This is a genomic window from Serratia sp. TSA_105.2 (assembly GCF_052692115.1).
The window spans coordinates 743,566-855,625 of sequence record NZ_JBQZFT010000001.1 but is presented as its reverse complement, the minus strand read 5'-3'; the positions used below and the strand labels follow the sequence as shown (position 1 = coordinate 855,625).

Genomic DNA, 112,060 nt, shown 5'->3' with positions numbered 1-112,060 from the left:
TGCCGAACTTGCCGTAGATGAAGATGTAGTTGATCGGGATATTCACCAGCAGACCGAGGAAGCCGATCACCATGCCGGGCTTGGTTTTGGACAGGCCTTCGCACTGGTTGCGCATCACCTGGAAGAACAGGTAACCCGGCGCTCCCCACATGATGGCGTGCAGATAACCGACGGCTTTATCCGCCAGCTGCGGATCGATGTTGTGCATCATGTCGATGACGAACTTGCAGTTATACAGCACCACGATCAGCAGCACCGACACGCCGGAAGCCAGCCAAAAACCCTGACGCACCTGGTGAGCGATGCGATCGCGCCGCCCGGCGCCGTTAAGCTGGGCGATAACCGGGGTCAGCGCCAGCAGCAGGCCGTGGCCGAACAGGATGGCCGGCAGCCAGATGGAGGTGCCGACCGCAACCGCCGCCATGTCGGTGGCGCTATAGGCGCCGGCCATGATGGTATCCACCACGCCCATGGCGGTTTGCGATATTTGCGCGATGATGACCGGGATAGCGAGAGCCAATAAACTACGCGCTTCAATTAAGTACTTCTGCACGCATACACCTTTTCTATTTATATATGTGGGAGGGAGGGCTGTCGCGAGAGGACAACAATTAAAATAGCGGAATTTTGTCAAAAAGATTGTACCTGCTCGGCGTCGTTAAGCAAACGCCGCAGATAAATAGTTATTAAATGCGCAGGCCCGCGTTTTTTGCCTACGCGGATTTGGTTTTCAGCGCCAACTGGGGCAAACTGCCGGGAGCGTTTTAACCTATTTAGCAAGAAGAGGCACATATGTTCACCGGTATCGTACAAGGCACCGCGCCGCTGGTCGCCATTGATGAGAAACCCAATTTCCGCACCCACGTGATCGAGATGCCTGCCGAGCTGTTGCCGGGGCTGGAGCTGGGCGCGTCGGTGGCCCATAACGGCTGCTGCCTGACCGTGACCGCGGTGGAAGGCAACCGCGTCAGCTTCGATTTGATCAAGGAAACGTTGCGCCTGACCAACCTCGGCGACCTGGCGCTGGGCGACATCGTCAATATCGAGCGCGCGGCAAAGTTCAATGACGAAATTGGCGGCCATTTGATGTCCGGCCATATTATCTGCACGGCGGAAGTGGCCAAGATTTATACCTCGGAAAATAATCGCCAGGTATGGCTGCGCATGCCGAATGCGGAATTGATGAAATATGTGCTGCACAAAGGTTTCATCGGCATCGACGGCATTAGCCTGACCATCGGCGAAGTGGTGAATAACCGTTTCTGTGTGCACCTGATCCCGGAAACGCTGGATCGCACCACGCTGGGTAAGAAACGCCTGGGTGACAAGGTGAACATCGAAATCGATCCGCAAACGCAGGCGGTGGTGGACACCGTCGAGCGCGTGCTGGCCAACCGGGAAGCGACGCTGGCGGCGGCGATGGCGCCGGCGCACAAAGACTGACAGCGATTCCGGCGTTGCCGCCGGTATCGAATCATAAGCAGAGAGGAGAAACGCGTGAAGTTTTATGGGAAAACGTTGTTGTTAACCGCGTTGCTGGCGCTGAGCGCCTGCAGCAGCTCACCTGAGCAGGGCGCCGGCGCGCAAATGGCCGATGCGGACGATACCTGCGGTGCTTCGCAGTATCAAAACTTCGTCGGTAAGCCGATGACCTCGCTGGAAGGCGTGCGGATCGACGCCAAGGTGCGCGCCATTCCGTACAACTCTGCCGTCACCATGGATTTCAACCTGCGCCGCCTGAACTTCCTCGGCGATAGCAACGATAAAATCATTCGCGTTTACTGCGGTTAACCCGCAGGGTCCGAAAGAGCAAAAAAAAGCCCCGGCGATGATGTTGCCGGGGCTTTTTCATTGGGGGAAACGTTCAGCGCGCGACGCGAATGCCGCCTTCAACGCCTTTCGGGCTGAACACCACCTGCCACAGCTGCAGATCGCGCGCCCGGAAGGCGCCGGCGCAGGCGTTCAGGTAGTAGCTGAACATCCGCTCGAAGCGTTCGGAATAGCGCGGGGCAAGCTGTGGCCACGCCTGTTTGAAGCGTTCGAACCAGGCCATCAGCGTGCGATCGTAGTCGGCACCGATGTTGTGCCAGTCTTCCATCACGAAATGGCCCTCGCTGGCTTCGGCGATATGGCTCACTGAAGGCAGGCAGCCGTTCGGGAAAATGTACTTGTTGATCCACGGATCGACGTTCATGTCGGTTTTGTTGGAGCCGATGGTGTGCAGCAGGAACAGGCCGTGCGGCGCCAGATTGCGCTCTACCACGTTGAAATAGGTGCGGTAGTTTTTCGGCCCGACGTGCTCGAACATACCGACGGACACGATGCGGTCGAACTGCTGATGCAGATCGCGGTAATCCTGCAGCAGGATCTGCACATCCAGCCCGGCGCAGCGCGCCTGAGCCAGCTTCTGCTGTTCGGCAGAAATGGTTACGCCGACCACTGACACGCCGTAATGCTTCGCCGCATAGGCGGAAAGACCGCCCCAGCCGCAGCCGATGTCCAGCAGGCGCATACCTGGCTGCAGCTGCAGTTTTTCGCAGATCATCCGCAGCTTCGCTTCCTGCGCTTCCTCCAGCGTGGTGGCGTCTTTCCAGTAGCCGCAGGAATATTGCATGTAAGGATCGAGCATCAGGGTAAACAGATCGTTGCCGAGATCGTAATGTTCTTTGCCGACGATCCAGGCGCGCTTTTTCGATTGCAGGTTGGTCAGGCGCGCGGCGGCGATACGCAGGGTATCTTTCAGGTGGTGGGGGAGTTTCTTCTCCAGCCCGGCGCTGACCACGCGCTGGAAGAACATATCCAGCCGTTCGCACTCCCACCAACCGTCCATGTAGCTTTCGCCCAGGCCCAGCGACCCTTGCTGCAGGACGCGTTTAAAGAAATCGGGATTTTTAACCTGAATATCGAAAGGGCGCGATCCGTTGATTTCAATGCCGGCCAGACCGAGCATTTCGTGCGCGATACGGTACCACTGATTGTCCTGGATGCTCAGATCTTCTATACACGATGAACTCATAGCTTCTCCATCACCTTCTTCTGACTGATGACCCGTTAGGAAACAGCTTAGACAATTTCTGCGGGTGCATACGTTTACCGGCGGAAAATAGGCCCGCGGCGTCTGATATCCGACTATGAACAGAGGAAATTTAAAGAAACGACCCGGCGCGAACGGCGCGGGATAAACGCATCCTTAAAAAAAGAGTGTGACGCAAAGCGCGTACACAAGTGCTAATTGAGATATAGAGATTATAAGGTGTTACTTTACAAGGTTGTTTTTGAGTATAGGCGTGCCGAGACGTTGACTCAACTGTAAATCGCACTCGGCACGCATATTCTTTAAGTGATTATTAAACTTGGTAATTATGACGCTGAGTTAGCATGTTCCCGCTGCGCCTTTTGCTGCGCGTCAACTGCTTTTCCCCGCTGCAGGAAATACCCCAGCGCGGCCAGGATCACCGTCGATACCATTACCGTCACCGTCGCCAACAGCGGCTGGGCAATGAACGCCGACACCAGCATGCTCGCCACAAAGCACAGCCCCAGCTGCAGCGTATTTTGCAGCGCGGCGGCCTTGCCGCTGCTTTCCGGGAACGGCATCAGCGCATTAGCCACCATGATCGGATAGCCGGCGCCGTTGACCAGCGCCATCACGCAGAACGGGATCAGCAGCGTGGTGAGCGTCGGTGCGGTCAGGGTCGCCACCAGATACAGCGCCACCATGCTGACACCATAAGCTACCAGCAGCCACGGCAGCAGGGTTTTGCCATTGATGCGCTTCAGCGCGGCACGGCAGCCATAGCCCCCCAGCAGGAAAGCCAGCGTCTGCGGCACATAGCTCAGACCGATGTCGCTCGGGCCATAGCCCATATCACCGAGGATGAACGGCGAGCCGGTCAGCCAGGCGAAGAAGCCTGCCGAGCAGGCGGCGTACATGGCGACGTTGCCGCTGAACACCGGGGATTTCAACAGTCGCCAGAAGCTGACGCCGTTTTTTGGCGCCTCGGCGGTGGGCTGCGTTTTGGCACGCTCTTTGAGCATCAGCGTCGGCAGCAGCAACAGTACGGTGATGGCCAGCAGCACGGCGAAGATTGCACGCCAGCTGGCGTGGTTCAACAGCCAGGCGCCCAGCAGCGGCGCCAGCGCCGGAGACAGCGCGACCAGCGGCATGATGGTGGCGAATACGCGATTGGCCTGGCCTTCGCGATAGCGGTCGACCACCAGCGCTTGCCAGATGGCGGCGGCGGAACAGACGCCGACGGCCTGAATAAAGCGCAGGATCCAGAGCTGCACGGCGTTCTCTACCCACAGCATGCCCAGGCAGCCGAGGCCGAACAGCGTCAGGCCGATCAATAATACCGGTTTGCGGCCCAGACGGTCGGAGAGCGGCCCCCACAGCAGCTGCGCGAAGGCGAAGCCGGCCAGGAAGATGCTCAGGCTGGCGCTCACCGCGCCGGCGGAAATTTGCAGTTCCTCCCGCATGGCGCCGAAGGCGGGGAGGTACATATCGGTCGCCAGATAACCCAGCATGCTCAGGCCGGCGAGGTAGAACATAAAGCCAAAGGAATTTCGCATGGTATTTCTCGTTAATATTTTAGTGTCGCAGGTTTTTAGCGCCGGCCAGTGTATCCGGCTGGATCTCTGCTTGTGAAACGGTAATATTTGCAAAGTGCTGTTAAAAAAATTGAAGGCAAAGCGATGTGGTCTGAATATTCTCTTGAAGTGGTCGACGCAGTGGCGCGTACCGGCAGTTTCAGCGCGGCGGCGCAGGAGCTGCACCGGGTGCCGTCGGCGGTGAGCTATACCGTACGGCAGCTGGAGCAATGGCTGGCGGTGCCGCTGTTTGAGCGGCGCCACCGCGACGTGGAGTTGACGCCGGCCGGCGCGCTGTTTATCAAGGATGCGCGAGTTGTTATCAAAAAAATGCTCGACACCCGCCGCCACTGTCAGCAGGTGGCCAACGGATGGCGCGGCCAGCTGAATATCGCGGTCGACATCATCGTCAAACCGCAGCGCAGCCGTCAGCTGGTGTTGGATTTCTACCGTCATTTCCCCGACGTCGAATTGATGCTGCAACCCGAGGTGTTCAACGGCGTGTGGGATGCCTTGGTGGACGGCAGGGCGGATATGGCGATCGGCGCCACCCGTGCGGTGCCGGTCGGCGGCGGTTTCGCCTTCCGCGACATGGGTTATATGAACTGGCTGTGCGTGGTCAGCCCGCAACATCCGCTGGCGCAGTTGACGGGGCCGCTGAATGACGATCAGCTGCGGCCGTACCCTTCGCTTTGCCTGGAGGACACCTCGCGCAATCTGCCCAAGCGCGTCACCTGGACGCTGGATAACCAGCGGCGGCTGGTGGTGCCGGACTGGACTTCGGCGCTCGACTGTTTGTGCGCCGGGCTGTGCGTCGGCATGATGCCGGCGCATCGGGCGCTGCCGCGGGTGCAGCGCGGTGAGTTGAAGGCGTTGCAGCTGCAGCAGCCGTTTCCTGCCAGCCCTTGCTGCCTGACCTGGCAGCAGGATAAACCGTCACCGGCGATGAGCTGGCTGCTGGCGTATCTGGGCGATGGGGAAACGCTGAATCAGGAGTGGCTGAGCGAGGTGGAACCGGAAGCCGCGCAGGCTTCCGGCGCGGGGGATTAGCGGCGGTAGTCGATGAACGGGCCGTCGGCGACCGAGCGGCGTTCGATCAGCTTCGGATGCACTTCGATCACCTGCGACTCTTCGCGTTTGCTGATAATGCGATCCAGCAGCATGGTGAAGGCCATTTCGCCCAGACGCTCTTTCGGCTGGTGAATGGTAGTCAGCGCCGGGGTGAAGTAGCGGGCGTTGCGCACGTTGTCATAGCCGATCACAGAAATATCCTGTGGCACCCGCAGCCCCAGCTCGTCGGCCGCGCAGATGGCGCCCATCGCCATGATGTCGCCGCCGCAGAATACCGCGGTCGGCCGCTGTTTTTGCGACAGGATTTGGTGCATCGCCTTGTAGCCGGACTCCGGCTCAAAGTCACCCTGGACGATCCACTCTTCGCGGATGTCGATATGCGCTTCCTGCAGCGCCTTCATAAAGCCCTGATGACGGCCGCCGCCGGTGTTGCGCGACAGCTGGCCCGGAATGGCGCCGATATCGCGGTGGCCGCGCTCGATCAGGTAACGGCCGGCCAGATAGCCGCCTTCGAACGCGTTATCGATGATGGTATCGGTGAAGTCGCCGCGCGCAGCGCCCCAGTCCATCACCACCATCGGGATATTACGGTAGTCTTCCAGCATGCCCAGCAGCTGATCGGGGTACTCGGAGCACATGACCAGCAGGCCGTCGACGCGTTTTTGCGCCAGCATCGCCAGATAGGCGCGCTGCTTATCCAGATTATTGTGTGAGTTGCACAGGATCAGGGTGTAGCCCTTGCTGTAGCAGCTGTTTTCCACCGCCTCGATCACTTCGGCAAAGTAGGGCGCTTCGCTCGAGGTGGCCAGCAGGCCGATCGACTTGGTGTGATTGACTTTCAGGCTGCGCGCCACGGCGCTCGGCGAGTAGTGCAGTTCTTTGATGGCGGCCCACACGGCCGCTTTGGTCTCTTCGGCGACGAAACGAGTCTTATTGATGACGTGGGAAACGGTGGTGGTGGAAACGCCCGCGCGTTTGGCCACATCTTTAATCGTTGCCATGTAAGGAATGACTCCTGAACTCACATGTTTACAGCATGTAAGTGTGATGTTAATCGTTTGCCTACGTAGATCCTTCTCCAGAGAAGCGAAAACTGAGTTTTTAGTGTGTTGAAGTCTTCAGCGCTTAATCAGGAGGGGCATGGATGCCGGTACGCAGTTGTGAACTGCGAATTTTGTCGCATATTGAACAAAAGTGGAAGAGGTAATCGAGATTATAAACCGGGAAATGATAACAAGATTTTGTCGGCGAACTGTGGGAAAATGATTTGACGTACTAATTGTGCGCCTTTTATCCTTAGGAAAGCCCATTTTAAAGGAGTTGTCATGGATACCGAATTGAAGATGTCGCTGTTCACCACCGTCTGCGCGTTAGCGGTCATTATCGCTTTCAGCTTCGTTGCCGCGTTGAACTGATTTACCCCCGGTTATAAAAAAGGCGCAGCCTGGCTGCGCCTCATCACCTCAGAACCTGCGCTTACGCCAGGTTTTCCGCGGCGAAGGTCCAGTTGACCAACGCCCAGAAGTTTTCCAGGTATTTTGGACGCGCATTGCGGTAATCGATGTAATACGCGTGTTCCCACACGTCAACGGTCAGCAGCGGTTTGTCTTCACCGGTCAGCGGGGTGGCCGCGTTGGAGGTGTTGACGATCGCCAGCGCGCCGTCTGGTTTTTTCACCAGCCAGGTCCAGCCGGCGCCGAAGTTTTTCACTGCGGCATCGGTGAACTGCTCTTTGAACGCAGCGAAGGAGCCGAAGGATTTGACGATCGCCGCCGCCAGTTCGCCCTGCGGTTCACCGCCGCCCTGTGGCGACAGGCAGTGCCAGTAGAAGGTGTGGTTCCACACCTGCGCGGCATTGTTGAAGACGCCGCCGTTAGAGGTCTTGATGATCTCTTCGAGCGATTTGCCCTCGAACTCGCTGCCTTTCACCAGGTTGTTCAGGTTAACCACGTAGGTATTGTGGTGTTTGCCGTAGTGGTATTCCAGGGTCTCAGCGGAGATGTGCGGCTCGAGCGCGTTTTTCTCATACGGTAATGCAGGTAATTCAAACGACATTGCTTCCTCCTTTACAGCGCCATTCGCTTTCCGCCGGGGCGAGAGTCATATGGGCCGTTTTTTATTGTGGTCTTTCAATCTTAACAATTTTCATCATAAAAAACAGGAAGAAAAGCGAGAAATGCGCGTGGGGTGGTGCGATGGGCGAGAGCTTGAGCAGGCGGTTGCGACCGGGACCGCAACCGCGCAGAGCAGGGAATTAACGGATAGTTTTCGGCGTTACTACGCGGCGTGCGCCGATGTAGTGGTTCTGCCAATAGTCGTTGTCGAGCTGGCTGATGCGGATCTCTTCGCCGGTGCGCGGCGACTGGATGAATTTGCCGTTGCCGAGGTAGACGCCAACATGGTCCGCCACGCCGCGGTTGTTGATGCGGAAGAACACCAGATCGCCGCTTTCCAGCTCGCTTTTCTTGATCGGCGCCGCGTCGCGCAGGTGATACATTTCGTTGGCGGTGCGCGGCATTTTGATTTTCACCACGTCTTTATAGGCGTAATAGATAAGGCCGCTGCAGTCGAAGCCGGTGCGCGGCGAACTGCCGCCCCAGCGGTAAGGTTTGCCCATCTGCCCCATCAGCTTGGCCATCGCGGTCTGCTTGGCATGCTGGTAGCGTTTTTTGTGCGCCGGGCTGAGTTTTAACGGTTTTTCGTCACGCGCCAGTTTGGCGGTGGCCATACCGGCTTCGCGGTGGCGACCATAGCCTTTTTTATAGCCCTTTTTCGGCGGGGTGACTTTAATCTTGGCGGTTTTCTGCGCTTTGGCCTTGGGTTTGGCGCTGGCGATCTTTTTCGCGCTTTTCTCGCTTTTCGTCTTGGCGGCCCTGGTTTTTTTCGCAGGGGCCGTCACTTTGGCTTTTTTAGCGGCTTTGTCCGCTTTCTTTTTTCTGCGGTCATCGGGCCGCGCTTCATTAGCATGGCTTTTACGCTGCTCGGCGGCAACACGCGCCTGTGGCGCAGCGTGCGCCAAATTGAAGAAGAGCTGCGTAAACAGCAGCGCAAAGAGCGTAAGAATTAAACGCATGTCGACGTCACCAACCTTGGCCCCGAAGCGGATATCGAAAGAGTTACAGTATTCCCGAATTTCGCCATATAAAACAGCGAAGAACTCATAAATAATAATCCATATTGTGAGAAAACGTTAATGACATTTTTTTTGGTTCAAAATCAGTCCGTTGGTGTATAAAAAAGCACCGCCGGGTGGCTGTGGATATAATTAATCCCCGCCGTCATCGCCAAGCAATATATTAGTGAAATGGTCGGATTAAAAATGTTATTCTCAACGTATGTTTTGACCGGAATGACGTGGCCGGTGAAACGCGATCGGTAGCGGGCGAATATCCTTGCAAAAGATGGCGTTTTCTTGCGACTGTTCCAGCCGCTACAATAGCCCGCGTGATGCATGTTGTAGCCATGAAATGTGGCTTGAGGAAGCAATAAATGACGACGACACTTGAAAAAATTCAGCATCAGATCGCTGAAAACCCGATTCTGCTGTACATGAAAGGTTCGCCAAAGCTGCCGAGCTGCGGCTTCTCCGCACAGGCTGTGCAAGCGCTGTCCGCCTGCGGCGAACGTTTCGCCTACGTGGACATTCTGCAAAACCCGGACATTCGCGCCGAGCTGCCAAAATACGCCAACTGGCCGACGTTCCCGCAGCTGTGGGTAGACGGTGAGCTGGTCGGCGGTTGCGATATCATCATCGAGATGTATCAGCGCGGCGAACTGCAGCAGCTGATCAAAGAAACGGCAGAAAAGTATAAAGCGCAGGAAGACCAGCAGTCTTAATCGGCAGGCTTGCGGTTATCGCGTAACGGGCGGCGCCAGTGCAAACTGGGCCGCCTTTTTTGTTGGGCTTACTCGGCGAGATCGCCGACCGGCAGCGGCCAGCCGCCGAGACGTTTCCAGCGGTTAACCAGCTCGCAAAACAGCAGGGCAGTTTGCTCGGTGTCGTACAGCGCAGAGTGCGCCTGGCTGCTGTCGAACGGCATACCGGCGGCGATACAGGCTTTCGCCAACACCGTTTGGCCCAGTACCAGGCCGCTGAGCGCAGCGGTGTCGAAGGTGGCGAACGGATGGAACGGGTTGCGCTTCAGGCCGGCGCGTTCTGCTGCGGCCATCAGGAAGCTGTGATCGAAGTTGGCGTTGTGCGCCACGATAATGGCCCGGTTGCAACCGCGATCCTTGAGCCCTTTGCGCACCGCTTTGAAAATGGCGTGCAGCGCGTCATATTCGCTGACCGCGCCGCGCAGCGGATTGTGCGGATCGATGCCGTTAAACGCCAGCGCTTCCGGCTGCAGGTTGGCGCCCTCGAAAGGCTCCACGTGGAAGTGCAGGGTCTCGTCCCGCTGCAGCCAGCCATCTTCATCCATTTTCAGCGTGACGGCGGCGATCTCCAGCAACGCATCGGTATTGGCGTTGAAGCCGGCGGTTTCAACATCTATTACTACGGGATAAAACCCACGAAAACGACCACTCAGGGCGTTAAGATCACTTTTTTCGGCCATCAGTTTCTTATCTTCATCGAATGCAGCGCGCATTATGGCAAATTTTGCGCCCGGTTGCAGGCGCTATCGCGCGGAGAATCAGCAGGGCGCAGCGCGCCCTGAAGGGGAGGCTTAGTGGCCGAGGCCCTGACCGGCGTGTTTGTTTTCGATCAGCTCGATTTTGTAGCCGTCCGGATCTTCGACGAAGGCGATGACCGTGGTGCCGCCTTTCACCGGGCCGGCTTCGCGGGTGACCTTGCCGCCTGCGCGGCGGATGCTGTCGCAGGTGGCGGCAACGTCGTCCACGCCCAGCGCCAGGTGGCCGAAGGCGGTGCCCATGTCGTAGCTGTCGGTGCCCCAGTTATAGGTCAGTTCGATAACCGCGCCTTCGCTCTCTTCCGTATAGCCGACGAAAGCCAGCGAATATTTGTACTCTGGGTTTTCGCTGGTGCGCAGCAGGCGCATGCCTAATACCTTGGTGTAGAAGTCGATGGCGCGTTGCAGGTCACCGACGCGGATCATGGTATGGAGTAAGCGCATAATTCCTCTGAATTGACAGTGCCGTGGCAGACGGCGGGTGGATTGAAGCACAAGCGAGTATAGCCTTGTCCCGCAAGGGAATTCAACGTAACGAATGAGTGACAATGTCACTTATGGGGCTCGCGACGGTGATGTCTAAATATTGATCGAGCGTACCGATCGATACAGAGTAATTGATCTGCACAATCAATTATCTATTTCGACGGCAAGCGTGTAAAAATTGAACGGCAGTAGAGCACAACACCAGGGAACACCGGCCCGCCCCGTGCGGGCTTTTTTGCGTGCGGCGCATAAAAAAACGGCCATGCGGTTGTGTGGCCGTTGGGGTCAGGACAGGTTACTTCGCCAGAAACGGATAGTCGGTATAGCCTTCGGCGCCGCCGCCGTAGAAGCTTTCCGGCTTAGGCTCGTTCAGCGGCGCATGCTGGCGGAAGCGCTCGACCAGATCCGGGTTGGCGATGTAGCTGCGGCCGAAGGCCACCGCGTCGATGAAGCCTTTTTCGATCAACGCTTCGGCTTTTTCGGCGGTGTAGGCGCCGGCGCCGACGATCACCCCTTTAAAGTGGGCGCGCACCGAGTCGCGGAAGGCGTCGGAATACGGTTTGCCGCCGGCCCAGTCCGGTTCGGAGATGTGCAGGTAGGCGATGTTGCGCTTATTCAGCTCTTCCACCAGATACAGCGCCGCGTCTTCCTGATCTTCACCGTTGTCCAGCCCATTGAACGGCCCCAGCGGTGAGATACGAATACCGATGTGCTCGGAACCCCATTCGGCGACCGCCGCGTCGACCACTTCCAGCGTCAGGCGAGTGCGATTCTCGATGCTGCCGCCGTATTGATCGGTACGTTGGTTGGAAGCGGGTGACATGAACTGGTGCAGCAGATAGCCGTGGGCCGCATGCAGTTCGATGAAGTCGAAGCCGGCTTCCCGCGCGTTGGCGGTCGCCTGGCGGAAATCGTTGACGATGCCCGGGATCTCGCTGGTTTCCAGCGCACGCGGCGTGGAGGTCGGTACGCGCACCCAGGCGCCGGTTTCATCACGCACGGTGGTGCGGGTTTCGGCGTTGATTGCCGAAGGCGCGACCGGCGCTTGCCCGCCCGGCTGCAGGCTGGCGTGGGAGATGCGGCCTACGTGCCACAGCTGTACGGCGATATGGCCGTTTTTATCATGCACTGCCTGCGTGATGTTTTTCCATGCGGCGATCTGCTCCGGGGTATGCAACCCCGGTGCGCCGGCGTAGCCTTTCGCCTGGAAGGAAACCTGGGTCGCTTCGGTCACGATCAGGCCGGCGCCGGCGCGCTGTGCGTAATATTCCGCCATCAGCGGCGTAGGAATGTCGCCCGGCTCGATGCTGCGCAGACGCGTCAGTGGAGCCATAAACACGCGGTTGGGCAGGGTGATGGCGCCAACCTTCAGCGGAGAGAGCAATTTTTCAGTCTTCATAGTGCATCCTGTATTTAATAGACCGGTCGTCTAGTAATGGGCGATAAAAAACCACGAACTGCATTTTTCAATAAAAAGAAATTGTTACCGTTACGGTTGCGGCGGGCGCAGCAGCAACTCGATGCTTTCCAGCGCGCTGGTCAACGGCGCCAGCGAGTGGCGGATCTTGGCGCGCAGCGAAGCGCCGAGCCACAGTGAGTACAGCGTCTCTGCGGTCGCTGCCGGGCTCATGGCCACCGACAGCGAGCCCTCGGCGATACCGCGCTCGATGGCCTCCTGCAGGTGGCCGATCACGCGAGCGGTGCCCGTTTCCAGCGCATGGCGCATCGGTTCAGACAGATCGCTCACCTCGGCGGAAAGCTTCACCGCCAGGCAGGCGTTGTGGCATTCGCTGCGGCAGTGGTAGCTGATGGCCTGAGCGTAATAGCCGAGCAGCTGGTGGCGGGCATCGCCGCGTCTGTCGGCAAACAGCGCCTGCATTTCTGCATCATAATGGGCGAAATAGCGTTGCAGCATCGCTTCGCCGAAGGCTTCCTTCGAGCGAAAATAGTGGTAGAACGAGCCTTTCGGCACGCCCGCAGTGGCCAGCAGTTCGCTCAGCCCCATGCCGGTAAAGCCCAGGCGCAGGCTGAGGGTTTCGCCGGTGGCGAGCAGATGTTCACGTGTGTCCACGTTGCAATGCGTTGATTTGGTCATCATGGTGCCGAGCATAATAGACCGATTGGTCTAGGTCAATGGGAATAAAAAAACCGGCGCACAAAACGCCGGTGGTCTGCAAACTATTGTGCCCCAGCGGCACGCGGAAGTTAAGCGCTTACGCCGCGTTGCGGCAACGCTGCAGGATATCCAGCTGGGATTGATATTCGCGGCTCTGCACGTTCAGCATACCCAGCAGGGTATGGAACAGGTTGTCCTGCGACACGTCGTCCTTTTCTGCCAGCGCGTTCAGGCACTGGCGATCGACGCCGAAGTTGCGCTGATAGTCGGCCGACATCCACATCAGGAAAGGCACGTGCGTTTGTTGGCTCGGCGCGAAGACATAAGGCGTGCCGTGCAGATACATGCCGTTTTCCCCCAGCGATTCGCCGTGATCGGACAAATAGACCAGCGCGGTATTGAACCGGTCGTCATACTGCCGCAGCAGCTTGATGGTGGCATCGAGCATCGCGTCGGTATACAGGATGGAGTTGTCATAGGTGTTCACCAGCTGTTCATGGCTGCAATCCTGGATCTGATTGCTGTTGCAGGTCGGCGTAAACGCCTGGAACGCCGGGGTGCTGCGGCGGTAGTAAGCCGGACCGTGGCTACCCATCTGGTGCAGCACGATCACGCCGTCGTCTTTCAGACTATTGATATAGTCGTTCAGCTTGTACAGCAGCACGTTGTCCATGCAAACCTCGCCGTCACAGTCCTGCGGCAGTTTCAGCTTGGTCATATCGATGTGCGGTACCCGGTCGCAGGCGCCTTTGCAGCCGCCGTCGTTATCGCGCCACAGCACGCTGACGCCGGCATGCGCCAGCACGTCGAGCATGCCTTCCTGATGCGTTGCCTGAGTCGCGTCGTATTCCTTGCGCGGCATGTTGGAGAACATGCAGGGCACGGAGATCGCCGTTTCGGTGCCGCAGGAGCTGGCGTTCTTGAAGTAGACCACGTCATCCTGCTTCAGGCGCGGGTTGGTTTCGCGTTCATAGCCCCCGAGGGAGAAGTTTTCGGCGCGGGCGGTTTCTCCCACCACCAGGATCACCAGCGTTTTCTTGACCTGCCCGGCGATCAGCGGCCCTTTGCGCGCGTCTTCACCGATTTTTACCAACGGCAGATTGCGGGTGAAATAACGCTGTTCGGTAAACTTGATGGTGCCGGCCACGAAGTTGGAAGGCGTCAACATCTTCACCACGCTTTTATTGTTGCGGATCAGCGAAGCGTAGTCTTTGTAAAACAACGCGGCGACGATCAGGATCACCACCAACGACAGCATGACGTTGGCGGCGCGCAGCCCGACCATGTACCACCAGGGGCGAGTCTGGCGAATTTGGGTGAAGCAGACCGCCACCGCTGGCAGAATGCCAAGCAGTGCCAGCCATAATCCCATACGCGGCGTCAGCAGCGCCGTCGCCTCCTGAGGATTGGTCTCGAAGGCGTTTTGCATCATGTTGCCGTCGATCACTACACCATAGCTGAACATGAAATAGTTGGCTGCGGCGCTGCCGAGCAAGAAAAAGATGATCAGCGGCTTGCGCAGGTAGGGCACAGTCAACACGCTGAAGATGATATTCAGCGCACAGAAGATCACCACCGGCATGCTGGCGGCGAAAATCACGCTGTGGACGCTATCGAAGGTGATATACGACCAGGCGCGATGCAGGAATAACGCGTTCTGAAACAGAGTGAAGAACAGGGCGGTGGCGAGGGTAAAACCGAGGCTGTTGCACTGTAAGCGTTGACGTAACCACATTGCCAAATCGGGATCCTGAAAGTAGATAATGCCTTGAAATCTACCGGATGAAACTTAAGAAAACCTTAGAAATTCAGAATACTGGCGGCGGAGAATACGCGAAAACCGCCAGGCCGGGCGGCCTGGCGGTGGGACGGTTTAGTAGGCAGCGGTGAATTGCGCGCGAATAAATTGAGGTTTTTCAATCTCATCAACGATGGCGACCGCCAGGTCTTCCACCGAAATGCTGGCCGGCGCTTCGCCGTTCATCAGCAGTTGTGTGGTGCCGAGGCGGAACTGGCCGGTGCGTTTGCCCGGCTCCAGCAGGGCAGCCGGCGAGAGATAGGTCCAGTCGAGCGCCGATTCGTTGCGCAGTGTGTTGCGCAGATCGCGCACCGCCTGCGCGCCGGGGCGGATATTGTCCGGGAACTGCGGCGTATCCACCAGTTCAACGCCCGGCGCTACTTCCAGGCTGCCGGCGCCGCCGACCACCAGCAGGCGCTTGACGCCGGCCTGTTCGACCGCGGTGAGGATCTGTTGGGCGCCGCGGGTGGTTTTCTCATACAGGTTGTCTTCGCCCCAGCCGGGGTTGTAGGCGCTGATCACCGCATCCTGACCGCGCAATTGCCCCGCCAGCCAGGCGGTATCGGCAACGTCGCCCAGTGCGACGGTCAGATTGGCGTGCTCCGGCAACTCTTTTTTCTGGCGGGCGATCGCCGTCACCTGAATGCCGCGAGCCAGCGCTTCATCCACCACGCGGCGGCCAACAAAACCGGTTGCTCCAATAATGGCTACTTTCATCTGTATGCTCCTTCGGGGGATAGGTTCAGTATCGTGAGGCAGGCCGATGTGCCTGCTGCGTGGTATCTACTTTAGTCCTTAACAATAGCCGTGATTAGTGCCATATTCATGCTTTCTTGATTAAGTAAAACTTCATAATCATGGATAAACTCAATCGAATGGCGGTGTTCGCCACCGTGGTGGCGGAGGGATCGCTGGCCGGCGCGGCGCGGCGGCTGGGCATGACGCCGTCGGCGGTCAGCCAGCACATGCGTTCGCTGGAGAAGGCGCTCGGGGTGCCGCTGCTGCACCGTTCCACCCGCCGTCTGGCGCTGACCGAGGCCGGAGCGGCGTTCTATCCCGGCTGTGAGGCGATGCTGCAGCAGGCGCAGCAGGCGGAGCAGCGGCTGGCGGAGCTGCGGGATACGCTGGTGGGCGAGCTGCGCATCGCCACCCCGGTCGGCATCGGCGGCCGATCGCTGGCGGAGGCGTTGGCGCCGCTGTTGCAGGCGCACCCCAAGCTGACGCTGCGGGTGCTGGCGGACGATCGCATCGTCGATATGATAGAGCAGCGGGTCGACATCGCGCTGCGGGCCAACCGTCAACTGGCGGACGCCAATATGATCGCGCATCCGCTGACGGCGTGGCCGATGGTGCTGTGCGCCGCGCCGCGTTATCTCAGCCAGCATGGGGTGCCGGAAAAACCGCAGGATTTGGTGCAGCACCGCTGGATCTCCAGCGGCTACAGCGGGGCGCATCTGGATCTGCTGCACCAGTCCGGCCAGCAGGTTAAGCTGCGGCTGGCGGAAGGGCAGATCGTCAGCGAGAGCATGAATGTGATGCGCGCCTTTACCCGCGCCGGGCTGGGCATTTCCATTCAGCCACTGTATGAAATTGGCGACGAGCTTCAGCGCGGTGAGCTGTTGCTGCTGTTGCCGGAGTGGCGGCCGGCACCGCTGCGGCTGCACGCGCTGACGCTCGAGCGCAACGTGCCGGAGAAAAGCCGCCAGGCGCTGCGTTATTTGCGCGACTATTTTCGCCGCAATGGCGAAAAGGGACTTGCCAGCGGCGGCGATGGCGTCTTCAATTAGCAAGAGAAAGCAGGAGGCCCCGTGGCGCAGCAGCTTGAATTTTTCGACATCCCCAGCCCGTGTCGCGGCATTTGTCAGGCCGACGACCGCGGATTCTGCCGTGGCTGCCTGCGCAGCCGCGAGGAGCGCTTCGGCTGGATGAGCATGAGCGACGCGCAGAAGCGCGAGGTGCTGCGCCTGTGCCGTCAACGCTTCCTGCGCCTGCAACGCGCCAATAAAGCGCCCGACGAGCCGCTGCCGGAACAGCCGTCGCTGTTTTAACCTTTCCTGATCTGCCGCACGTTCGTGTGGCTTACCGCTTCCCTGTGCCTCACCGGCTTGTGTATGCTGGCTGACAACTAATGTCATGAGGTTTTCGCAATGGTAGAACGTATACGTCTCGCGCCGCAGGGGCCTGAATTTTCCCGCATGATTTGCGGTTACTGGCGGTTGATGGAATGGGGCATGTCGCCGCAGCAGCTGCTGACGTTCATCGAACAGCATGTTGAACTGGGCGTCACCACCGCCGACCACGCGGATATCTACGGTGGCTATGCCTGCGAACAGGCGTTCGGCGACGCGCTGCGCCTGAAGCCGGCGCTGCGCCAGTCGCTGGAGCTGGTGACCAAGTGCGGCATCGCCACCACCGCCAAGCCCGGCAACCCGATCGGCCATTACATCACCGACCGCGACCATATCGTACAGAGCGCGGAACAATCGCTGCGCCATCTGCATACCGACTACCTCGATCTGCTGCTGATCCACCGGCCGGATCCGTTGATGGATGCCGACGACGTGGCCGAAGCCTTCGTCGCGCTGCATAAAAGCGGCAAGGTGCGACATTTCGGCGTTTCCAACTTTACGCCCGCGCAGTTCCAGCTATTGCAGTCGCGCCTGCCGTTCACGCTGGCGACCAACCAGGTGGAGATCTCGCCGATTCACCAGCCGGCCATTCTCGACGGCACGCTCGACCAGTGCCAGCAACTGCGCATCAAGCCGATGGCCTGGTCCTGCCTGGGGGGCGGGCGCCTATTCAACGACGCCGAGTTCCAGCCGCTGCGCGACGAGCTGCAGCGGGTGGCGCAAGAGATCGGCGCCGACACCATCGAGCAGGTGGTGTACGCCTGGGTGATGCGCCTGCCGTCGTCGCCGCTGCCGATTATCGGCTCCGGCAAGATTGAGCGGGTGCGCTCGGCGCTGAAGGCGCAGAAGCTGGTACTGAACCGCCAGCAGTGGTTCCGCATTCGCAAGGCGGCGCTGGGGTATGACGTGCCTTAAGGCGGAGCAAAAAAGAGGAAAGCCGGGCGGCGAAAGCGCCCGGCTTTTTTTACGCCGATCCTTAGGCTAACACCACCTGATCGGTGTTGAAGTGATCGAGCGAGACGCCGATCAGCGTGACCTGGCTGTGGCCGAAGGCCAGCACCAGATCGTCGTTTTGCTGCGTGGCGTACTCGCGGATATTTCCGCTGGCGCCTTCGGTGCCGATAAACACCAGTTTATCGGTGGCGTTGAAGCCATACAGCTGATCGCGGCCAAAATTGCCGCTGAACAGGAAGGTATTGCCGTTGCCGACGCCCTTCAGGATGTCATCGCCGCTGCCGCCGACAAAGGTCAGGTTGCCGCCGGCATGGCCGATCAGCGTGTCGTTGCCGGCGTTGCCGAACAGCCAGGCGTCGTGGCTGCGAGCCTGCAGGACGTCATCGCCGTCGCCGCCGGTGGTGGCAGCGGCATAGGCTTTGAGGCCCGAATCCGATTTTAATCCGGCCGCGGTCACCTGATGATCCACCTCTTTGTTGAAAATCAACCAGGAGGTTTCTTTGCTGCGCAGGGTGCTGATGTCGTCCGCCAGCGTAATGCCGCCTTTGGCGTCGCGCAGGTAAAGCGTATTGCCATCGTAGGCGACCTCGGTGTTCTTCAGCGCCTGTTGGGTATCGAAGGTATTGTGGCCTTTGCCGCCGGCGATCAGGTTGTAGCCGCCGGCATCGCGGAAGATATCGTCGCCGTCGCGGCCCTCGAGATAATCGTTGCCTTTGCCGCCCTTGATCAAATCATTGCCGTCACTGCCGATGATAAACGTCGGCCCGCTGTGCGTCTCCGCGTTGCGGTTCAGGTCTTCCACCCAGGTATTGCCGCGCGTCACGTTCGACAGGTTGGAGACAATGATGGTCGAGTCCTTGTCGGTCAGCGAATAAAACTCGGAGTTCAGCACCCGCATCAGCCCGTCCTGATAGAAGAACGGCAGGTGCGACAGCCAGGTCGGAATGTTGAGAATGGAAAACGGCAGCAGGTTCCAGGCGTCCGACGCGTAATGGTCGTTGAAGTTGACGATATTGTTGGTGGCGGAGGCGTGCGGCGCATCGTGGACGCCCAGTGACGGCAGGGTTAGCGAGGTGCCATCGAGCGCACGAAACACCGGATCGTTTTCGTAGCCGATGTTGATCACCTTGCCGCCGGCTTCGTACTGGGTCGGCGAGGCGAAGGCAACATAGTTGGACTGAGCGTAGAAGCCGCCCCAGTTGGCGTCGCTCTGCGCCGCCATGCTGTTGACCGCCAGCCCGCCGAGGCTGTGGCCGCTGACCACCACGTCCTCGCCGCTCAGCCCGTGCGCCTGCGCGAACTTCGCCACGTCGCCCAGCAGATTGCCGAAGGCGTTCAGCGCGTAGCCGTCAGCGTAGCCTTTCGGCCCGAAACCGGCCAGCAGATCGTTAATCACATCGCCGATGGTATCGCCGATCAGCGACTCGCGTGGGCCGCTGGTACCGCGAAATGAGATGCCAATGGCGGTGAGATTGCCTTCGCTGTCATATTTGCCCAGCACCTCGGCCTGAGCGGTGGTGTAACCGGCGGTCTCGCCGTAGTAGGTGCCGCGTGCATCGGTTCTGCCGGCGTAACCCAGCTGCGCGGCGCTGATGACCGACCAGCCGGCATTGTTCACCGCCTCCTGCGCGGCCTGTTCGGAATCGGGGTTCCAGGGAAGGCCGGGCAGGCCGCCCTGCGATTGGGTGCTGCCGATGAGCGCGGTGATCAGCGTCAGCGGCAGGCCCAGCCCGAAACCGGTCTGGTGGTAGCCTTCGTCGAAGCCGTTATCGATATTGTGGTAAGCGTAGGTAGAGATGGCCAAGGCGTCGGAAAACAGCGCTTTCGACGCGTTTTCGTCCAAATCCTTATAGCTAAAGATGCCCATATCAGTTCCTTATGAATTATGCCGCCTGGCCGGGGAGTGAACTCTCATGCGTCGGCGGTGGAAACAGGGAAACAACGTTAGCCGAACGACAGCTGGTCAGAGGACCAACATCGGTAGAAATAGTATTAGCCCTAAATATTAGGTGTGCGAATCAAATTGGCGAGATTGTGCGTTGGTTAACAGTGCCTGCGCCGGCTCTCCTATACTGAAAGCTCAGCAGAGACATTAAGGAGACTGATTGATGAAACGTTATTGGTATGCAGCACTTGGCCTGATGGCGTGTGGCGCGGCTCAGGCGGCGACAACCGACGTCGAGATGCACCTGGTGACCGGGCAGGGGATCGGTCAGGATATCGGCAAGGTGGTCATCAGCGAAACGCCGTACGGCTTGCTGTTCACGCCGAGCCTGAAAGCGTTGCCGGCCGGGGTACATGGCTTCCACGTGCATGAAAAAGGCAGCTGCGAGCCGGGGATGAAGGACGGCAAAGCGGTGGCGGCGCTGGCGGCCGGCGGGCATTTTGATCCGCAAAAGACCGGGAAGCACCTCGGGCCGTATGCCGACGGGCATCTGGGCGATTTACCGGCCCTCTCTGTGACCGCCGACGGCATGGCGAACTATCCGGTATTGGCGCCGCGGCTGAAAAAAATCAGTGAAATTGAGGGCAAGGCACTGATGGTGCACGCCGGCGGCGATAACCACTCGGATCACCCACTGCCGCTCGGCGGAGGCGGTGAGCGTTTCGCCTGCGGGGTGATCAAGTGATCACCCGCCGCTAACGGCCGGCGCGGTAGCGGGCTGGCCCATCGCCTGCTGCAACTGCTGCAGCGAGCAGTAGAGTCGCCAAATCAGACCGGCCAAATCGCGTGCCGCCTGTTCCGGGTGGTGCGCCAGCGCGTTGCTCATGCGCAGCAGCTCCTGCAGCGTGGCGTCCAGCGAACTGTGCTGCACGCCTTTCTCCGTCATGATGCCGCGCAGGCAGTGGATGCAGACGTCGCGCACCGCCGACAGCGGATCGGAACGGGTCTGCCAGTCGCGCAACTGCCAGACGATATGGCTGCAGTTGAGCAGCACCACGCCCCAGCGCAGCAGCCAGGTGCGAGCCTCCTGATCCTGACTCTGATTGAGCTGGCTGATGCGATGATAGATCAGCGATTCGAACTGGCTTTCGCTCTGCTGCGGTCGTTTGCTCAGTTGATCGATAAAATCGCGCCGCAGCGCGCGGATAATGCGGCGGCTTTTGCGCTTGTCCGAACTGGGGCGCAGGATCTGAAACGCCAACCCGGCCAGCAGTACGCCGACGATTTTACCGATGTTGTCATTGATGAAGGACTGGTAGTCATAGCTCGGCGGATTGCTGACGGTCAGGAACGATCCCATAAAGACGATCAGCTGCCCCCAGAGCGCGGCATAAGGTGGATTCTGCAGCTTGAGCATCTGCATGGTCACCAGGATCGGGAACAGGAAGGCGCAGAACACCCAGAAGTCGTCAATCTGGATCATCAAACCGAATTTCACCACAAAGCAGGCGACCGAGAGCAGCAGCACCGCCTTGAGCAAGGTGCTGACGCTGTTGATCGGCGAAGGCGTCGAGGAGTAGAGCACGCAGCTGATGGCGGTGAGCGTCAGCGCCGCGCTGCCGGCGTCCCACTGCGTGTTGATCCAGTAGGCGCAGCCGATCACGATGCATAAAAAGGTGCGCAGGCCGTTATAAGCGGCTTCGTAGCTGTCGGTATGGCGCGCCAGCGAGGTGACGCGCGGCGGCTGGAGATCGCTGACCGCCGTGGCGCTCTCCAACCGCTGCAGCCAGCGGTTGCAGCGCAGGTAAAGCCAACAGAAATCGCGCAGCCGCAGCCAGAAAGCGCGATGGCGGTAGTCCGCAGCATCTTGCGGCGCGATCTGCTGGAGCAGGCGCGCCAAACGGTATTTATCGGTGGCGGGATCGCGCAGCTCGTCCAGCAATTGTGTCAGCACCGGCATCAGATTGGCGGGGCGATCCGGCCAGTTCAGCAGCATGCGGCGCAGGCTGGAAATGACGCTGGTGATGCGCAGCTGCTGGTGCAGCAGGTAGTTGAGCAGGTTGTTTTGCCGCCGCAGCCGGTAGTGGCTCCAGAATGCCTGAATGCGCAGCAGGTTCATGGTCAGGATCTGGCCGATGACCCCCTCGTGCGAGGTGCGCATCTGTGCGGTGATCTCCGGCTGCCACAGCATGGCGGCGTGCTCCAGCAGGCGTAGCTGCATGCGCCGCAGCGAGGTCAGCAGCGCTTCGCCGTCCGAGGTGCTGGGCAGGATCATCATCATCAACCCGCCGCACAGAATACCGGTGATCACTTCGCAAACCCGCGCCTGCGCGATGTCGAAGATCTGCTGGGTATCGGTGACGTTGACCGTGCCGAAGGCGATGATGGCGGCGGTATAGCCCGCCAGCGCGAACGCGTAAGAAACGTTGTTTTGGTAATGGTTGGAGATATAGGTGCACAGCCCGATCCAGGCGGCGATGAACAGCGTAAACAGCCAGGGATCGTTCAGGCAGTGGCCGGCGATCGCCACCGACGCGGCGGCCCCCATCAGGCTGCCGAAGATGCGGCCGATGCTTTTGCTGATCACGCCGCCGACGGTGGGGAAACTCACCACCGCCGCGGAGGTGAGCGCCCAATAGGGTTCGTCGAGCTCGAGCACGAACGCCACCCACAGCGCGAGACACATCGCCAGCGAGTTGCGCAGCGCATAGCGCCATTGGCCGCCGGTCGCCTTACCCCAGGGGGTACGGCTCCATTCCAGAAAAGGCAGGTTCACACTTTAGTTCCGCTGATGAATCGAAATGGTGCAGGTGGTGCCGGCGACCAGCGTCAAATCGGCGGGCACGTTGAGCAATTTTATCCGTACCGGCACGCGCTGAGCCAAACGCACCCAAGGAACATTAGGCTTAACGTCCATTAATAGATCGTTGCTGCTGTCGACGCTCTGATCGTAAATGGCGCGGCCGATGCTCTCTACTTCCCCCTGCAGCGGCGTGTTGCCGTTATATAAAACGATGTCCGCTTTATTGCCTTCTTTTATATGCTTCAGCTTGGTTTCTTCGAAATAACCGAGCACATAAAACGAATGCACATCCACCAACGCCACCAGCGGCGTACCGGCGTTGGCGTAGTTTCCGACTCGCGCTTGCAGGTTGGTGATATAACCGTCGGTTGGCGCATAAATTTTGGTTTTGCTCAAATTCCATTTGGCCTGTTCCAGGTTGGCCTGGGCGGCTTTATAGGCGGCTTTCATTGCCTGAGCGGCTAAATTCGACTCGTCCAAATCTTCAGCGGAAATAACGTTACGTGGCAAACCGCGACGGCGGGCTGCCTCGTGGTCCGCTTTGGCCAGATCGGATTGCGCTTTTGCCACCGCGGCCTCGGCATTGTCCAGCGCAATCTGGTAGGGCACCGGGTCGAGGGTAAAAATCAGACTTCCCGCAGGTACGAACTGATTGTCATTCGCGCTTATTTTCTCTAATCTTCCAGAGACTTCAGGGGTGATATTGACGAGTTCGGCGCGCACTTTTCCATCACGGGTCCATGGGGATTGCATATAATAATTCCAGAGCCACCAACCGGCGCAGACGGCAATGGCGCAGACGATCACCGTTGAGAAGTATTTTAATGTTTTATGCTGCATGGGTTACCAACTCGCTAAAATCCATAAGGAACCGCTGACGGTCAGAACGAAAATGGACAGGTCCATCAACATGGGATGCCAGATTTCACCGGAATACATCCAGTCCCTCAGCACCTGATGAATCAGCAGCCATAAGACCAGTCCTAGTAAAAAAGCTTTAAATATAGGTGGAAAATAAAGCGATGCCCCCAGGACCAAATCGGGTAAGGGGGATGAGGTGTGTAACCATGATGTATTCACATTAACAATCCCTAAGGGTGAATATGTTGAATATTTGCATAACGATTAAACAATAGCGGCTAAAAATAGTGGCTATTTCCACAATATACATTATATACATTTGTGTTTTTAATGTGAGTTACCCAAAATAGTCTAAACTCTGGGAGGTAATGTTAGCATGCTAATTATAAGGAGGGGGAAGTGGAGTCAACATTAGGTTCAGATTTAGCACGATTAGTTCGTGTTTGGCGCGCGCTCATCGATCATCGGCTCAAGCCGTTGGAGCTGACCCAAACGCACTGGGTCACTTTGCACAATATCAATCGTTTGCCGCCGGAGCAGTCGCAAATCCAGCTGGCCAAAGCGATCGGTATCGAGCAGCCGTCACTGGTTCGTACGCTGGACCAACTGGAGGAGAAAGGGCTGATCACGCGTCACACCTGTGCCAACGATCGCCGCGCGAAGCGCATCAAGCTGACCGACGCGGCCGATCCGATCATCAGGGAAGTGGACAGTGTGATCACGTCGACACGCAGTGAGATTTTAAGCGGCATTACCGCCGACGAAGTGCATCTGTTGGTAGGGCTGATTGGCAAGTTAGAACAAAATATCACCGAACTGCAGAACAAATAATAATATTCTTATTTTTCTACGATTACAGTTTCACAGCATCAGAAATAAAACCGGAGGCGATTGCCTCCGGTTTGCCGTGTGCCGCCGACTGACTTACAGCGGAGAGACGGTGATGGTGTCGCCCATGCGCGCCATGCGCACGCGCTGGCCTGGGCTGAACTTGGTGTCGCCCGCTTTCTGTACCACCACGATGTTCTCTTTCTGGTCGGTTTTGATTTCCAGCTCGTAGCCTGAGGTACGGCCGGCCACTTCACCGATGCTGTTGCCCGCCGCGCCGCCGGCGATGGCGCCCGCTGCGGTAGCCAGCGTACGGCCGGTGCCGCCGCCTACGGTGTTGCCCAACAGGCCGCCAATCACCGCGCCGCCGATCATCCCCAAGGCGTTGGAGCCTTCGCCGCCCTGGATTTTAACCGGACGCACGGAAACCAGCGTCCCGTAGGTGACGTTCTGCACCTGCTTGGCCTGCGAGGACGAGTAGACATCGCCGGACATGGATTCATTGGCACAGCCGGCCAGCGTAACGGCGGCAACGGCAACGACGAGAAGACGCTTGATCATACAAAACTCCTGATGGTAGTAGTCCATAACCTGGCAATGCTCTCCAGGCAAGATTCAGTGAAAATGATAGACAAAGTATGGCTGAAAGTTGACACACCGCCATGCTCCATCGCTGCACGCAGCTTAACTTTTCTCTGTTCAACCAATAATAAACCGCGGTTTACCTTTATGACAGCCTTGGCGACATTCCGTTGCCTGTTATGGCACGGTTTAACACATAACATGTGCCACAGCGGCGCCGGGAGGTGGTGTTTGGCTCACGGCCTGTAAAAAAAGCATCATAATTCATGGCGTTAATCCGGCAATTCTGGTTTATTTGTCAGGATAAAATTTGCTTACCGCGCGGGTTAGAGGATGTTGCTATGAAGTCAGGCCGCTATATAGGCGTCATGTCCGGCACCAGTCTGGACGGAATCGATGTGGTATTGGCCGCGATCGACGATCGCATGGTGGCGCAGCAGGCCAGCTATAGCCATCCGATGCCGATGGCGCTGAAAAAAGAGATTCTGGGCATGTGCCAGGGGCAGCAGACCACGTTGGCGGCCGTCGGCCGGTTGGACGCTCAACTGGGCACGCTGTTCGGCGAGGCGGTGCTCGGCTTGCTGAAGCAAACCGGCATCGACGCCGAGCAGATCACCGCCATCGGTTGCCACGGCCAGACGGTGTGGCACGAACCGGAAGGCGACGCGCGTTTCTCGATGCAGCTCGGCGATAACAACCGCATCGCCGCGCTGACCAATATCACCACCGTCGGCGATTTCCGCCGGCGCGACATGGCCTACGGCGGGCAGGGCGCGCCGCTGGTGCCGGCGTTTCATCAGGCGCTGCTGGGGCATCCCGTCGAGCGGCGCATGGTGCTGAACGTCGGCGGCATCGCCAACCTTTCTCTGCTGTTGCCCGGTACGCCGGTGCGCGGTTTCGATACCGGGCCGGGCAACATGCTGATGGACGCCTGGGTGTGGCGCCACCGCGCGCAGCCTTACGATCAGGACGGTGACTGGGCCATGCAGGGGCGGGTTTGTTTACCGCTGTTGCAGCAGATGCTGGCGGATCCGTACTTCGCGCTGCCGGCGCCGAAAAGCACCGGCCGCGAGTATTTCAATATCGCCTGGCTGGAGCGGCAGTTGGCCGGATTGCCGGCGATGGCACCGGTCGACGTGCAGGCCACGCTCACGGAGCTGACCGCCGTCAGCATCAGCGAACAGGTGCTGCTGGCCGGTGGGTGCGAGCGTCTGTTGGTGTGCGGCGGCGGGGCGCGCAACACGCTGCTGATGGCGCGCCTGTCGGCGCTGCTGCCGGGTACGGAGGTTGGGCTGACCGACGATTTCGGCGTCAGCGGCGACGATATGGAAGCGCTGGCCTTCGCCTGGCTGGCGTTTCGCACGCTGTCCGGCCAGCCCGGCAACCTGCCTTCAGTGACCGGCGCCAGCCGTGAAACGGTGTTGGGTGGGATTTATCCGGTTTTGCCATTGGGGGCCCGTTAGCTCTGTTAGGATAGCCTGTGAAGGATTTTTCTAAGGAGCAACAGCATGAAAAAAGTCATTTTCGTCGCCGGCGCGCTGGCGCTGTCCGGCTGCAGCTACATCCTGCCGCAAAGCAGCCAGACGATGCACTACCAGTGCGGCACTACGCCGCTGACGGTGGCGCTCGATGGCAAGGCGAGCGAAGTCAGCCTGCTGATGGATGGCGAGCAGCTGCATCTCAAGCAGGTGCTGGCGCTGACCGGTGCCAAATACAGCGACGGCAAATACACTTTTTGGTCGAAAGACCGTAACGCCTATCTTGAGCGCAACGGCAAGGTAGTCATGAGCGACTGCGTGTTGACGGAGTGAAGGTCGGCGGCGGCGTCGGAGCGATTGAGTTCCTGACGCCGCAGGCGCAGAATGTAACGACGGATTTTTCAGTTGGTCGATAACCCAGATGATTGAAAAGAATGAGTTTGATGTTGCGGACCTGCGCCGTGAATACACCCGAGGCGGCCTGCGCCGCAACGATCTGACCGCCAATCCGCTCGAACTGTTCGAGCGTTGGTTGAAACAGGCCTGCGACGCGCGCCTGGCCGATCCCACCGCCATGTGCGTCGCGACCGTCGACGAACACGGCCAGCCTTATCAACGCATCGTGCTGCTGAAGCATTTCGATGAGCAGGGGCTGGTGTTCTACACCAACCTCGGCAGCCGCAAGGCGCAGCAGCTGGCGCACAACCCGCACATCAGCCTGCTGTTCCCCTGGCACATGCTCGATCGCCAGGTGATTTTCCTCGGCCAGGTGGAGCGTCTGTCGACCCTCGACGTGCTGAAGTATTTCAACAGTCGCCCGAAAGACAGCCAGATCGGCGCCTGGGTATCGCAGCAGTCGTCGCGCATTTCCGCGCGTGGCGTGCTGGAAAGCAAATTCCTCGAGCTGAAGCAGAAGTTCCAGCAGGGCGAGGTGCCGTTGCCGAGTTTCTGGGGCGGATTCCGCGTGAAATTCGACTCCGTCGAGTTCTGGCAGGGCGGCGCCCATCGCCTGCATGACCGTTTCCTGTATCAGCGGGACGGGAATGACTGGAAAATTGACCGACTGGCACCCTGAAGACGGAAAATCCCCTCTAAGCGCTGGTGCTGACGCCGCCGGCGCTTTATTCTATGCGCTACCCTGAATTTTTTATTTCGCCACTGGGCGAAAGGCCGTGTACCGGCAAAGGTGCATTCGTTTATACATGGAGTCATTGATGGCAAGCAGCAACTTGATTAAACAACTGCAAGAGCGGGGCCTCGTTGCCCAGGTTACGGATGAGGAAGCGTTAGCGGAGCGACTGGCGCAAGGGCCAATTGCACTGTATTGCGGTTTCGATCCGACCGCTGACAGCTTGCATTTGGGCCATCTGGTTCCTCTGTTGTGCCTGAAGCGCTTCCAACTGGCCGGCCACAAGCCGGTCGCGTTGGTGGGCGGCGCCACCGGCCTCATCGGCGATCCGAGCTTCAAAGCGGCGGAGCGCAAGCTGAACACCACCGATACGGTGAACGAGTGGGTCGAGAAGATCCGCAAGCAGGTTTCTCCGTTCCTCGATTTCGACTGCGGCAGCAACAGCGCCATCGCGGCCAACAACTACGACTGGTTCGGCGGCATGAACGTGCTGACCTTCCTGCGTGACATCGGCAAGCACTTCTCCGTCAACCAGATGATCAACAAGGAAGCGGTCAAGCAGCGCCTGAACCGCGACGACTCCGGTATCTCCTTCACCGAGTTCTCCTATAATCTGCTGCAGGGCTACGATTTCTCCGAGCTGTACAACCGCCACCAGGTGGAGCTGCAGATCGGCGGTTCCGATCAGTGGGGCAACATCACCTCGGGTATCGATCTGACGCGTCGTCAGCACCAGAAGCAGGTGTTCGGCCTGACCGTGCCGTTGATCACCAAAGCAGACGGCACCAAGTTCGGTAAAACCGAGGGCGGCGCGGTCTGGCTGGCGCCGGAAAAAACCAGCCCGTACAAGTTCTATCAGTTCTGGATCAACACCGCCGATGCCGACGTCTACCGCTTCCTGAAGTTCTTCACCTTCATGAGCCTGGAAGACATCAACGCGCTGGAGGAAGAAGACAAGAACAGCGGTAAGGCGCCACGCGCCCAGTACGTGCTGGCGGAAGAAGTGACCGGCATGGTGCACGGTGCGGAAGGCCTGGCGGCCGCCAAGCGCATCACCCAGAGCCTGTTCTCCGGTGCACTGCACGACATGACCGAAGCGGACTTCGCCCAGCTGGCGCAGGACGGCATGCCGACCATCAAACTGGACCACGACGCCGATCTGCAGCAGGCGCTGGTGAATGCCGAGCTGGTGCCGTCACGCGGCCAGGCGCGCACCATGATCGGTTCCAACGCGGTGACCATCAACGGCGAGAAGCAGTCCGATGCCGAATACCGCTTCAGCGATTCAGACCGTTTGTTCGGCCGCTACACGCTGCTGCGCCGCGGCAAGAAACATTATTGCCTGGTGGATTGGCAGTAAGCGTCAGTCAGCCTATATGACATGAAAAGCCCGGGGGGATCCCCGGGCTTTTTTTATCGCATGGCGCGCATGACGATTAGGCAAACACCTCCGGCAGCGAGTTTTCGGCCGCAACACCGTTCACGGTGACGACGGGCGAGTGGTAGTGCAGAGAGACGGCAGCCAGATAGGGATCCTGATTGCCGATCGAGAACACGACATCATCGGCGTCAAAGCTGTGATTATGATTGTTATCCACGATGACGTAGAGCGATTTGTCCAACTTTAGCAATCCGACTTCCGCCAGATTATTGGTGCTGGCGCCGTTCGTTATTTTCGCCAGTACCTGTGAGAACAGCGCTTGGGCATTGTCCGTCGCATTCAGGCCACTGAACGCATTTTGTAACTCAGCTTGGGTGGTGGCGCTGCCGTACAAGGTTGCGGTCTTGTCTCCTGTTTTGGAGAAAACCCATGGGTTGTCGGTTTCTCCCACGGAGATGACGCTGTTGGCATAGCCGGTATTGAGCGTGACCATATTGTCTATTTTGCTATCGGTAAAATGTAACGTACCGGCGCTATCCAACGTCGTGTTGCCCTTAACGTCGGCTTTATAGACGGTCAATCCGGTGCGGTCGACCGTTAACTGGTCGCCGGCAAGTTCGGCAATGACATGGGCGAAATCGTCTTTATTGGCCAGCGTGTTTAGCGTGTTGTAGAAAGCGCCGCCGCCAGTGCCGCCTTTTTCTGCGACGAGGAACAGCTTCATGTCGGAGTAATAACGGCGTTCATCGGTAAATTCGCTGCCTATGATGGTTTTCAGGTTATCGCTAAAATCTGCGGCAACGGTCAGATTGAGCACCAGCGGCTTATCGCCTGTGTACATATAGCCGCTCAGCATCAACGTGCTAATCGAGTTGTCCCCGCCGCTCAGGGTCAACGTGCGATTTTGCACAATGTCGAGATTGCTGCCCATACGGATTTCGAGCGTTTCTTTATGGTTCGATGTAAAGCTGAAAGTACCCATATTGAGGTTGGTTACCGTATGGCTAGCCGCATCGGTAAAGAACAATTTAAAACTGTTGTCGCTACGCGCCGTATCGCTGATGTGGATACGGCTTTTCGCGCTCAAGTCGCCGCCGAGGGTAAACTGTCCGCTGCTGACGTTGAGCAGAGTTAAATCTCCGGAGTAGGCCGTAATTACCCCTCCAGCCGATCCCGTAGCGTTTTGCGAAGCATTGGGTTGCGCCATTTCGCCTTGTTTTAGCGAGTTGATGTTACCGTAAATCGGATGGGAGACGGTGGCTTCTTGCGTGAACAACCCAAAGTCAAAGACCTTGTTGCCTTCGGTGGCGACCCGCTGCCCGTTAAGATAAATCTCTCCGGTACCGCGATAGTGGGTCAAATCTACATAGTTGAAGTATAGGAACTGATTAACGTTATTTGTAATTTCAGCGTCATAGCCGCCGCCGGCGCTGGCCGTCAGGTGGACGACCTTGGTGAAAAAATTGGCTGAGACACTGTAGTAAGATGTCTCGGGATCGCTATTAAGCGCCGTCGCTTTGAAATCACTGCTGACCCTATTGCCGCTGTCGGCGGTGGCATTGCCTTGCCAGGCAAGCTGATGCTTCCCGGCGGCCAGATTGATTTGCGCGGCTGCCGTCGTCATATCGAGCCGGTCGGCGACGACGGTGCTGTTCTTAACGTTGGTAAAGTTAATCCCGTCGGGGGCGTTCAGCAGGTTGCCCTCGCTAAGAAAAAGGGTGACATTCAGGTTTCTCAGCGATTGAAGCATTGCTTCACTGGTGGCGAAGTCGCCCTGCAGCGTGACTTTTTGCAACGATTTGGCAAAGCTGAGATCGACCGCGGAGCCGATCTCGGCGTTAAGGGTGATCTCGCGCAGCTGGGTGATTTCCGCATGGCTTAACGCGTGTTGCTTACCGGTATTCAGGCTGCCGTTGAGGGCGCCGTCGGCATTCGACATCGTGACGTTGCCGCGGATCTGGTATCCCAGCTCGCTGCCAATTTTGTCTTCGAGATTGACGAGTTGCTCGTGACTTGGGCTGACTCCGCCCTCCAGCGGCGCTTCCCCATTGCGGAACGCATGCAAAATATTCAGCGTCGCCTGCAGCGGATTATTGCCGGCTTTGAGCAAAATTGCCTGTTTTTGCAGTTCGCTCAGCGCCGGGCCGTAATACAGTTCGTGATAAATCCTGGCGAAGTCTGCAGCATCTTTGAAGGGGGAGGATTTAGCCAGAATGGTCAGCAGATCGAGCTCGGAGTTCCCCGCGGCGAGGAATTTGCTGTAACTGTCCAGTCCGGTTGATTCCAGCGTGGCCTTTTTCCCCAGTTGCAGAAAGAGAAGCGCCACGCTTTCCTGATAGTTGGCCGCCGCCATCTCACCCGCAGCGTAGACATGGGTAGCATTAAGAAAAGCCTGTTTGGCTGCGGCATGTGCTGTGTCGTTGCGAATATCGGCGATCAGACGCATGATGACATCGCCTCGCGTTTCGGTGTGATTATTCAACCCGGTAACGTAATTGGCGAGCTCGCTTGCGCCTGCATCAACGCCGAAGGTGTTTTTATAGACGGTTTTGACGAAGTCTTCATTACTTAACGTGGTCAACGCGCTGCGCGTATCGACGAAACGGCCGGCGATATAGCTGGCGTCGGCTTTTCCTGTGGCCAGCACCTGGCTCCAATAATTGACGCCTCCCGCCACCGCGAGGCTGCCTACGATGTAAAACAGGGCTTGAATATCGGCTGCCGCTTCGGCATTCGCGGGATAGGGGGACAAAGCGGGGTGTAAGGTTGTATCAATAATATCAAACAAATGCTGTTGCTGTGCGACCGGTGCCGTAGCATCACCCATATAGCTCTTCACGCCGGCGATAAGATCCTTGGTAATCAGCCCCAGCGTTTTTCCTGCATTGGCTTGCGCGACCAGCGTGGCCAGCACTGCGGGCGCCGGATCCGCGCCTGTCGTATTTTTATAGATGTATTGAATTTTTTGCGACGTTGTCAGGCCGTCGTAGCGATGATGTCCATCTTGGGACTGGATGAATTTTTCGGCCAGCTGATCTCTGCTGTACTGCCCCGATTCCAGCTGACGGGCAAAGAAGTTCAAGGCAGCGCTATCGGCTTTTTTACCGAGTGTGGCATAAAAAAGGATGGCTACATCCTGTTGTGACGATAATAAACTCATGTTAACCCCTGGGTTGACAAAAAAAATAAGCATCAACAAGTACAGTCCAAATCCACATGATTGCAATGCGGTTGAGCCTAAGGAAATTCTGTATCTTGCGAGAATGCGGCCGCCGTTTGAGGCGACCGCACCCGCAGGGGGTTAGACCAAACTTAGCTCTGTGACGGATGGGGTGGGAGTACCGGCAAGATCAATAGTCGGCGCTCGATAATGAAGGTTTGCTGTAATCTCATAAATATCTATATCTCCCAAGGAGAATACAATGTCCTCAGCGTCAAATTGCTTATTGTGATTATTATCAATGATAATGTATGCATTGGTTGCCAGCTTAAGCACGCCTACGCTTTGCAGATTATTTTCACTGGCACCATGGGTTATTTTTGATAGCGCCTGAGCGAAGATATCTTGCGCCGTGCTGTCGTCTGCGACGGTTAATGAATCAAACAGGGTATTGATGTCGGCCATTTGCGTCAGGCTGCCATAAAGCACGATATTGCCGGATTTTTCGCTGTCGAATAGCCACTGTTGGCCCTGAACACCAACGGTAAGCGTGTCGGTCGGCGTGAGAGTGTTAATCGTGACCATGCTATCGATCGTGCTTTGTTCAACGTTGATTTTGTTGTGGTGCGCGTATTGATTGGCCATCACCAGGTTATTCAGCGTGGTATTGCCTTTGATGGTCAGGGTCTGAGTATTGGTGTACTGGATGTTGATCTGTTCGCCGGCCAGTGCGCCGATAATACTGCCATAGGCGCTCGGGTCGTTCAGTGCGGATAGCAGTTTATAAAACTCGCCGCCGCCGCTGCCGGCCTTATCCAGCTTCAGATCCGTTTCAACGCGCGGGATCCCTTCATTCATGGGATCGAAAATGGGTTCAATAACAATATGTTTCAAGCTGTCGCTAAAGCCAGCTTTTACCGTCACTTCCAGCTTTCCTATTCCGCTGATGTTGAGCTTGGAAATATTGTTGCCGGCGCCTTCCAGCGCCACCGAGGCGAGTTTCGAACCATTGGCATACAGCCGCAGCTCTTCTTGCGGCCGTGTGCCAATGAAATGGCTGGTGAAACTGAGCGTTCCTGCGTCCAGCCGTTCGATGGCGCTATTTCCGATGCTTACCCCCCAAGGGCCAAATACCGTCGAGGGAGGCGTAACCGGCGCCAGTTCCAGGTGAAGCTTGCTCTGCGCACCGGCATCGCCGTTGATGGTGAGAAAAGGCAGCGTGTCGAAGACGGGAAGATTGATGATATGTACATTATCGGCGAAACCGGAAAGCATAAGCCCTTGACTTCCCGTCCAGTAATAACCGTCACCACTTTTTACAGCATGGGGCGCCTGCTGTAAGTGGGTGACGTCTGCATAACGGTCGTTATAAATACTGGCTGTTTGGTTGATTACGCCATAATCGAATACGTTGGCGCCTTCTGTCGCGATCAATTTGCCATCCAGATAAATGTTTCCGGTACCGCGATAACCTGCCAGATCGATCTGAGGAAAGAATGGGAACTGGTTAACATTGGTTTTGATTATTCCTTCAATACCACCGCTTGCCGTTGTGGTCAGATAGATATCCTTTAAGATCAGATTGGCGGAAATAACGCCCTCCGCATCAAAATAGTTCTGTGCGGTGAACGTCGTGCTGACAATATTGGCGCTATGATTCACGCCATTGCCACTCCAAAACAGACTGGCACCACCGGTGCCAAAAAGAATTTCCATTTTGGCATTGGCGAGATCGAACTTATCGGAGATCATCACCACATTTCGTTCGGTACCAAATGTAATCTTGTCTATCGTTTTGAAGTAAGGGTTATCGTCCAGATTAAGCCGCAAAGCGAACCCCTTATTTTTTAGTGAGTTCAGCGCGGTGGTATCGGTTGGCGCATTCCCCTGCAAGGTCACCTCTTTCAACTGGGGCGAATGGCTGAAATCAACGGCAGCCGAGGCATTCACATTAAGAAAGACGTGCGTCAGAGCGGCCAATTCCTCCGGACTCAACGGATGTTGACTGCCGGTGTTCACCGAGCCACTCAATATGCCGTCGGCGGAGAGCGACAATTCGGCGATAGGCGTGTAATTCAGCGGTTGAGCGATCTTGAGTTGATAGGCGGCGACATCCGTCGAATGAGGCTCACGAGCGCCGTTGAGTGGGAGCATCCTCTTGCAGAATGACTCGATGCTGGTTTGATATCGATCGTTGCCGGCGTTCTGTAGCAAGGCCAGGGAGAGGGCCTGACTCAGATTTTCGTGATACAGCGAAGCGTAGATTTTTTCGTCGTTGTCAGCCCGCTGGAAATGGCGGGCGCTGGCCAGCATCTTCAACTGCTCGAAGGAAGGTGCCCCGCTGGCGAGCGAACGGCTAAAGGTATCGAGAGCGGCCGCGTCGGCGAAGGCACCTGTCTCACTTTGACTATAAGCACTTTTCTCAAGCTGTTTGGCTAAATAAGTCAAGGTATTGGCATCGGCCTTCTTTCCCAATTGAAGTGTCAGTAAGCTCATGAAATATATCCTCTGGCTACGTTGAAGTGATAGTGGATGAATAGACAATTACAGTTCATGAGGGTCGAAATGCAATGTTAGGCCAGTCTGACGATGGCCTGATTTTTCTAGCTGCTACTGCCTTGTCGGCCGGTTCTCGGCTTTTTTTAAATCGGACTTTTCGCTACAATATGCCGCCGTCGAAAGCATAAAAATTCCTCTCATTTCTTGTTTTTAACAGCGCCGGCATGACGTTTTCGCGTTGTGCACCCATTATCATTTCGCCGCGGGCTGATGCACACGGCATGGCGAGGTCAGTTGTTCCGATGAAAAACATTCTTTCTATCCAGTCGCACGTGGTGTTTGGTCACGCCGGCAACAGTGCGGCGGAGTTTCCCATGCGCCGCATGGGCGTCAACGTCTGGCCGCTGAACACGGTGCAGTTCTCCAACCATACGCAATACGGCCAGTGGACCGGCTGCGTCATGCCGGCCAGCCACCTGACCGAGATCGCGCAGGGCATCGCCAATATCGATCAGCTGAAACGTTGTGATGCGGTGTTGAGTGGCTATATCGGTTCGCCGGAGCAGGGCGACCATATTCTGGAGATCGTGCGTCAGGTTAAGCAGGCGAACCCGAATGCCTGGTATTTCTGCGATCCGGTGATGGGGCATCCGGAAAAAGGCTGCATCGTGGCGCCGGGCGTGGCCGAGTTTCACTGCCGCCAGGCGCTGCCGTGCAGCGACATGATGGCGCCGAACCTGCTGGAGTTGGAGATGCTGAGCCAGATGGCCGTCGCCAACGTGGCCGATGCGGTGCAGGCCGCCCGCGTCCTGATCGCCAAAGGGCCGCGGCTGGTGCTGGTCAAGCACCTGGCCCGCGCCGGCTATCACGCCGACTGCTTCGAAATGCTGCTGGTGACGGCGGACGAGGCCTGGCACATCAGCCGGCCGCTGGTGGACTTCGGCGCGCGTCAGCCGGTCGGCGTCGGCGATTTGACCAGCGGTCTGCTGCTGGTGGATCTGCTGAAGGGCGAGGCGCTGGATAAAGCGCTGGAGCACGTCACCGCCGCCGTGTATGAGGTGATGCTGACTACGCAGGAGATGGGCGAGTACGAACTGCAGGTGGTGGCGGCGCAGGATCGGATCGTGCAGCCGCGCAGCGAGTTCAAAGCGGTCAAACTGTAAGTGGCATTCGGCCCCGGCGACAGTCGCCGGGGCCCGATGTTTACTTCAATCCTTCGGCGTTCAGCGTCGCATCTACCGCCGGGCGCGCCGCAACGCGATCGAGCCAGGCCGCCAGATGGGCGTGCTTGCGCACGTCGAACTGCAGGGCAAACGCCCAACGCAACACGGTGAACAGGTAGGCGTCAGCCACGCTGAAACGGCTTCCCAACAGGAAATGCTGCTTCGCCAGCACCGAATCCAGATAGCTGAACTGCTGCTCCAGCTTGGCGCGCGCGATGGTTTTATATTCCTCGGGCGTTTTCGGGTTGAACAGCGGGCTGAATCCTTTGTGCAGCTCGGTGGCGATGTAGTTCAGCCATTCGATCGCGTGGTAGCGCGACAGGGTGCCCGCCGCCGGGATCAGGTTGCGGTCCGGCACGCGATCCGCCAGGTATTGCACGATCGCCACGCCCTCGGTCAGCAGGCTGCCGTCATCCAGCTGCAGCGCCGGTACCTGTCCCTTGGGGTTGATGGTGAGGTAATCGGCGCCGCTCTCGGTTTTCTTCTGCGCCAGGTCGACCTTCTCCGCCGTAAAATCCAGCCCTGCCTCACGCAGCACGATATGCGGGGACAGCGAACAGGCGCCGGCTTTATAGAACAGTTTCATCGGAAGCTCCTTGTTGATGACGAATGACGGGCATGCTTAACCTCTCATCGTAGTCCCATAGCGCCAAAATTACAGCGGCTTAGCTAACAAATTTAACCGATGATCGCCTCGGCGGGCTGCAGCTGCGCCAGCGTTGCGGCGATCTGCTGCTGCAGCGCCTGCGGTGCCACCTGCATCGGCGAGCGCAGCTCGTTGGCGATAAGCCCCTGCTGGGCCAGCACCGTCTTGACCGGCGCCGGATTGGGGAAGCTGAACATCTGGTGGATCATCGGCAGCAGCTCATAGAAGTTGCTGCGCGCCGCGGCCAGATCGCCGGCGGCGACCTGCTGCGTCAGCTGAACGAAGCGTTCCGGGTGAACATGGGCCGCGGCGGAAATGGCGCCGGTGCCGCCGAGGCACAGCGTGGTGAGGATCAGATTGTCTTCCCCGGTCATCACATCGATCTCGCCGTCGGCGATCAGCGCCATGGTGGCGTCAGGGTTGCCGCCGCAGTCCTTGATGGCGGCGATGCGCGGGTGGCGTGCGAGCCGGCGCAGCGTGGCCAGCTCCATGGCGATGCCGGTGCGTTGCGGAATGTTGTACAGGATCACCGGCACGGTTGAGGCGTCGGCCAGCTGGGTGAAATAGTCGATCAGGCCGCATTGCGAAGGGCGGATGTAGTAAGGCGCCGGGATCAGCACGCCGGCGATGTCGCGCAGCTGAATAGCCTGCTGCATTTGCAGCGTGGCGCCCATGTTATTGCCGGACAGGCCCATCACCACCTGATGGGCGGGCGCCACGTCCAGCACGGCGTCGAGCACCGCCAGCTGTTCTTCTTTGCTCAGCGCGGCGGCTTCACCGGTAGAGCCGCAGACCACCAGGCCCTCGATGCCGGCGTCGAGCAGGTGCCGCGCCAGGCGTTTCACCGCCGGCAGATCGACGGCATCGTGATTGAAAGGGGTAACCATCGCCACCCAAATACCCGAAAATGAGGCCATAAAATATTCCTTCTGTGTGACCGACAGAGAAGCCAGATGAGAAAATTGAAGGCGGGGCGTTGCGTGCCATCCAGTCAGCTCATCCGACGGGACAGCTCGCCCCGGTCAAATGAGCGTCTGTTTCTTTGATTTTACCGCCGCCAAACCGCCAATAGGCAACGCGGGCGTCATCAGCATGTCAGCGTTGCGTGGGTAGGCCATGGCGGTCTCGCGAAAAGGGGAAGTGGGGTGATAATGAATAGTCTTCATCAGGCTGTCAATTTACAACAGATTGATAACATTGTTATTCATGATTCGTCGGCGGGAATGAGTTTGGCTAATAAATAAAAATCCCCGCAGCGGCGGGGAGGGTTTGGCCGGCTCAGCGCGGCGGGCGGGAGCCGATGGTGGCGGACCAACTGAAGGTGTCGCCGCTCGGCCGGTAGCGGTTGGCCTTGCGTTCTGCACGCTCCGCCTTGGCGAGCTTCGCTCTGGCGGCCATGATGCGCGCCACCACTTCATCCTTGACCTTGTGCTGTTCGGCGTTGGTCAGCGGCCTGCCATGGCTTTTGCGCGCCTTGTCCAGTTCGGTTTTCACTTCCCGCTGTTCGCTTTCCGTCATCTCTTTCAACGTCAACTTTTTCATCTGTGTCGCCCGTTCGGTGAAGTTGACTTACAGTTTAGCGGCGTTATGTGACCGAAAATGTTATAGGCATAACGAAAATGCCCGGTAAGCCGGCATTACACCTCTTCCAGCAGATCGTCGACAAAGCGCCGCATGCGTTCGGTGCGCAGTTCGGCCATGTGCCGCCCGGCGGCGGTCTGGAAGCCGTCTTGCAGTTTAAACAGCTTGGTTTCGAAGTGATCCAGGCTGAAACGTTTGTCGTCGTATTGACGATGTTCGGCCCGCGGGTCGGCGGCATCGTACAGCGCACTGCGCATGCGGCCGCCGATATAGAAGCAGCGCGCCACGCCGATGAGGCCGATGGCGTCGAGGCGATCGGCATCCTGCAGGATCTTCGCCTCCAGCGTTTGCGGGGGGATGCCGGCGGAAAAACTGTGCGCTTCGATGGCGTGAGCCACCGCCGCGATATCCGCCGGCGCCCATTCCAGCCGGGTCAGCGTCAACGTGGCTTGCTCCGCCGCCATGCGCGAGGCCAGATGGCGCTGCGGCGAGTTTTTTTCCACCGCGACGGCGTCGTGCAGCAGCACCGCCGCACAGAGAATGCGCCGGTCGCCGCCTTCCAGCTTGCTGATCCGGCGGCAGTTCTTCCAGACCCGGTGCAGATGTGCGACGTCATGCGAACCGTCGTCCGACTCGAGGGTGAGCGGCAGCAGCGTTTGCGCCAGCGCCTGGTAGGGTGAGAAAGGTTGTAACAGCTCTTGCGTCAGCGAAGGTAAAGACACGTTCAGCTCCTGTTGGGGGAAATCGGTCAATCAGCATAGCCGCGCCGGATGCCGGGAGAATGACAGCAAAACGGCTATTGTTTACTAAAGTGCAACCCACTATTGTCATAACTGCGGTTTTTGCAGCGAAACAAGCAACCTAGAATAGCCGCATTCCGCCGTCTCCGCTTGGTGAGAGCCTGTGTCCGCGGGGATGGCCGGAATATCCTCATCAGCCATTGGAGAAGAGACATGCCAACCCCTCTTGAGATAGTGCGCGCAACCTATGAAGGCAGTTCCGAAGAAAACGGCCGTAATCTGCTGGCGGCGCTGGCCCCCGATGCCGAGTGGACCGAAGCCGCCGGTTTCCCCTACGCCGGTACCTATATCGGCCCGGAAAATATCATCAAGAACGTGCATCAGCGCCTGGGCAGCGAATGGCAAGGTTACCGCGCCGATGTCGACCACTTTTACGACGCCGGCGACAATGTGATCGCGCAAGGTTTTTATCACGGCACCTACCGGGCCACCGGCAAATCCTTCAGCGCCTCTTTTGCGCATATTTATACGCTGCGCGCCGGCAAAATCGTGAAGTTCGTGCAGATTGTCGACAGCGCTAAAGTGCTGGAGGCGATGCAGCCTTAATCGCCGCTGCGCTTGCCGAATTTGCGGTCGAACTCGCGCCGGTAACCCCGGGCCTTGTTGCGATCGCGGATCCACAGATAGCCGCACACCAGCGCAACCGCTCCCGAGAAGGTGACGTTGCGCATATCCCGGTCATACCAAAACACCAGCAGCGCATCCAGCGCCGCAATCAGCGCGATCCATTTATACATATGGGATTGACGCCGCGTGGCGGCGTTGAGTCGCTTTAACTGTCTGGCTTCGTCCAACACCGGTTTTTGCTGCATAGCGTTTCGTTATCATCAGGCTGTTCACGCTAAATTAGCAGAATTTCCCTCGCCGCCGCAAAGATTAACGCGCGGTGCCATGCGGTTTTCACCGCCCCTGGCGCGGCGCAGAAAATTTGTGCGCGGGTGCTTGAATTGTCCATTGGGCGTGATAGGTTATTTATTCGCTATTTTTGGGTTTTTATTCAATTCTCGCCGTGTCATCAAGCTGCAGCACTGGGCGGTTAACGTGATGGGTTCGATACATGCGGCGGTTAACTTCGGCAGGAGGATGTGATGAACGATAAAACGGCACGCCCGCAGGATGTGGTTCAACAACAGCTTGACGCCTATAACGCCCGCGACATCGACGCCTTCATGGCCTGCTGGGCGGACGACGCGCAGTATTACGAGCATCCCGACACGCTGCTGGCCAGCGGCAAGGCGGCGATCCGCGAACGGCATCTGGTGCGTTTCCAGGAGCCGAGTCTGTACGGTGAACGGATAAAACGCATGGCGGTGGGGAACATGGTGGTCGATCAGGAAGTGGTGACGCGCAACTTCCCGCAGGGGCGCGGCAAAATGGATGTCATCGCCATCTACGAAGTGGAACAGGGGCAGATCGCCAAAGCCTGGTTCAAGATCGGCCCCTGCGTGCCGGATGAGGGCGCGCTCTAGCCGCGCATTATTGCAACGCCATCACCGCCTCTATCTCTACGCACACCTGCGGTGAGAACAACGCGCTGACCGCTACCAATGAACAGGCCGGCAGCGCGCCATCGAAATAGTCAAACAGCACCGGGCGCACGCCCGCCAGATCGGCAATGTCGGTCAGGAACACGCTGATTTTAATCAATGCCTTGAGATTCACGCCTTCGCTGGCGGCGATGGTCGCCAGCTGTTCGAGGATCTCCTGCGTCTGTTCCGGCGCGCTCAAGCCTTGCGCGTCGGTGGCGAAGGCCGTCAATCCCGACACGTACAGGCGATCGCCGTGGCGCACCGCATGCACATAGGGGCCGCCCGGCGTGGGCAACTGCGGATAATTCGTGCGTTTTAATGATGTCATGATCAAACCCCGCGCAAGACCGGTTAATAAAATCGACAAACTTGGTTAGGATACTGAGGAAACGGCGGCCAGACGCCGCACACCGATGATATTTGAGAGTATCATCCCTCTTTATTTTATACGTCGTCTCTCACGCGAATGTGACAGTGCGGCGCAGATCGGCCACAAGGACGCATGAGACGATGAACCCGCTTTTTACTCCCTACCTGCAACGCTGGCAACTGGAACAGGACGGCAAAGCCTTCGAAACCCACAGCAGTCTGCTGATGCCGGTGCGTTACCGGGGCGAGGCGGCTATGTTGAAGATCGCCCGGGAGCAGGAAGAGCGCTTCGGCGGCCAGCTGATGTGCTGGTGGCGCGGAGAAGGCGCCGCGCAGGTGCTGGCGTGGCACGACGACGGCATTCTGCTGGAGCGCGCGCAGGGTGAAGGCTCGTTGTCGCAGATGGTGCGTGACGGCGACGATGAGCAGGCCACGCAGATCCTGTGCCGGGCGATCGCCGCCTTGCATGCGCCGCGTGCCGCGCCGTTGCCCGAGCTGATCCCGCTGCAGGAGTGGTTCAGCTCGCTGTGGCCGGCGGCGCAGGCGCACGGCGGCATGCTGCGTCTCAGCGCCACGACGGCGGCTGAGCTGCTGAGCAGCCCGCGAGAAGAGAGCGTGCTGCACGGCGATATCCACCATGACAACGTGCTGGACTTCGGCGAACGCGGCTGGCTGGCGATCGATCCCAAGCGCTTGTTCGGCGAACGGGGCTTCGATTACGCCAATATCTTCTGTAATCCCAACTACGGCATCGCCACCGATCCGGCCATTTTCCAGCGGCGCGTGGAACAGGTCTGTCGCTTGGCCGGGCTGGAGCGCCGGCGCTTGCTGCAATGGATCCTGGCCTGGTCGGGGCTCTCCGCCGCCTGGTTTATGGAAGACGGCCAGGCGGCGGATATCGACTTCCGCGTGGCCGAGCTGGCGGCGCGCGCATTGGATCTCCCGCTGCCGGACGGCGATTCAGGGTTCATCCTGCCAGTAATCGAGCGAGGTTGAAGGGCGCTGCAGGTAGCGCACCTGCTCGCCGTCTGCGCTGCGCGCCATCGCCTGGTATTTGCCGGAATCCGGGTACATCACCAGCTCAGGCTGCTCGCGCGTGCTGACGGACAGGTACTTCAGCGGCGCATCCGAGGTGTTGATGATCTGGTGCGGGTATTCCGGGCCCGGCGGAATGAAGATGACATCCCCGCTGACGATCGGCAGCATTTCTCCGGCCACTCGCAGCGTACCGCTGCCTTCCAGAATGATGAACATTTCCTCCTGAGCGTAGTGAAAATGGTAGGGGCAGGAACGCATGCCCGGCGCCACGCAATCGAAGGAGGCGCCCAGCTTGTCGGCGGCGGTGCCGGTGCCGAGGCGAGCGCCGACGCTGTCATACAGCGGCGGTCGCCGATCGTGTTGCTTATCTACCCGTTCGACATTGCGTATCAAGCGCTGAGCTAACAGCGCGGCTTTCTCAGTCATAGGCTTCCTTGGTGACGTTGTCACTTAAAAATTGACGATAGCCAGAGAAAATCCGTCCCAGCCCTTGCTGCCTACGGTTTGCAAGGCGGTGGCGGTTAAGCGGGGTTCCTGAGCCATTATCGTGAAGAACTCGCGTATGCCTTGTACACGGGCATCCGCACTGGCGGCGTCGGTAACTGCGCCATCGCGCACCACGTTGTCACCGATAATCACCGTGCCTGGGCGCGCGAGTTTAAGCGCCCAACGCAGGTAATCGGGGTTGCTGGGTTTGTCGGCGTCGATGAAGATGAGATCAAAGGGGGTCTGGGTGTGCAGCGTCGGCAGGTGGGTCATGGCGGGGCCGACGCGCAGCTCAACCAGGCCGTCGAGACCTGCGCGAGTGATATTCTGGCGGGCAACGGCGGCGTGGCTTTCATCCGCTTCCAGCGTGATCAATTTGCCATCCGCCGGTAGCGCGCGTGCCAGCCAGATGGTGCTGTAGCCGCCCAACGTGCCGATTTCCAAAATGCGTTTGGCGTTCACCATGCGGGCGAACAGCTGCAGCAGTTTGCCCTGATTCGGCGCCACATCATGTGCCGGCAGCCCGGCGGCGGCGTTGGTCGCCAGCGCCTGCAACAGGGCATCATCCTGTTCTACCAGGCTGTCTGCGATATAGCGATCGACCTGGGACCATTGTTCCTTTTCTTTCATGTGGGCCTCGTGCGGGAATCGCAGTGTGCCCACCAAGTGAAAGCGTCGCCGCCGAGCTTGTCAATGCGCGGCGTGCGTTTGGTATTTTATGCTGCCGTTCCTCGCCGCGGCAGCGACAACAGCAGATGGGCGATGGCGCCGCCGACAATGCCCCAGAAGGCCGAACCGATGCCCAGTAATGTGACGCCGGAGGCGGTGATGAGGAAGGCGATCAGCGCTGCGTCGCGCTGATTCTCATCATGCAGCGCGCGCTGCAGGCTGCCGCCGATGGTGCCGAGCAGCGCCAGCCCGGCGATGGTGTGGATCAGGGCGACCGGTAACGCGCTGAACAGCAGGCCGATGGCGCCGCCGAACAGCCCGGCCAGCAGGTAGAAAACGCCGGCGGCCACCGCGCCCATATAGCGCCGCTGCGGATCGGGATGCACGTCCGGCCCCATGCAGATGGCGGCGGTGATCGCGGCGATGCACACCGAGAAGCCGCCGAACGGCGCCAGCAGCAACGCGGTCAGCGCCGACCAGGCGATCAGCGGTGACGTAGGCACGCGGTAGCCCGCCGCCTGCAGCGTGGCGATGCCGGGAGCGTTCTGCGAAGCCATGGTCACCACGAAGAAGGGTACACCGATGCCCAGCAGCGTCGGCCAGCTGAAGTGCGGCGCGATAAATTCCGGCATGGCGAACGCCGGCGCATGCTGTGTCAGCTGGATATTGCCCTGCAGCGCGGCGATCGCCAGCCCGGCCGCCAGCGTCAGCACGATGGCGTAGCGCGGTTGATAACGGCGGCTGAGCAGATAGGCCAGCCCCATGCCGGCGCTCAGAGGGAAATTGAGCTGCAGCGAAGCGAAGGCGTCCAGACCGAAACGCAGCAGGATCCCCGCCAGCATCGCGGCGGAAATCGCCTGCGGAATGTAGTCCATCAGGCGGGCGAACAGTCCGGTGACGCCGCACAGCAGGATCAGACCGGAAGCGAAGATAAACACGCCGATCGCCTCGTTGATCGGCGTGCCGGGCAGGCTGGTGACCAGCAGCGCCGCGCCGGGCGTCGACCAGGCGGTAAGGATCGGGGTACGGTAGTAAAGCGACAGTCCCAGCGAGGTGACGCCCATCGCGATCCCCAGCGCGCTCAGCCAGCCGCCGATCTGCGCCGGTGTGGCGCCCGCGGCGGCGGCGGCCTGGAAAATGATCGCGGCAGAGCTGGTGTAACCCACCAGAACGGCGACAAAGCCGGCCATGACGGCGGGCAGGGTCAGATGGCGCAGGGAGAGGGTTGGGCGCATGAGAAGCTCCAATCGGTGGTTGTGCGTTATAGCGCACGATGAGAAATCAGCATAGCACCGTGCGCTATAGCGCACAAGCGGGTATAATCGGGCTCGACACGCAGAGGAGAACTGGATGCAGGAACTTGCCGGCCATTTGGCACACACCCTTCGCACGCTGCGCGCACAGCGCGGTTGGAGCCTGACGCAGGCGGCGGAATACACCGGCGTCAGCAAGGCGATGCTCGGGCAGATCGAACGCGGCGAATCCAGCCCGACGGTGGCGACGCTGTGGAAGATCGCCACCGGTTTCAACGTGGCGTTCTCCGCTTTTCTCGAAGCCTCCCCCGCGCAGCAGCAGGCGACGCTGCACCGCTACGGCGATCTGCCGGTGTACGATCAGGACAACGCCGACATGCGCGTGGTGCCGCTGTTTCCCTACGATCGCCAACTGGGTTTCGATATGTTCGTCATCGATCTTGCGCCGGGCGCGCTCAGCGAGTCGTCGCCCCATGAGCCGGGCGTGATCGAGCATGTCATCGTGATCAGCGGCCGGTTGGAGTTGGCGATAGACGGCGAATGGCACAGCCTGGCCGCCGGCGAGGCGATGCGCTTTCAGGCCGATCGGCCGCACGCTTACCGCAACGCCAGTTCACAAACGGTGCGTATTCACGATCTGATCCACTATCCTCAATCCTGACTCAACGCGGCGGCCGTGGACTTTGACTCCGCGCCGCCAAACGCCTACCTTGTTGAAAATGACTCTTATTTCACAGGCTGTCGCCCACGACGGGGCGGCGTTGCAGCCGACTCAAAAGGAGCTTGATTTTGCCGGTCACCAATCGACGTCAGTTCATTAAACTCAGTGCGCAAACCGCAGGAGCCGTATTCGCGATGACTTCATTACCCAACAGTATCCGCCTGGCGATGGCGGCGGAAGGCGGCGCGGCCGCCGGCGATGAATTCCTGTGGCTGGAAGAGCTGCAGGGTAAAAAAGCGCTGCAATGGGTGCAGCAGGAAAATCAGCGTACCGTGGCGCGTTTCGGCCAGGGCGAAGACTTTCAGCGCATTGAGCGCGAGGTGTTGGATATCCTCAATAAAGACACCCAAATCCCGTGGGTGAGCAAGCGCGGCGAGTACTATTACAACTTCTGGCAGGATCAGGCCAACCCGCGCGGCTTGCTGCGGCGCACCACGCTGGACGAGTACCGCAAGGCCAAACCGGCCTGGGAGACGGTGCTGGATATCGATGCGTTGGGTAAGGCGGAAGGCAAGGATTGGGTCTATCAGGGCTCGCAACCGCTGGCGCCGGAATACCGCTATTGCCTGATGCAGCTGTCGCCGGACGGCGGTGACGCCACCGAAATCCGCGAATTCGATCTGGTGGCCAAACGCTTCGTCAAGGACGGCTTCAACGTGCCGGTGGCGAAAAGCCGGGTCTCCTGGGTCGATCGGGACACGCTGTTCATCGCCACCGATTTCGGCCCCGGATCGATGACCCAGTCCGGCTACGCGCGCATCGCCAAACGCTGGCGGCGCGGCACGCCGCTGAGCGCCGCCGAAACGCTGTACGAAGCGCAGCCCGAGGACATGGCGGTCTTCGCCTATCACGATCGCACGCCGGGCTTTGAGCGCGATTTCGTCGGTCGTAGCCTGGACTTCTATCGCCGCGACTATTTCTTGCTGACTCAGGACGGCCGGCAGAAAAAAATCGATATCCCGGCCGACGCAGAGCTGGACACGCATCGGGAATGGCTGCTGATCAAACCGAGCAGCGACTGGGAGGTGGGCGGCAAGCGTTATCCGTCCGGCGCGCTGCTGGCGGCCAACTTCGATGACTATCTGGCGGGCAAGCGCGAGCTGCAGCTGCTGTTTACCCCGACGGCGGAGCAGGCGCTGAGTGGCTACAGCGGCACCCGCGATCATCTGATCCTCAGCATCATGGATAACGTGGTCAACCGGCTGGAAGTGCTGACGCCGCAGGGCGGCAGCTGGCAACGTCGCCCGTTGGGCAATCCCGGCGCCATCAGCACCCTTTCCGCCGGCGGCATCGACGAAGAGAGCAATGCCTATTTCCTGACCGTCAGCGGGTTCCTGCAGCCGACCTCGCTGTATATGGGCAACCTCGTCGGCGGTGAGGCGACGCTGCTGAAACAGGCGCCGCAGGATTTTGACGCGTCAGGCTACCAGGTGAGCCAGCATTTTGCGCGTTCCAAGGACGGCACCCGCGTACCGTATTTCCAGATAGCCGCCAAAGATCTCAAACCGGACGGCAGCACGCCGACGCTGCTGTATGGCTACGGCGGGTTTGAAGTGCCGCTGCTGCCGGGCTATCTCGGCGGCAAGGCGCCGGCCTGGTTGGAGCGCGGCGGGGTGTACGTGGTGGCCAACATCCGCGGCGGCGGCGAATACGGCCCGGCCTGGCACCAGGCGGCGCTCAAGCAGAACCGCCATCGCGCCTACGAGGATTTCGCCGCCGTGGCCGAAGATCTCATCGCTCGCAAGGTGACCTCGGCGCCGCATCTGGGTGCGCGCGGCGGCAGCAACGGCGGCCTGTTGGTGGGGAATATGTTGACGCTGTATCCGCAGCTGTTCGGCTGCATCGTCTGCGAAGTGCCGCTGCTGGACATGCAGCGCTATACGCAGCTTTCCGCCGGCGCGTCGTGGATCGCCGAATACGGTGACCCGAGCAAGCCGGAGGAGTGGGCCTACATCAAGACCTTCTCGCCGTACCACAACATTCAGGCGCAGACGGCCTATCCGCCGGTGCTGTTCTATACCGCCACCAGCGACGATCGGGTCAACCCGGCCCATGCCCGCAAAATGGCGGCGCGCATGCAGGCGATGGGGTATCAGCAGGTCTATTTCTATGAAAATACCGAAGGCGGGCACAGCGCCGCCGCCGACAAGCAGCAGGCGGCGTTCCACAGCGCGCTGGTAAGCGAATTCATGTGGGCCAACCTGAACGGCAAGCCCAAGTCAGCGTAAGCCTTTTTCTTGCGGGCATAAAAAAACACCGGGGCGTTAACTCCGGTGTTTTTATTTACGTCTCAATCTGCCGGCGATCAGCGAGCAGCGGTGGCTTCCTGCGCTTTCTGATTGGCGTCTTCGGTGGTGTCCAGCGTCATGCGGTACAGTTTCGGCGCGGTCAGCATCATCAGGATAGCGATGACGGCGGTGACGATGCCGATCTGCATAAACACATGGCTGTAGATGGCCAGCGAAGCGTGCGCGTCGTTGATGTCGCTTGGGACTGCGGTCAGACCGGCAACCTTACCGGCGATCAGCGCGGCGGCGGCGGTGGTCAGGAACCAGGACCCCATGATGAAGCCCATCAGACGCTGCGGCACCAGCTGCGCCACCATCGCCAGACCCAGGCCGGAAATCATCAGCTCGCCGATGCTCTGCAGCGCGTAGCTCAGGATCAGCCAGTTGACCGACACGATGCCCTGTTCGTTGGCGAAGCTGGCGCCCCATGGCAGCACCAGGAAGGCGCAGGAACACAGGATCATGCCGAAAGCGAACTTGTGCGGCATCGGCAGGCGATCGCCCATTTTGTTATACAGCGCGGCCAGAATCGGGCTGGCGAGCATGATCCAGAACGGGTTCAGCGCCTGATACTGCTCCGGCTCGAAGGCGACGCCGAAGATGCTGTGTTCCACGTTATGGATGGCGAAGAAGTTCAGCGAGGTTGGCATCTGGCTGTACAGCACGAAGAACACCACCGCTTCCAGCATCAACAGGAAGGCGACGATCATCTTGCGGCGTGCGGCGCCGTGCAGCGCAAAGGTTTCCTTAGCGAACACCAGAACGATGCCGGCGGAAACCAGGGCCAGCGCCCAGCGCGCGATCACCTGGTTGTGCAGCAGCCAGCTGGAAATGGCGACCAGCGCCACGATGCCGACCAGCACCATCAGCAGCTTCGGCAGATGCAGCGGCTTGAAGTCAGGCTTGGAGCCGTTTTTCTTCACCCACTTGTGGCACATCATAAAGTTGACCAGGGTGATCAGCATGCCGACCACGCTCAGGGAGAACGCCACGCTCCAGCCGTATTTGGCCGCCAGCCACGGGGTAGCCAACATGGAGAAGAAGGAACCGATATTCACCGACATGTAGTACATGGTGAAGGCGCCATCGAGACGCGGATCGTCTTTCTCATAGCAGGTGGACAGCAGGGAGGACGGGTTGGCCTTGAACAGGCCGCTGCCCACGGCGATGGTCGCCATGCCCATGTAGACCCAGAAGATGTCGTGGCCGGAGTAGGCTACCATGGCGTAACCGACGGCCAGCACCAGTGCGCCGAGCACGATCACGCGTTTGGCGCCCAGCACCTTGTCGCCCAGCCAGCCGCCGATGGCGACGAAGCCGTATACCAGGGCGCTGAAGGAAGAGAACAGGGTGATGGAGTCGGCTTCGCTCATGCCGAGCATCTTGACCAGATAAACCGCCATGATGCCCTGCAGGCCGTAATAGCCGAAACGTTCCCACAGTTCGATCGAGAAGATCAGATAGAACGCTTTCGGTTGTTTGAACGCGTTAAGGCTCACGCTCTCCGGGTGTTGGTTGTTTGCTGTTGACACTGGTACCTCTGTTTTTTCGCAGCCCGTCTGTGGAGGACGGGAAAGTACAAAAGTTGATGCGGAACGGCATCCTTTTGCGTTGTTATAGGATGGGGACGGCGGTTAATGTTCACTATCTTTGTCAACGTGGCAAGCAGTTTGTCATATTCGGTTACATTTAACGCCCACAGGATTATGCCGCGATGTTGCAAATGTTATGCAGTATTAACTTTCGGGTTTTAATGGTTTGCCGATTTTTTGTTTTGATTAAAAGCTATACGGATTTTAAACAGGGATATATTCTGCTGAATTGCTATTTTTTAGCGCATCAGTGTATGTACGGTTATTAATCCGTTGGAATGTTGTGTATGTGGCGCGTTTTGTAAAATTATAGAAATTTAGGAAAACGGGGCTGGCATTTGTGAACGCCTTGTGATCCCGAAAGCGTGACGTTCACCGCAATTTTCGACTAATTTTCCGCTTGAAAATAACACGGCACTGAGTTTTTCACTGAAAACCTCGATAACGCCGGGGTTACTGCTGCGCGATATCACATTTCCGATAAAAAAGAGGCGTTGGCGGGGGAAAGGGCGCGGTGGGGTACGGTTTGCCGAACCCCACAAACTCAGGACTCCGGATAAACCTTTTCTTTATACTCGCACAGGTCTTCGATAATGCAGGAGCCACAGCGCGGTTTACGCGCGATGCAGGTATAGCGCCCGTGCAGGATCAGCCAGTGGTGGCAATCGACCTTGAATTCGGCAGGGACCACCTTCAACAGCTTCTCTTCCACCTGATCGACGTTCTTGCCCGGCGCGAAGTGGGTGCGGTTGCACACCCGGAAGATGTGGGTGTCGACGGCGATGGTCGCCCAGCCGAAGGCGGTGTTGAGCACCACGTTGGCGGTCTTGCGGCCGACGCCCGGCAGCGCTTCCAGCGCGGCACGGTCTTCCGGCACGTCGCCGCCGTGCAGCTCCAGCAGCATGCGGCAGGTTTTGATCACGTTTTCGGCCTTGCTGTTGAACAGGCCGATGGTCTTGATGTACTCCTTGACGCCATCAACCCCCAGCGCCAGCATGGCGACGGGGGTGTTGGCGACCGGATAAAGCTTGGCGGTCGCCTTGTTGACGCTCACGTCGGTGGCCTGTGCAGACAGCAGCACCGCAATCAGCAGTTCAAACGGCGTGGTATACACCAGCTCGGTGGTCGGGTGCGGATTGTTGTCGCGCAGCCGGGTCAGAATTTCCAGTCGCTTCTGCTTGTTCATCAGGCCTTCTCAGCACGTCCTTGTTCCAGCAGCGGTTCCACCGCCACGGCGCGGGCTTTGCGCGCCTTCATTTTTTCGTCGATCAGATATTTGACCGCCAGCAGCAGCCCCAGGCCGATAAAGGCGCCCGGCGGCAGCATCGCCAGCAGGAACGGGCTGTCGAAATGCACCACTTCGATGCGCAGCGACTTGGCCCAGCCGCCCAGCAGCTGATCGGCGCCGTCGAACAGCGTGCCGTTGCCCAACAGTTCGCGCATCGAGCCCAGCGTCACCATCACGCCGGTGGCGCCGAGGCCGATGGCCATGCCGTCCAGCGCCGAGAGGCCGACCGGCTTCTTGGCGGCCACCGCTTCGGCGCGGCCCACCACGATGCAGTTGGTCACGATCAAAGGAATAAAGATGCCGAGCGACTGATACAGACCGAAGGCATAGGCGTTGATCAGCATCTGCACGATGCTCACCACCGCGGCGATGATCATCACGTAGATAGGAATGCGCACCTCGCTCGGCACCCAGCGGCGCACCGCGGAGATGGAGGCGTTGGTCAGCGTCAGCACCAGGGTGGTGGCCAGCCCCAGGCCGAGTGCGTTGGTGACGGTGGAGGTCACCGCCAGCAGCGGACACATGCCCAACAGCTGCACCAGGGCGGAGTTGTTTTTCCACAGCCCCTGGACGATCAATTCTTTGGCTTCACTCATTCGCTGGCTCCACACGCAGGTAAGCTTTCAAGTTTAGGCGGCAGCGTTTCCATATACAACGCCGTGCGGCGCACCGCATTGACCACCGCCCGCGGGGTGATGGTGGCACCGGTGAACTGGTCGAACATGCCGCCGTCTTTCTTCACCGCCCAGCGCTTATCGTCCGGGCCTTCGATTTTCTTGCCGCTGAAGAAGGAAATCCAGTCGGAAATGCGCAGTTCGATTTTGTCCCCCAGCCCCGGGGTTTCGTGGTGTTCAATCACCCGGGTGCCGAGCACCGTGCCGTTGAAATCGGCGCCGACCAGCAGCTTGATGGCGCCGGAGTAGCCGTCCGGCGCGGTGGTTTCCAGCGCGGCGGCGGTCGGTTGCCCGTTTTTGCGCGCCAGGTACAAGCGGTGCGGCGCATCGTCTCCCAGCGCCGGATCGCTGACCAGGAAGCATTCGTTCTGCATGATGTTGTCGTAGTTTTCCGGCGGCACCACCTGATCGAGCAGCGCTTTTTGCTGCAGCGCCGCCTGATGGGCGATGGTGCTTTTCGTCAGGGTATAGACGACGGCAGTCAGACCGGTGGTGACCGCCGCGAACACCGCCAGCGTGGTGCCGTGCTTTCTCATGGAATTCAGCATGGCGGCTCCTTAGCGATGGCCGTACACGCGCGGCTGCGTGTAGTGGTCGATTAACGGGACGGTAATGTTGGCGAGCAGCACGGCGAAGGCCACGCCGTCAGGGTAACCGCCATAGACGCGGATCAGCCACACCAGCACGCCGATCAGCGCGCCGTAGATCAAACGGCCTTTCGGCGTAGTGGACGCGCTGACCGGATCGGTAGCGATAAAAAACGCGCCCAGCATGCTGGCTCCGGAGAACAGGTGGATCAGCGGCGACGCCTGATGCGCCGGATCGAGCCACCAGGCCAGGCCGGAACAGAAGGCGATGGCGGCCAACATGCTGAAAGGGATCTGCCAATGGATCAGGCGGCGCGCCAGCATAAACAGGCCGCCGGCCAGGAAGCCGAGGTTGACCCACTGCCAGCCGATGCCGGCCAGGGCGCCGCCGAACAGTGGCTGCTGCAGCACCTGTTCCACGCTGTGGCCGCTGCGCAGGCCGGTTTTGAAACCGTCGAGCGGCGTGGCCTGGCTGATGCCGTCCACGCCCATCTGCAGTTCGTGCAGCGTCGCGCCTTGCGAGGTATGGCCGCTGAAAATGGCCAGCAGCGTGTCGTGGAGAGGCAGCGCGGTGGCGCGCAGCTCATCCGGCGGCAGCCAGCTGGTCATCTGTACCGGGAAGGAGATCAGCAGCACCACGTAACCGACCATCGCCGGGTTGAACGGGTTCTGCCCGAGGCCGCCGTACAGCTGCTTGGCGATGACGATGGCAAACAAGGTGCCGATGACGATCATCCACCAGGGTGCCAGCGGCGGCAGGCTGATGCCGAGCAGCAGCGCGGTCAGCAGGGCGGAGTTATCCGCCAGCCGGCTGCGCACCGGCAGCTTGCGCAGCTTGAGAACCGCGCCTTCCGCCGCCAGCGCGACGATCGCCGCCAGCGCCACCTGAATCAATACGCCGTAGCCGAAGAACCAAATCTGCGCCGCGATGCCGGGAATGCACGCCAACATGACCCACAGCATGATGCGGCTGGTGCTTTGCTGGTTGTGGGTGAAAGGCGAGCTGGCGATGTGTAAGCCTTTGGCGGCTGTGGGTGATACCGGCCTGAACTTCATAAAGTAACGATACCTTCTGCGCCGCGCCTGCGGCAGTTTCGATGCGCCGTTCTAAAGGCGCGGCAAAAATGATAGCCGAGCATTCTACCTGATTCGATGCGAGGGTAATACGCCTTAATGATAGGGGTATTCGGCTTTCCGCACATCCGGCGATCGGGGCAGCGCGATTTGATTTTTTTTTGGCCAAGAAATGGGCTAACGTGAGGAATTGTCAGTGGAACTTGTGCCGCCATCGACCGCGGGAAATGGGTTAAGCATCTGAATGAGATATCATTTTTCTCCAGATTTCCGCACAAAATAACAACTTTCACATAATCTGTGTAGGTTACTATCGCGAACATTATTGAGTCAGTGAATCCATAATAATGACAAATGAAGACATTTTTTTTATTGAAGAGTTAATTGAGTGGGTGGAGATACATCTGGAGAAACGGCCAAACCTGGATGAAGTCGCGCGTATTTCGGGCTATTCCAAGTGGCATCTGCAGCGTAAATTCAAGCGTATTACCGGCATTCAACTCGCCACCTATATCCGTTCGCGCATCCTGACGCGCGCCGCGGTGGCGCTGCGCATTACTCGTCGCTCGATCATCGACATTTCCGATGAGCTGGGCTTCGACTCTCAGCAGACCTTTACCCGCATGTTCAAGCAGCGTTTCGGCACCACGCCCAATCGCTACCGCTCGATGGAGCACTGGGACGTGAAAAACCTGATGCCGCGCTTTAACTTTGAAGCCAGCTACGGCGCCGGTTATTACCCGGAAGTGAAGCGGCTGATGCTGCCCGAGATGCAGTTGGTCGGCTTCACGCGCCGGCTGGATTTCGCCTCCGAGCAGGAGCTGGAGTACTCTTCCTGCATGGCGATGAAGGACGAGATTTTCAACGACTTCTTCAAGGGGCTGCACGTCGACTGTCGGCGGATTTACAGCATCTACTCTCCCCATGTCGGGGAGGGCGACGAGCTCTCATCCACGCTGGTGATGGCGGTCGATCCTGAACACAAAAAAGATATTCTTTCCAACCATCAGATAGACACCTTCCATCTGCCGAGCCGCGAGTTTATCTCTATCAACCATAAGGGTTCGGCGAAAGAGTGTTTGCAGTTTTTCGGCTACCTGATGTCGCATGTGATGCCAGGGCTGAAGGATGAGGTGCGCGGCAGTATGGAAATGGAGATCATTCAAACCAAAGAGTGGAATCCGGAATCCAAACTGCGCCAGATTGAAGTGGATTACACCTACCTGATTTCTATCGATTAAACGGCGCCCGGCGACAGCCAGGCGCCGCTGTCATCATTTGTCTTCCGTTTCCGCCGCCAGCGATTCCCTGGCGGCTTTTTTGGCTTTGGCGCGGGCGATGGCCGCCGCCACCGCTGCTTTACGCGGGTCTTCCTCGGCGGTTGCCGGCGCCGTTTCCGCCGGTGCAGGGGCATCGGCCTGCTGCGCCGCTTTCTTGGCTTTGACACGCGCCAGAGCGGCAGCGACCGCGGCCTTGCGCGGATCTTCCTCGGCGGTTGCTGGCACCGTTTCCGCCGGTGCAGGGGCGTCCGCCTGCTGCTCTGCCTTTTTGGCTTTGGCGCGGGCGATAGCCGCCGCCACCGCGGCCTTGCGCGGGTCTTCCTCGGCGGTTGTCGGCGTCGTTTCCGCCGGTGCAGGGGCATCCGCCTGCTGCTCTGCCTTTTTGGCTTTGACGCGCGCCAGGGCGGCAGCGACCGCCGCCTTACGTGGATCGTTCTCTGCTGCTGCCGGAGCAGTGCTGTCTGCGGCCGGCGCTTCCTTGCGCGCTTTCACGCGGGCCAGCGCCGCGGCCACGGCGGCTTTGCGCGCGTCGTCGCCAGACGTTGCCGATGATGCCTCTGTTTCCGCCTCGGCCGCCAACTGGGCTCGGCGTTCGCGCGCCTGCGCTTTACGCGCTTCGCGGGCGGCGATCATCTCGCTGTTATCCGGCTGCTGGCCGTTGACCGGCGTGACCGCCGCTTCGGAATTTTTGCTGCGCACGCGCGCCAGCGCGGCCTGCACCGCGCCCTGATCGTCGTCGGTCAGTTTAACGGCGGCCTTTTTATGCCGCTCTTCGCGCGCCAGCTTCTCGCGCTCCAGGCGCGCGAGCTTGGCTTCGTAACGCGCCTTGGCCTCGGTGGTACGCGCCGCCTCCAGATCGATAGCCTTGATCTCGGCCTTTTCCTGACGGTAGTACTGCACCAGCGGGATGTTGCTGGGGCAAACGAACGCGCAGGCGCCGCATTCGATGCAGTCAAACAGGTTATGGTTGCGCGCCTTGTCGTGCTCTTGTCCGCGGCTGAACCAATACAGCTGCTGCGGCAGCAGCCCGGCAGGGCAAGCGTCTACGCACAGGCCGCAGCGGATGCAGGACTGCTCCGGTTCCTGCGGCGTCATTTCATCGACCGTCGGTGCCAGAATGCAGTTGCTGATCTTGACGATCGGCACATTCAACGCGGGCAGGGTGAAGCCCATCAGTGGGCCGCCCATGACCACCATCTGCTGCGCCTGCGGGCGGAAACCGGCGAAGTCTAGCAGGTGCTGCACCGGCGTGCCGATGCGCGCCCACAGGTTGCCCGGGCGCTCGATAGCGTCGCCGGTCAGGGTCACCACACGCTCAATCAGCGGTTCACCGTCGACGATCGCTCGTTTGATGGCGAAGGCGGTGCCGACGTTTTGCATCAATACGCCGATAGCAGAGGAGTGCTTGCCGTGCGGCACTTCCTTGCCGGTGAGGATCTTGGTCAGCTGCTTGGCGCCGCCGGACGGGTATTTGGTGGGGATAACGCGCAGCCCAATGCCGGGCTGGCCGCGCAGCGCCTGTTTCAGCGCCGCGATCGCTTCTGGTTTGTTGTCTTCGATGCCGATCAGCGTGACCTTGGGCTGCAGAATGTGTTGCAGGATCTGCGTGCCTTCAATGATCTGGTCGGCATGTTCCTGCATCAGGCGATCGTCGGCGGTGATGTAAGGCTCGCACTCGGCGGCGTTGAGGATCAGCGTTTCCACGCCGCTCATGCCGCCCTGCAGCTTGCTGGCGGTCGGGAAACCGGCGCCGCCCAGACCGGCGATGCCGGCCTGATGAATACGTTGAACCAGCTCCGCGGCGGGCGCTTGACGGTAGTCCGCCACCGGGTCGCGCTCGCACCAGCGGTCTTCCCCGTCAGCCTCGATAATCACGCACAGTTCCGTCAGCCCGGAAGGGTGAGCGGTGATGTGCGGCGTGATGGCGCTGACGGTGCCCGAGGTCGGGGCGTGTACCGGCACGGTGCGGCCACGGCCGACGGTCAGCGGCTGGCCTTTCAACACCCGATCGCCGGCGTTGACGCACAGCTCGCCTTCCGGCCCCAGATGCTGCTGCAGCGGAATGATAAAGGTCTTGGGCAGGGGAGCGACACGCAGCGGCGCACCGCTGGACTGCGTTTTCATTTCCGGTGGATGGATCCCGCCGTCGAAATCCCAGATCCGGTCTTTTTTAAAGGCGGCGAACAGATTAAGCATGTTGCTCCACGTGGATCACTTGCACCGGGATCGTCTTCATGTCCCACTTCCAGTTGGCAGTGGTGGTGGCGACCGGTCTCATTTCAATACAGTCGGTAGGGCAAGGGGCGACGCACAGATCGCAGCCGGTACAGAGATCGGTAATGACGGTGTGCATGGCGCGGGTGGCGCCGACGATGGCGTCCACCGGGCAGGCCTGAATGCACTTGGTGCAACCGATGCAGTTGGCCTCGTCGATATAGGCCACTTTACGCTCCGGCTCGGCGGCGGCTTCGCTGCCCAGCGGCTGCGGCTCGACGTTGAGCAGCTCCGCCAGCTTCAGCATCACCTGTTCGCCGCCCGGCGCGCATTTGTTGATCATCTCGCCGTTGGCCACCGCCTCGGCGTAGGGGCGGCAACCGGGGTAGCCGCACTGGCCGCACTGGCTCTGCGGCAGGATCGCGTCGACCTGCTCGGCGACTGGATCCTCTTCCACTTCAAAACGGCGCGCGGCGTAGCCCAGCACCAGTCCGAACAGCAGTCCGAGCGCGCTTAAAGCCGCGATAGCTATCCACAACGCAGTCATTAGAATTTCACCAGCCCGGTAAAGCCCATAAAGGCCAGCGACATCAGCCCGGCGGTGATCAGCGCGATCGAGGAGCCGCGGAACGGCGCCGGCACGTCGGCGACCGCCAGACGTTCGCGAATGGCGGCGAACAGCACCATGACCAACGAGAAACCGGCGGCGGCGCTGAAGCCGTAAACGGCGGACTGCAGGAAGTTGTAGCCGAGGTTGACGTTAAGCAACGCCACGCCAAGCACCGCGCAGTTGGTGGTGATCAGCGGCAGGAAGATCCCCAGCAGGCGGTAGAGCGCCGGGCTGGTTTTGCGCACCACCATCTCGGTGAACTGCACCACCACGGCGATCACCAGAATGAAGGAGAGCGTGCGCAGGTACACCAGATCCAGCGGAACCAGAATAAAGGTGTTGATCACCCAGGCGCTGACGGAGGCCAGCGTCATGACGAAGGTGGTGGCCATTCCCATGCCGATGGCGCTTTCCAGCTTTTTGGAAACGCCGAGGAACGGGCACAGGCCAAGAAACTTCACCAGAACGAAGTTGTTCACCAGTACGGTGCCGACAAACAGGAGCAGGTATTCGGTCATTGCGATGCCTAAAAAAATAAAAGCCGCCTATTATCGGGAATCGGCGGCCGGACGACAACATATGAATCGCAGGGGTATTGCCTTTTTTGGTGAAAATTTACACAAATTACCCAATAAAACGTGCTGCAACCGCCTTTAACGTTCGGTAAAGGTCCCTTTGACCCGCTGCGAGCGCTTGATGTAAGGCACCAGCAGCGCCGCCATCAGCAGCGGCCAGCCAAGGCTGCGTACCGCCACTTCATCCGGCACCGGCGCGAAGGCAAAGGCTTTCACCGCCAGGATCACCGTGATCAGCAGCCACAGCAAGAACAGCTTGGGGAAGCGCTGCGACCGCCGGCAAAACAAAAGCACCAGCCACAGGGTAAAGCACCACATCAAGAGCGTGGTCAGCACCGAAAAGTACCATTGCAGGGTAAACGCCTGGGCGTTGGTCAGCAGGTAGTCGCGCGACTCGGGCATAAAGATCGCCATGGCGTACAGGAGCAGCATCAAACTGGCGCTGAGCAGGGTGACGATCAGATAGGCCAGCGGGGCCAGCAACCAACCGCCGATACGAGAGTATTCAGCTTGAGACATAAAGGCTTCCTGATTGAAACGGGGATCACAGGCGGCATAGCTTAGCGGGTAATACCGGCTTCGTCATCTCTATCAACCGGATAGCTTGGCATCGCGGCGCGTGGCCGCACGTTTGGCTACTCGACGCCGTATCGAGCCCGCTTCAAATTAACATCTCATTTACTTCTTGTTCCATCCGGCCGCATGGTGTCAAATCGAAAGGGTCTGTCGTGAGCCTGCAAGAGGAAATCCCATGGCTGAGAAAATTCGTGTCGGGCTGGTCGGTTACGGCTACGCCGGCAAAACCTTTCATGCGCCGCTGATCGCCGGTACGCCGGGGCTGGAGTTGGCCGCCGTCGCCAGCAGCGATGCCGGCAAAGTGCACGCCGACTGGCCGTCGATGGCGGTGGTGGGTGATGCGCAGGCGCTGTTCGCCGATCCGGCCCTCGATCTGATCGTGATTCCTACCCCCAACGATACCCATTTCCCGCTGGCACAGCAGGCGCTGGCCGCCGGCAAGCACGTGGTGGTGGATAAACCGTTTACCGTGACATTGTCACAAGCGCAGGTGCTGCAACAGCAGGCGCAGCAGAGCGGTTTGCTGCTGTCGGTATTCCACAACCGCCGCTGGGACAGCGACTTCCTTACTCTGAAAGCGCTGCTGAATGAGGGCGCGCTGGGCGAGGTGGTCTATTTCGAGTCGCATTTCGATCGCTACCGGCCGCAGGTGCGCCAGCGCTGGCGCGAACAAGGCGGCGTCGGCAGCGGTATCTGGTTCGATTTGGGGCCGCATTTGCTCGATCAGGCGCTGCAACTCTTCGGCAAGCCCGACCGCCTGTTCGTCGATCTGGGGGAGCTGCGGCCGGGGGCGCAGGCGGTGGACTATTTCCACGCGCTGCTGAGCTATGGCGATCGCCGCGTGGTACTGCACGCCAGCATGCTGGTAGCGGCAGAGAGCCCGCGCTACGTGGTGCACGGCACCCGCGGCAGCTATATCAAATACGGCCTGGACCCGCAGGAAGACCGGCTGAAGGCCGGTGAGCGTCTGCCTCAGGCCGACTGGGGTTATGACATGCGCGACGGCGTGGTGACGTTGTCACGTGGTGATCTGCTGGCGGAGCAACCGCTGCTCAATATTCCCGGCAATTACCCGGCTTATTACGCCGCGGTGCGCGACGCCATCGCCGGCTTAGGCGAAAACCCAGTGCCGGCCGCCGACGCCATCGCGGTAATGGCATTGATCGAACTGGGGCTGGAATCGGCCCGGCTGCAGCAGGCGCTGCCGGTGGTCTGATCCCGTTCATTTTTCTGTGCCCGGCGCCACGTCGGGCCTTTTTACGACTTTACGTGCAAGGAAATCCGTTTCATGTCCTGGTTGCAGCGTTTGCGCATTGATAAATTTTTGCTGGTCCTGATTTTGGTGGTGATCATCGCCTCGCTGTTCCCCTGCGAAGGCATCTGGAAAACCTTCTTTGAGCACCTGACCACCGCCGCCATCGCGCTGCTGTTCTTTATGCACGGCGCCAAGCTGTCGCGCGAGGCGATCGTCGCCGGCATGAGCCACTGGAAGCTGCATCTGCTGGTGTTCCTCAGCACCTTTGCACTGTTCCCGCTGCTCGGCCTGGCGATGAACCTGCTGGTGCCGGGCATCATGACGCCGACGGTCTATCTCGGCTTCCTCTATCTGTGCGCGCTGCCGGCCACGGTGCAATCGGCCATCGCCTTTACCTCGGCGGCGGGCGGCAACGTGGCGGCGGCGATCTGCAGCGCCTCGGCGTCGAGCATTCTCGGCGTGTTTCTGTCGCCGCTGCTGGTGGGCGCGTTGATGCACACCCAGGGCGGCAATACCGACGTGCTGCATGCCATCGGTTCGATCATTCTGCAATTGATGGTGCCATTTGTGGTCGGTCACCTGGCGCGGCCGCTGATCGGCAAGTGGATCGACCGCCATCGCAAACTGATCAACCTGACCGACCGTTCGTCGATCCTGCTGGTGGTGTATACCGCGTTTAGCGCGGCGGTGGTGGAAGGCATTTGGCACCGTATCGACGGCTGGTCGCTGCTGACCATCCTGGTGATGTCGCTGGTGCTGCTGACGGTGGTGCTGGTGATCAACACCTACGCAGCGCGCTGGCTGGGCTTCAACACCGCCGATGAGATCACCATCGTTTTCTGCGGCTCGAAAAAGAGCTTGGCGAATGGCATCCCGATGGCCAACGTGCTGTTTCCGGCCGCGGCGGTGGGTGCCATGGTGCTGCCGCTGATGATTTTCCACCAGGTGCAGCTGATGGTGTGCGCGGTGCTGGCGCAACGCTATGCGCGTAAAACCGCCAAACAGCGGGCCGAGGCGGAGGCGCTGGTGGCTAAATAGGCCGCTAACCGCAGCTCAGCGCGTCGAGCAGAAAGTCGGCGCGCTCGTCGGGTGAGGCGCGCGGCAGCTCCTGCAGCCGATAGCCCGATCGGCGGTAGACGGCCACCATCGCTTGGTAGGTCTGCTCGGCTTCGGCGAAAGACTGTTTTCTCTCGCTGTCCTGCGCGTAGATCGCTCGCCACGGCGGGGCGATGAACACGGTATCGGCATAGCGAAAAGCGTCGATCGCCGCCGTTAAGGGGGCGGGGATCGGCAACCCGCACAGCGTCAGGTAACCGGCGATATCCGGCAAACCGCGATCGAAGAACCAGCCTGTTGCGCCCGTCGCTTCCCGCCATGAGCGCAGCTCCCAATCCAGCATCCGCTCGGCGAAAGCCTGGCGATCGCCCCATGGCAGCGCATTGCCCCCGATACTCACCTGATCCTGAATAATCGCCCGGCCCGCCTCCTGCGAATGCGGGTAACCGCGGCGATGCAGAACGTCGATGAGCGTGCTTTTGCCCGAACCCGGGCCGCCGGTCAGCACGATGCGGCGTAGTGTGTCATACATACGGAATTCCTCTCTTGCAGCAGAGTTATGGGGTGAAAACAGCGAGAAAGACGAGCAGGCGGATGAAAACGGGAGGTGAGAAGAAGGCGCCGTTTGGCGCCTTGGGGAAATTTAACCCTGAACTTTGGCGCGCAGCGCCTGCTTTTCCTGCTCGCTGAGGAAGGCCAGCTTCAGGCCGTTTTCCTGCGCGGTGCGGATTTCCTCCGGCGTCAGCCCGGCCTGCGGCGCGGCGACGCGATATTCGTGCTCGATCTCGATACCCTGAACCGCCGGATCGTCGGTGTTGATCGATGCCAGCACGCCGTGGCGCAGGAAGGTGGCCAGCGGATGCTGCGCCAGTGACGGCACGGTGCTGGTCTGGATGTTGGAGGTCAGGCAGGACTCGATGCCGATGCCGTGTTCCGCCAGGAAGTCCATCAGCGCCGGATCTTCGACCGCTTTGACTCCGTGGCCGATACGCTCGGCGCCCAGTTCGCGGATCGCCTGCCAGATGCTTTCCGGGCCGGCGGCTTCGCCCGCGTGCACGGTGATGCGCAGACCGGCGTCGCGCGCGCGGTTGAAGTGGCTGAGGAACAGGCTGCCGGGGAAGCCCAGCTCATCGCCCGCCAAATCCAGCGCGGTAATGCCGTCGCGGTGCGCCAGCAACCCTTCCAATTCCTGCAGACAGGCGGCCTCGCCAAAGGTGCGGCTCATGATGCCGATCAGGCGAATGTCGATGTCGCGATCGCGGCAGCCCGAACGGATCCCGTCGATCACCGCTTCCACCACGCCGGCGACCGGCAGCTGGTGCTTCATCGCCATGTAGTAAGGGGAAAAACGCAGCTCGGCGTAGTGCAGGCCGGCGTTGGCGGCGTCTTCGACGTTTTCATAGGCCACGCGGCGGCAGGCGTCCAGATCGCCCAGCACCGCTACGCCCCAGTCCAGTTTCTGCAGGAAGCTGACCAGATCCGGTTCGGCGTGGGTGATCTGCACGTGCGGGCGCAGGCTCTCCAAATCGTTGGCCGGCAGGGCGAGGTTGAACTGGCGACCGAGGTCGAGAATGGTCTGCGCGCGGATATTGCCGTCGAGATGGCGGTGAATGTCGGTAAGCGGTAGGCGGGGATCGATCATGCTGGGCACTCGCTAATTTATCGTAGGTAAAGTGCAGAACAGTATAAAAACAAATGAATGAAAATTGCCATCTCGTTGCATAAAAAAGTGACTTGAATCACAAATAATGCGAGGTGTATCGCATTATCGTCGTGAATCAGGCTTTCAACACGCTGACGCCCGCCTGCTGCAACGGCGCGGTCAATGCGTCGTCGGTGGCGCGTTCAACGATGATGGTATGCGCCAGCGTAATATCGCCGATCGCATACTGCGAGGCGGCGTTAAGCTTGGCGGCGGAAGCCAGCACCACGGTTTCCGCCGCGCGGGCCGCCAGCGCCCGCTTGATGTAGGCCTCTTCCAGATCGCCGGTGCTCAGCCCCGCGGTGGGGTGCACGCCGGTCACGCCCATAAAATAGATATCGGCGCGAATATGCGACATCGCTTCCACCGCGGCGGCGCCAACGCTGACGATCGAATGCTTGTAAAGCCGGCCGCCGATCAGGATCACCTCCACCGTGGGGTGAGCGGCCAGGCCTACGGCGACGCTGGGGCTGTGGGTGACGATGGTGGCGTTCAGGTTGAGCGGCAGTTGCCTGACCAGTTCTGCAGAGGTGGTGCCGCCGTCGATGATCGCTACCTGGCCGGGGGCGATCATCGCCGCCGCCGCTTTGGCGATCGCGCGTTTGGCGCCGGATTCCAACTGATTGCGCTCGGCGAAGCTGGCAATGGCAGAGGAAACCGGCAGGGCACCGCCATGCACCCGCTGCAGCAATCCCTCAGCGTCCAGTTCGCGCAGATCGCGCCGGACAGTGTCTTCCGACAACCCAAACATTTCGCTGAGCTGCTTGGCCAACACCTGGCCGTCCTGGGCCAGTTTTTCCAGGATGATCTTCTTGCGCTGGCTGGTCAACATGGCCATTTTCCTCTCAAAATTGCTTTGCACGAAATGCCTTGATCATACACGAAACTGCACGATAGTATCAATTTCCTTCCTATGGCGGAGTAAACCGATGATAGCCACCAAAGACAGGGTTCGCATTGTCGAAACCCGGGTGTTGTCCGATGACTGGTACCTGCTGAAAAAAACCACCTTTGATTTTCTGCGGCGCGACGGCGTTTGGCAGCGACAAAGCCGTGAGACCTACGATCGCGGCGACGGCGCGGTGATTTTGCTGTTCAACCGGCAGGCGCAAACGGTGGTCCTGACGCGCCAGTTCCGCTTTCCGGTGTTCGTCAACGGCCATGACGGCATGTTGATTGAGGCCGCCGCCGGGTTGCTGGACAACGCATCGCCGGAGGCGCGCATCCGCGCCGAAGCGGAAGAGGAAACCGGCTATTTCGTGCAGAACGTGGAGAAGGTGTTCGAAGCCTACATGAGCCCCGGCTCGGTCACCGAGAAGCTGCACTTTTTCATCGGCGAATATCAGGCGAGCGACCGTATCAACGAGGGCGGTGGGGTGGCGGCGGAGGGGGAAGATCTGGAGGTGCTCGAGCTACCGCTGGCGCAAGCCCTGCAGGCGGTTCGCCAGGGCACGATCGTTGACGCCAAGACCATCATGCTGCTGCAGTTTGTCGCCTTGAACCGGACGTTGGAGGAAGAACGATGAAAGCCCAACAAATCTTGATCGCCGGCCCCTACCGCAGCGGCACCGATGGCGATCCGCAGCGTATCGGCGCCAATCTGGCGCGCCTGGAACAGGCGGCGCTTGCGGTTTACCAGCGGGGGCACGTGCCGGTGATCGGCGAGTGGCTGGCGCTGCCTTTGGCGGCAGCGGCGGGTTCTACTCAGGTTGGCGATGCGGTGAGCGAGGCGTTTCTCTACCCGGTGGCCGATCGGTTGATTGCGCAGTGTCAGGCGGTGTATCGCATCGAAGGAGCGTCTGCGGGGGCCGATAACGATGTGCGGCTGGCCAACGAGTGGGGCCTGACGGTCTATCGCCGCCTGGAGGAGATCCCGCCTGTTCAGGGATAATTGAGGGGCGGGCAGAGGCTCGCCCCCTCGCGCTATTGGTCGCCCAGCACCAACCTCAATCCGGCGATCAGCTTGTCCATGCCGGCCTCCAGCTTGCTGCGCGGGCAGCCGACGTTGAGGCGCAGGAACCCGCGGCCTTCCTCGCCGTAAGTAAAGCCCGGCATGATCGCCACCTTTTCACGCTCGATCAGCACCTGCTGCAGCGCCCGATCGTCTACGGCCAGCGGCCGCAGATCGATCCAGGCCAGGTAGGTGGCCTGCGGCGGGCGCCAGCCCAGCGCGGGAAACGCCTGCTCCAGCCGCTCGGCGACGTAGGTCAGATTATCCTGCAGATAGTCGCGCAGGGAATCCAACCAGGGTTCGCCGTGGCGGTAGGCGGCCACGTGCGCGGCCACCGCCAGCACCGCCGGCGAGGAGAGGCCGTCGCGGGCTTTGAGCTGCTGGAAGTAGGCTTCGCGGCTGGCGTCGTCGCTGATGAAGCCGTAGGCGCCGGTCAGCGCCGGGATATTGAAACTCTTGGAGCCAGAGGTCAGCAGGGCCCAGGCGCCGGTCGCCACCTGGCTCCACGGCGTATGGCGGCGTTCCCCCCAGACCATGTCCATGTGGATCTCATCGCTGATGACGCGCACGTCGTGGCGCTCGCACAGTTCGGCCATCTGCTGCAGCTCGTCGCGGCGCCACACCTTGCCGGTGGGATTATGCGGGCTGCACAGCAGCAGGATCTTGGTTTGCGGCCGCGCCAGCAACGCCTCAAGGTGCGCCATGTCGCAGCGCCAGTCGTCGCCGGCTTTTTGCAGCGGGCAGGCCAACAGCTGGCGTTGGTTGGCGAGGATCACCTTGTAGAAGGCGTCGTAGGCCGGGGTATGGGTCACCACATAGTCGCCCGGCACGGACCATTGGCGGATCAGCTGCGCCGCCATGTAGATAACGGAAGGGCCGTACACCGCCGTTGCGGTGTCGATGGCGGTGTTGAAACGTTGCTGGTACCAGTGGCGCAGCGCGCCGAGAAAATCCTCATGCTGCCAGCGGCTGTAGCCCAGCACGCCGTGCTGCAGGCGCTGTTGCAGCGCCTCGAGAATGCACGGCGCGGTGGCGAAATCCATATCGGAGATGGTGAACGGCAGCAGATCGGCGCTGCCGAAACGATCGGCGATATAGTCCCACTGGGTGCACCAGGTGCCGTGGCGGTCGATCGGGGTGGAGAAATCAAACATGGGTGGCTCCCTGCAGCGCCGCGGCAGGTTGCGCCGTGGCTATCAGTGAGTCTAATTCATCCTTCACCGATTGCACCTGCGGGCCGATCACCACCTGCAAATTATGGTCGTTGAGATGCACCACGCCGATGGCGCGGTTGGCCTTCAGCGCCGCGTCGTCCACCCGGCTCATGTCGTTGACCGACAGGCGCAGGCGGGTGATGCAGTTGTCCAGCGTGATGACGTTGTCCGGGCCGCCGAGCGCCGCCAAAATCGCCGGCACGTTGTAGCCGGATTTGCCCACCGCGCCGGCCGGCGCGCTCTGGCTGACGGCGCTGTCGCTTTCGCGGCCCGGCGTTTTGATGTTAAAGCGCTGGATGGCGAAGCGGAAAATGGCGTAATAGCCGACAAACCAGACGGCGGCCACCACCGGCACCAGATACCACTTGGTGGCGGTGCCGTGCAGAATGCCGAACACCACGAAGTCGATGATATTGCCGTCGGTATTGCCGATGGTCACGCCCAGCAGCGCCATCACGGTAAAGCCCAACCCGGTGAGCAGCGCGTGGATCAGGTAGAGGAACGGCGCGACGAACAGGAACAGGAACTCGATCGGCTCGGTGGTGCCGCCGACCACGCAGGCCACCACGCCGGAAATCAACAGCCCTTTGATTTTATGGCGGTTTTCCGGTTTGGCGCAGTGGTACATCGCCAGCGCCGCGCCCGGCAGCCCGCCGAGGAACGCCGGCATTTTACCCTGCGACAGGAAGCGGGTGGCGCTCTCGGCGAAGCCGGTGGTGGTCGGGCAGGAGAGCTGCGCCTGGAAGATGGTCAGGGCGCCGCTGACGCTGTGGCCGCACACCTCCATCGTGCCGCCCGCCTCGGTAAAGCGGATCAGCGCCACCAGAATGTGCTGCAGGCCAAACGGCAGCAGCAAGCGTTCGCCGGTGCCGAACAGCATCGGGCCAAAGGCGCCGGCGCTGTTGATCACCCAGCCCAGCCCGGTGATGCCGGCGGCGAACCACGGCCAGATCAGCGGGATCACCAGGCCGCACAGGCCCAGCACCACGGTGGTGACGATCGGCACGAAGCGCGTGCCGCCGAAGAACGCCAGCGCGTCCGGCAGGCGGATAGTGTGGAAACGTTCATGCAGGCGATAGACGATGATGCCGACGATCACTGCGCCGAGGATGCCGGTATCGATCGACTGAATGCCGAGAATGTTCTGGATATTGTTGGCTTTCAGCACCAGCGGATCGCCGGTGGGCAGCACGCCGGCGGCGGTCAGGTAGAAATTGGTGCCCAAATTCAGCACGGCGAAGCCGACGAAGCCGGAGAAGGCGGCGACGCCCTTGTTTTCGCGCGCCATGCCCAGCGGAATGGCGATGGCGAACATCACCGGCAGGAAGCTGAAGGCGAAGGAGCCTACCTTGCTCATCCAGGTAAAGATCAGCTGGAAGATCGGGTGGCCGATAAACGGCATCAGGGTGATCACGTCGCGGCTGCTCAGCGAGCTGCCGATCCCCAGCATGATGCCGCAGAAAGAGAGTAAGGCGACGGGCAACATGAAGGTTTTGCCCAGGCTCTGGAAGAACTCCCAGAGGGTGATTTTTGGTTTGTTGGCTGCTGACATAACCGACTTCTCCTGGCGAAAAGACGAGCAAAAAGGGGACTTCTGATTAGGTAAAAAGAAGATAAAACGTTTTACCTAGCAAAAATGCGCCGCCAATCACAAATCTGCCGCCCGGTTTTTGGCGACAATGCGGCAGGCAGTAAAACGTTTTACTGAGCTAACGGATTCGGTATACCCTTGATCATTACAGCGGGTTGCCCAGGAACGGGTTCGCAGAGACTATGAGCATCAAAAAGATCACCATCACCGATGTGGCACAGCAGGCGGGCGTGTCGGTCACCACGGTTTCCCTGGTGTTGAGCGGCAAGGGGCGCATTTCGCCAACCACCGTCGAGAAGGTCAATCAGGCGATAGAGCGGCTGGGCTATGTGCGTAATCGCCAGGCGGCGACGCTGCGCGGCGGAGAGTCCGGAGTGATTGGCCTTATTCTGCGCGACATCTGCGAACCCTTCTATGCCGAAATGACCGCCGGGCTGAGCGAAGCGCTGGAGGCACACGACAAGCTGCTGTTTTTGACGCAGAGCGGGCGCGACGGCCAGGGCCTGCAGCGGGCGTTTGACGCGCTGCTGGCGCAGGGCGTCGACGGCATCGTTCTGGCGGGCGGCATTCGCGCGGCGGCGGGGCTGAAGGAGAAGGCGGCCGAGCAGGGCGTACCGCTGGTCTGCGTGGCGCGCTCCAGCGGTCTCGATGGCGTGGACGTGGTGCGGCCGGACAACATGCAGGCCGCCAAGCTGGCCACCGAATTTTTGATCAAGCGCGGCCACAGCCAAATCGCCTATCTCGGCGGCCAGAGCGACTCATTGACGCGCGCCGAGCGGCTGGGCGGTTTTTGCGCCACGCTGGTACAGTACGGCCTGCCGTTTCGCAGCGAATGGATCGTCGAGTGCGATTGCCGGCAGCGCCAGGCGGCGGAAGCGGCGGAGCAACTGCTGCGCCACTACCCGAACATTACCGCCATCGTCTGCCACAAGGCGTCGGTGGCGCTCGGCGCCTATTTTGGCCTGGCGCGCAGCGGCCGCAGCATCGGCTCGGACGGGGTAGACGCCTACTACGGGCGGCAGGTGGCGCTGATCGGCTTCGGCGACGTGCCGGAGGCCGAACTGACCGAGCCACCGCTGACCTTCGTCTCCAGCTCGGCGCGGGAAGTGGGGCGCAGCGCCGCCACGCGCCTGCTGCAGCGCATCGGTGACGCCGACCTGCCGGCGCAGAACGTCATTCTGCCGCCGACGCTGATCCGGCGCGGTTCCGCCTAGCCCTGCCGCTGTTCCTCTTCCGCCTCCCGGCGGATCCAGCCGATAAAGGTTTTCATCGCCGGCGTCAGATCCCGCGATTTCAAATGGGTCAGCCAATAGGCACCGAGCGCGGCCTCGGCGGCGAACGGCCGCTGCAGCGCGCCGGCGGCCAGTTCGCGGCGGAACATGCTGACCGGCGCCAGCGCCACGCCGTCGCACTGGATCGCACCTTCCACCATCAGCCTCGACGAGTCGAACACCGGGCCGTTGATCCGCCACGGCGTCACCTGTGCCGCCGCGAACCAGCGCTCCCATTCATCCTTGCGGTAGGTGCGCATCAACTGCTCGTACTGCAGATCCTGCGGCGTGCGCAGGCGCGCGGCGACCGCCGGCGGGCAGAGCACCGTCAGCGGCGCGTCGAACAGCTTGATATTGCAGGTGGCGGGCCAGAGCCCTTCGCCGAAGCGGATGGCGAAATCCATACCGTCGGCCGACAGATTGACCAGATTGTTGTGGGTCAGCACCCGCAGATCGATAAACGGGTGCGCCGTGCGGAACGCCGCCAGCCGCGGCATCAGCCAGCCGACGGCGAAGGTGCCGACCACTGCCACCGTCAGCACCTCGTGGAAATGCCCGCCTTCGAACTGCTGCAGCACCGCTTCGATGCGGTCGAAGGCGTCGCTCAATACCGGCAGCAGCGCCTGGCCCTCTTCGGTCAGATCCAGCCCGCGCGGCAGGCGGCGGAACAGCTGAATGCCCAGCTGTTCTTCCAGCATGCGCACCTGCTGGCTGACGGCGGCCTGGGTGACGCGCAGCTCAAGGCCGGCGCGGGTGAAGTTCAGGTGACGAGCGGAGGATTCGAACGCCCGCAGGGCGTTGAGGGGAAGTCGATTACGCATTGTCGATAGCCATAAGTTTTTCTTTATGCTGGCTGAAATTATTATCGCTTGTCAACCCGGCGGCAAAATCCGATATTTGGCGCGGCTGCTCAGAGTGTCAAGGCAGCCGTAAAGGAATGACATCATCAATCAGGGAAAGCGCCGTATATAACGCCAATAAAAACTTTTGGCCGCGGCCGATGCCCTGCAACCTAAGAGCTTCTATCATGACGAAAATGAACCGCCTGGCGGCCGCGCTGATCGCCGCACTGATCCTGCCGACCGCACAGGCCGCGCAGCAGCAGGATATCGACGCCGTTATTCAGCCGCTGATGAAAAAATACGGTGTGCCGGGCATGGCGATCGCCGTGTCGGTCGACGGCAAACAGCAGATTTACCCGTATGGCGTCGCCTCGAAGCAGACCGGCAAACCGATCACCGAGCAGACGCTGTTCGAGGTAGGCTCGCTGAGCAAAACCTTCACCGCGACGCTGGCGGTCTATGCGCAGCAGCAGGGCAAGCTGTCGTTCAAAGACCCGGCCAGCCGCTACCTGCCCGAGCTGCGCGGCAGCGCCTTCGACGGCGTTAGCCTGCTGAATCTGGCGACGCATACCTCCGGCCTGCCGCTGTTCGTGCCGGACGACGTGACCGACAACGCCCAACTGATGGCGTACTACCGGGCCTGGCAGCCGAAGCACCCGGCGGGCAGCTACCGCGTCTATTCCAACCTCGGCATCGGCATGCTGGGCATGATCGCCGCCAAGAGCCTCGACCAGCCGTTTATCCAGGCGATGGAACAAGGGATGCTGCCGGCGTTGGGCATGAGCCACACCTATGTTCAGGTGCCGGCGGCGCAGATGGCCAACTATGCGCAGGGTTACAGCAAGGACGATAAGCCGGTGCGGGTCAATCCCGGCCCGCTGGACGCCGAGTCTTACGGCATCAAGTCCAACGCCCGCGATCTGATTCGCTATCTGGACGCCAACCTGCAGCAGGTGAAGGTGGCGCAGCCGTGGCGCGACGCGCTGGCCGCGACGCACGTCGGTTATTACAAGGCGGGCGCGTTCACGCAGGATCTGATGTGGGAGAACTACCCGTATCCGGTGAAACTGTCGCGTTTGATCGAAGGCAACAATGCCGGGATGATCATGAACGGCACGCCGGCCACCGCCATCACGCCGCCGCAGCCGGAATTGCGTGCCGGCTGGTATAACAAAACCGGCTCCACCGGTGGTTTCTCCACCTATGCGGTATTTATCCCGGCGAAAAATATCGCCGTGGTGATGCTGGCCAACAAGTGGTTCCCGAACGACGATCGCGTCGAGGCGGCTTACCACATCATCCAGGCGCTGGAGAAGCGCTGACGGTCAGGGGCGCCGGCGAGGCGCCCCTACCATTGATGCTGCCGTTCACGTTGCTCGCGCATGAAATCGATAAAGGCACGCAGCTTGAGCGGCAGATGCCTGCCGGCGGGAAAGTAGATGAAAAACCCCGACGCTTCGCTGGCGTAACCCGGCAGCACTTCCACCAGTTGCCCCTGCGTCAGCTCCTGCAACACCGTGCCCTGAAAACGCTGTGCGATACCCAGGCCCGCCAACGCGGCATCTTTGATCAGCCGATCTTCGTTAAAAATCAAACTGCCGCTGACGTCCAGCGCGCGTTCATCGTCGCCCAGGCTAAAATACCAGGGTTCCAGTTTGCCGCTGCCGGGGAAACGGTAGCGCAGGCAGTGGTGAGCAGGCAGATCGTCCGGCGTGGCCGGAACGCCGCAGCGCGCCAGATAGTCGGGCGAGGCGACCAGCACCCGGCGCTGGCCGTTGTCGATCGGCACGGCGATCATGTCTTTTTGCAGCATGGCGTGCATGCGAATGCCGGCATCGAAACTGCCCAGCACCAGATCGGAAAAGCGGTCTTCGGTAAACAGCTCCAGCTGCACCTCGGGATAGCGCCGTTGAAATTCCGCCAGGTGCGGCATCACCAGCAGCGAGGCGGCCAGCTGCGGCAGCGTGATGCGCAGCAGGCCCGCCGGCTGTGCGCCCAGGGCGCGCACGTCGTCCGCCGCCACGTCGATCTGGCTCATCGCCGGCGACACTTTCTGATAGAACAACCGGCCCTCGTCGCTGAGGCGCACCGAGCGGCTGGTGCGGTGAAATAACCGCACTCCCAGCTGATTCTCCAGCGCCTGAATGTTTTGCGACACCGCCGGCGGCGTGACCCCGAGCTGGCTGGCCGCGCGGGTAAAGTTGCCCAGGCGTGCGACGGCTTCGAAATAGGGCAACAGCTGCAGGAGTGAACTCATCTATCAATAACCTGTGCTTAATGATTCATTAAATTATGCCTTATTTTAATTTATGGCGAACGTTTTAGACTGATTTTACTTTCCATCAGAGAGATGAAAATCATGTCGGCAGAACAACGGGCGTTAACAGAACAGATCGCGGCGATCGATCAACAGGCGATGGCCGAAGGGCGCATCGTGGGTAGCGTAGTGCTGGTGGCGCGGCAGGGCGAGATTTGCTACGCCGGGGCGGCCGGCTATGCCGATCGCGAAGCGCAGCGGCCGATGCGGCGAGAAACGCAGTTCCGGCTGTCGTCGGTCTCCAAACCCTATACCACGCTGGCGGCGCTGCGGCTGATAGAGCAGGGCAAGCTGAGCCTGGACGACGCGGTCAGCGACTGGCTGCCGTGGTTTACCCCGGCGCTCGCCGACGGCTGGCGCCCGACGATCAAGATTCGTCATTTGCTGAGCCATACCGCGGGGCTGGACTACCGGCTGAACCAACCGCCGGCGGGCGTTTATCATCAGTTGGGGATCCAGGACGGCGTGGAGCTGTCGACGCTGACGCTGGAGCAAAACCTGCGGCTGCTGGCGAAGGCGCCGTTGCTGTCGACGCCGGGGGAGCGCTTCAACTATTCGCTGGCGATCGACGTGCTTGGCGCGGTGCTGGAACGGGTGACGGGCATGCCGCTGCCGCAGCTGTTTGTCGAATGGGTGGCGCAGCCGCTGGGGCTCGGCAATACCGCGTTCCATGCGACGGACGCCGCGAACCTGGCGACGCCGTATTACAACACCCCGCAAGGGCCGCAGCGCATGCGTGAAGGCCTGCGGGTGGCGCTGCCGGAGGAGATGGCGGGGGGCGAGGTGTTGTTTTCACCGATGCGGGCGCTCAACGCCGGGGCTTATCCTTCCGGCGGCGCGGGCATGGTCGGCGATGCCGACGATGTGCTGCGGCTGGTGGAGGCATTACGCAGCGGCGGGCAGGGCATTTTGCTGCCGGACACGGTGGCGTTGCTGCGCAGCCCGCACGTGGGCGCGCAGGCGCAAACGCAAGGGCCGGGCTGGGGATTCGGTTTTGGCGGGGCGCTGCTGATGGACGCAGAAGCGGCACAGACGCCGCAGCATGCCGGCACGCTGACCTGGGGCGGGGTTTACGGCCACAGCTGGTTCTTTGATCCACAGGCGCAGCTGAGCGTGGTGATACTGACCAACACCGCGTTTGAAGGCATGTGCGGCCGCTATCCGCAGCAGGTCCGCGATGCGGTTTACGCAGCGGGAATGGGTAAATAAAAAGGGCCCCTCGGGGGCCCTTGATCAGACTTTCAGGCGATTACTGCGCCGGTGCCGGAGCGGGTTCCGCTTCCTGCGCAGGTTCACCGTCTTCCGCCGGGGCGCCCAACATGGCGAACTGACCGATGAACTCCTGCAGCGACATCTTGTTGCCGTTGAGGTCAACCTGGTTGTCGGCATAGTGGAATGTGCTCGCGATCACGCCGTCTTTCTGGGTGGTCAGCTTGAACATCTGGCCCATGGCCGCCAGGCCCTGTACTTGCTGCTGCGCCAGTTTCTGCGCGTCTTCCTCATTGTAACCCTGTAACAGCGCGGTTTTCGCGGTCACTTCGGTGGCCATCGTTTCCGGAATGGTCAGATTGATATCCAGTTTTTTAACCGCCTGCGCGATCAGTTGATCCGGCGATGGTGCCGGGGAGGCGGCCTTGCTCGGATCGGTCAGCGCCAGATCCAGCGTGAAGGTGCTCTCGCCCTTGCTGTTTTTCCAGCTCAGCGGTGCGATGCTGAGGCTCGGGTTGCCTTTCAGCAGCAGCGGCAGGTTCTTTTGCAGCAGTTCGGCGTTTTGCTGCTCATACACGGCCGGATCCAGGTTCTCGCCCTGTTGCAGCAGCGCCATGGTCTGGCGGTTGTAGCTGTCGGCGAAGTCTTTCAGCGCTTTGCCGTCGACGTTGTCGATTTTCAGCGCCAGCTTGCCGGCGCCGAAGTCGTTGCCCTGCACCTTGAGCGCGTCCATGGTGTAGTCGATCTGGCCGCCGATGTTGCTGCTGCCTTGTTCGCCGAACTTGCTCACCAGGTTGAAACCGTCCAGCGCCACGGTATCTTTACCGTCGATCGTCAGTTTGAACTGCTTCAGCGTCATCGTCTGATCGCCGAGCTTCACGCCGAACTTGCTCTCGTTACTGTTGCCCTTCAGGTTGAAGCCCTGGAAGGTGATCTGCTCGTTTTGACCGAATTCGTTCGGGCTGGCGAACACGATATTGTCGCTATTGGCGTCCAGCACGAATTTTTTCAGATCGCTGGACACGTCGGCGTTAATAGTGGCGCCGCTGAATTTCAGTGAAGACTTATCTTTTTGGTAGTCCAGCGGGATGATGTCGATGGCAGACGAGGTGTCCCCGCTGTAAGAGATGCGCGAATCGGCGGTAAACAGCGATTTGCCTTTGGTGGTGTCAAACAGGCCCTTCACCGCCGGGGTATTTTCCAGCTCGGTATGCACCGACGCCATGCTCGGCAGCAGATTGAATTTTTTCAGCTGGGCGAAGGGGAACGGGCCGTGATCGATAGTTTCCAGGAACGCCACTTCTTCACCGGCTTTCAGCGCCGCGTTTTCACTGGTATCCGTGCCGTCGGAACGCAGCACATAACGCACTTTACTGCTGAACAGACCGCGCTGGTAATTTTCATAGCTCAGCTTGACGCCGGCTTTCGGCAGGTAGGCTTTCAGCTGGCCGTTGGCGTTGTCGACGACTTCGCCCATGTGCTGCTCGATCAGTTTCCCGGTGTACCAGGATGCCCCGGTCCATGCTGCGCCAAGAACCACAATGACGCTGACAGCGACTAACGATTTTTTCATAGCTCTGTTTCATCCTTTTTTCTTATCACCCTCCGTTGCGCGGGAGGGGCAAATAGGGGCCGACAAACAACGCCCGCAGGCGTTTAATTGTGGGGGTAGCTCTCGCTTTCAGCAAGCAATTTGCTGAAATTTATCAACGGTTAGGCCAGCTGGTTATAAACCCTGGCGATGCGGCCACTGCCGCTGACGTTGACCGGGGATTCGAAAGCCCCGATAAAGCAGGATTCGCCCGGTTTGAGCGTCAGACGTTGCCCGGATTTTTCCAGCGTCGCTTCGCCGGTGACGCAGAATACGATGGCGGCGCTTCGCTGCGCCAGCGCCTGCGGTGCGGCGGTCAAATCGTGCAGCGAGAAGGCGAAATCCTCCACCGGGATCGGGAAGAACAGCGCGTTGTCACGTTGCTCCGGCTGGGTCAGCAGGCCGGACGCCGGCTGCGGGCGGAACTGCAGATTAGCCAGCAGCTCAGGCACGTCGATGAATTTCGGCGTCAGGCCCGCGCGCAGCACGTTATCCGAGTTGGCCATCACCTCCAGCGCCACGCCTTTCAGGTAAGCGTGCGGCGTTTCGGCATACAGGAACATCGCTTCGCCCGGCGCGAGCTGCACCACGTTCAGCAGCAGCGGTGAGAACAGGCCGCTGTCGTCCGGGTAGAAACCGGCGATAAAGCGCACGGTATCCCAGGGTTCCCCCTGCTGGTTGTTGAGCGCGGCTTTCAGCACGCCGAGCGCCAGCGACTTTTGTTCGCCGCTCATGGTCAACAGGCTGGCGAACAGGGTAGCGAGATGCGCGGTGTCCGGCTGTTGCAGGAAGGCGGCGATGTCGTGGTGTGCGCCGGCAATCGGCTGCAGCAGGGAAACGATATCGGCCAGTTCGCGAAAGCCGTTCATCGCCAGGAACGGCGTCAGGGCAAACACCAGTTCGGGCTTGTGGTTGGGATCTTTATAGTTGCGCTCAGCGGCGCTCAGCGGGATGCCGGCGGCGTTCTCTTTCGCGAAGCCGATCTCGGCCGCCGCTTTGCTCGGGTGGACCTGAATCGACAGCGGTTGATCGGCGCAGAGTACTTTAAACAGGAACGGCAACTCGCCAAAGCGGCTGGCGACGTCGGCGCCCAGCTGTTTTGGCTGGTCTTCATCGATCAGATCGCGCAGCGAACGCAGTTCGCCGTCGTCGCCCGGCACGCGGGAAGGGCTCTTGGGATGGGCGCCCATCCACAGTTCGGCCATCGGCTGATTATCCGGGTTGGCGATGCCGTAAAGGCGGGTCAGCGCATCGTGGCTGCCCCAGGCGTAATTTTGTACCGCGTTGGTCATTTTTTGCATGTCGATAAACATCCTTAGCGTCATTGTCGTACCGGGTGACAATAATTTACTGATTTTATACGGTTAATTGAATCTGTGCCGACAACCATCATACCCCCGCGTCGGCAGGAAAAATCATGGGCGCGATCAACATAACGCCGGATAACGCCGCGCCCGGCAACGGGGCCAAAGTATAGCGTGATAACGATCGGCGCCTCAATTGGCGCGCGGGCCTCAAGGTGGCCCGGAAAACCCGCCGATCGATTATTCTTTGGAACCGCGGGATTATTGCCGATAGCCCGGTTATCCTGCGTCATTATTTATTTTCCAGCATGTCAAAATATGTCGGCTGAATTTATTTTTTACCGTCTGAGCCATTCCCTTATTATTATGTTTGCACAGCGCCGGGCGATCACACGCCGAGCTTAAACCGGCGCGCCAGACCCCTTTACCGTAACGGCTAACGAGTCGATTTAACGAAACAAGAGGTTTGTTGCATGAAAAAACTGTTGTTGCTGTTGGGGCTTTGCACCGGCGCTGCCCAGGCGGCGGTGATTGTCACCTATCCTTACGCCGCGCCGCGTGCCGTGGTGATTGCGCCGGTGCCGATCGTCGTTGCACCCGCGCCGGTCGCGGCTCCCGCTGCGATCGCGCCCGTGGCGCATCCGTTGGCACTCACCGCCGGCGCGGTGGCGACCGGGGCCTATCGGCATAATGAACGGCAGGACGCCTACGACGAGATCAATCATCTGCAGCAGCAACGTATCGATGAACTCAATCATTTACAGGCACAGCGCATCAATAATTTTAATTCGCGTCATCCGCGTTAATGCTACCCACGCTTTTATTCTCCGGGCGCATTACCGGCCGTTTATTTCGCCACGGATTAACCGGCGGAAAATAACCGCGTCGTTAATGGGTAAAAGAGATGAAACGTGCTGTGAGATAACTCTCTTAATGCGAATAGTTATTATGTCACTATACTGGGAGTGCGTGCCGACGAGGGGTAGCGCGTCGGCCTAACCCTACAATTTTAGGAATTATGCTAAGGAGATAATGATGGCAGGCGTTCGTATCGAAAAAGACTCTATGGGCCCCATCGAAGTACCGGCCGACAAGCTGTGGGGCGCGCAGACCCAGCGTTCGTTGGCGCATTTCCGCATTTCCTCCGAAAAGATGCCGACCGCGCTGATCCACGCGCTGGCGTTGACCAAGCGCGCCGCTGCGCAGGTGAACGTGGATCTGGGGCTGCTGCCGGCCGAACGGGGCGCCGCCATCATCAACGCCGCCGACGAAGTGCTGGCGGACAGCCATGCCGACCAGTTTCCGCTGTCCATTTGGCAAACCGGTTCCGGCACCCAGACCAACATGAACATGAATGAAGTGTTGGCCAACCGCGCCAGCGAGCTGCTGGGCGGCGTGCGCGGTGAAGAGCGCAAGGTGCACCCGAACGACGACGTCAATAAAAGCCAGAGCTCCAACGACGTGTTTCCCACCGCGATGCACGTGGCGGCGGTGATTGCACTGCGCGAGCACCTGATCCCCGAGCTGAAAGTGCTGCACAAGACGCTGAGCGACAAGGCCGAAGCCTATCGCGACATCGTCAAAATCGGCCGCACCCACCTGCAGGACGCCACGCCGCTGACCCTGGGGCAGGAGATCTCCGGCTGGGCGGCGATGCTGGCGCACAACCTGAAGCACATCGAAGACAGTATCCCGCACATCGCCGAGCTGGCGCTGGGCGGCACGGCGGTCGGCACCGGCTTGAACACCCACCCGGAGTACGCGGTGCGCGTCGCTAAAGCGCTGGCGGAATTGACCCATCAGCCGTTCGTCACCGCTCCGAACAAGTTCGAAGCGCTGGCGACCTGCGACGCGCTGGTACAAGGGCATGGCGCGCTGAAAGGGCTGGCGGCTTCGCTGATGAAGATCGCCAACGACGTGCGCTGGCTGGCGTCCGGCCCGCGCTGCGGCATCGGCGAGATTTCGATCCCGGAGAACGAACCGGGCAGCTCCATCATGCCGGGCAAGGTCAACCCGACCCAGTGCGAGGCGATGACCATGCTGTGCGCCCAGGTGCTGGGCAATGACGTGGCGGTGAACATCGGCGGCGCTTCCGGCAACTTTGAGCTGAACGTATTCCGCCCGATGGTGATCCACAACTACCTGCAGTCGATTCGCCTGCTGGCCGACGGCATGCAGGGCTTCAACGAGCACTGCGCGGTGGGCATCGAACCGAACCGCGATCGCATCACCCAGCTGCTGAACGAATCGCTGATGCTGGTGACGGCGCTCAATACCCACATCGGCTACGACAAGGCGGCGGAAATCGCCAAGAAAGCGCACAAGGAGGGGCTGACGCTGAAAGCCGCGGCGCTGAAGCTCGGCTACCTGACCGACGCGCAGTTCGACGAGTGGGTGCGGCCGGAAGCGATGGTCGGCAGCATGCAGAAATGATTGATCTGTGAGGCAACCGGGGGCTTACTGAGGTAAGCCCCTTTTTTATGGAGAAATCAAGATGTCGCGCACACAACGTTTACTCGATCTGATGCAGCTGCTGCGCAGCCACCGTTATCCGGTGGCGGGCCATGCGCTGGCGCAAACGCTGGGCATCAGCATGCGCACGCTGTACCGCGATATCGCTACGCTGCAGCAGCAGGGGGCGGAGATCGTCGGCGAGGCGGGCGTCGGCTATGTGCTGCGTCCCGGATTTATGCTGCCGCCGCTGATGTTCTCGCAGGCAGAGACAGAAGCGCTGGTGCTGGGGATGCGCTGGGTCAGCCGCCGCGGCGACAGCCAGCTGGCGAGCGCGGCGGGCCAGGCGCTCGCCAAGATCGCCGACGTGCTGCCGCCGGCGCTGCGGGAGGAGCTGGAGGCCAACACGCTGTTGATCGCGCCGGTTCAGGCGCCGCCGGTGGCGGATGAGATGCGAGTGCTGATCCGTGACACCATCCGCCGCGAGCGCAAGCTGCATATCGACTATCTCGATCTGGCGGGGCAGCGCAGCGAACGCCAGCTGTGGCCCTTTGCGCTGGGCTTTTTCGAACAATTCCAGATGCTGGTCGCCTGGTGCGAGCTGCGCCAGGCGTTTCGCCATTTTCGCCTCGATCGCATTCAGGCCGCTACGCCGTTGGAACAGCGCTATCCGCGCGGCCGGCGGCGGCTGCTGAAAGAGTGGCGCCTCAGCGAGGGCATTGCGGAGCAATAGCGGCACGCTGCTGCCATAAACTGTCAGTCGCACCCCTTAGTCTGTGCCTATCGGGAACCGGCCGGTTCCCATCACCCAGAGGACAGACCGATGACCCTTCCCAGCATGACCCTGCTTTACGTCGACAACCCGCTGAACAGCGCCGCCTTTTATCAACGTTTGCTGGGACAGGCGCCGGTAGAGCTTTCCCCCGGCTTCGCCCTGTTCGTGCTCAACAACGGGTTCAAGCTGGGGATGTGGGCCAAACAGGGGGTAAAACCTGCGGCGACCCTGACCGGCGGCGGCGGTGAACTGGGCTTTTTGTGCCAGGATCCGCAAGAGGTCGAAACGCGCTATAACCAGTGGCGCGAACTCGGGCTGCCGATTGAGCAAACGCCGACCGAGATGGAGTTCGGTTACACCTTCGTGGCGCGAGATCCGGACGGCCATCGCCTGCGGGTGTATGCCCTCAGCGAGTAGCGTCGTCGGTATACAGATGCAGACGCGGCACCAGCAGCCGCAGCGGTCGGGCGTCGGGTTTGTAGCGGTGTTTCACCGCGTCGACGTCGTAGTTGAGCAGCTCGCCAATCTTCGGCACAGTGGCGCCGCTCTCGGCCTGACACAGGGCGATCAGCGGCAGCGGGCAGGGGTGTTGCACCTGTTTTTGCTGCTGCTGATACCACACCCGGGCGATTGGCTGCACTTTGACCGGCCGCTTGATTTTCAGCGTCGCGTGCTGCGGCAGGCGGCTGACGTCGTCTATCTCGCGGCTGACCAGGGCAGCCCACTGTTCACGGCTGTGCGGCGGCACTGCGCGGCCGGCTTTCTGGCTTTTCTCCAACTGCGCCAGGATGTCGTCCCGCTTGACGTTTTTGATGATGTGCTTGTTGGCCCAGCCGAAGCGCACGGAGTCGGGATTGGTCAGGGCGGTGAGGGTGCGATAGGCGCTGAGGGTAATCAGCCCGTGCAGATGGGTGTGCACGAACTCGAAACGCTGCTCCGGCGCCAGGCCGGAATCGACGGTGATAATCTGTTCCAGTTCGCCCTTCAGGCGGTTGATCAGCGCCAGCTGCGTTTGCAGCGCCTGATACTCCGGCTGCTCCACCGCCAGACAGAGGACGCCGGGCAGGCGCACGGCGGCCTTGCTGCTGACATTCTCCCGGTTATGGTGGATGAACAGCCGCTGATAATGCTCCAGCGCCAGATCGCGCGCCGCTTGCCCCACATGCTGTTCGACCGCGATATGCGAGATAGTCTGATGCTCCTGACCTTTTTCAACCTCCGGCAGGCTGAACACCCGCGCCGCCAGCAACCGCAGCGGGGCGATCTGCTGCTGCAGCGCGCCGAGCGCCTGCTCCAGCTCGGTAAAGCAGGCGTTCATCCGGCCAATCACATCGTATCTGCTCATCGCACGCTCCTATATTAGTTACAACATACTATATAAGAGTGACGGGTTGGGGACAACATCGGCCCCTGCGCCGTAAGCAGCTTCACCGGCCACCCGGCTTACCAGCGGAAAATGCGCCATAGCGGCCGCTACGCCAGGGCACGTAATACACCCGATATGCGTAGTGTTTTGATTCATTGATGGATCTTCTCCTGTTTGTTTGTGTTTTGTTTAATCCATTTTCCGATCGCCGTTGTCCAAACGCTGGAACAAACAGAATGGCAGGACGCTATGAGCCCTTGGGGTTATCTTTTCTTCTGTCATTAACGGGTGCTTTAAACGGAGGTTCACTGTGGATATTAAACAGAAAGTCAAAAACATGACGCTGGAAGAGAAGATCGGGCAAAAAATCATGCTGGATTTTCGCTACTGGGATCGGAACGGTAGCAGCAATCAGGATATGACCGTCCCCGATGAAGCCATTGGCAAGCTGATCGCCGATAACCACGTGGGTGGGGTGATCCTGTTCGCCAATAATCTGAAAGACAAGCAGCAGATCAACACGTTGACGGCCTGGTATGCCGCGATGAAAACCCACGCGGGCATTCGTTTGTTTATTGGCACGGATAACGAAGGCGGTAACGTTTTCCGGCTGCCGCGCGGCGACTATGCCTCATTCCCCGGCAATATGGCGCTGGCGGCGGCGATTGAAGGGGGCGCGGATGAACAGCTCGCCGTTGAACAGGGCAAGCTGATGGCTCAGGATATGCGCGCGTTGCATATCAATACCAACTTTGCCCCGGTCGTGGATGTCAACACCAACCCGTTCAACCCGGTGATTAACGTCCGCGCCTTCAGCGATGATAAGAACACCGTTTCTCGTCTGGCAGAGAAAATGGTGGCGGGCATGAAACAAGAGGGGCTGATCACCGCGTATAAACACTTCCCCGGCCATGGCAGCACCTCCACCGACTCGCACACCGGCCTGCCGCGCGTCGATCGCACGCGGGAAGAGGCCTTTGCCATCGATATCGCCCCTTACAAGCAGGCCATCGATCGCTGTGCGGCGCCGGACATGGTGATGACCGCGCATATTCAGTATCCGGCATTGGATAACCGCCAGATCGATACCCGCAGCGGTGAAAAAATCACGGTGCCGGCCACCATGTCACATGAAATCCAAACCCAGATCCTGCGCAATGAATTGGGGTATGCGGGCGTAACGATTTCAGATGCGCTGGATATGGGCGCGATTGCCGAGCATTTCAGCCAGCAAGCGGCGGCTGAAAACGTCTTTGCCGCCGGGGTGGATATTGCCCTGATGCCTGTCAGCATCGCCTCGCCGGCCCAGGCGAGCCTGCTGCCGGATCTGATCCGGTACCTTGCGGACAGGGTGAAAACGGGGCATCTCAGCGAGGTTGATATCGATGCCTCGGTCGAGCGAATTTTGCACCTGAAATTACGCCATGGCCTGATGGGGCATAGCGAGAAACCTTGTTCCAACGACGTTGCGTCCTCAGCGCACAAGCTGGAAAAACGCATCGCCGATCGTTCCATTACCGTGGTTATCAATCGCCACAGCCTGTTGCCGTTAAAGGACAAGGCGCTGCGCTACTTTATTCTGACCCCATGGGGCGAGCAGGCCAACGGCATTGCGCGCGTGATGGCGCAGGAGGGGTATCAGAACGTCGTTGCCGCGAAGGAAACGGAGCTGAGCGACGCCCAGGTCAGGGAACATATTGCCGGCTGTGACGTGTTCCTGCTCGGAACCCTCTCAACCCGCTTTACGCCGGCTGAACAGGATGGGGTCGTTACCTCCGCAACCGGGGCGGGTAATGACAGCAGCCCTTATCCGGGCTGGTTGAAATACGCCGCCGAGCAGGGGAAAAAACGGGTTCACCTCTCACTGCGCGCCCCTTACGATATCGTGAACTATGCCGCAGACGTGGAGGCGGCCGTCGCCACCTATTCCTACTACGGGTATGACAGCGGCGTGTGGCGTGGCCCTTCGATGGTCTCTTTGGCGCAGGTGCTGACGGGCAACATCACACCGCAGGGCAAATTGCCGGTCAACACCTGGCATGACTACGATGTGGAAACCAATACGGGCAAGGTGGCGTTCCCGCGCGGAACGGGGCTGAGCTGGTAATGGGATAAGGACACCGGCGTCGTCTGAACGGGGCGACGCCGGCAGTTTGGTAGCGTTGAGAAAGCGGGCAGTTTCTTGCTCTGCACGCAATGAAATGGGATAACCGTCACTCACGGAAGGAGAACCAAAATGCCGACAGGCGCAACAAAATTAGGCGGATGGCTGTTGATGGCCGCCATGCTGGGCGTAGGCGGATGCGCCAAGCCGCCCGAACCGGAGAAGCCCCCGCAACCGACACCGCCGATAACACCGATGCGGGGCATCTGGCTGGCCACGGTCATTGGCCTGGACTGGCCGCCGGCGGCCTCCCTGAAAGCGGAAACCGCGCAAGAGCGGGTTCGCCTGCAGAAACAGGGGCTGACGGACGCGCTGGACGAAATGATGAAAGCCGGGATTAACGCGGTGTATTTTCAGGTTAAACCGGACGGCACGGCCCTGTGGCGCTCAAACATCTTGCCCTGGTCAGAAGTCTTGACCGGCACCGTGGGCCAGGATCCGGGTTACGATCCGCTGGCCTTTATGCTGCAAGAAGCGCACCGGCGCGGCATCAAAGTGCATGCCTGGCTGAATCCCTATCGGGTTTCTATGAATACCCGCCCACAAACGATTGACGCACTCAATCATACGCTGCAGTCGCCGCCGGCCAGCGTCTATGCGCTGCATCCCGACTGGATTCGTACCGCCAACGAGCGCTTCGTGCTCGATCCCGGTCTGCCCGACGTGCGCAACTGGATCACCGGCGTGGTGGCTGAAATAGTCAAAAACTATGAGGTCGACGGCATTCAGTTTGACGATTATTTCTATTACGAAACGCCGCAATCGCCGCTGGATGATGAAAAGACGTTTCGCGCATACGGGAAAGGATTTGCAGACAAAGCCGCCTGGCGCAGGGACAACACGCTGCAATTGATAAAACAGGTTTCAGCCACCGTCAAAGCATTGAAGCCCGCGGTGGCGTTTGGCGTCAGCCCGGCGGGCGTATGGCGAAACAAGGCAGACGATCCTGCCGGCTCGGCGACGCGGGCCGGGGCGCCATCGTACGATACGGCCTATGCCGATACGCGCCAGTGGGTAAAACTGGGGCTGCTCGACTATATCGCACCGCAGCTGTATTGGCCTTTTGATCGTGAAATTGTCCGCTACGACGTGCTGGCCAACTGGTGGGCAGAGGTGGTGAAGGGCACGCCGGTCCGGCTCTATGCCGGGGTGGCGCTGTATAAAGTGGGTACGCCTGCGGCCAGCGAACCGGCCTGGACCGTCGACGGCGGCGTCCCCGAGCTGAAAAGGCAGCTGGATCTCAACGAGAGCCTGCCGGGGATGGGAGGAACCATCCTGTTCAGGCAGCGTTATCTGACTGAGCCGCAAACGGACCAGGCGGTGGAGTACCTGCGCACCCGCTGGAAAACCGGTCAATAATCTCAGGCACTGGCATGACGAGCCGCGGCAAACCACCGCGGCTTTTTCTTTTCAGACACGGGCCGCTTCCGGCAGGCGTTTCAGGTAATGCACCACCAGCAGCGCCAGCAGCAGCATCAGGCTGATGAACGCCGCCACGCCATTCCAGCCGAAGCTGTGCCAGAACACGCCGCCGAGGGTGCCGGCCACGCTGGATCCAACGTAATAGCAGAACAGATACAGCGACGACGCCTGGCCTTTGGCGCGGCGCGCGCGGCGGCCGATCCAACTGCTGGCCACCGAGTGAGCGGCGAAGAAACCGGCGGTGAACAGCATCATGCCGATAAAGATCGCCGGCACCTGCGGCAGCGCGGTAATCAGAATCCCGATCAGCATAATCACGATCGAGGCCAGCAGCACCGGGCCGCGCCCGAAGCGCGAGGTGAGCGCGCCGGCCTTGGGTGAGCTGTAGGAGCCGGTGAGGTATACCACCGACAGCAGGCCGACAATCGCCTGGCTCAGGTGGTAAGGATCCGCCAGCAGGCGATAGCCGATGTAGTTGAACAGGGTGACGAAGCTGCCCATCAGCAGGAAACCTTCCGCGAACAGCAGCGGCAGGCCCTTATCGTGCCAATGCAGCTTGAAGTTGATCAGCAGGGTGCGCGGGCGCAGCGAGCTGGCGCGAAAATGCCGCGAGGCGGGCAGGATGCGCCAGAACATGCAGGCGGCGGCGAGGGCGAACAGGCCGATGACCCCGAGCGATACGCGCCAGGAGAAGAAGTCGGTCAACACCCCGGTCACCAGGCGGCCGCTCATGCCGCCGATTGAGTTGCCGCTGATGTACAGCCCCATCGAGAAGGCGACGAAGCTGGGATGGATCTCTTCGCTGAGATAGGTCATGCCGACCGCCGCCACGCCGCTCAGCGACAGGCCGATCAGCGCGCGCATCAGCAAGATGCCGTGCCAGCTGGTCATAAAGGCGCAGATCAGCGTGCAGACCGCCGCCAGCAGCAGCGCCACCACCATCACCGACTTGCGGCCGATGGCGTCGGACAGCGGCCCGGTGAACATCAGGCCGATCGCCAGCAGGCCGGTAGAGACCGAAAGCGACAGGCTGCTTTCCGCCGGCGATACGCCGAAATCTTGCGACAGCACCGGCAGGATCGGCTGCACGCAGTAGAGCAGCGCGAAGGTCGCCAGCCCGGCGGAAAACAGCGCCAGCGTCACGCGCATAAACTGCGGCGTGCCGCGTTCGATATAGGGGAGTTTGTTGTTGAGGGTGGAGCGTTTTACTTTTGGCGCAGCGGCCGCGTCATCGTTGGCGGCCAGCGTCGACGGCATCGCGGCCGCAGAACGCACAGGGGTTGTCACAGCGTTTCCTTACCGAACTTCGGGGAGATAAACAGACACTTTACAGATAACAAAATGATAGGGAGCGGCGAATTTTTTGTCTAATATATTAATAATTCAAACTAAGACGTTTTAAATATGAATATCGAATTGAGACACCTGCGTTACTTTATCGCCGTGGCGGAGGAGCTGCATTTTGGCCGCGCCGCCGAACGGCTGCGGATCTCCCAGCCGCCGCTCAGCCAGCAAATCCAGGCGCTGGAAGAGATGGTCGGCGCGCGGCTGCTGGCGCGCAACAACCGCAACGTCAGTTTGACCCAGGCCGGAGAGATGTTCCTCAAAGAAGCCTATCAGGTCCTCGATCAGGTCGGGCGCGCGGCGGAAAAGGCGGCGCGTCTGGATCGCGGCGAGCTGGGGGAAATGACCATCGGCTTTACCTCTTCCGCGCCCTTTATCGGCGTGGTGTCGCGCAGCCTGCGCGCCTTTCGTCAGCAGTCTCCGCAGGTGCATATCAAAATGCGCGAAATCAACACCAAACAGCAGATCGAACCGCTGTTGAACGGTGAGCTGGATCTGGGGGTGATGCGCAACACGCGGCTGCCGGAGGCGCTCCACTATCAGCTGCTGCTGCGCGAACCGCTGGTGGCGGTGGTGCCGGAAGGGCATCCGCTGGCGGAAACGCCCGGCGGCGCGCTGCGTTTCCAACATCTGGCGCAGGAGCCGTTCGTGTTCTTTTCGCGCGAAGTGGGCACCGCGCTGTACGACGAAATTCTGCTGCTGCTCGGCAAGGCCGGCATTACGCCGTATATCACCCAGGAAGTGGGGGAAGCGATGACCATCATCGGGCTGGTTTCCGCCGGGTTGGGGGTGTCGATTTTACCGGCTTCTTTCGCCCGGGTGCGGGTGGACGGAGTGCGCTATTTGCCGCTGGCGGAGCCGGATGCCACCACCGAAGTGTGGCTGGTGCACCACCGTCGGCGGCCGCTGACCGCCGCCGCGCAGGCGCTGATGGCGTTGATGCTGAAATGACGTTGAGCTTGGGCAAATAAAAATCAATTCACGCTGAAATCGCGAGGAATTTGTGCAGCAAATCACATAACGAATCAAATAGTTGACGCTGTATGACAAAAGCCCCACCATAACCCCTAGTCTTTATTTAGAAGCGCGAAAAATAGTAGGAGCAGGTTTGTGATTGCGGTTGGGCAGCCTGGGCATATCGATCAAATCAAACAGACCAATGCGGGGGCGGTTTATCGGCTAATCGATCAACTGGGCCCGATTTCGCGCATCGAACTGTCAAAACGCGCGCAGCTGGCGCCCGCCAGTATCACCAAGATCGTGCGCGAACTGCTGGAAGCCCATCTGGTCAAGGAAACCGAGTACCAGGAAATCGGCAGCCGGGGCCGCCCGGCGGTGGGGCTGGTGCTGGATACCGAGGCCTGGCACTACCTGTCCGCCCGCATCAGCCGCGGCAGCATCACGCTGGCGCTGCGCGATCTCAGTAGCAAACTGGTGGTCGAGGAGCTGCTGCCGCTGGCGGCCGAACATCCCGAACCGCTGCTGAAACGCATCCTGACCGAAGTCGATCAGTTCTTTATCCGCCACCAAAGCAAGCTGGAACGGCTGACGGCGATCGCCATCACGTTGCCGGGCATGATCGACGTGCAGTCCGGCGTGGTGCACCGCATGCCGTTTTACGACGTGCTGGAGATGCCGCTCGGCCCGGCGCTGGAAACCCGCACCGGCCTGCCGGTTTACCTGCAGCACGACATCAGCGCCTGGACTATGGCCGAAGCGCTGTACGGCGCCTCGCGCGGCAGCCAGAACGTCATTCAGGTGGTGATCGACCACAACGTCGGCGCCGGGGTGATCACCGGCGGCCATGTGCTGCACGCCGGCAGCCACAGCGTGGTGGAGATCGGCCACACCCAGGTTGATCCTTACGGCAAACGTTGCTATTGCGGCAACCACGGCTGTCTCGAAACCGTGGCCAGCATCGAAAACATGCTGGAGATCGCCCAGCAGCGGCTGAGCGGCTCGATGAGCTCCAGCCTGCACGGCGCGCCGCTGACCGTCGAATCGCTGTGCGACGCCGCGCTGGCGGGCGATCAGCTGGCGCGGGACATCATTCTCGGCGTTGGGCACAGCGTGGGGCGCATTCTGGCAATCATGGTCAACCTGTTCAATCCGCAGAAGATCCTGGTGGGCTCGCCGCTCAACCGCGCGGCGGAGATCCTGCACCCGGCCATCGCCTCCTGCATTCGCCAGCAGGCGCTGCCGGCCTACAGCGAGCAGGTCAAGGTCGAATCCACGCAGTTCTTCAATCAGGGCACCATGCCCGGCGCGGCGCTGGTGAAAGAGGCGCTGTACAACGGTTCATTGCTGGTGCAGCTGCTGCAGGGCTAACATCAGAACTTCTTATTAATCCCGCAAAAGATTGAGCTACCTCAAGCCCCTACGTGGCAGCATCCCCTAGAATTTTTCCGAAAGACTTCTTCGCCGCCGGTGCGGCGACACATTGTTAACGGGGCATTCTGGGGCATTTTATTCATGTTGAAGCGTTTATTTGTGACAGGCACGGATACCGACGTCGGTAAAACCGTGGTTTCCCGCGGGTTGATGCAGGCGCTGGCCGCCGAAGGCCGTTCGGTGGCCGGCTACAAGCCGATCGCCGCACGCTGCCAGGAAACCAGCGAGGGCATCCGCAATAAAGACGCTTTGGTATTGCAAGCATCGTCAACCCTGCCGCTGTCCTACGAGGAGATCAATCCCATCACCTGCCTGGATGAGGTGTTTCACGCGCATGCGACCGAGGACATCAACTATGGCGTGATGAGCAGCGGTCTGCGGGATCTGTCCGCCAAAGCCGACACGGTGGTGGTGGAAGGCAGCGGTGGTTGGCGGGTGCTGATGAACGATCTGCGGCCTTACGCCGAGTGGGTGGTGCAGGAACAGCTGCCGGTGGTGCTGGTGGTGGGCATCAAGCTGGGCTGCGTCAGCCACGCGCTGCTGACCGCGCAGTCGATCATCAACGACGGCCTGCCGCTGTTGGGCTGGGTGGCCAACCGCATCAACCCGGGGTTGGCGCACTATGCCGAAACCATCGCGGCGCTGCAGCAGCGCATTCCCGCGCCGCTGCTGGGTGAAATTCCATACCTGCCGCGCGCGGAGCAGCGCGAACTGGCGCACTACCTCGATATTTCCACGCTGCTGTAAGCCCGCTCAGGCGCACAGCGTCGCCAACAGCCGGGCGGCGATCAGCAGGCCCAATCCATACACCGTGTGGGTGAGCAGGCTGAGGAGCCGCGCTTTTCGCGGGTGGGCGGTTTTCGCCGCCGCCACGCCAAAGCCCAGCGCGGGCTGCATTACCAGAAACGGCGCCGCCAGGCTCAGCCAGCCGCTCAACAGCGCGATGAGCGGCGTCGGCGCCGCATACCATCCGATGCCTGCCAAACCGAGCGGGATAAAGGCAAACGCGATGCCGATGGCATAGTGCAATATCCAGCCGATTTCTCTTTCCCCCCGGCGCGGCGGCGCCGTAACGATGGTAGCGTGAAACCAGCGGCCATCAAACATGCCGAGAAACCAGCGGCCCACCAGCGCATAATCGAGGGAAGGGAGGCCGAAGCGCCGCTTCAGCAGCAGCGCCCACAGATCCATGCAGAAGGTGGCGCCAACGCCGGTTAACAGGATGCGCACTAACAGATCGGGGGTCATAGGGGTGTCCTTGGCTCAGTGACGTGATAATGTGCGCACAGTGTGCAACTTAAAGTCGGCTTCAAGTCAATGGCAAAAGAACTGGATATCGGCGCGGTGGCGCGCCTGAGCGGGATCGCGCCTTCCGCGCTGCGGCATTACGAGAAGAAAGGGCTGATCGCGTCGATAGGCCGCCACGGTTTGCGTCGCCAATACGCCGCCGGTGTGCTTGACCAACTGCGGCTGATCGCGCTGGCGCGCGTGGCCGGTTTTACGCTGGACGAGATGAGCGCCTTGTTTGACGAACGGGGCAAGATAGCGCTCGATCGCGGGCTGCTGGCGGCGCGGGCGGATGAGCTGGATCGCCATATCCAGCGCCTGATGCAGGTGCGTGACGGGCTGCGCCACATGGTCGATTGCCCTGAACCCGAGCACCTGCAGTGCCCGCAGTTCAGGAACATCCTGCAGCAGGGCGAGTTTTAAGCCTCGCGTTTGGGCGGCGGCGCCGAGTGATACACCGACACTGGCCGCAGGCCGCGCGACACGGTGGTGGCGATCACGCACGAGAGCAGAATGCCGGGCAGCAGGGCGTACTCGCCGGTCATTTCAAACACCATCAGCGCCGCCATGATCGGCGCATGGGTGGTGGCGGCCAACAGGGTAGCCATGCCGGTCAGCGCCAGCAGCAGCGGCACCGCCGTATCCATGCCCGGCCACAGGCCAAACAGCTGACCGATGATCGAACCGAGCGCGGCACCGACGAACAGCGTCGGGGTGAAGACCCCGCCCGGCGCGCCCGACCCGCTGCTGGCGAGGATCGCCAACAGTTTGCACACCAGGATCGCCCCCAGCAGCAGCACCCCCGGCGGCGCGATCAGCAGCGCCTGCACCACGCTGTAACCATTGCCCCATACCTGCGGGAACAGCAGCGAAAGCAGCCCGACGATCAGGCCGCCCAGCGCCAGCTGCAACGGCGGCTTCAACCGCAGCGAGCGGAAGGCATGGCCGGTGGCGGTCATCAGCCATAAAAACAGCGGCCCACCGGCGCCGGCCACCACGCCGACCAGCGCCATCAGCAGGTATTGCGTCGGCAAGGGGGCGGCGAGCGGCGTCACCAGATAGAGCGGCGCCTGGCCGCCGTTGAGCAGGTTGGTCATCAGCAGGGCGCTGACCGCGGCGATTACCACCGGGCCGAGCGAGGCCAGCATCAGGGTGCCGAACAGGATCTCGGCGATAAACAGACTGCCCGCCAGCGGCGCATGATAGGCGCTGGCCATCCCGGCGGCGGCGGCGCAGGCCACCCACAGTTTCCACTCTTTCTCGTGCGTAAAGCGCTGAGCGAACAGCGAGCCCACCAGCGCCGCCAGCAGGATCATCGCGCCTTCGCGGCCGATGGCGCTGCCGCTCGACACCACCAGCAGCGACGCCAGGCACTTCACCAGGCTGGCGCCGGTGTCCAGCTTGCCGTTGCCGGTCTCGATCGCTTCCATATAGTCGGTAGGCGCCGCCGGGCGCTGGTGGCGGTAGCGCTGGTGAATATACAGCAACAGGCCCGCCGCCAGGCCGCCCAGCGCCGGCGTGAGGGCGCGCCGCCAGCCGGGCAGTGCGGCGGCGGCGGCCACCAGGCTGCCGTCGGCATTGCCGAGCAGCAGCCACTCGAGGCCAATCATCGAACGGTGGAACAGCCACACCGCCAGAGCGGCGGCGACGCCGATGAACACGGCGATAAACAGGCTGCGCAACAGGGCGCGATAGTGGTGCAGGTGGACCAATCTTTTCATGCGTGGGCGGCGTCGTGAGAAAAATCAAAGGGTCATCAGCGCATTGTGCTTGGCGCTCCGGCCGATGACCAGTGAATCTTTAGCAAACTGCGGCGTGAGCGGGGCGGTGAGCGCCCCGGGGTGGGTTATTGCGGCGTCAGCACCCGGCGCGTGCGGCCGGAGCTGAGGTAGTCGGCGATGTAATCCTGCGAGATTTCGCCGCTGTAGCGGCCGTCTTCATCGACGATCGGCATCCAGGAGGTGTTGTGCTCGTACAGCTTCGACAGCACCACGCGCAGGTTCTCCTCCGCCCGCGCGGTGACGCGGAAACGGTGCAGGCTGTCGGCGCAGACGCCCGGCGCGCCGCGCGCCTCGCGGCGTTTGACGTACCCCAGCGGCTTGCCATCGGCGTCCACCACCGTCACCGAGCGGGCGTCGATATCGTCCATCAGCCCGAACGCTTCCACTAGCGGCGTCTCCCGCCGCACCGTCACCGTTTCCTGCTGATCGGCCACGTCGCCGGCCTGCACCAGCAGCAGGCGCTTCAGCGTGCGGTCCTGGCCGACAAAGGAGGCGACGAAGTCGTTCGCCGGCCGCGCCAGCAGCTCATCGGCGCTGGCGTTCTGTACGATTTTGCCCTGGCGGAACACCGCGATGCGATCGCCGAGCTTCAGCGCTTCATCGATGTCGTGGCTCACCAGCATCACGGTTTTTTTCAGCTGGCGCTGCATGTCGAGAAACTCGTTCTGGATGGTTTCGCGGTTGATCGGATCCACCGCGCCGAAGGGTTCATCCATCAGCAGCACCGGCGGATCGGCCGCCAGCGCGCGGATCACGCCGATGCGCTGCTGCTGCCCGCCGGACATCTCTTTCGGGTAGCGGTGCAAAAAGCGTTTGGGATCCAGCGCCACCATGCTCATCAGCTCCTCGGCGCGATCGTGGCAGCGTTTTTTGTCCCAGCCCAGCATGCGCGGCACCACGGTGATGTTCTCCTCGATGGTCATGTTGGGGAACAGACCGATCTGCTGGATGACGTAGCCGATTTTGCGGCGCAGGCTGACGGTATCCAGCGCGCTGGTGTCTTCGCCGTTGATCAGAATGGTGCCGCCGGTGGGTTCGATCAGGCGGTTGATCATCTTGAGCGTGGTGGTTTTGCCGCAGCCGGAAGGGCCGAGCAGCACGCAGATTTCGCCTTCCGGCACGTCCAGATTGATGTTGTCGACGGCGTTGAACGGCGTGCCGTTCTTCTGCATGAACTGTTTGGTCAGATTTTCCAATTTAATCATGAGCGGATCCCCTTGGGCGTAAGCGCAATTTGCAAGCGGTGCAATAACCAATCGAGGACGATCGCCAGCAGGCTGATCATCACGGCGCCGGTAATCAACTGGCGGATGTCGCTGCTGCTGATGCCGTTGAGCAGCAGCAGGCCGAGGCCGCCGGCGCCGATCACTGCGGCGATCGCCATCACGCCGATATTCATCACCACGGCGGTGCGAATGCCGCCGAAAATGACCGGCAGCGCCACCGGGATCTCTACCCAGCGCAGGCGTTGCCAGAACGTCATACCGATGCCGCGGCCGGCTTCGCGCAGCCCGCCGGGCAGGTTGTCGAGCGCGGTGTGGGTATTGCGCACGATCGGCAGCAGCGAGTAGAGGAACACCGCGGTGATCGCCGGCACGTAGCCGATGCCGTGGCCGATTAAGGAAAACAGCGGGATCATCAGCCCGAACAGGGCGATGGAGGGCACGGTCAGCACCAGCGTGGCCAGGCTCAACACCGGCGTCGCCAGCCATTTGTGGCGGACGATCAGCACGCCGAGCGGTACGCCGATCAGGATCGCCAGGCCGACGGCGACGCCGACCAGCAGCAGGTGTTCCAGCGTCAATCCGGCGATGTAGGCCCAGTTTTGCCAGGCGTAAAGCACAGTATTCATCACATGTCTCCCTTAATCAGGCCGCGCTGCTTGAGGAACGCGTCGGCGACCTGCTGCGGCGTCTGGTAGTCGATATCCACCCTGGCGTTAAGCTCGGTGATCACCTGATTGTTGAACTGTTTCGACAGCGTGTTCAGCGCCGCTTCCAGCCCCGGCGTGTTTTGCAACACGTCGGCGCGCACCACCGGCGTGACCGCATAGCTCGGGAAATAGCCCTTGTCGTCTTCGAGCACCTGCAGATCGAAGCCTTTCACCCGGCCGTCGGTGGTGTACACCAGCCCGGCATCGACGAAGCCGTCGCGGATGGCGTTGTAAACCAGGCCGGGGTCCATTTGGCGGATTTGCGGGCGATCGAGCGGCATGTCGTACAGCGCCTGCATCGGCTTCAGGCCGTCCGAGCGGCCGGCAAACTCCAGATCCAGCCCCAGCAGCCAGTTGTGTTTCGGGTCGGTTTTACGCACCTGTTCCACTTTTGCCACCAGCTGCGACATGGTGCGAATCTGCTCTTTTTCCGCGCGCTGGCGCTGCATGGCGAAGGCATAGGTGTTGTTCATGTCCGCCGGCTGTAGCCACACCAGGCCGAGCTTGGCGTCGAGCTTTTTCACCGTGTCGTAAGTTTCCTGCGGCGTCATGCGCTTATTGATGTGGTTAAAGATGATCAGCGAGGTGCCGGTGTATTCCCAGGTCATATCGATCTGTTTGTTGATCATGGCGTTGCGGGTGATCACCGTGGCCAGATTGGTCTTGGGTTCGACCTGAAACCCCTTGGCCCGCAGGTATTGCACGGTGATCGCCGACAGAATGCGCTGTTCGGTGAAGTTCTTGCTCGCCAGCGTCAGCGGGGCGGCCCAGGCGGCCGCGCTGGTCATCAGCAAGGAGAACAGCAGCGCGTGGCGGAGGCGTTGTAACCATCGAGTCATCGCGTTTCTCCCATCAGGATGCGGTGTGCGGGCTGAGCCGGCGGCCGAGACCGGCCAACGCCAGATCGAGCAGCAGGGCGATCAGCGCGGTGGCGGCGGCGCCGAGGATCAGCGTCGGGAAGTCGTTCAGGTAGATGCCGGGGAAAATCAGCTCGCCGTAGCTGCTGGCGCCGATCAAAAACGCCAGCGGCGCGGTGCCGACGTTGATCGCCATCGCGATGCGCACCCCGGCGAAGATCACCGGCAGCGCGTTGGGCAGCTCAACCTGGCGCAGCCGCTGCCCGGCGGTCATGCCAATACCGTTGGCGGCCTCGACCAGCGCCGGCGGCACCGAACGCAGGCCGGCATAGGTATTGCGCACGATGGGCAGCAGCGAGGCGAGGAACAGCGCCACCACCGCCGGCCGATCGCCGATGCCGATGATTACCATCGCCAGCGCCAGCACCGCCAGCGGCGGCAGGGTGTTGCCGACGTTAAAGATCTGCATCACGTGCTCTGCCCAGCGGCGGGCGAAGGGGCGGCTCAGCAGGATGCCGCTGGGAATGCCGACCAGCAGCGACAGCAGCATGGAGCACACCACCAGGAACATGTGCTGCTGGCCGAGGTAAATCAAATCTTCCCGGCGCGACTTGAGGGTTTCCCAACCGATGCCGTAAACCAGCAGCGCGATGACGGCGATAAACAGCAGGCTCCCGAGGAGCAGGCGCCGGTATGGCGCTGACTTGTGCATGATGTTGCGTCCTCCGTTGCGCGGAGCGGCCGATAGGCGGCGCATTCCGCTCTGATTGTTACCCACTGCCCGGCGGGCGTGGCGGTACAAAACGGGCGTTTCGCATGAGGTTAGCGACATTGAGCGAAGGGTGCGTTCGGCACAGCGTGCTGAACGTAGGCTCAATACGTGAGTTAATCAGCATAAGATACTGATATTTAAACTAGAGAAAGCACGAAGCCCAATGACCCCGGCTAGGGAAGGTATAGCACCCCGTCGTTGGCCATGCCAAGTTTTATGAACAAAATCAGCTGATTGAGTTTGCCCGTATTCGCGCCTCAGCCCGCGTCAGCGCTGGGATGCGCGGAAAGTGAAAAAAATCCGCAGCAAAACGTTACGCCGTAACAATCAGTCCAAATGGTGCGATTCACCGCCGGCAAAAGCAGGATGTGAGGGCGGATAGACTTGGCGTAGGCGCTTGCTGATATACTCAGGGAAAATAAAAACGCCAGGAAGCCTGCATAACGCCATGACAAATAACGTTTCACCCGCACCCATTGCCCACCGCCCGCTGATCCTGATTGCCTGCATGCTGGCGATGTTCATGTCGGCGATCGAAGCCACCATCGTCGCTACCGCCATGCCGACCATCATCGGCGATCTCGGCGGCTTCTCGCTGCTGGGGTGGGTGTTCGCGGTCTATTTGCTGGCGCAGGCGATCACTATCCCCATCTACGGCCGGTTGGCGGATCTCTACGGCCGCAAGCGGGTGTTCTTCTTCGGTGCCACGCTGTTTCTGCTGGGATCGGTGCTGTGCGGCTTCGCACCCGACATGTATTGGCTGATCGGCTTCCGTCTGCTGCAAGGGTTGGGCGCCGGCGCCATCATGCCGATCGCCTCCACCATCATCGGCGATATCTACAGCGCCACCGAGCGGCCGAAGGTGATGGGCTACCTGTCGAGCGTGTGGGGCGTGTCGGCGATCATCGGCCCGCTGCTGGGCGCGTTTATCGTACAGCATCTGCCGTGGGCGCTGGTGTTCTGGGTCAACCTGCCGATCGGCCTGCTGGCGATGTTCTTCCTCTGGCGCTATCTGCCGGCGCATCAGCAGCTGCGGCGGCACGCGCTGGATCTGGCGGGCACCGCCTGGCTGACGCTATTCGTTTCGGCGCTGCTGCTGGCGCTGTTGCAGATGGAAAGCCTGGGATGGTGGGTGGCGCCGTTGCTCGCGCTGGCGGCGGCGTCGCTGGCGCTGCTGATACGTCAGGAGCGGCGCGCGGTCGAACCGCTGTTCCCGCTGGCCCTGTGGCAGAGCCGGGTGATCGTCGCTGGTAACATCGGCGGGTTGGTGATCGGCGCGGCGATGATGGGCATCAGTGCCTTCCTGCCGACCTTCATTCAGGGCGTAATGGGCGGCTCGCCGCTGGAGGCGGGCACCACGCTGGCGCTGATGTCGATCGGTTGGCCGCTGGCCAGCACGCTGAGCGGCCGTTTGATGCTGATGACCTCGTATCGCGCGACGGCGCTGCTGGGGGCGCTGCTGTTGGTGGCCGGCGGCTTGATCCTGCTGATGCTGCAGCCGAACGGCGGCCTGCTGTGGGGCCGGGTGGCAGCGTTTATGGTCGGTGCCGGCATGGGGTTGTGCAACACCACGTTTTTAGTGTCGGTGCAGAATGCGGCGCATTACAGCATTCGCGGCATCGCCACCGCCTGTACGGTATTTACTCGCATGGTGGGGTCGGCCATCGGCACCGCCATTCTGGGCGCCACGCTGAACCTCAACCTGCAGTGGCGTTTGCCGGAGATTGACGATCCGGTGCAGCGGCTGATGGAGCCGGCGGTGCGGCAGAGCATGGGGAGCGAAGCGCTGGCGCAGCTTATCCAGCAGGTGGCGGCTTCGCTGCATTGGGTGTTCCTGGTGTCGGCGTTGGTGTCGTTGCTGGCGCTGGCGGCGGCGATGCTGATCCCGGCGCGTTGCCGGCCACAGGGCGAAGAGGAAGAGGCGGAGCAGGCTTAAGGGAAAAGGAAAGGGCGCGGCTGTTGCGCGCCCTGGGTAGCCGAAGCGGCTTACTGCGAGTTGGAGGTGTCCTGGCTGGTGCCGGTCTGCGCCGCGTCACCGCGATCGTCGCCGTTGTTCAGGCGGGTATAGACGATCTTCTGGGTGTCGTTTTCGCAGTGGCCGACCACTTGGCCGCCCGCTTGATCGGCCTGATCGTTAGGCACGATCTCCAGTTTGAAGCCGGACTCCGGAACGCCGTTATTGACGATTTTTTGCGAAATGTCCGCTTTCACGCTTTCGCAGGAGGCCAGGGCCGCCAACGGCGCGCCGGCCAGCAATACAGCGGTTAATATCAGCGTTTTTTTCATCACGTCATCCTTTTAAACAATGGACTTCCTGTAACAGGATAGCAGCAACGGCGGCCGGGTTTCACGCTTGCCCGCCCGCCGCAGGCGGATTAAGGATTAATCCGACGCCCGGTCTGGCGATCCAGGCATTTACGGGTGTCCGGCTCCCAGTACGCGTTGACGTTGTTGCTGTCGTTGCAGCGGTCTTCGTCATCCGCCGCGCGATCGGCCTTGTCGAACTCTTTCTCGACGCGAGTGTTAACCTTGTGGCGCAGGGATTTGGTATCATTCCACTGCTCTTTGCTCTGGCGCGCTTCTTCGGTGCTCATCGCGCCGCTGCCTTTACCATCGACGGTGACGCAGGTGCTGCCCTGAGTGCAGGTGGCTGCCAGCGCCGGCGCCTGCCAGGCGCCCATGACGGCCAGCATGGCGACCGGCAGCATCCCGCGCAGCAGTCGTTGGGTCGAAAATGTTTTCATCGTTTCATCCTTATGAGTGAGTGCGCCTGATGATGGCGGCACTGGCGTTACCTCGCCCGCAGGCGTGGTAATAAATATACCACCGCGCTCCTGGAATTCACCAGCCAAGCGCCGATTCGTTTACTTTATCGAGAGAAAACTGCGACCGATGTTAAAAACCACGCTGTTGTTTTTCGCCACCGCGCTCGCCGAAATTATCGGCTGTTTCCTGCCTTACCTGTGGCTCAAGAAGCAGGGCAGCGCCTGGCTGCTGCTGCCGGCGGCATTAAGCCTGATACTGTTTGTCTGGCTGTTGACGCTGCATCCGGCGGCCAGCGGGCGGGTCTACGCGGCCTACGGCGGCGTGTATGTGGCGACGGCGCTGCTGTGGCTGCGGGTGGTGGACGGGGTGAAGCTGTCCGCGCTGGACTGGGTGGGCGCCGGGGTGGCGCTGGTGGGCATGCTGATCATCGTTTCCGGCTGGCGCGCGGCCTGAGGAAACAGGGCGGGAGTCGCCTCCCGCCGTTGGAGATCAGGCGCCGCGGTGGATGTTCAGCCCGGCGAAAGACTGGCTGACCGGCATCATTTCCAGCGTGTTGATGTTGACGCGCGCCGGCAACGTCGCGACCCAGAACACCGACTCGGCGATGTCTTCCGGCGTCAGCGCATCGGCGCCTTCGTAGGTTTTGTTGACCTTGCCGTCATCGCCCTTGAAGCGCACGTTGGAGAATTCGGTGCCGCCCACCAGGCCCGGCTCGATATCGGTCACGCGGATGCGCGTGCCGTGCAGATCGGCGCGCAGGCCCAGGCTGAACTGTTTGACGAACGCCTTGGTGGCGCCGTACACGTTGCCGCCGGCGTAAGGCCAGTTGGCGGCGGTGGAGCCGATGTTGATCACATGGCCGATGTTGCGTTCGACCATGGCCGGCAGCAGGGCGCGCGTCATGTTCACCAGCCCCTTGGCGTTGGTGTCGATCATGGTGTCCCAGTCATCGGCGTTGGCCTTGTGCGCCGGCTCCAGCCCCAGCGCCAGCCCGGCGTTGTTCACCAGCACGTCGATCTGGCGCAGCTCGGCCGGCAGTGCTTCGATCGCCTGTTGAATGGCGGCGCGGTTGCGCACGTCGAGCCGCACGATGTGCAGCGCTTGGCCGAGTTCTTCCTGCAGCTCTTCGAGACGCTCAAGGCGGCGCCCGGCGGCGATCACCTGGTGGCCTTCACGGATAAAACGGCGTGCGATCGCCTCGCCGAAACCGGAGGTGGCGCCGGTAACAAAAATAATCATGTTGCTGTTCCTCAACTGTTTTTACCCTACATAGCTCTATCATTAGCACAAACCCGCAGGCAGTGGCAGCGGTTATCACGGCGGAAAGCAAAAAAGGTCACACCGGGCCGACGGCCCGATGCTGATTAGCGCTGAGGCGGCAGGTGATAGACCACGGCGTCATACTTGACGCGTTCGCAACGCCCGGCCAGCACGCCGCCCAGCGACTCGATGAGGCGACGGCTGGCGGCATTCTGCTCGGCCACCGGGTAGATAAGGTGCTGAGGCTGAAAGCGCTCGCTGACCCAGCGCGCGATGCCCTGCACGATTTCGCGCCCGTAGCCCTGGCCATGCAGGCTCTCTTTGACCCAGATACCCAGCTCCGGAGTGTGGCTGCGCAGGTTGTGCGCGCCGCCGACGCCGACGAACAGGCGGTCTTCGCGCCGGCGGGCGACGAAGATCACTTCTTCGCCTTCGCGCATCAGCGGCAGCCAGCCTTGCCAGACGTTGGCGAAATCTTCCGGCGACGCCTCCGGCTCAAAGGCCATAAAGCGCGTCAGGGTGGGGGTGATCGCCTGGTAAACATCGTCGGCGTCTGCTGCGGTAAAGGGGGCAATCAACAAACGGTCGGTGTCAACGCGGCACTGAGAAAGGTCATTGTGATTCATTTTAATTCCTCGCTTTTCAGGCCATAACGGCAAAAAATCCGCGCCCATAAATTGGGGCGGATCGTCGATATTACGCGTATTGGCGGCAGAAGCGACTTATTTCTCGCCGCTGCGGCGGCGTGGAGGGAGGGGGTTATGTGACAACGTCACGTTGATGAGGAAGGCGGCGGACACGATGAGCCGCGCCCGCCGCCGGGGGTCAGAACTTCACCGAACCTTGCAGATAGATCGTGCGCGGCTGGCCGATGTACAGACCTTTGTTATTGTCGTCATAGGCGCGGGTGAAATACTCGTGGTTGAACAGGTTTTTCACCCCGACGCCCAGATTCAGGCCGGCCATTTCCGGGCCGAAATCATAGGCGGCGCGCACGCCCCACAACATATAGCCGGGAATGCGGCCGGTGCTGCCGTCGGCGCTTTCCGCCACGGTGTTGGCGTTGTCGGCGAACTGGCTGGATTGGAACTCGCCGTTAAGGTTAAACGCCCAGTTGCCCGGCGTGTAGTCCAGCCCCAGCGTGCCTTTATGCTTCGGTGAGAACGGCACCTGATTGCCCTTGTAGCCGCCGTCTTCGCGGATGGTGGCGTTGACGTAGGCGTAGCTGGCGTAGGCGGTCAGGTCGTCCAGTTTCGGCGTCAGCTGCGACAGATCGTAACGCAGGCTGCCTTCCAGCCCGGCGTGGCGGGTTTTGCCGCGCGCGGTCACGCTGTCGGTCACCTGGTTGGAGTCGTACTGGTTGTTGAAGTTGATCAGGAACAGCCCGATCTCGCCGGTCAGCGCATCGCCGGCGTAGCGGGTGCCCAGCTCCCAGGTGCGCGCCTTCTCGGGCTCAATCTTGCCGCTGTCGACCGCTTTGCCCATCTGGCTGTACTGCACGGTGCCGAAGGAACCTTCGGTGTTGGCGTACAGGTTCCAGTATTCGTTCAGGTGATACATCACGTTCAACGCCGGCAGCGGTGCGTTATAGCTGACGTCGAGGCGGTTGTTCTTGATGTAGTTGTTCTGATACGACTTGATGTACTCGTAGCGCATGCCCGGCGTGATGGTCCAGTCGCCGATGTCGATGCGATCGTCGATATAGAAGGCGTGCGCCTCGGTGCCGGACTGGGTATCGCGATCGTACGGGCTGGCGGTGGACGGCAGCCGGCCGGTGCTGGCCTTGCTGGTGTAGCGCAACTCGTGGGTGGATTCGCTGACGTAGCGGTAGCCGACGCCAACCTCATGCGCCGAATCGCCCCAGCGGAAGCTCTGGCTGTAGCGCGGTTCCACGCCGCGTACCCAGTATTCGCGCGGCGACAGCGTCAGGTTTTTGCCCTGATCCAGATAGCCGCTGCGCAGGGTGTAGGTGTAGAAGCTCTGCACGTCGAACTTGTGCTGCTGATCCGGCTGATATTGGTAGCCGAAGTTCGCCAGCTGGCGGCGGCCCCAGAACTTGTCGTACGGGCGCGTCGACTGGAACGGATTGGCGTTGTAGTCCGCCCGGCTCAGGCCGCCCGGCATGTCCGCTTCGCCTTCGTAGTATTGCAGCAGGCTGTTGAAGGTGTGCACCTCGTTCGGGGCGTAACGGCTTTTCAGCATCACGTCGTCGATCTTGGTCGCGCTGTGTTCGCGCCAGTCGCTGCCGCGGGTACCGGAGTAGAGCAGCGCCGCGCCGAGGCCGTTGTCGGCGGTGCCGCCGATCATCAGATTACCGGTGCCTTTCGGGTGATCCTGGCGCGAGGTCGGGCTGAGCTGCCCCTGCATGCCGGCCTCCATGCCGAAGGTTTTCGGGATGGCACGGGTGACGAAGTTGACGACGCCACCGACGCTCTGCGGCCCGTAGCGCACCGCGCCGCCGCCGCGCACCACGTCAATCGCATCCATATTGCCGAGCGAGACCGGCGCCAGCGACAGCTGCGGCTGGCCGTAAGGGGCGAAGGGCACCGGGATGCCGTCCATCAGCACGGTGGAGCGGCTGGCGAGGCGCGGGTTGAGGCCGCGAATGCCGAAGTTCAGCGCCATGTCATGGCTGCCGGTGCCGTTGTTCTCCGGCGCCACCACGCCCGGCACGCGGTTCAACGCTTCGCGCACGGTGGTGGTGCCGGTTTTGGCGAATTCTTCGCGGCGCACCACGTCGCGTGCGCCGGGATGTTCGAACACGTCTGCCTGACGGCCTTCCGCCAGCCAGTCACCGACCACGGTGATGTCTTCTTCCTTCTGCGGCTGCGGCAGTTTGGCCAGCGTGTAACCGTTGTTGCCGAGCGCTTTAGCCTGCAGGCCGCTGCCGGCCAGCAGAGCGTTCAGGCCGTCATCGACGCCGTAGCTGCCGTTCAGGCCCGGCGAACGTTTGCCGGCGGTCAGCGCGCCGTCCACCGAGAGCGCGATGCCGGCGCGCGCGGCGAACGCGTTCAGCGCGCCGTCCAACTCACCGGCCGGAATGTGATAGGTTGCCGCGGCGCTGGCGGCGCTCGCCGTCAGCGCCGCGGCGAAGGCCAGGCCAATGGCCACGGCCAGCGGCGTGGCCCGTTTTCCCCAAAGCGAAGCCGGCGCTCCCTTTCCCCAAGCGTTGTTCATACCTTCTCCTGAATCATTTTTTATTTATTGCTGCAGTGTTTTCCTGGGAGTCGGATGAGCAAAGCAAAAGGGACAATCAAGAATGCGATTTTTTATCATTTTCATTTAAAAAGATTCAGGCAGGGACGATTTGCAGCCAATAGCGGGTAAAGCTCTGCAGGCGCACCGGCAGCGTCTGGCTGAGCAGGGCGAGGGCGCGATCGGTATCGTTGAGCGGGAAACTGCCGCTGACGCGCAGGGCGGCGACGGCCGGATCGCAGCTCAGGTGGCCGCGCCGGTAGCGCGCCAGTTCGGCGATCACCCGGTCCAGCCGCCACTGGCTGACGCTCAGCATGCCGCGCAGCCAGCCGTCCTCCGCCGCAGCCGGTTGTTTGTCGCTGAAGGCCGTGGCGCTGAAACTTATCTGTTCTCCGGCCTCCACTCGGCGCGTTTGCCGCGCGTCCTGCGCCAGCTGCGCTTCGACCGCATGCTCCAGCACCGTCAGCCGAGTCTCGTCGCCGCTCTCCCGTACCAGGAAGCGGGTGCCGAGCGCGCGCATCGCCCCCTGCGGGCTTTGCACCCACAGCGGCCGGGGGTCGCGTCCGGTAACCAGGCTGATCTCCCCGGCGTGCAGGCGGATCAGCCGTTGGCGATCGTCGTAATGCACGTCCACCGCGCTGGCGGTGTTCAGCACCAGCTGGGTGCCATCGCTTAACACAATGGGTTTGATCTCGCCGGTGGCGGTGCGGTAGTCGGCGCGCAGCTCCCGGCCGAGCGGTGACTGGTAAAGGAAGCTGCCGCCGCCCACGCCGAGCAACAGCAGCAGGCTCTTCAGCAGGGTGCGGCGATCGATCGCCGATTGGCGGCCGGCGCGATCGAGCGCGCGGTAGCTGAACTTGCCCGGCACGCCCTGCAGCTGGCTCTGCAACGCTTCGACGCGCTGCCAGGCCCAGCGGTGATCGTCATGCTGTTGGTACCAGACTTGCCACTGTTGGCGCTGGCGGTCGGTGACGTGCTCATCGCACAGCAGCGCATACCAGTGTGCGGCCATCTTCAGCGCCTGGCGCTGCTCGGGGGTGATGGCGTTGCTCATGAGAAAACGTCGTTTTCCAGGCTGAACAGCAGGCAATGCTCGGTGGCCTTGGCCATGTATTTTTTAACCGAGCTGACCGACACGCCGAGGCGCATGGCGATGTCCGCATAGCCCAGGCCTTCGAGTTGCGACAGCAAGAAGGCCTGTTTCACCTTCGGCCCCAGGCCGTCGAGCATGGCGTCGATCTGCTGCAGGCTTTCCAGCAGGCTCTGGCGCTGCTCCGGCGACGGGGCATAGCCTTCCGGGATCAGTGCCAGCATCTCCAGATAGGCGCGCTCCAGCGTTCTGCGGCGGAACAGGTCGACCATCACCCGCTTGGCGACGGTGACCAGAAAATCTTTCGGCTCGCGCAGGGTCGCCGCGGCGTCGCTTTTCAGCAGGCGCATGAAGGTGTCTTGCGCCACATCGTCCGCGTCGAACGCGCAGCCCAGCCGCCGGCGCAGCCATCCCTGCAACCAGGCGTGATGGGTGGCGTAAAGGCGCGATAGCGCGGCGTGCGGGGCGGAAGCGGTGGCGGACATGGTTTTCGCATTGCTGGTCAAAAAAAAGATGCGCGGATGATAATTGAGAATGGTTATCGTTTCAAGTTTACCGGGTGGCCTGCGGAATGGGTCAGACCGCTTTGTATCGCGTTGAAATAACCGCTACGGCCGCGAAAATATCCGCTTGCCCCGTAAAGGTGCAGCGGCGCGGCGTTATTCCAGCAAGCAAACGGTTGCATTCGGTCTGCCGTTGAAGACCGCCGCGCGTTTTATTCTTTTTCATCGATTGGTTTTCTTTGATTAAATTAATATCAGTCTGTTTTTAAAGAGAAATATATTTTATAACCGCCTATTGGCACACGGCTTGCTATGCTTAATCCGGTCTTAGAGTTTGGGTAATAAAAGGCATTGTTTCATCAGCGAAGATTATTACGCGGGTGAGCTTGGCCGGTCGTCACAAGGAAGAAAATAATGGCACTGCAATTCACTACGGCTATTCGTGGCAATTTTTTTGATATCACCGCCTGCGTGGAGGAACCGCAACAGCTCGACGAACGCCTGCGGCACATTCCCGACGGTTTGTTGCTGCTCAACGAGGGTACCATCGTCTGGTTCGGCAGCTGGCAGCAGGGTGAGGCGCTGTTGCCGCCGGGCTTCGCGGTAACGGAGTATCATGACAAACCGATCGTGCCGGGCTTTATCGACACCCATATTCACTACCCGCAAACCGAAATGATTGGCGCCTATGGCGACCAGCTGCTGGGGTGGTTAAACAATTACACCTTCCCGACCGAAAGCCGTTACGGCTGCGAACAGCACGCCGACGAGATGTCGGCCTTCTTTCTGCGGGAGTTGCTGAGCAACGGCACCACCACCGCGCTGGTGTTCGGCAGCGTGCACCCGCAGTCGGTCGATGCGCTGTTCACCCAGGCGCAAGCGCTGAATATGCGCCTGATCGCCGGTAAGGTGATGATGGATCGCCATGCGCCGCAGGCGCTGCTGGAAACGCCGGAGCAAAGTTATCGCCAGACGCGTGAGTTGATCGAACGCTGGCACGACAAAGGCCGCCTCGGCTACGCCATTACGCCGCGCTTTGCGCCCACCAGTACGCCGGCGTTGCTGGCGCAGGTGCAGCGGCTGCGCGAAGAATTCCCCGACGTTTGGCTGCAGACGCACCTGAGCGAGAATCCGCAGGAAGTGGCCTGGGTAAAATCACTGTTCCCGCAGAGCCAAAGCTATCTGGACGTTTACCACCGTTACGGCATGACCGGCGGCAAAAGCGTGTTCGCCCACTGCCTGCACCTGGAGGAGCAGGAGTGGGACTGCCTGTGCGAGACCCGCTCGGCGATCGCGTTTTGCCCCACCTCCAACCTGTTCCTCGGCAGCGGGCTGTTCGACCTGCAGCAGGCCTGGCGCAAGCGGGTGAAGCTCGGCATCGGCACCGACGTGGGGGCCGGCACCACCTTCAATATGCTGCGCACGCTGGGCGAAGCGTACAAAGTCGGCCAGCTGCAGCATTACCGGCTCTCCGCCGTAGAAGCGTTCTATCACGCCACCCTGGGCGGCGCCCGCGCGCTGTCGCTGGACGACAAAATCGGCAACTTCAACGTCGGCAAAGAGGCGGATTTCGTGGTGCTCGATCCGGCGGTCACGCCGCTGCAGCAGTTGCGCTACGCCAACAGCGCCACGCCGGCGGAACAAGGGTTCGTGCTGATGACGCTGGGGGACGATCGCAACATTTATCGCACCTATGTGGACGGCAAGGTAGCTTATCAGGCGCCGCGCTGACGCAGCCGCGCCTGCAGCCAAACGCTGAGCGGCGCGACGGCGACCGCGCTCAGCGCGCACAGCCATAACAGGCGTTGCAGGCTAAGCGGGGTGAGGCCGCTGCTCAGCAACGCGGAGGAGAGCAAGAAGGCCGCCGTGGCGCTCAGGTGTATCAGGGCGGTTTGCAGTACGCCAAAGGCGGCGCGCTGCCGAGCGTCCGGCCAGCGCAGGCTCAGGGAAGAGATCGCCACCAGCCGCGCATAGGCCGCCGCGAGAAACGCAACCATGAACAGCTCGCCGCGATCGCCACCGCGTGCCGCCAGCCACAGGCTGCCCAGCAGCAACAGCGTGGCGCCCACCGTCAGCGTCACGGCGCCAAAGCGTTGCAGCCAGCGCCCCGCCAGCACGGTCGCCAGATAGCCGGCCACGCCGCCGATGAGAAACAGCCAAGGCAAATGCGCGTCTGCCACCTGTAGCCGCTGGGTGAGCAGCGGCGCCAGCACCGGGAGCAGCAGCATCGGGCTGAACTGCGTCAGGCCGGCGGCGGCGGCGAACAGCAGCAACCGGCGATCGAGCGCGACGGGCGCGGTAGCCCGTGGCTGCGGCGCATCCCTGGGAACGAACAGCGCGACCAAGACGGCCGCCAGCAGACACAGCCCGCCGATAGTCACCAGCGCGGCGCGCCAGCTCGCCACTTCGCACAGGTACAGCATGCCCGGCATGCCGACAATGCTCACCAACGAAAAGGACGCGATCACCGTCGCCAACATTCTGCCGTGCAGCGCGACCGGTGCGGCGTTGAGCAGCAGGCCGATCCCGACACCCATCGTGGTGCCGCCCAACAGCCCGGCCAACAGCCGCAGTGCCAGCAGCCAGTAAAACTGCTGGGTTGCGGCGATCAATAAGGTGGTCACGCCCAGCAGCGTGACGTTGAGCAGCAGAAAGCGCCGCTTCTCAACGCCGCCGATCCAGAAAAATGCGCCGATGCCGGAAATCACCGCCGCCAGCGTATAGGCCGCGCTGACATAGCCGGCGAAGCTGACGGGCACGGAAAAATCGGCGGCCATGTAGAGGAATATCGGGTTGAATACCATGTATTCCAGGGCATTGGTGAACTGAATAAAGGCGATGACCAGCGCTATCGCCGTCAGCTTTCTCGCGGGTGTCATAAGCATCCATGGGTTGCAGAATCAGGCCGGCAGTGTAGCGTTTGGCGTTGGTCGGGATTAGATGGTAGAAATGGCATGGTTTGTTATCAAATCAGGGATAATCATGCGCGCCAAATTGGATTTAAACCTGCTACGCATTTTCGTGACGGTGGTGGAACAGGGTAGCTTCGTCGGGGCGGCGCGGGCGCTGGCGATGCCGACCTCCAACGTCAGCCGCTACATCTCTCAGCTGGAGCGCCAGCTCGAGCAGCGATTGATAGAACGCAGCACCCGTTCGATGCGGTTGACGCCGAACGGCCAGCTGTTGCATGAACGTACCCAGCCGCTGCTGGCGTCGCTGGAACACACCGCGCAAACCCTCAGCGAGCGGCAGCAACAGCTGCGCGGGCCGCTGCGCCTGTGCGTGCCCAATGAAGTGGGGCCATACCTGTTGGGTGAGCCGCTGGCGGCGTTCGCCGTGCAGCATCCGCAGATCGAAATCAGCTGCGTGACCAACCTGGCGGGCATGGCGTCGCTGCTCGATGATGTCGATCTGGCGGTGATGATCAGCCGGGGCATGCTGGACGACAGCGACTATGTCGCGCAGCCGCTGGCGTCTTTCCCCTGCATCGTGGTGGCCGCTCCGGCGTTGCTGGCGCAGTGGCCGACGTCGTCGGCGATTAAACAATTCACGCAATTGCCCTGCATCAGCACGGTGGATGCGCTGAAGGGGATGCCGTGGCAGTTCATCCGCCCGGACGGAACCTTCGTTACCGTCCCGGTCAATACGCGCTATCGCGTCAACAGCGGGGAGATGGCGCTGAAGGCAGCCTTGGCCGGCGTGGGGTTCGCCATGCTTTCCGAGCTCGGCTGCCGGCCGTTTCTGGCCGACGGCCGTTTGGTTGAGGTGCCGCTGGCACTGCCGCCGGCGCCGTTGCAGCTGTATGCCGTTTACCCCGGCCGCCGCTATCTGCCGGCCAAAACGCGCGCGTTGCTGACGTTCCTGATACAGCAGGTTGGCGAGGCGGCTAACTTCTAATCACTTGTTTTTGCTCAAACTGCCAACTGCACCTAAGCTAGGAGGTGATTCAGAGGGAGCGATTCCCCGAGACCTTATTCCGTGAACATGGAGGAGTTTCGATTTGATGCGTTTATCCACATTGGTGCTGGCGATCGGCATGGCGCTGGGCTCGCAGGCACAGGCAGCAGAAACCCAACCTCACGCCGACCATAGCGCGCTGCCCAGCGGCCAGGCGAAGGAGGCTACCGTGACCGGTGAAGCCAATCAGCACGACAAGCAAAAGACTCAGAATCCGTTCTTCTATCAAAGCCGTCTGCCGTTCCAGGCGCCGCCGTTCAACCTGATCAAGGAGAGCGACTACGCGCCGGCGATCGAGGCGGGCATCAAGCAAAAGCGGGAAGAGGTGGAGAAGATCGCCAACAACCCGGCCAAGCCTAATTTCAAGAATACCTTCGTGGCGCTGGAGCAGGCAGGTTCGCTGCTGACGCGGGTGATGAACGTGTTCGGCGCCATGACCTCGGCCAACACCAGCGACGCGCTGCAGAAACTGGATGAAGAAACCTCGCCGAAGCTGGCGGCATTGAACGACGACATCATGCTCAACGGCAAGCTGTTCGCACGCATCAAGGCCATCTATCAGGATCGCGATGCGCTGAAGCTGGATCCGGAATCGCGCCGGCTGGTGGAAGTGACCTACAAGAACTTCGAGCTGGCGGGCGCCAACCTGTCGGACGCCGACAAGGCCAAGCTGAAGGCGCTGAACCAGGAAGCGGCGACGCTGAGCACCCAGTTCACCAACAAACTGCTGGCGGCGAGCAAAAACGGCGCGCTGGCGATAACCGACCCGGCGAAGCTGGACGGCCTGTCGGAAGGCGAGCTGGCTGCGGCGGCCCAGGCGGCCGCCGAACGCAAGCTGGAGAAACAGTGGCTGCTGGTGCTGCAAAACACCACGCAACAGCCGCTGCTGCAGAGCCTGAAAGATCGCGATACCCGCCAGGCGCTGTTCGACGCCTCCTGGACGCGTGCGGAGAAGGGCGACGGCAACGATACCCGCCAAACCATCTCCCGTCTGGCCAAAGTGCGCGCCGAGCAGGCCAAGCTACTGGGCTACCCGAACTACGCCGCCTGGAAACTGCAAAACCAGATGGCCAAGACGCCGGATGCCGCGCTGAGTTTTATGCGCAACATCGTACCGGCGGCTACCGCGCGCGCCGAGCGTGAGGCCAAAGACATTCAGGCGGTGATCGACCAGCAGAAAGGCGATTTCAAGGTGCAGGCCTGGGACTGGCAGTTCTACGCCGAACAGGTGCGCAAGGCCAAGTACGATCTGGACGAGTCGCAGATCAAGCCTTACTTCGAGCTGAACAACGTGCTGAACAACGGCGTGTTCTACGCCGCCAACCTGCTGTACGGCATCAGCTTCAAGGAGCGCAAGGACATCCCTGTCTACCAGCCGGACGTCAAGGTGTATGAAGTGTTCGACAAGGACGGCAAATCGCTGGCGCTGTTCTACACCGACTACTTCAAGCGCGACAACAAGGGCGGCGGCGCCTGGATGAGCAACTTCGTCGATCAGTCGAAGCTTAACGGCACCAAGCCGGTGATCTACAACGTCGCCAACTTCACCAAACCGGCGCCGGGCCAGCCGGCGCTGCTGTCGTATGACGACGTAATCACCCTGTTCCACGAGTTCGGCCACGCGCTGCACGGCATGTTCGCCGATCAGGAATACCCGAGCCTGTCGGGCACCAACACCGCGCGCGACTTCGTCGAGTTCCCGTCGCAGTTCAACGAGCACTGGGTCAGCGATCCGAAAGTGTTCAGCCACTTCGCCAAGCATTACCAGACCGGCGAGGCGATGCCGCAGGAACTGGTCGACAAGATCAAGAAGGCCGACAAGTTCAACAAGGGCTACAGCATGACCGAGCTGCTGTCCGCCGCGCTGCTGGATATGCACTGGCACATGCTGACCGCCGATCAGCCGCAGCAGGACGTGGACAAGTTCGAGGCCGAGTCGCTGCAAAAAGACAAGGTCGATCTCAGCTACGTGCCGCCGCGCTACCGTTCCAGCTATTTCCAGCACATCTGGGGTAACGGCTACGCCGCGGGCTACTATGCCTATCTGTGGACGGAAATGCTGGCGGACGACGCCTTCCAGTGGTTCACCGAACACGGTGGCCTGACCGCCGAAAACGGCCAGCGCTTCCGCGACATGATCCTGTCGCGCGGCAACAGCCAGGATCTGGAGAAGCTGTACATCGACTGGCGCGGCAAAGAGCCGAGCATCGAACCGATGCTGATCAACCGCGGGCTGAAGGACGAGTAAGTTCGGCCATTTCCGGTAAGTAAACAAAAGGGCGCGTTATGCGCCCTTCGTCTTTTTCGGCTTGGCCGACATTCAGCGGTTTACCACCTTGGCCGGCAGGGCCACCACCAGCAGCGAGCTGAGCAGCAGGCAGCCGGCGAAGGCCCAGAGCGCGCCGCCGCTCTTGCCGGTCAGATCCAGCGCCAGCCCCATCAGCGAATTGCTCACCAGCCCGGCGATGTTGGCCAGCGAACAGGCCAGCGCGAAGCCGGTCGCCGCCGCCGTGCCGCGCAGGAAGGTGGCCGGCAGGCTGAAGAATACCGGTACCGCGCCGATGATCGCCGCCTGGGCGATGGAGAACAGCAGCACCGTGGCCAGCGCATTGTGGGTGAAGAAGGTGCTGCCGGCCATTGCCAGCGCGCCGACGATAAACGGCACGATGATATGCCAGCGCCGTTCGCGCAGTCGGTCGGAACTGCTGCCGATCAACAGCATGCCGAGCAGGGCGGCGACGCTGGGGATCGCCGTCAGGTAGCCGATGGTGGTGATGTCGGTGACGCCGGCGGTTTTGATGAAGGTCGGCATCCAAAAGCCCATGGCGTAGGCGCTGAGCAGAATGGCGAAGTCGATGCCGCCGAGCATCCACACTTTCAGGTTGAAGAAACCGTCGCGGAAGCTGTGCTTGCCGTGATCGGCCTCGGCGTCGTCACGCGCCAAATCGTCGGCGATGCGCTGTTTCTCCTCGGGCGTCAGCCACTTGGCCTGCTGATAAGTGTTAGGCAACAGCCAGAAGGTCAGCACCCCCAACAGCACGCTGGGAATGCCCTCCAGCAAAAACAGCCACTGCCAGCCGTGCAGCCCGTGGCGCATGTCGAAATGGCCCATGATCCAGCCGGAGAGCGGCCCGCCGATCACGCTGGACAGCGGCAGGCCGATCATAAACAGCGCGATGATGCGGCCGCGACGATAGGTCGGGAACCACAGCGTCAGGTAAAAGAGCACGCCGGGCAGGAAACCGGCCTCCGCCACGCCGAGCAGAAAGCGAATGACGTAGAACTGGGTCGGCGTGGTGACGAACATGGTGGCGGTGGACAGCAGCCCCCAGGTGATCATGATGCGGGCGATCCACATCTTGGCGCCGACGCGCTGCAGGATCAGGTTGCTCGGCACCTCGAACAGAATATAGCCGACGAAGAACAGCCCGGCGCCCAGGCCGAAGGCCGCTTCGCTCAGCTGCAGCGCATCGGCCATCTGCAGCTTGGCCAGCCCGACGTTGATGCGATCGAGGTAGGCCGCCAGGTAACACAGGCAAAGAAACGGGATCAGTTTCCAGGTAATTTTGCGGTACAGCAGCAGCGATTCTGCGTCCGCTTTCCCCGCCAGCGGGGTGTCGACAATGGCCATGATGTTGTCTCCAGGTGATGCGTGTTGGCCTCCGCAGGAGGCGCCTGTTGTGTTTGCGTTGCAGGGGCGCCGCCCTGTTTCGGGCGGTCGCGTGAGGCGCTGTCTGCGCCTTCGTTATTGTCGTTGCAGGTGAATCGTTGATTCATAACCGGTTCAGGTAGTCGAGCGCCTCCCGTTTGTGCACCACGTCGCCGTATTTGCTGTCGATGTCGAACAGGTTGGCTTCGTGCGGGCCGGGGTGACGATCGCCGACGCACTCGCGCACCACCATGGCGCGAAAGCCGTGCTGCACCGCGTCCACCGCGCTGGCGCGGATGCAGCCGCTGGTGGAGCAGCCGATCATCAGCAGCGTGTCGATCCCTTGCGCCACCAGCAGCGGCGCCAGCGCGGTGCCGAAGAAGGCGCTGGCGTATTGCTTGCTCAGCACCACCTCATCGGCCAGCGGCGCCACCGGCGGGCAGAACGCCGCCAGTGGGTTGCCCGCCACCATGTCCTTCATCACCGGCGCTTTTTTGACCCACAGACCGCCATCGGCAAAATGGCCTGCATGATAGCGGATATGGGTGTGGATCACAGGAATTCCCGTGCGGCGCGCACAGGCCAGCAGCTCGCGGCTTTCCTCGACCGCGCTCACCACGCCCGGCGCGAACAGCGGCGCGCCTTCGGTGGTGTAGGCCAGCATAAAGTCGATCGCCAGCAACGCCGGGCGCCGGCCGAAGCCAAGGCGCTGGTCCCAGACGCCGCGATAGTTGTCGCTAAGGGTGTCGTTCATTCTGCCTCCTCAATAGGCGCCGGACAGCAGGGCGCCGGCGCCGGGGACGATCGGTTCCAGCTCCAGCGCGGTCAGCATCGCGTAAGTGGTGGCGATGGCGGCGGTGATCACCGGTTTGCCGGTTTGGGCCTCCACCGTCGGAACGGCCGGCAGCGAAGGCATCTGTACGCAGGCGGACAGCACGATAGCATCGACCTCGCGTAAATCCATCTCGGCGACGATCCCCGGCAGCCTGGCCGGATCGTGCCGGCCGACGTCGAGGTTGTCCGGGATCTCCAGTGCGTGCCATACCTTGACCTCAATGCCTTCGTGCTGGATGTAGTCCACCACCAGCTGGGTCAGCGGTTTCATATAGGGCGCCACCAGCGCGATGCGTTTGGCGCCGATCACCTTCAGGCCGTTGACCAGCGCGCCGGCGCTGCTGATAACCGGCGCGGGGGCCTGATTGTCTTTCGTCACCTGCGCCAGCCGGGCCTGCGATTCGCGGTGGTAGCCCAGCCCCATCGCCATGATGGCCACCAGGCAGGCGTAGCCGAGCACGTCGACCCGCGCGTCGGAGAGCTCCAGCGCGCAGCGATCGGACTCGGCGTCCATCGCCGCCAGCTCTTCTTTATTGACGTGTTTCATGCGCATGCGGCTGGAGTGAAAGGTGAAACGCTCCGGGCGTATCAGCTGGCGCGCGCCCAGCATCGCCGGGATCTCGGTTTCCATCGTGGTGTTGGAGCTGGGCACGATCTGGCCGATGCGGTAGTGGTTGCTCATGTCGGTATTCCTCAGTTAATCCAGAAAATCGCCCAGGGCGCGGCAGAAGCCGTCGAAATCGTCCCACGGGATCATGTGTCCGGCGTTCTCGACCTCGACGATGGCGATCTCCGGCTGCAGCGCGCGGATCTCCGCCCGGTCTTCGGGCTGAATGACGCCGCCTTTGCCTGCGGCTATCAGCAGCGTCGGCATGGTCAGCAGCGGGTAGTCGCGGTGGCTGTCCACCTGATGAAAATCGTCGTAGGCGCGTTGGATCGCCGGCTCGTAGCAGGTGTGCAGCCACTCGGCGCGCAGCCGGCGCTGCTCTTCGCTCCAGGTCGGGCAAAAGGCGCGCATCTGCTCGGCGCTCATGCCCGGCAGCGACTGCCGGATCGAGTCGGCGTACCACGGCCATTGGCCGGGATAGGCGCGGCGGCCGGGGCCGGAAACCGGCGGGTCGACCAGCACCAGCCGCCGCACGCCGGTGGGCTGCAAAACGGCGGCGCGCAGGGCGAAGCGGGCGCCCATCGAATGGCCGAGCAGGGCGTAACTGGCCAGGTTCAGCGCGGCGGCGAAGGCATTGACGTCCTGCGCGCAGGTCTCTGCGTCGTAAGCCAGTTCCGGGCCGCTGGACGACAAACCGCGGCCGCGCACGTCGAGTACGTAGACGTCGTATTTTTCTCCCAGTCGCTCGGCGACGAAGCCCCAGGTGATCGCCGGGCTGGTGATACCGGGGATCAGGATCAGCGCCGGGCCGTGGCCGCCGTAGCGCAGGTAGTGTTGGCGAATACCGTTGGCGTGAACGTGGGCGCCGTAGAGGAAGGTGCTCATGCGGCGTTCTCCGA

At 60.8% G+C, this 112,060-nt stretch carries 111 protein-coding genes (2 of these 111 running past the window's edge); 43 read left to right on the top strand and 68 right to left on the bottom strand.

The features are described 5' to 3' along the window. Positions 1-553 carry the start of an MATE family efflux transporter gene (locus tag ACUTSC_RS03850; protein ID WP_445653100.1) on the bottom strand. The gene continues 824 nt to the left of window position 1, outside the view, so the window shows 553 of its 1,377 coding nt (coding positions 1-553); the start codon lies at positions 551-553; its stop codon lies off the left edge, out of view. 239 nt (positions 554-792) lie between these two features. Between ACUTSC_RS03850 and ACUTSC_RS03845 the strand changes: the two genes are divergently transcribed. Beyond that, entirely contained in the window at positions 793-1,443 is a 651-nt protein-coding gene (locus tag ACUTSC_RS03845) for a riboflavin synthase (protein WP_016927930.1), read from the top strand. 54 nt (positions 1,444-1,497) lie between these two features. Beyond that, entirely contained in the window at positions 1,498-1,791 is a 294-nt protein-coding gene (locus ACUTSC_RS03840; protein WP_038874785.1) for an I78 family peptidase inhibitor, read from the top strand. Positions 1,792-1,864: 73 nt separating this feature from the next. On the opposite strand, the gene cfa is transcribed toward ACUTSC_RS03840, so the two are convergent. Continuing rightward, positions 1,865-3,016: a cyclopropane fatty acyl phospholipid synthase gene (gene cfa, locus ACUTSC_RS03835; RefSeq protein WP_038874787.1), complete on the bottom strand. Its 1,152-nt coding sequence runs from the start codon at positions 3,014-3,016 to the stop codon at positions 1,865-1,867. Between the two features lie 344 nt (positions 3,017-3,360). Continuing rightward, complete coding sequence (punC, locus tag ACUTSC_RS03830) at positions 3,361-4,572, bottom strand: purine nucleoside transporter PunC (protein WP_443003626.1); 1,212 nt, start codon at positions 4,570-4,572, stop codon at positions 3,361-3,363. Positions 4,573-4,695: 123 nt separating this feature from the next. Between punC and punR the strand changes: the two genes are divergently transcribed. Next, the gene (punR, locus tag ACUTSC_RS03825) at positions 4,696-5,640 is read left to right on the top strand and encodes a DNA-binding transcriptional activator PunR (RefSeq protein ID WP_107226868.1); all 945 of its coding nucleotides are present in this window, start codon (positions 4,696-4,698) and stop codon (positions 5,638-5,640) included. Here the strand turns inward: punR and purR are convergent. Then, positions 5,637-6,662: an HTH-type transcriptional repressor PurR gene (purR, locus tag ACUTSC_RS03820; protein WP_033638375.1), complete on the bottom strand. Its 1,026-nt coding sequence runs from the start codon at positions 6,660-6,662 to the stop codon at positions 5,637-5,639. The genes punR and purR overlap by 4 nt on opposite strands. 324 nt (positions 6,663-6,986) lie before the next feature. On the opposite strand from purR, the gene cydH reads away from it, so the two are divergent. Beyond that, entirely contained in the window at positions 6,987-7,076 is a 90-nt protein-coding gene (gene cydH / locus ACUTSC_RS03815; protein ID WP_019455989.1) for a cytochrome bd-I oxidase subunit CydH, read from the top strand. 61 nt (positions 7,077-7,137) lie between these two features. Here the strand turns inward: cydH and sodB are convergent, their stop codons facing one another. Together sodB and ACUTSC_RS03805 are read right to left on the bottom strand one after the other, a co-directional pair. Continuing rightward, on the bottom strand, positions 7,138-7,716 hold the full coding sequence (gene sodB, locus ACUTSC_RS03810) for a superoxide dismutase [Fe] (RefSeq protein ID WP_004931333.1): 579 nt from the start codon (positions 7,714-7,716) through the stop codon (positions 7,138-7,140). Positions 7,717-7,915: 199 nt separating this feature from the next. Then, a complete protein-coding gene (locus tag ACUTSC_RS03805) occupies positions 7,916-8,734 on the bottom strand; it encodes an NlpC/P60 family protein (RefSeq protein ID WP_197767744.1) in 819 nt (272 codons plus the stop codon). A gap of 416 nt (positions 8,735-9,150) precedes the next feature. Here ACUTSC_RS03805 and ACUTSC_RS03800 point away from each other — a divergent pair, with 416 nt between their 5' ends. Beyond that, positions 9,151-9,498: a Grx4 family monothiol glutaredoxin gene (locus ACUTSC_RS03800; protein WP_004931329.1), complete on the top strand. Its 348-nt coding sequence runs from the start codon at positions 9,151-9,153 to the stop codon at positions 9,496-9,498. 68 nt (positions 9,499-9,566) lie between these two features. Here ACUTSC_RS03800 and rnt read toward each other — a convergent pair whose 3' ends face one another. The 6 genes from rnt to ACUTSC_RS03770 all read right to left on the bottom strand — a co-directional run bounded on the left by rnt (position 9,567) and on the right by ACUTSC_RS03770 (position 15,409). Further along, on the bottom strand, positions 9,567-10,250 hold the full coding sequence (gene rnt / locus ACUTSC_RS03795; RefSeq protein WP_197767745.1) for a ribonuclease T: 684 nt from the start codon (positions 10,248-10,250) through the stop codon (positions 9,567-9,569). 78 nt (positions 10,251-10,328) lie between these two features. Next, entirely contained in the window at positions 10,329-10,736 is a 408-nt protein-coding gene (gloA, locus tag ACUTSC_RS03790) for a lactoylglutathione lyase (protein WP_004931325.1), read from the bottom strand. Between the two features lie 337 nt (positions 10,737-11,073). After that, entirely contained in the window at positions 11,074-12,177 is a 1,104-nt protein-coding gene (locus ACUTSC_RS03785) for an alkene reductase (RefSeq protein WP_060432117.1), read from the bottom strand. 90 nt (positions 12,178-12,267) lie between these two features. Further along, positions 12,268-12,888 (bottom strand): TetR/AcrR family transcriptional regulator, encoded by a 621-nt coding sequence (locus ACUTSC_RS03780; RefSeq protein ID WP_416384712.1) that lies wholly within the window; start codon positions 12,886-12,888, stop codon positions 12,268-12,270. Positions 12,889-12,991: 103 nt separating this feature from the next. Beyond that, on the bottom strand, positions 12,992-14,629 hold the full coding sequence (eptA, locus tag ACUTSC_RS03775) for a phosphoethanolamine transferase EptA (protein ID WP_197772993.1): 1,638 nt from the start codon (positions 14,627-14,629) through the stop codon (positions 12,992-12,994). 138 nt (positions 14,630-14,767) lie between these two features. Continuing rightward, entirely contained in the window at positions 14,768-15,409 is a 642-nt protein-coding gene (locus ACUTSC_RS03770; protein WP_445653099.1) for an NAD(P)-dependent oxidoreductase, read from the bottom strand. A gap of 140 nt (positions 15,410-15,549) precedes the next feature. Between ACUTSC_RS03770 and ACUTSC_RS03765 the strand changes: the two genes are divergently transcribed. The 3 genes from ACUTSC_RS03765 to ACUTSC_RS03755 all read left to right on the top strand — a co-directional run bounded on the left by ACUTSC_RS03765 (position 15,550) and on the right by ACUTSC_RS03755 (position 17,736). Beyond that, the gene (locus ACUTSC_RS03765; protein ID WP_194572094.1) at positions 15,550-16,479 is read left to right on the top strand and encodes a LysR substrate-binding domain-containing protein; all 930 of its coding nucleotides are present in this window, start codon (positions 15,550-15,552) and stop codon (positions 16,477-16,479) included. A 21-nt stretch (positions 16,480-16,500) separates the two neighbouring features. Then, positions 16,501-16,740, top strand: coding sequence for a DUF1289 domain-containing protein (locus ACUTSC_RS03760; RefSeq protein WP_019455980.1), 240 nt, complete (start codon positions 16,501-16,503; stop codon positions 16,738-16,740). A 99-nt stretch (positions 16,741-16,839) separates the two neighbouring features. Beyond that, positions 16,840-17,736, top strand: a complete 897-nt coding sequence (locus ACUTSC_RS03755; RefSeq protein ID WP_038874812.1) for an aldo/keto reductase — start codon at positions 16,840-16,842, stop codon at positions 17,734-17,736. 61 nt (positions 17,737-17,797) lie between these two features. Here ACUTSC_RS03755 and ACUTSC_RS03750 read toward each other — a convergent pair whose 3' ends face one another. Then, entirely contained in the window at positions 17,798-19,642 is a 1,845-nt protein-coding gene (locus ACUTSC_RS03750; protein WP_445653098.1) for a polyurethane esterase, read from the bottom strand. Positions 19,643-19,883: 241 nt separating this feature from the next. Between ACUTSC_RS03750 and sodC the strand changes: the two genes are divergently transcribed. Next, positions 19,884-20,405 carry a superoxide dismutase family protein gene (sodC, locus tag ACUTSC_RS03745; protein ID WP_197767750.1) on the top strand — a complete coding sequence of 174 codons (522 nt, stop codon included), beginning with the start codon at positions 19,884-19,886 and terminating at the stop codon, positions 20,403-20,405. Here sodC and ACUTSC_RS03740 read toward each other — a convergent pair whose 3' ends face one another. The 3 genes from ACUTSC_RS03740 to ACUTSC_RS03730 are packed head-to-tail and all read right to left on the bottom strand — an operon-like array spanning position 20,406 to position 23,543. After that, positions 20,406-22,436, bottom strand: a complete 2,031-nt coding sequence (locus ACUTSC_RS03740; RefSeq protein ID WP_445653097.1) for an FUSC family protein — start codon at positions 22,434-22,436, stop codon at positions 20,406-20,408. A gap of 3 nt (positions 22,437-22,439) precedes the next feature. Next, positions 22,440-23,303 carry an efflux RND transporter periplasmic adaptor subunit gene (locus tag ACUTSC_RS03735; RefSeq protein ID WP_025159707.1) on the bottom strand — a complete coding sequence of 288 codons (864 nt, stop codon included), beginning with the start codon at positions 23,301-23,303 and terminating at the stop codon, positions 22,440-22,442. 3 nt (positions 23,304-23,306) lie between these two features. Continuing rightward, positions 23,307-23,543: a DUF1656 domain-containing protein gene (locus ACUTSC_RS03730; RefSeq protein WP_074181202.1), complete on the bottom strand. Its 237-nt coding sequence runs from the start codon at positions 23,541-23,543 to the stop codon at positions 23,307-23,309. A gap of 180 nt (positions 23,544-23,723) precedes the next feature. Here ACUTSC_RS03730 and slyA point away from each other — a divergent pair, with 180 nt between their 5' ends. Then, positions 23,724-24,155 carry a transcriptional regulator SlyA gene (slyA, locus tag ACUTSC_RS03725; RefSeq protein ID WP_038874827.1) on the top strand — a complete coding sequence of 144 codons (432 nt, stop codon included), beginning with the start codon at positions 23,724-23,726 and terminating at the stop codon, positions 24,153-24,155. A 93-nt stretch (positions 24,156-24,248) separates the two neighbouring features. Here the strand turns inward: slyA and ACUTSC_RS03720 are convergent, their stop codons facing one another. Beyond that, positions 24,249-24,713 (bottom strand): outer membrane lipoprotein, encoded by a 465-nt coding sequence (locus tag ACUTSC_RS03720; RefSeq protein WP_025159710.1) that lies wholly within the window; start codon positions 24,711-24,713, stop codon positions 24,249-24,251. Between the two features lie 362 nt (positions 24,714-25,075). Between ACUTSC_RS03720 and anmK the strand changes: the two genes are divergently transcribed. From anmK to tyrS, 4 genes are all read left to right on the top strand, one after another. Beyond that, a complete protein-coding gene (gene anmK, locus ACUTSC_RS03715) occupies positions 25,076-26,197 on the top strand; it encodes an anhydro-N-acetylmuramic acid kinase (RefSeq protein WP_197767753.1) in 1,122 nt (373 codons plus the stop codon). 45 nt (positions 26,198-26,242) lie between these two features. Next, positions 26,243-26,545 carry an MliC family protein gene (locus ACUTSC_RS03710; RefSeq protein WP_004931294.1) on the top strand — a complete coding sequence of 101 codons (303 nt, stop codon included), beginning with the start codon at positions 26,243-26,245 and terminating at the stop codon, positions 26,543-26,545. Between the two features lie 88 nt (positions 26,546-26,633). Beyond that, a complete protein-coding gene (pdxH, locus tag ACUTSC_RS03705; protein WP_049201958.1) occupies positions 26,634-27,287 on the top strand; it encodes a pyridoxamine 5'-phosphate oxidase in 654 nt (217 codons plus the stop codon). Between the two features lie 139 nt (positions 27,288-27,426). Then, on the top strand, positions 27,427-28,701 hold the full coding sequence (tyrS, locus tag ACUTSC_RS03700) for a tyrosine--tRNA ligase (RefSeq protein WP_197767754.1): 1,275 nt from the start codon (positions 27,427-27,429) through the stop codon (positions 28,699-28,701). 76 nt (positions 28,702-28,777) lie between these two features. Here tyrS and ACUTSC_RS03695 read toward each other — a convergent pair whose 3' ends face one another. Continuing rightward, positions 28,778-31,882 carry a DUF4214 domain-containing protein gene (locus ACUTSC_RS03695; protein WP_443006744.1) on the bottom strand — a complete coding sequence of 1,035 codons (3,105 nt, stop codon included), beginning with the start codon at positions 31,880-31,882 and terminating at the stop codon, positions 28,778-28,780. A gap of 141 nt (positions 31,883-32,023) precedes the next feature. Next, entirely contained in the window at positions 32,024-34,378 is a 2,355-nt protein-coding gene (locus ACUTSC_RS03690; protein WP_197767756.1) for a hypothetical protein, read from the bottom strand. A 305-nt stretch (positions 34,379-34,683) separates the two neighbouring features. Between ACUTSC_RS03690 and pdxY the strand changes: the two genes are divergently transcribed. Then, on the top strand, positions 34,684-35,544 hold the full coding sequence (gene pdxY / locus ACUTSC_RS03685; protein WP_197767757.1) for a pyridoxal kinase PdxY: 861 nt from the start codon (positions 34,684-34,686) through the stop codon (positions 35,542-35,544). Between the two features lie 40 nt (positions 35,545-35,584). On the opposite strand, the gene gstA is transcribed toward pdxY, so the two are convergent. From gstA to ACUTSC_RS03665, 4 genes are all read right to left on the bottom strand, one after another. Continuing rightward, positions 35,585-36,190 (bottom strand): glutathione transferase GstA, encoded by a 606-nt coding sequence (gene gstA / locus ACUTSC_RS03680; protein WP_197767758.1) that lies wholly within the window; start codon positions 36,188-36,190, stop codon positions 35,585-35,587. A 92-nt stretch (positions 36,191-36,282) separates the two neighbouring features. Then, positions 36,283-37,167, bottom strand: coding sequence for a 4-hydroxy-tetrahydrodipicolinate synthase (gene dapA / locus ACUTSC_RS03675; RefSeq protein WP_197767759.1), 885 nt, complete (start codon positions 37,165-37,167; stop codon positions 36,283-36,285). 361 nt (positions 37,168-37,528) lie between these two features. Further along, positions 37,529-37,792: a DUF3811 domain-containing protein gene (locus tag ACUTSC_RS03670; protein ID WP_004938373.1), complete on the bottom strand. Its 264-nt coding sequence runs from the start codon at positions 37,790-37,792 to the stop codon at positions 37,529-37,531. Between the two features lie 95 nt (positions 37,793-37,887). Then, positions 37,888-38,583, bottom strand: a complete 696-nt coding sequence (locus ACUTSC_RS03665; protein WP_050596009.1) for an HD domain-containing protein — start codon at positions 38,581-38,583, stop codon at positions 37,888-37,890. Positions 38,584-38,784: 201 nt separating this feature from the next. On the opposite strand from ACUTSC_RS03665, the gene ACUTSC_RS03660 reads away from it, so the two are divergent. Next, on the top strand, positions 38,785-39,177 hold the full coding sequence (locus ACUTSC_RS03660) for a nuclear transport factor 2 family protein (RefSeq protein WP_004938379.1): 393 nt from the start codon (positions 38,785-38,787) through the stop codon (positions 39,175-39,177). Here the strand turns inward: ACUTSC_RS03660 and ACUTSC_RS03655 are convergent. After that, positions 39,174-39,443, bottom strand: coding sequence for a hypothetical protein (locus ACUTSC_RS03655; protein ID WP_004938382.1), 270 nt, complete (start codon positions 39,441-39,443; stop codon positions 39,174-39,176). The two genes, ACUTSC_RS03660 and ACUTSC_RS03655, sit on opposite strands and share 4 nt — an antisense overlap. 276 nt (positions 39,444-39,719) lie before the next feature. Here ACUTSC_RS03655 and ACUTSC_RS03650 point away from each other — a divergent pair, with 276 nt between their 5' ends. Next, positions 39,720-40,100 (top strand): nuclear transport factor 2 family protein, encoded by a 381-nt coding sequence (locus ACUTSC_RS03650; RefSeq protein WP_038874851.1) that lies wholly within the window; start codon positions 39,720-39,722, stop codon positions 40,098-40,100. A gap of 7 nt (positions 40,101-40,107) precedes the next feature. Here ACUTSC_RS03650 and ACUTSC_RS03645 read toward each other — a convergent pair whose 3' ends face one another. Continuing rightward, positions 40,108-40,488 (bottom strand): RidA family protein, encoded by a 381-nt coding sequence (locus ACUTSC_RS03645; protein ID WP_038874872.1) that lies wholly within the window; start codon positions 40,486-40,488, stop codon positions 40,108-40,110. A gap of 182 nt (positions 40,489-40,670) precedes the next feature. Here ACUTSC_RS03645 and ACUTSC_RS03640 point away from each other — a divergent pair, with 182 nt between their 5' ends. Then, the gene (locus tag ACUTSC_RS03640; RefSeq protein WP_197773000.1) at positions 40,671-41,525 is read left to right on the top strand and encodes an aminoglycoside phosphotransferase family protein; all 855 of its coding nucleotides are present in this window, start codon (positions 40,671-40,673) and stop codon (positions 41,523-41,525) included. Here ACUTSC_RS03640 and ACUTSC_RS03635 read toward each other — a convergent pair. From ACUTSC_RS03635 to ACUTSC_RS03625, 3 genes are all read right to left on the bottom strand, one after another. Next, a complete protein-coding gene (locus tag ACUTSC_RS03635; protein WP_048233594.1) occupies positions 41,490-41,993 on the bottom strand; it encodes a cupin domain-containing protein in 504 nt (167 codons plus the stop codon). The two genes, ACUTSC_RS03640 and ACUTSC_RS03635, sit on opposite strands and share 36 nt — an antisense overlap. 24 nt (positions 41,994-42,017) lie before the next feature. Next, on the bottom strand, positions 42,018-42,683 hold the full coding sequence (locus tag ACUTSC_RS03630; protein WP_197767760.1) for a class I SAM-dependent methyltransferase: 666 nt from the start codon (positions 42,681-42,683) through the stop codon (positions 42,018-42,020). Positions 42,684-42,769: 86 nt separating this feature from the next. Further along, on the bottom strand, positions 42,770-43,957 hold the full coding sequence (locus ACUTSC_RS03625; protein ID WP_445653096.1) for a benzoate/H(+) symporter BenE family transporter: 1,188 nt from the start codon (positions 43,955-43,957) through the stop codon (positions 42,770-42,772). Positions 43,958-44,072: 115 nt separating this feature from the next. On the opposite strand from ACUTSC_RS03625, the gene ACUTSC_RS03620 reads away from it, so the two are divergent. Together ACUTSC_RS03620 and ACUTSC_RS03615 are read left to right on the top strand one after the other, a co-directional pair. Further along, positions 44,073-44,636, top strand: coding sequence for a helix-turn-helix domain-containing protein (locus ACUTSC_RS03620; RefSeq protein WP_033638405.1), 564 nt, complete (start codon positions 44,073-44,075; stop codon positions 44,634-44,636). 194 nt (positions 44,637-44,830) lie between these two features. Beyond that, the gene (locus tag ACUTSC_RS03615; RefSeq protein WP_445653095.1) at positions 44,831-46,924 is read left to right on the top strand and encodes a prolyl oligopeptidase family serine peptidase; all 2,094 of its coding nucleotides are present in this window, start codon (positions 44,831-44,833) and stop codon (positions 46,922-46,924) included. 77 nt (positions 46,925-47,001) lie between these two features. Here ACUTSC_RS03615 and dtpA read toward each other — a convergent pair whose 3' ends face one another. The 5 genes from dtpA to rsxD form a co-directional block, all read right to left on the bottom strand. Continuing rightward, positions 47,002-48,516, bottom strand: a complete 1,515-nt coding sequence (gene dtpA / locus ACUTSC_RS03610) for a dipeptide/tripeptide permease DtpA (RefSeq protein ID WP_197767764.1) — start codon at positions 48,514-48,516, stop codon at positions 47,002-47,004. A gap of 604 nt (positions 48,517-49,120) precedes the next feature. After that, positions 49,121-49,762 (bottom strand): endonuclease III, encoded by a 642-nt coding sequence (gene nth, locus ACUTSC_RS03605; protein WP_197767765.1) that lies wholly within the window; start codon positions 49,760-49,762, stop codon positions 49,121-49,123. After that, positions 49,762-50,460, bottom strand: a complete 699-nt coding sequence (locus ACUTSC_RS03600; protein ID WP_038873082.1) for an electron transport complex subunit E — start codon at positions 50,458-50,460, stop codon at positions 49,762-49,764. Before ACUTSC_RS03600 ends, nth begins: the two co-directional genes overlap by 1 nt. After that, a complete protein-coding gene (rsxG, locus tag ACUTSC_RS03595) occupies positions 50,457-51,086 on the bottom strand; it encodes an electron transport complex subunit RsxG (protein WP_063989735.1) in 630 nt (209 codons plus the stop codon). Before rsxG ends, ACUTSC_RS03600 begins: the two co-directional genes overlap by 4 nt. A gap of 9 nt (positions 51,087-51,095) precedes the next feature. Beyond that, on the bottom strand, positions 51,096-52,181 hold the full coding sequence (gene rsxD, locus ACUTSC_RS03590; protein WP_197767766.1) for an electron transport complex subunit RsxD: 1,086 nt from the start codon (positions 52,179-52,181) through the stop codon (positions 51,096-51,098). A 365-nt stretch (positions 52,182-52,546) separates the two neighbouring features. Here rsxD and ACUTSC_RS03585 point away from each other — a divergent pair, with 365 nt between their 5' ends. Continuing rightward, entirely contained in the window at positions 52,547-53,440 is an 894-nt protein-coding gene (locus tag ACUTSC_RS03585; protein ID WP_197767767.1) for a helix-turn-helix domain-containing protein, read from the top strand. A gap of 33 nt (positions 53,441-53,473) precedes the next feature. Here the strand turns inward: ACUTSC_RS03585 and rsxC are convergent, their stop codons facing one another. The 4 genes from rsxC to ACUTSC_RS03565 all read right to left on the bottom strand — a co-directional run bounded on the left by rsxC (position 53,474) and on the right by ACUTSC_RS03565 (position 57,397). Further along, complete coding sequence (rsxC, locus tag ACUTSC_RS03580) at positions 53,474-55,675, bottom strand: electron transport complex subunit RsxC (RefSeq protein WP_445653094.1); 2,202 nt, start codon at positions 55,673-55,675, stop codon at positions 53,474-53,476. Next, positions 55,668-56,240 (bottom strand): electron transport complex subunit RsxB, encoded by a 573-nt coding sequence (gene rsxB / locus ACUTSC_RS03575; protein WP_004938428.1) that lies wholly within the window; start codon positions 56,238-56,240, stop codon positions 55,668-55,670. The genes rsxC and rsxB overlap by 8 nt, the downstream gene beginning before the upstream one ends. Continuing rightward, the gene (gene rsxA / locus ACUTSC_RS03570) at positions 56,240-56,821 is read right to left on the bottom strand and encodes an electron transport complex subunit RsxA (RefSeq protein WP_004938443.1); all 582 of its coding nucleotides are present in this window, start codon (positions 56,819-56,821) and stop codon (positions 56,240-56,242) included. The genes rsxB and rsxA overlap by 1 nt, the downstream gene beginning before the upstream one ends. A gap of 135 nt (positions 56,822-56,956) precedes the next feature. Next, the gene (locus tag ACUTSC_RS03565; RefSeq protein WP_197767769.1) at positions 56,957-57,397 is read right to left on the bottom strand and encodes a DUF2569 family protein; all 441 of its coding nucleotides are present in this window, start codon (positions 57,395-57,397) and stop codon (positions 56,957-56,959) included. A 232-nt stretch (positions 57,398-57,629) separates the two neighbouring features. Here ACUTSC_RS03565 and ACUTSC_RS03560 point away from each other — a divergent pair, with 232 nt between their 5' ends. Further along, positions 57,630-58,670 carry an oxidoreductase gene (locus tag ACUTSC_RS03560; protein ID WP_443003386.1) on the top strand — a complete coding sequence of 347 codons (1,041 nt, stop codon included), beginning with the start codon at positions 57,630-57,632 and terminating at the stop codon, positions 58,668-58,670. Positions 58,671-58,742: 72 nt separating this feature from the next. Next, positions 58,743-59,747, top strand: coding sequence for a bile acid:sodium symporter family protein (locus ACUTSC_RS03555; protein WP_445653093.1), 1,005 nt, complete (start codon positions 58,743-58,745; stop codon positions 59,745-59,747). Positions 59,748-59,751: 4 nt separating this feature from the next. Here the strand turns inward: ACUTSC_RS03555 and ACUTSC_RS03550 are convergent, their stop codons facing one another. The 3 genes from ACUTSC_RS03550 to ACUTSC_RS03540 all read right to left on the bottom strand — a co-directional run bounded on the left by ACUTSC_RS03550 (position 59,752) and on the right by ACUTSC_RS03540 (position 62,299). Beyond that, positions 59,752-60,297 carry an AAA family ATPase gene (locus tag ACUTSC_RS03550; RefSeq protein WP_445653092.1) on the bottom strand — a complete coding sequence of 182 codons (546 nt, stop codon included), beginning with the start codon at positions 60,295-60,297 and terminating at the stop codon, positions 59,752-59,754. 111 nt (positions 60,298-60,408) lie between these two features. Beyond that, entirely contained in the window at positions 60,409-61,407 is a 999-nt protein-coding gene (gene add / locus ACUTSC_RS03545) for an adenosine deaminase (protein WP_016927887.1), read from the bottom strand. Positions 61,408-61,543: 136 nt separating this feature from the next. Then, positions 61,544-62,299 carry a DeoR family transcriptional regulator gene (locus tag ACUTSC_RS03540; protein WP_197767771.1) on the bottom strand — a complete coding sequence of 252 codons (756 nt, stop codon included), beginning with the start codon at positions 62,297-62,299 and terminating at the stop codon, positions 61,544-61,546. Positions 62,300-62,396: 97 nt separating this feature from the next. On the opposite strand from ACUTSC_RS03540, the gene ACUTSC_RS03535 reads away from it, so the two are divergent. Next, a complete protein-coding gene (locus ACUTSC_RS03535) occupies positions 62,397-62,993 on the top strand; it encodes an NUDIX domain-containing protein (RefSeq protein ID WP_197767772.1) in 597 nt (198 codons plus the stop codon). Next, positions 62,990-63,358 (top strand): NUDIX hydrolase, encoded by a 369-nt coding sequence (locus ACUTSC_RS03530; RefSeq protein ID WP_197767773.1) that lies wholly within the window; start codon positions 62,990-62,992, stop codon positions 63,356-63,358. Before ACUTSC_RS03535 ends, ACUTSC_RS03530 begins: the two co-directional genes overlap by 4 nt. 32 nt (positions 63,359-63,390) lie before the next feature. On the opposite strand, the gene ACUTSC_RS03525 is transcribed toward ACUTSC_RS03530, so the two are convergent. Next, a complete protein-coding gene (locus tag ACUTSC_RS03525) occupies positions 63,391-64,572 on the bottom strand; it encodes a PatB family C-S lyase (RefSeq protein ID WP_197773999.1) in 1,182 nt (393 codons plus the stop codon). Then, the gene (malX, locus tag ACUTSC_RS03520) at positions 64,565-66,184 is read right to left on the bottom strand and encodes a maltose/glucose-specific PTS transporter subunit IIBC (protein WP_197767775.1); all 1,620 of its coding nucleotides are present in this window, start codon (positions 66,182-66,184) and stop codon (positions 64,565-64,567) included. The genes ACUTSC_RS03525 and malX overlap by 8 nt, the downstream gene beginning before the upstream one ends. A gap of 221 nt (positions 66,185-66,405) precedes the next feature. Here malX and ACUTSC_RS03515 point away from each other — a divergent pair, with 221 nt between their 5' ends. Then, complete coding sequence (locus tag ACUTSC_RS03515; protein WP_197767776.1) at positions 66,406-67,437, top strand: Mal regulon transcriptional regulator MalI; 1,032 nt, start codon at positions 66,406-66,408, stop codon at positions 67,435-67,437. Here ACUTSC_RS03515 and ACUTSC_RS03510 read toward each other — a convergent pair. Next, entirely contained in the window at positions 67,434-68,315 is an 882-nt protein-coding gene (locus tag ACUTSC_RS03510) for a LysR family transcriptional regulator (protein ID WP_193169234.1), read from the bottom strand. The two genes, ACUTSC_RS03515 and ACUTSC_RS03510, sit on opposite strands and share 4 nt — an antisense overlap. Positions 68,316-68,521: 206 nt before the next feature. On the opposite strand from ACUTSC_RS03510, the gene blaSRT reads away from it, so the two are divergent. Further along, positions 68,522-69,658, top strand: a complete 1,137-nt coding sequence (gene blaSRT / locus ACUTSC_RS03505; protein ID WP_197767777.1) for an SRT/SST family class C beta-lactamase — start codon at positions 68,522-68,524, stop codon at positions 69,656-69,658. Positions 69,659-69,684: 26 nt separating this feature from the next. On the opposite strand, the gene ACUTSC_RS03500 is transcribed toward blaSRT, so the two are convergent. Then, positions 69,685-70,593, bottom strand: a complete 909-nt coding sequence (locus ACUTSC_RS03500) for a LysR family transcriptional regulator (RefSeq protein ID WP_445653091.1) — start codon at positions 70,591-70,593, stop codon at positions 69,685-69,687. 102 nt (positions 70,594-70,695) lie between these two features. Between ACUTSC_RS03500 and ACUTSC_RS03495 the strand changes: the two genes are divergently transcribed. Beyond that, positions 70,696-71,862, top strand: coding sequence for a serine hydrolase domain-containing protein (locus ACUTSC_RS03495; RefSeq protein WP_445653090.1), 1,167 nt, complete (start codon positions 70,696-70,698; stop codon positions 71,860-71,862). A 40-nt stretch (positions 71,863-71,902) separates the two neighbouring features. Here ACUTSC_RS03495 and ACUTSC_RS03490 read toward each other — a convergent pair whose 3' ends face one another. Together ACUTSC_RS03490 and manA are read right to left on the bottom strand one after the other, a co-directional pair. After that, positions 71,903-73,435 (bottom strand): YdgA family protein, encoded by a 1,533-nt coding sequence (locus ACUTSC_RS03490; protein WP_445653089.1) that lies wholly within the window; start codon positions 73,433-73,435, stop codon positions 71,903-71,905. Positions 73,436-73,575: 140 nt separating this feature from the next. Continuing rightward, a complete protein-coding gene (gene manA, locus ACUTSC_RS03485) occupies positions 73,576-74,754 on the bottom strand; it encodes a mannose-6-phosphate isomerase (RefSeq protein WP_197767781.1) in 1,179 nt (392 codons plus the stop codon). A 476-nt stretch (positions 74,755-75,230) separates the two neighbouring features. Here manA and ACUTSC_RS03480 point away from each other — a divergent pair, with 476 nt between their 5' ends. The 4 genes from ACUTSC_RS03480 (at position 75,231) to ACUTSC_RS03465 (ending at position 78,400) form a co-directional block, all read left to right on the top strand. Further along, complete coding sequence (locus ACUTSC_RS03480) at positions 75,231-75,563, top strand: hypothetical protein (RefSeq protein ID WP_197767782.1); 333 nt, start codon at positions 75,231-75,233, stop codon at positions 75,561-75,563. 229 nt (positions 75,564-75,792) lie between these two features. Then, positions 75,793-77,190 (top strand): class II fumarate hydratase, encoded by a 1,398-nt coding sequence (gene fumC, locus ACUTSC_RS03475; protein ID WP_060419115.1) that lies wholly within the window; start codon positions 75,793-75,795, stop codon positions 77,188-77,190. 61 nt (positions 77,191-77,251) lie between these two features. Continuing rightward, complete coding sequence (locus tag ACUTSC_RS03470; RefSeq protein WP_445653088.1) at positions 77,252-77,941, top strand: helix-turn-helix transcriptional regulator; 690 nt, start codon at positions 77,252-77,254, stop codon at positions 77,939-77,941. A 90-nt stretch (positions 77,942-78,031) separates the two neighbouring features. Next, entirely contained in the window at positions 78,032-78,400 is a 369-nt protein-coding gene (locus ACUTSC_RS03465; protein WP_445653087.1) for a VOC family protein, read from the top strand. Here the strand turns inward: ACUTSC_RS03465 and tus are convergent. Further along, positions 78,390-79,328, bottom strand: coding sequence for a DNA replication terminus site-binding protein (gene tus / locus ACUTSC_RS03460; RefSeq protein ID WP_445653086.1), 939 nt, complete (start codon positions 79,326-79,328; stop codon positions 78,390-78,392). The two genes, ACUTSC_RS03465 and tus, sit on opposite strands and share 11 nt — an antisense overlap. A 331-nt stretch (positions 79,329-79,659) precedes the next feature. On the opposite strand from tus, the gene ACUTSC_RS03455 reads away from it, so the two are divergent. Both ACUTSC_RS03455 and ACUTSC_RS03450 read left to right on the top strand, forming a co-directional pair. Beyond that, positions 79,660-81,456 carry a glycoside hydrolase family 3 N-terminal domain-containing protein gene (locus ACUTSC_RS03455; RefSeq protein WP_445653085.1) on the top strand — a complete coding sequence of 599 codons (1,797 nt, stop codon included), beginning with the start codon at positions 79,660-79,662 and terminating at the stop codon, positions 81,454-81,456. 129 nt (positions 81,457-81,585) lie between these two features. Further along, positions 81,586-82,872, top strand: a complete 1,287-nt coding sequence (locus tag ACUTSC_RS03450; protein ID WP_445653084.1) for a glycoside hydrolase family 10 protein — start codon at positions 81,586-81,588, stop codon at positions 82,870-82,872. A gap of 51 nt (positions 82,873-82,923) precedes the next feature. Here the strand turns inward: ACUTSC_RS03450 and ACUTSC_RS03445 are convergent, their stop codons facing one another. Next, positions 82,924-84,192 (bottom strand): MFS transporter, encoded by a 1,269-nt coding sequence (locus ACUTSC_RS03445; protein ID WP_445653181.1) that lies wholly within the window; start codon positions 84,190-84,192, stop codon positions 82,924-82,926. A 147-nt stretch (positions 84,193-84,339) separates the two neighbouring features. Between ACUTSC_RS03445 and ACUTSC_RS03440 the strand changes: the two genes are divergently transcribed. The 3 genes from ACUTSC_RS03440 to bioD all read left to right on the top strand — a co-directional run bounded on the left by ACUTSC_RS03440 (position 84,340) and on the right by bioD (position 87,417). Beyond that, positions 84,340-85,230, top strand: a complete 891-nt coding sequence (locus ACUTSC_RS03440; RefSeq protein ID WP_047727629.1) for a LysR family transcriptional regulator — start codon at positions 84,340-84,342, stop codon at positions 85,228-85,230. Between the two features lie 159 nt (positions 85,231-85,389). Continuing rightward, entirely contained in the window at positions 85,390-86,607 is a 1,218-nt protein-coding gene (gene mlc, locus ACUTSC_RS03435) for a sugar metabolism global transcriptional regulator Mlc (protein ID WP_445653083.1), read from the top strand. Between the two features lie 144 nt (positions 86,608-86,751). Next, a complete protein-coding gene (gene bioD, locus ACUTSC_RS03430; RefSeq protein ID WP_049199186.1) occupies positions 86,752-87,417 on the top strand; it encodes a dethiobiotin synthase in 666 nt (221 codons plus the stop codon). Positions 87,418-87,423: 6 nt separating this feature from the next. On the opposite strand, the gene ACUTSC_RS03425 is transcribed toward bioD, so the two are convergent. Then, entirely contained in the window at positions 87,424-87,918 is a 495-nt protein-coding gene (locus tag ACUTSC_RS03425; RefSeq protein ID WP_197773992.1) for a DUF2938 family protein, read from the bottom strand. 69 nt (positions 87,919-87,987) lie between these two features. On the opposite strand from ACUTSC_RS03425, the gene ACUTSC_RS03420 reads away from it, so the two are divergent. Further along, the gene (locus tag ACUTSC_RS03420; RefSeq protein ID WP_197767787.1) at positions 87,988-88,380 is read left to right on the top strand and encodes a MerR family DNA-binding transcriptional regulator; all 393 of its coding nucleotides are present in this window, start codon (positions 87,988-87,990) and stop codon (positions 88,378-88,380) included. On the opposite strand, the gene clcB is transcribed toward ACUTSC_RS03420, so the two are convergent. The 5 genes from clcB to ACUTSC_RS03395 form a co-directional block, all read right to left on the bottom strand. Beyond that, positions 88,377-89,678, bottom strand: coding sequence for a voltage-gated ClC-type chloride channel ClcB (gene clcB, locus ACUTSC_RS03415; protein ID WP_038873948.1), 1,302 nt, complete (start codon positions 89,676-89,678; stop codon positions 88,377-88,379). The genes ACUTSC_RS03420 and clcB overlap by 4 nt on opposite strands. Positions 89,679-89,803: 125 nt before the next feature. After that, complete coding sequence (gene osmV, locus ACUTSC_RS03410) at positions 89,804-90,943, bottom strand: osmoprotectant ABC transporter ATP-binding protein OsmV (RefSeq protein WP_016927861.1); 1,140 nt, start codon at positions 90,941-90,943, stop codon at positions 89,804-89,806. Next, entirely contained in the window at positions 90,940-91,590 is a 651-nt protein-coding gene (osmW, locus tag ACUTSC_RS03405; protein WP_049199194.1) for an osmoprotectant ABC transporter permease OsmW, read from the bottom strand. The genes osmV and osmW overlap by 4 nt, the downstream gene beginning before the upstream one ends. Then, complete coding sequence (locus ACUTSC_RS03400; protein WP_445653180.1) at positions 91,590-92,459, bottom strand: glycine betaine ABC transporter substrate-binding protein; 870 nt, start codon at positions 92,457-92,459, stop codon at positions 91,590-91,592. The genes osmW and ACUTSC_RS03400 overlap by 1 nt, the downstream gene beginning before the upstream one ends. 64 nt (positions 92,460-92,523) lie before the next feature. After that, positions 92,524-93,240, bottom strand: a complete 717-nt coding sequence (locus tag ACUTSC_RS03395; RefSeq protein ID WP_004938551.1) for an ABC transporter permease — start codon at positions 93,238-93,240, stop codon at positions 92,524-92,526. A gap of 508 nt (positions 93,241-93,748) precedes the next feature. On the opposite strand from ACUTSC_RS03395, the gene ACUTSC_RS03390 reads away from it, so the two are divergent. Next, positions 93,749-95,236, top strand: coding sequence for an MDR family MFS transporter (locus ACUTSC_RS03390; protein ID WP_016927859.1), 1,488 nt, complete (start codon positions 93,749-93,751; stop codon positions 95,234-95,236). A 50-nt stretch (positions 95,237-95,286) separates the two neighbouring features. Here ACUTSC_RS03390 and ACUTSC_RS03385 read toward each other — a convergent pair whose 3' ends face one another. Further along, positions 95,287-95,586: a DUF1161 domain-containing protein gene (locus tag ACUTSC_RS03385; protein WP_063989767.1), complete on the bottom strand. Its 300-nt coding sequence runs from the start codon at positions 95,584-95,586 to the stop codon at positions 95,287-95,289. Positions 95,587-95,675: 89 nt separating this feature from the next. Beyond that, positions 95,676-96,044, bottom strand: coding sequence for a DUF1283 family protein (locus ACUTSC_RS03380; protein ID WP_004938560.1), 369 nt, complete (start codon positions 96,042-96,044; stop codon positions 95,676-95,678). 148 nt (positions 96,045-96,192) lie between these two features. Here ACUTSC_RS03380 and ACUTSC_RS03375 point away from each other — a divergent pair, with 148 nt between their 5' ends. Then, a complete protein-coding gene (locus ACUTSC_RS03375; RefSeq protein ID WP_445653082.1) occupies positions 96,193-96,519 on the top strand; it encodes a YnfA family protein in 327 nt (108 codons plus the stop codon). Between the two features lie 36 nt (positions 96,520-96,555). Here the strand turns inward: ACUTSC_RS03375 and ydfG are convergent, their stop codons facing one another. The 6 genes from ydfG to ACUTSC_RS03345 all read right to left on the bottom strand — a co-directional run bounded on the left by ydfG (position 96,556) and on the right by ACUTSC_RS03345 (position 102,340). Next, positions 96,556-97,305: a bifunctional NADP-dependent 3-hydroxy acid dehydrogenase/3-hydroxypropionate dehydrogenase YdfG gene (gene ydfG, locus ACUTSC_RS03370; RefSeq protein WP_197773987.1), complete on the bottom strand. Its 750-nt coding sequence runs from the start codon at positions 97,303-97,305 to the stop codon at positions 96,556-96,558. A gap of 125 nt (positions 97,306-97,430) precedes the next feature. Then, positions 97,431-97,952 carry a GNAT family N-acetyltransferase gene (locus tag ACUTSC_RS03365; protein WP_063989769.1) on the bottom strand — a complete coding sequence of 174 codons (522 nt, stop codon included), beginning with the start codon at positions 97,950-97,952 and terminating at the stop codon, positions 97,431-97,433. A 199-nt stretch (positions 97,953-98,151) separates the two neighbouring features. After that, positions 98,152-100,503, bottom strand: coding sequence for a TonB-dependent Fe(3+) dicitrate receptor FecA (fecA, locus tag ACUTSC_RS03360; RefSeq protein WP_445653081.1), 2,352 nt, complete (start codon positions 100,501-100,503; stop codon positions 98,152-98,154). A 115-nt stretch (positions 100,504-100,618) separates the two neighbouring features. Then, positions 100,619-101,575, bottom strand: a complete 957-nt coding sequence (gene fecR, locus ACUTSC_RS03355; protein WP_445653080.1) for a ferric citrate uptake sigma factor regulator FecR — start codon at positions 101,573-101,575, stop codon at positions 100,619-100,621. After that, positions 101,572-102,096 (bottom strand): ferric citrate uptake sigma factor FecI, encoded by a 525-nt coding sequence (fecI, locus tag ACUTSC_RS03350; protein ID WP_197767793.1) that lies wholly within the window; start codon positions 102,094-102,096, stop codon positions 101,572-101,574. Before fecI ends, fecR begins: the two co-directional genes overlap by 4 nt. Positions 102,097-102,187: 91 nt before the next feature. Beyond that, a complete protein-coding gene (locus ACUTSC_RS03345; RefSeq protein WP_197773985.1) occupies positions 102,188-102,340 on the bottom strand; it encodes a hypothetical protein in 153 nt (50 codons plus the stop codon). Positions 102,341-102,528: 188 nt separating this feature from the next. Between ACUTSC_RS03345 and guaD the strand changes: the two genes are divergently transcribed. After that, positions 102,529-103,845: a guanine deaminase gene (guaD, locus tag ACUTSC_RS03340; protein ID WP_445653079.1), complete on the top strand. Its 1,317-nt coding sequence runs from the start codon at positions 102,529-102,531 to the stop codon at positions 103,843-103,845. Here guaD and ACUTSC_RS03335 read toward each other — a convergent pair. Next, on the bottom strand, positions 103,830-104,993 hold the full coding sequence (locus ACUTSC_RS03335; protein ID WP_445653078.1) for an MFS transporter: 1,164 nt from the start codon (positions 104,991-104,993) through the stop codon (positions 103,830-103,832). The two genes, guaD and ACUTSC_RS03335, sit on opposite strands and share 16 nt — an antisense overlap. Positions 104,994-105,096: 103 nt before the next feature. On the opposite strand from ACUTSC_RS03335, the gene ACUTSC_RS03330 reads away from it, so the two are divergent. Together ACUTSC_RS03330 and dcp are read left to right on the top strand one after the other, a co-directional pair. Continuing rightward, positions 105,097-106,011: a LysR family transcriptional regulator gene (locus tag ACUTSC_RS03330; protein ID WP_445653077.1), complete on the top strand. Its 915-nt coding sequence runs from the start codon at positions 105,097-105,099 to the stop codon at positions 106,009-106,011. Between the two features lie 106 nt (positions 106,012-106,117). Next, positions 106,118-108,319, top strand: coding sequence for a peptidyl-dipeptidase Dcp (gene dcp, locus ACUTSC_RS03325; RefSeq protein WP_445653076.1), 2,202 nt, complete (start codon positions 106,118-106,120; stop codon positions 108,317-108,319). A gap of 72 nt (positions 108,320-108,391) precedes the next feature. Here dcp and ACUTSC_RS03320 read toward each other — a convergent pair whose 3' ends face one another. From ACUTSC_RS03320 to ACUTSC_RS03300, 5 genes are all read right to left on the bottom strand, one after another. Then, entirely contained in the window at positions 108,392-109,702 is a 1,311-nt protein-coding gene (locus ACUTSC_RS03320; protein ID WP_004938595.1) for an MFS transporter, read from the bottom strand. Positions 109,703-109,844: 142 nt separating this feature from the next. Next, positions 109,845-110,474 carry an N-carbamoylsarcosine amidohydrolase gene (locus tag ACUTSC_RS03315; RefSeq protein ID WP_445653075.1) on the bottom strand — a complete coding sequence of 210 codons (630 nt, stop codon included), beginning with the start codon at positions 110,472-110,474 and terminating at the stop codon, positions 109,845-109,847. 9 nt (positions 110,475-110,483) lie between these two features. Beyond that, positions 110,484-111,236, bottom strand: coding sequence for a maleate cis-trans isomerase family protein (locus ACUTSC_RS03310; RefSeq protein ID WP_445653074.1), 753 nt, complete (start codon positions 111,234-111,236; stop codon positions 110,484-110,486). 15 nt (positions 111,237-111,251) lie between these two features. Beyond that, the gene (locus tag ACUTSC_RS03305; RefSeq protein WP_445653073.1) at positions 111,252-112,046 is read right to left on the bottom strand and encodes an alpha/beta hydrolase; all 795 of its coding nucleotides are present in this window, start codon (positions 112,044-112,046) and stop codon (positions 111,252-111,254) included. Next, positions 112,043-112,060, bottom strand: the 3' portion of a protein-coding gene (locus tag ACUTSC_RS03300; RefSeq protein ID WP_033645813.1) for an FAD-dependent monooxygenase. It continues 1,134 nt past the right edge of the window; 18 of the gene's 1,152 nt are visible here — the last part of the coding sequence; its start codon lies beyond the right edge, outside the window; its stop codon occupies positions 112,043-112,045. Before ACUTSC_RS03300 ends, ACUTSC_RS03305 begins: the two co-directional genes overlap by 4 nt.

Coding starts and splice junctions, on each gene's coding strand:
- ACUTSC_RS03785 (WP_060432117.1), bottom strand. CDS start 12,177: ATGAAGACTGAAAAATTGCTCTCTCCGCTGAAGGTTGGCGCCATCACC.
- malX (WP_197767775.1), bottom strand. CDS start 66,184: ATGTCAGCAGCCAACAAACCAAAAATCACCCTCTGGGAGTTCTTCCAG.
- ACUTSC_RS03630 (WP_197767760.1), bottom strand. CDS start 42,683: ATGAAAGAAAAGGAACAATGGTCCCAGGTCGATCGCTATATCGCAGAC.
- blaSRT (WP_197767777.1), top strand. CDS start 68,522: ATGACGAAAATGAACCGCCTGGCGGCCGCGCTGATCGCCGCACTGATC.
- ACUTSC_RS03805 (WP_197767744.1), bottom strand. CDS start 8,734: ATGCGTTTAATTCTTACGCTCTTTGCGCTGCTGTTTACGCAGCTCTTC.
- ACUTSC_RS03780 (WP_416384712.1), bottom strand. CDS start 12,888: ATGCTCGGCACCATGATGACCAAATCAACGCATTGCAACGTGGACACA.
- ydfG (WP_197773987.1), bottom strand. CDS start 97,305: ATGATTATTTTTGTTACCGGCGCCACCTCCGGTTTCGGCGAGGCGATC.
- fecI (WP_197767793.1), bottom strand. CDS start 102,096: ATGTCCGCCACCGCTTCCGCCCCGCACGCCGCGCTATCGCGCCTTTAC.
- ACUTSC_RS03490 (WP_445653089.1), bottom strand. CDS start 73,435: ATGAAAAAATCGTTAGTCGCTGTCAGCGTCATTGTGGTTCTTGGCGCA.
- dcp (WP_445653076.1), top strand. CDS start 106,118: ATGCGTTTATCCACATTGGTGCTGGCGATCGGCATGGCGCTGGGCTCG.
- fecA (WP_445653081.1), bottom strand. CDS start 100,503: ATGAACAACGCTTGGGGAAAGGGAGCGCCGGCTTCGCTTTGGGGAAAA.
- ACUTSC_RS03845 (WP_016927930.1), top strand. CDS start 793: ATGTTCACCGGTATCGTACAAGGCACCGCGCCGCTGGTCGCCATTGAT.
- ACUTSC_RS03470 (WP_445653088.1), top strand. CDS start 77,252: ATGTCGCGCACACAACGTTTACTCGATCTGATGCAGCTGCTGCGCAGC.
- ACUTSC_RS03650 (WP_038874851.1), top strand. CDS start 39,720: ATGAACGATAAAACGGCACGCCCGCAGGATGTGGTTCAACAACAGCTT.
- osmW (WP_049199194.1), bottom strand. CDS start 91,590: ATGAATACTGTGCTTTACGCCTGGCAAAACTGGGCCTACATCGCCGGA.
- ACUTSC_RS03635 (WP_048233594.1), bottom strand. CDS start 41,993: ATGACTGAGAAAGCCGCGCTGTTAGCTCAGCGCTTGATACGCAATGTC.
- ACUTSC_RS03345 (WP_197773985.1), bottom strand. CDS start 102,340: ATGAAAAAGAATAAAACGCGCGGCGGTCTTCAACGGCAGACCGAATGC.
- ACUTSC_RS03480 (WP_197767782.1), top strand. CDS start 75,231: ATGAAAAAACTGTTGTTGCTGTTGGGGCTTTGCACCGGCGCTGCCCAG.
- ACUTSC_RS03310 (WP_445653074.1), bottom strand. CDS start 111,236: ATGAGCAACCACTACCGCATCGGCCAGATCGTGCCCAGCTCCAACACC.
- ACUTSC_RS03640 (WP_197773000.1), top strand. CDS start 40,671: ATGAACCCGCTTTTTACTCCCTACCTGCAACGCTGGCAACTGGAACAG.
- ACUTSC_RS03770 (WP_445653099.1), bottom strand. CDS start 15,409: ATGAAAGTAGCCATTATTGGAGCAACCGGTTTTGTTGGCCGCCGCGTG.
- nth (WP_197767765.1), bottom strand. CDS start 49,762: ATGAACAAGCAGAAGCGACTGGAAATTCTGACCCGGCTGCGCGACAAC.
- pdxY (WP_197767757.1), top strand. CDS start 34,684: ATGAAAAACATTCTTTCTATCCAGTCGCACGTGGTGTTTGGTCACGCC.
- ACUTSC_RS03420 (WP_197767787.1), top strand. CDS start 87,988: ATGGCAAAAGAACTGGATATCGGCGCGGTGGCGCGCCTGAGCGGGATC.
- rnt (WP_197767745.1), bottom strand. CDS start 10,250: ATGCGCGCTGCATTCGATGAAGATAAGAAACTGATGGCCGAAAAAAGT.
- purR (WP_033638375.1), bottom strand. CDS start 6,662: ATGGCAACGATTAAAGATGTGGCCAAACGCGCGGGCGTTTCCACCACC.
- ACUTSC_RS03565 (WP_197767769.1), bottom strand. CDS start 57,397: ATGTCTCAAGCTGAATACTCTCGTATCGGCGGTTGGTTGCTGGCCCCG.
- osmV (WP_016927861.1), bottom strand. CDS start 90,943: ATGATTAAATTGGAAAATCTGACCAAACAGTTCATGCAGAAGAACGGC.
- ACUTSC_RS03600 (WP_038873082.1), bottom strand. CDS start 50,460: ATGAGTGAAGCCAAAGAATTGATCGTCCAGGGGCTGTGGAAAAACAAC.
- ACUTSC_RS03365 (WP_063989769.1), bottom strand. CDS start 97,952: ATGAATCACAATGACCTTTCTCAGTGCCGCGTTGACACCGACCGTTTG.
- tus (WP_445653086.1), bottom strand. CDS start 79,328: ATGAGCAGATACGATGTGATTGGCCGGATGAACGCCTGCTTTACCGAG.
- ACUTSC_RS03710 (WP_004931294.1), top strand. CDS start 26,243: ATGAAAAAAGTCATTTTCGTCGCCGGCGCGCTGGCGCTGTCCGGCTGC.
- anmK (WP_197767753.1), top strand. CDS start 25,076: ATGAAGTCAGGCCGCTATATAGGCGTCATGTCCGGCACCAGTCTGGAC.
- ACUTSC_RS03800 (WP_004931329.1), top strand. CDS start 9,151: ATGACGACGACACTTGAAAAAATTCAGCATCAGATCGCTGAAAACCCG.
- fumC (WP_060419115.1), top strand. CDS start 75,793: ATGGCAGGCGTTCGTATCGAAAAAGACTCTATGGGCCCCATCGAAGTA.
- sodB (WP_004931333.1), bottom strand. CDS start 7,716: ATGTCGTTTGAATTACCTGCATTACCGTATGAGAAAAACGCGCTCGAG.
- ACUTSC_RS03535 (WP_197767772.1), top strand. CDS start 62,397: ATGATAGCCACCAAAGACAGGGTTCGCATTGTCGAAACCCGGGTGTTG.
- ACUTSC_RS03525 (WP_197773999.1), bottom strand. CDS start 64,572: ATGTTTGATTTCTCCACCCCGATCGACCGCCACGGCACCTGGTGCACC.
- ACUTSC_RS03720 (WP_025159710.1), bottom strand. CDS start 24,713: ATGATCAAGCGTCTTCTCGTCGTTGCCGTTGCCGCCGTTACGCTGGCC.
- ACUTSC_RS03555 (WP_445653093.1), top strand. CDS start 58,743: ATGTCCTGGTTGCAGCGTTTGCGCATTGATAAATTTTTGCTGGTCCTG.
- fecR (WP_445653080.1), bottom strand. CDS start 101,575: ATGAGCAACGCCATCACCCCCGAGCAGCGCCAGGCGCTGAAGATGGCC.
- manA (WP_197767781.1), bottom strand. CDS start 74,754: ATGCAAAAAATGACCAACGCGGTACAAAATTACGCCTGGGGCAGCCAC.
- ACUTSC_RS03445 (WP_445653181.1), bottom strand. CDS start 84,192: ATGCCGTCGACGCTGGCCGCCAACGATGACGCGGCCGCTGCGCCAAAA.
- ACUTSC_RS03540 (WP_197767771.1), bottom strand. CDS start 62,299: ATGTTGACCAGCCAGCGCAAGAAGATCATCCTGGAAAAACTGGCCCAG.
- ACUTSC_RS03670 (WP_004938373.1), bottom strand. CDS start 37,792: ATGAAAAAGTTGACGTTGAAAGAGATGACGGAAAGCGAACAGCGGGAA.
- ACUTSC_RS03750 (WP_445653098.1), bottom strand. CDS start 19,642: ATGGGCATCTTTAGCTATAAGGATTTGGACGAAAACGCGTCGAAAGCG.
- ACUTSC_RS03400 (WP_445653180.1), bottom strand. CDS start 92,459: ATGACCAGCGCGGCCGCCTGGGCCGCCCCGCTGACGCTGGCGAGCAAG.
- ACUTSC_RS03425 (WP_197773992.1), bottom strand. CDS start 87,918: ATGACCCCCGATCTGTTAGTGCGCATCCTGTTAACCGGCGTTGGCGCC.
- ACUTSC_RS03495 (WP_445653090.1), top strand. CDS start 70,696: ATGTCGGCAGAACAACGGGCGTTAACAGAACAGATCGCGGCGATCGAT.
- tyrS (WP_197767754.1), top strand. CDS start 27,427: ATGGCAAGCAGCAACTTGATTAAACAACTGCAAGAGCGGGGCCTCGTT.
- rsxD (WP_197767766.1), bottom strand. CDS start 52,181: ATGAAGTTCAGGCCGGTATCACCCACAGCCGCCAAAGGCTTACACATC.
- dapA (WP_197767759.1), bottom strand. CDS start 37,167: ATGGCCTCATTTTCGGGTATTTGGGTGGCGATGGTTACCCCTTTCAAT.
- punR (WP_107226868.1), top strand. CDS start 4,696: ATGTGGTCTGAATATTCTCTTGAAGTGGTCGACGCAGTGGCGCGTACC.
- ACUTSC_RS03655 (WP_004938382.1), bottom strand. CDS start 39,443: ATGCAGCAAAAACCGGTGTTGGACGAAGCCAGACAGTTAAAGCGACTC.
- ACUTSC_RS03735 (WP_025159707.1), bottom strand. CDS start 23,303: ATGCAGCATAAAACATTAAAATACTTCTCAACGGTGATCGTCTGCGCC.
- ACUTSC_RS03385 (WP_063989767.1), bottom strand. CDS start 95,586: ATGAAAAAAACGCTGATATTAACCGCTGTATTGCTGGCCGGCGCGCCG.
- rsxC (WP_445653094.1), bottom strand. CDS start 55,675: ATGCTTAATCTGTTCGCCGCCTTTAAAAAAGACCGGATCTGGGATTTC.
- ACUTSC_RS03615 (WP_445653095.1), top strand. CDS start 44,831: ATGACTTCATTACCCAACAGTATCCGCCTGGCGATGGCGGCGGAAGGC.
- ACUTSC_RS03465 (WP_445653087.1), top strand. CDS start 78,032: ATGACCCTTCCCAGCATGACCCTGCTTTACGTCGACAACCCGCTGAAC.
- gstA (WP_197767758.1), bottom strand. CDS start 36,190: ATGAAACTGTTCTATAAAGCCGGCGCCTGTTCGCTGTCCCCGCATATC.
- ACUTSC_RS03530 (WP_197767773.1), top strand. CDS start 62,990: ATGAAAGCCCAACAAATCTTGATCGCCGGCCCCTACCGCAGCGGCACC.
- cfa (WP_038874787.1), bottom strand. CDS start 3,016: ATGAGTTCATCGTGTATAGAAGATCTGAGCATCCAGGACAATCAGTGG.
- ACUTSC_RS03440 (WP_047727629.1), top strand. CDS start 84,340: ATGAATATCGAATTGAGACACCTGCGTTACTTTATCGCCGTGGCGGAG.
- ACUTSC_RS03550 (WP_445653092.1), bottom strand. CDS start 60,297: ATGTATGACACACTACGCCGCATCGTGCTGACCGGCGGCCCGGGTTCG.
- ACUTSC_RS03585 (WP_197767767.1), top strand. CDS start 52,547: ATGACAAATGAAGACATTTTTTTTATTGAAGAGTTAATTGAGTGGGTG.
- gloA (WP_004931325.1), bottom strand. CDS start 10,736: ATGCGCTTACTCCATACCATGATCCGCGTCGGTGACCTGCAACGCGCC.
- ACUTSC_RS03695 (WP_443006744.1), bottom strand. CDS start 31,882: ATGAGTTTATTATCGTCACAACAGGATGTAGCCATCCTTTTTTATGCC.
- ACUTSC_RS03305 (WP_445653073.1), bottom strand. CDS start 112,046: ATGAGCACCTTCCTCTACGGCGCCCACGTTCACGCCAACGGTATTCGC.
- ACUTSC_RS03515 (WP_197767776.1), top strand. CDS start 66,406: ATGAGCATCAAAAAGATCACCATCACCGATGTGGCACAGCAGGCGGGC.
- cydH (WP_019455989.1), top strand. CDS start 6,987: ATGGATACCGAATTGAAGATGTCGCTGTTCACCACCGTCTGCGCGTTA.
- ACUTSC_RS03690 (WP_197767756.1), bottom strand. CDS start 34,378: ATGAGCTTACTGACACTTCAATTGGGAAAGAAGGCCGATGCCAATACC.
- ACUTSC_RS03660 (WP_004938379.1), top strand. CDS start 38,785: ATGCCAACCCCTCTTGAGATAGTGCGCGCAACCTATGAAGGCAGTTCC.
- rsxA (WP_004938443.1), bottom strand. CDS start 56,821: ATGACCGAATACCTGCTCCTGTTTGTCGGCACCGTACTGGTGAACAAC.
- ACUTSC_RS03315 (WP_445653075.1), bottom strand. CDS start 110,474: ATGAACGACACCCTTAGCGACAACTATCGCGGCGTCTGGGACCAGCGC.
- ACUTSC_RS03620 (WP_033638405.1), top strand. CDS start 44,073: ATGCAGGAACTTGCCGGCCATTTGGCACACACCCTTCGCACGCTGCGC.
- ACUTSC_RS03560 (WP_443003386.1), top strand. CDS start 57,630: ATGGCTGAGAAAATTCGTGTCGGGCTGGTCGGTTACGGCTACGCCGGC.
- ACUTSC_RS03330 (WP_445653077.1), top strand. CDS start 105,097: ATGCGCGCCAAATTGGATTTAAACCTGCTACGCATTTTCGTGACGGTG.
- ACUTSC_RS03390 (WP_016927859.1), top strand. CDS start 93,749: ATGACAAATAACGTTTCACCCGCACCCATTGCCCACCGCCCGCTGATC.
- pdxH (WP_049201958.1), top strand. CDS start 26,634: ATGATTGAAAAGAATGAGTTTGATGTTGCGGACCTGCGCCGTGAATAC.
- sodC (WP_197767750.1), top strand. CDS start 19,884: ATGAAACGTTATTGGTATGCAGCACTTGGCCTGATGGCGTGTGGCGCG.
- ACUTSC_RS03335 (WP_445653078.1), bottom strand. CDS start 104,993: ATGACACCCGCGAGAAAGCTGACGGCGATAGCGCTGGTCATCGCCTTT.
- ACUTSC_RS03765 (WP_194572094.1), top strand. CDS start 15,550: ATGGATAAACTCAATCGAATGGCGGTGTTCGCCACCGTGGTGGCGGAG.
- eptA (WP_197772993.1), bottom strand. CDS start 14,629: ATGTGGTTACGTCAACGCTTACAGTGCAACAGCCTCGGTTTTACCCTC.
- ACUTSC_RS03375 (WP_445653082.1), top strand. CDS start 96,193: ATGTTAAAAACCACGCTGTTGTTTTTCGCCACCGCGCTCGCCGAAATT.
- ACUTSC_RS03645 (WP_038874872.1), bottom strand. CDS start 40,488: ATGACATCATTAAAACGCACGAATTATCCGCAGTTGCCCACGCCGGGC.
- ACUTSC_RS03395 (WP_004938551.1), bottom strand. CDS start 93,240: ATGCACAAGTCAGCGCCATACCGGCGCCTGCTCCTCGGGAGCCTGCTG.
- clcB (WP_038873948.1), bottom strand. CDS start 89,678: ATGAAAAGATTGGTCCACCTGCACCACTATCGCGCCCTGTTGCGCAGC.
- ACUTSC_RS03380 (WP_004938560.1), bottom strand. CDS start 96,044: ATGAAAACATTTTCGACCCAACGACTGCTGCGCGGGATGCTGCCGGTC.
- rsxG (WP_063989735.1), bottom strand. CDS start 51,086: ATGCTGAATTCCATGAGAAAGCACGGCACCACGCTGGCGGTGTTCGCG.
- ACUTSC_RS03320 (WP_004938595.1), bottom strand. CDS start 109,702: ATGGCCATTGTCGACACCCCGCTGGCGGGGAAAGCGGACGCAGAATCG.
- ACUTSC_RS03500 (WP_445653091.1), bottom strand. CDS start 70,593: ATGAGTTCACTCCTGCAGCTGTTGCCCTATTTCGAAGCCGTCGCACGC.
- ACUTSC_RS03625 (WP_445653096.1), bottom strand. CDS start 43,957: ATGCGCCCAACCCTCTCCCTGCGCCATCTGACCCTGCCCGCCGTCATG.
- punC (WP_443003626.1), bottom strand. CDS start 4,572: ATGCGAAATTCCTTTGGCTTTATGTTCTACCTCGCCGGCCTGAGCATG.
- ACUTSC_RS03450 (WP_445653084.1), top strand. CDS start 81,586: ATGCCGACAGGCGCAACAAAATTAGGCGGATGGCTGTTGATGGCCGCC.
- ACUTSC_RS03510 (WP_193169234.1), bottom strand. CDS start 68,315: ATGCGTAATCGACTTCCCCTCAACGCCCTGCGGGCGTTCGAATCCTCC.
- ACUTSC_RS03755 (WP_038874812.1), top strand. CDS start 16,840: ATGGTAGAACGTATACGTCTCGCGCCGCAGGGGCCTGAATTTTCCCGC.
- rsxB (WP_004938428.1), bottom strand. CDS start 56,240: ATGACTGCGTTGTGGATAGCTATCGCGGCTTTAAGCGCGCTCGGACTG.
- bioD (WP_049199186.1), top strand. CDS start 86,752: ATGTTGAAGCGTTTATTTGTGACAGGCACGGATACCGACGTCGGTAAA.
- guaD (WP_445653079.1), top strand. CDS start 102,529: ATGGCACTGCAATTCACTACGGCTATTCGTGGCAATTTTTTTGATATC.
- add (WP_016927887.1), bottom strand. CDS start 61,407: ATGATCGATCCCCGCCTACCGCTTACCGACATTCACCGCCATCTCGAC.